Origin of the sequence: Devosia chinhatensis (assembly GCF_000969445.1) — a bacterium.
In the GTDB taxonomy this organism is placed as follows: Bacteria; Pseudomonadota; Alphaproteobacteria; order Rhizobiales; family Devosiaceae; genus Devosia; species Devosia chinhatensis.
Genome location: NZ_JZEY01000054.1, coordinates 1,424,529 through 1,537,509, shown reverse-complemented (window position 1 = coordinate 1,537,509; position 112,981 = coordinate 1,424,529). Strand labels below are relative to the sequence as shown.

The window sequence follows — 112,981 nt, the reverse complement described above, 5'->3', positions numbered from 1 at the left end:
GTCTGCAGCACTCGACGGCGGGAGAACCCGCGCTTCAAAAGTGTCATTGATCTCCTCCTTTGGCGCGGGACCCCCGATACATTGTCGGGTGTTCACCGCGTGCCCAGTATTCGACACATTTGAAAACAGCTTCAATAGAGCATTGTAAGTGCTCTAGATTTTTGTAAATACTTGTCCTTGAGGTGCTGATATTTAGTCACAACGTTGACAGTTCGACACTGTGGGAGGGATAGACCGATGCGCGCGCCAATCGGCTTCAGGATCAGCAACAGGCGGAAATCGCTGAAGATTTCGCAGGCGGCTCTGGCGCGCTTGGTGGGCATTTCGCCGAGCTACCTGAACCTGATCGAAAACAATAAACGCGATGTCGGCGGGGCGCTGCTGCAGCGCGTGGCGCAGCATCTGCAGATCGAGATCGGCGACCTGACGGGCCAGGCCGAGCAGAAATTGCTGCAGGACCTCGAAGAGGCCTATGCCGACCCGATGATCGAATCACTGCCGTTCCAGCCGGACGAGCGGCGCCAATTGGTGGCGCAATATCCGGCCAGCGCGATGGCTCTGGCGCAATTGCACCGCGCCTATGCCGATGCCCGGGACAGCGCCGACGCCTATGCCGACCGGCTGCGGTCCGACCCGTTGCTGAGCCAGCTGTTGCACCAGATCCTTTCCGGGATCACGGCCGTGCGCTCGAGTGCCGAAATCCTCGAGGACATTGCAGACCTCGACGAGGTCGAGCGTCGCAGGTTTCTCATGGCGATCAGTCGCGAGGCGCGGGTGCTGGGCGATGTGGCGCGCAGCCTGATCGGGCAGTTCGAGGTGACCAGCCAGGCCGCGCGCACCGTGTCGACCCTGCGGGAAATCGACGACCTGATCATCGAGCGCGAAAATCACTTTCCCGAACTCGAAGCCATCGCCGATGTGTTGCGCGCAGAGGTGAAAGCCCGCGAGACCGGCTTTGGCCCGGCCGAGTTGAGCGCCCATCTGGAGCGTGGATACGGGGTCGCGACACGGATTGGCGGGCGGCCGGACCTGCCTGATTTTCCAGGTCAATATCGCTACGATCCACACACGCGCGTCATGTGGTTCCAGGGGACGACGACGTTGGCCACGCGGCAATTCCAGCTGGCGCGGCTCCTGGGGGAACTGGCGGCGGGCGACGTGCTGCGGCGCATGCTCGACACTGCCGTGCTGACCAACGAAACGTCGCGGCGACTGGCTGCGCGGGCCCTCGGCTCATATCTGGCAGGAGCCCTGGTCTTTCCCTATTCGCGGTTTTTGGGCGAGGCGGAGGCGGCGGCCTATGATATCGACCATTTGCGCGAAAGCTTTTCGGGCAGCTTTGAGCAGATCGCGCATCGCCTCGTGTCGCTGCGGCGGCCGGGCGAAGAGGGCATCCCCTTCGGCTTCCTGCGTTCGGACCCGGCCGGGCGGCTGACCAAGCATTTTCCCTTGCCCGGGCTGCTGCTGCCCAATTCGGGGCATGCCTGCCCGCTCTGGGCGATCTATGGGGCGGTGCGGCAGCCCGATACGATCACGCGGCAGGTGGTGCGGTTCTCCGACGGGTCGCGCTATCTTTTCCTTGCCCGCAGCCTGCAGCACCGGCCGAGCTCGTTTCGAGACCAGCCTTTACCCATTTCGATCATGCTGGCCTGCGACGTGCTGCATGCCGACCGGACAATCTATGCGGCCGGGCTGGACCTGGCTGACCAGAGTGCCGACGTGCCGGTGGGGCCGAGCTGCCGGCTGTGCCCGCGCCGGGATTGTTCGGCCCGCCAGGAGGAGATGCTGGCGCCCGGCGGGCCGCGCTCGGTGACGCGGCTGCCGCTGAACCCGAACCAGTTTGGCCTTGGCGAAAGCGGCTGATTGCGCTTAACTGTCGCAGTTCGCGGTGGGGAGACTGCGGACGGAGGGGGAAATTTGGGCATCGATGTCCTGATCGCCGAAGACGAGCCGAGCATCCTTGAATCACTCGATTTTATCCTGCGCCGCGCGGGCTGGACCATCGAGTCGGTCACGGATGGCGACGCCGTGCTGGATTGCGTGCGAAAATCGCTGCCGCGGGTTCTGGTGCTCGACGTGATGCTGCCCAAGCGCAGCGGCTTCGATGTGCTCAAGCAATTGCGGGCAAGCGCGGAAACGCGCGACCTGCCGGTGCTGATCCTGACGGCCAAGGGGCAGCAGCAGGATCGCCGCATCGCCGAGGAATTGGGGGCGGACCGGTTCGTCACCAAGCCCTATTCCAATGCAGAGGTTGTCGGGGCAGTGCGGCAATTGCTGGGTGAGCATGATCGAGACGCGTAGGGTCGTCGGCGGCATGCTGTTGCTGACGGTGATCGGACTGGTGGGATTCGTGCCGCCCGTGGTGACGCTGTTCAACCAGGACGCGAGCTTCCTCGGCGTGCCGCAGATCGTGGTCTACCTGTTCGGGGCCTGGCTGCTGCTGATCGTGGGGACCGTGCTGCTGACACGGCACCTGCCGCCCGAGGGCAATGGTGGGCAGGACGAGGGCGAGGGCTAGATGCTGTCGGCCGATTTCGTCATCGCCACGGCCGTCGGCTATGTCGGCCTGCTGTTCGTGCTGGCCTATCTCGGCGATCGGCGGGCACGGGCCAACAAGCGGTCCTGGCTCAATTCGCCGGCCGTCTATACGCTCTCGATCTCGGTCTATTGCACCAGCTGGACGTTTTACGGCGCCGTGGGCAATGCGGCGCGCAGCGGGCTGGAATTCCTGACCATCTATCTTGGGCCTACACTGGTGTTCGTCGGCTGGTATTTCCTGCTGCGCCGGCTGGTGCGCATCAGCCACCTGCATCGCATCACCTCGCTGGCGGATCTGTTGTCATCGCGGTTCGGCAAATCGAGCCGTCTGGGCGTCTTGGTCACCTGTATCGCCGTCATTGGCATCGCGCCCTACATCGCCCTGCAATTGAAGGCGGTGACGTCTTCCATCCAGGCCGTTGCCGGCGCATCCGAATTCGGGCGCGGCAGCCTGACCGGCATTGACGACGTGGGGCTGGCACTGGGGGTCGCGGCGGCCATGGCGCTGTTCACGATCCTCTTCGGCACACGGCATGTAGACGCCAAGGAGCAACATCATGGTGTCGTCGCCGCCATTGCCTTCGAGGCGGTGGTGAAGCTGGCGGCGCTGGTGGCGGTGGGCGTGTTCGTCATTTATATCGGCGGGGGCGTCGAGGGGATTTTCAGCCAGGCGGCGGAAAAGGGCATCGCGTTCAACACGGCGGCCAGTTTCGACAGCCGTTGGATCACCACACTGGTGCTGTCCATTGCCGCGATCATCTGCCTGCCACGCCAGTTTCAGGTGACGGTGGTGGAAAATTCCGACGAGGACCACCTGCGCGTCGCCGGTTGGGCGTTCCCGGCCTACATGATGCTGATGAGCATCTTCATCATTCCCATCGCCCTCTACGGGCTGACGGTGATGCCTGCGGGCTCAAATCCCGACATGTTCGCGCTGACGCTGCCCTTGTCCGCAGGGCAGAATGGGATTGCCCTGTTTGCCTTTATCGGCGGCTTTTCATCCGCCACGTCAATGATCATCCTGGAATCGATCGCGCTGTCGATCATGGTATCGAACCATATCATCATGCCGCTGGTGCTCAAGTTCGGGCCCGTGGCGCAAAGCGGCGATGGCCAAGGCGTTAGCCGCGTGCTGCTGATTGCGCGACGGTTTGCCATCGTGCTGATCCTGTCGCTGGGCTTCTTCTATTTCATGTTCACCCGCGACTCCGACGCCCTGGCGCCGATCGGGCTCATCTCCTTTACCGCTATTGCGCAATTCTTCCCGGCGCTGCTGGCGGCGATCTTCTGGCGTGACGCCTCGCTCAAGGCGGTCACCATGGCCATTCTCTGCGGCTTCGTGATCTGGGCATGGACGTGTTTCCTGCCCTCGCTGGCCTCGGTGTCCCCGATGGTCTCCGTGCTGCTCCACCGCGGACCCTGGGGGCTGTCCTGGCTGCGGCCCGAGGCGCTGTTCGGTCTCGATGGGTGGGACCCCCTGGCACATGCCGCGTTCTGGAGCCTGTCCATCAATTGCCTGATCCTGACGCTTGGATCGCTGTTGACGCGGCCCTCGTCACTGGAACGCATCCAGGCCAATGCCTTTGTCGACGTATTTCGTCGCCATGGGCTGCCGCAGCGCAATTTCGTGCCGGGCTCGGCCACGGCCAACGACCTCTTCTTCGTCGCCGAGCGCGTGCTGGGCGAAAAGCGGGCCGCAGCCCTGTTCGAGCAGGCGGCGCGGGAGCGCGGGGTGGAACCTGCCTTGCTGGAGCCGACAGCGGACTTTATCGGCCGGCTCGAACGGGAGCTGGCGGGGTCGATCGGGGCGTCCTCGGCCCATGTGATGCTGTCCAAGGTGGTGGCCGGTGGCGACGTGTCGCTGGAAGAAATGATGCAGATGGCCGACGAGACCCAGCAGGTCATCGAATATTCCCAGCAGCTGGAAAAGACCTCGGCGGAGTTGCGGCTCACGGCACGCAAGCTCGAGGAGGCCAATGCGCAATTGCGCGAGCTGGACAGCCAGAAGGACGAGTTCCTGAGCCAGGTCAGCCACGAAGTGCGCACACCGATGACCTCGATCCGCTCGTTTTCGGAAATCCTGCTGGAACCGGGGGGACTGAACGAGGCGCAGCGGCAGCGCTTTTTGTCTACCATTCACCAGGAGAGCATGCGGCTCACCAAGCTGCTGGATGAAATTCTCGACCTCAGCGCCCTGGAGCGGGGCGAGCGGACCTGGCAGAACGCGCCCGTCGATGCCGAAGACGCGCTGAACCGGGCGCTTGGCGTGTGCGATGCATTGCTGCGGCAGCGAAACATGCAAGTGGAACTGGGCGAGCGCGCGCACACGACGATGGTGGAAGGTGACGGGGACCGGCTCTGCCAGGTGTTCATCAACCTGATCTCCAATGCCGTGAAATACAACCACACCGAGCTGCCGGTGGTGCGGGTGAGCTCAGCGGTGCGCGGCGGCCATTATGTCGTCGAGGTGGCGGATAACGGACCGGGCATCGGCAAGGCAGAGCGCAAGTTCATCTTCGAGAAATTTTGGCGTGGCGTGTCTGGCGCCGGAGACCAGGGCGGGGCCGGGCTGGGCCTTGCCATCAGCCGGCAGATCATTGCGCGCATGAACGGTACGCTCGAACTGGTGCCGGGGCCGTTGCCGGGTGCCTGTTTCCGGGTACGGCTGCCCGTCGCCGGCCGCGACTGAGCGCAATTGGACCCGGGTCAGTGGTGGCCCTCGTCCGGGATATTGAGGAGATGTCCGCAGGCCTTGCAGTGCACCGCGTCGGGCTCGTGACGGGTGAGGCCGCATTGCGGGCAGGGGAAGGTGACCTTGTTGGGGCGGAAGATCAGCTGCGCCAGCCGCACGAACAGCGATATGCCGATGATCATGATGACGATGGAGACAAGCTTGCCGAAGGTGCCGGGCAGGGTGATGTCGCCGAAGCCGGTCGTCGTCATGGTGGTGACGGTGAAATAGAGCGCGTCGACATAGCCGGCAATGCCCGCATCGCGCTGGGCGAAGGCGGTGTAGACGAAGCCGGTGACGACAAAGATGAAGACCAGAAGGTTGATGACGGCTTGGATCTTGTCGCGATAACCGCCAAGGCCGCGCTTTTCGAGCGGTCGCCAGACGGTGCTCGAATGAGAAAGAGTCCAGAGCCGTAGAATGCGCAGGAAGCCGAGGTTGAAGAACCAGGTGGGCGCCAGCAGCGTGATCAGGATGAAAACATCGACCACAACCGGCAATTGCCGGATCCAGCGCTCGGGATGGGACGAGGCCAGGCCCCGGGCCGTCAGATCGGCGGCCAGCAGGGCGGCGATGGAATAATCGATCCACAGAAAGCTTTCGGTGTCGCGCAGCAGGGGCGAAGCGACAAAGAAGGCGATGATGGCCAGATCGACTATGAGCACGACGGCCTGAAAACGCAGGGCCTTGGGCGATTGACCGTGATAGAGAATGCGCAGGGTGGAGCGCAGGCGCGTGAAGCGGCTCTTGCGGTCAGCGTCGACGACATTCTGGTTTGGAGGCGTGTCGGCCATGATTTCCTGGACGAAATGAATCGGTGCGGTGCAGGAGGGACCAAGTTGCGGCGCTGTTCAAGGCGGAAAGCGTTGCTGGGGCCCCAATGTGGACGCAAGGTTGCCGCGACGGCGACGGCAGGCTATGTGCAGGAAAATCGACCACGCTGGCCCCAGCCGGCATGAGGACCGCAATGAAGCTCGCCTTTGTCATTCCCGCCTATAACGAAGAAGCCCTGATCGGGAAGTGTCTCGAATCGGTCCTGGCGGAAATCAAGCGCTCGGGCGTCCCCGCAGATGTGATCGTTGTGAACAATGCCTCGACCGATCGCACCGGAGAGATCGCCCGCAGCTTCGACGGCGTGCGCGTGGTCGACGAGCCCAAGAAGGGTCTCGTCAATGCGCGGGACGCCGGCTTTGCGGCCAGCGAGGGCTATGAGCTGGTGGCCAATATCGACAGCGACACGATCGTACCCGAAGGCTGGCTTGATGTCGTCTACCGGGAATTTGCCAAGGATCCCAAGCTCGTCTGCCTCAGCGGCCCTTACATCTACTATGACATGGCGCTGCATAACCGCGTCCTGATCAGCATTTTCTATGGGCTGACCTATCTTATCTACCTGCTCAACCGCTTCGTGCTGCGGGTGGGCTCGGTGGTGCAGGGGGGCAATTTTGTCTTCAAGCGCGACGCCTGGGCCTCTGTCGGCGGCTATGACCGCACGATCGATTTCTTCGGCGAGGACACGGACGTGGCGGTGCGCCTGTCCAAGGTGGGCGGGGTGAAGTGGACCTATGCTCTGCCGATGAAGACGTCGGGTCGCCGGCTCGAGGGCGAGGGTGTGTTCCGCACGGCGGGCACCTATACGCTCAATTTTTTCTGGGTGACGTTCCGGGGCAAGCCAATCACCAAGAAGTCCAACGATTTCCGCGCCTGACGCGCGGCGCATGATGCGCTAGACTTTTCCGTGTCGCAGTTTGCGGCCGGAGGCGATCTGGCAGATGAGCATAGCGTCGCAATTGCCGTCCATCCCGCTGGCGCAGGCCAGTGTGACTTTGCGCGCCCTGGCTCAGTCGGCGGCCGGATCGACGTTGCAGGCCCAGGTCATCGGGCAGCTCGAGAACGGCTCTACCCAGGTGCAGATCGGGCGGCAGACACTCGCTCTCCACTTGCCCATGCCGCAAGCGCCGGGGACCATGCTGACCCTGGCGCTGAACCAGGCGGATGGACAGGTGAAGATGACGCTGATTTCGGCGCAGCCGCCGATGACCGGCACTCCGCAGAATCCAGTGCCGCCGCCCACAAGCCCGGCTGCGACTTCGGTGCAGCTTTCGCCGGCAGCGCTGGCCCAGCCGAGTGCGCCCCTAGGCATACCGACAAGCCCAACGGTCGCAACGGGGGCAGGCGGGGCACAATCAGGTGCCTCAATACCCGTTTCGCCCCGCCCGGCCGCGTCGACTGCTGGCTTGCAGACGCCAGCATCTTCTCCCGGACTGGCGGCGTCGGGCGCAGAGGGCCTGGTTCGGGCAGCACCAATCAGCGTAGCCTCGATCAATGCAGCGGAGCGCTCGATGCCGGTCGGGCCGGCGGGGACAGCGCCAGCTGCACCGATGGCGGGTGCTGCGGTCTCCGGGCGGCCGACAATTCCCTATGCGGTCGCTGCGCCGGCAGCCGCCATCCTGCCCGTTCAGCTGGCGACCACCACCACCCCTCCGGCGCTTCCGCCTGTGGCCCAGGCGTCCGGCGTGATCGCCTCGGGCGCGCAAAGCGGGCAGGTTCCTTCCGGAGCACAGGGGCAGAGTGCCGGCGCTGCAGCGCCGATGGCGCCGCCGGCTGTCCAGCCGTCGAGCCCGCAGGTTGCGCTGACCCAGATGGTGCAGCAGGCCCTCGTGCGGCAGGATAGCGTGCTGGGGCTGACCGTGGCTCTGAGCCAGGTGGTGGGCCGCGTCGCCATGCCGGAGCCGGTTGTCAAGGCGGCCCAGCAGGTGCTGGGACAAAGGCTGGCACTGGACGAGGGGGGCGTGACGCCCTCGGCGCTGGCCCGGGCAATCCGCAATTCGGGCATCTTTCAGGAGGCCATGTTGGGCGCGGGGCTGGCCAAGAGTGCCGGCGGAGACATGAAGACGGCGCTTCTGGGTCTTCAGCGTCAGCTCGGCGCCTGGCTGGGAGACCAGATGCCTATGGAGCAGGTGCGCACCATTCCACCGCCCCTGCGGGGCATGACGCCGCGCGCGCGCAGCCTGGACCTGCCGATGGGCGAGATACCTTACGAGCCGCACCAGGCCGGCAAGGCCTTGCTTGAGCGGACCGAGGCGGCGCTGTCGCGATTGCGGCTGCATCAGGCAGCCTCGCTGCCCGAGGCCGCATCGCGGCAGGAGGCGCAGTGGAGCCTCGATCTGCCCGTGATGGTGGCCGGACAACAAAGCCTCCTGCACCTGCACATCCACCGGGATCGCGACGCCATGGGCGACGCGCCCGAGGACCGGGGCTGGCAGGTCAAGTTCGCGATCAATTTCAGCGATATGGGTGAGGTGGGCGCCCAGGTTTCGCTACGGGCCGGAATTGCCGGGGTGCTGCTCTGGGCGGAGCGTCCGGAGACGGCGCAGCAGCTCGACGCCGAAATTGCCGCGCTGCGCCATGAACTGGAGGCGCTGGGGCTCAAGGCTGGGGCCATCGTGGTCCGCGCCGGAGTGCCCGCGCCCGATGCGCCGGTGCCATCGGGCAATATCGTGGACGAACGCCGATGACGGAAACGCCCAAGGATCCGCGCGCCCTGGCGGTGGCGCTGCACTACCAGCAGGGCTCGCAGGAGGCGCCGCGCGTCGTCGCCAAGGGCCGCGGGCTGCTTGCCGAAAAGATCGTGGCTCTGGCCGAGGAAAATGGCGTGGTGATCGAAACCAATCCCGTCCTGGCCGAAGCGCTGAGCGGAGTGGAGCTGGACGAGACCATTCCGGTGGAGCTTTACGAGGCCATGGCGGTGGTGATCGGCTATGTGCTGCGCCAGGCGCGGAAGCGTTCCTGAGTGCGCCCAGGTCTTGTGCTGCCGCCAAGCGGTTCCCATCTCTTGAGGACAAGCAGAGGAGCCAGCCATGTTAAGACCCGAAGACCAGCGCGCCATCGAGGATCTGTTCGAGCGGCTCGGCAATGTGGCGCGCAATTCGGCGCCGCGGGATGCGGACGCGGAAGAGTTGATCCGGCAGCGTCTCAGCGCGCATCCGGAAGCGGCCTATTACATGGCCCAAACCATTGTCGTCCAGGAAGCTGCCCTGCGGGAGCAGCAAGAGCGCATTGCGGCGCTGGAGGAGCGGGCCGAAAACGCCGGTGGCGGATTTTTGGGCTCGATCTTTGGCGGCGGCGACAGGCCACAGCGACAGGAACGGCAGGAACCGGCTCGACGCGCCGGGCCCTGGGATCGTCCGGCGCAGGGCGGGTTCCTCGCGGGCGCTGCGCAGACCGCATTGGGTGTGACCGGCGGCGTGTTGCTGGGATCGGCCATTGCCGGCATGTTCAGTACGCCTGTGGAAGCCGCCGAGATGGAGCCGGCCGCGCCTGAAGATGCGGGGCCCGAGGAAGGGCTGGACGGTGGCGGCGACGACTGGGGCGGCGGATTCGATATCGGCGGCGACTTCTAGCCGCTGCGCCTCAGCGAACGGTGCGCTTCTCGTAGAACTCGTTGCCGCCGGCTTCGAGGACGTAGAACATGTTGTTGTAGGGGAAGCGCAAGCCCGCCGTATGGAAATGCTGGGCGTTCTGGACGCCCGGATGGCGGGAGCCGCGCAGCACCTGGTCAGCGACCTGGGATGCCAGAACGGCACCACTATCGGTCATGGGTTTGCTGAGCACGCCCTGGGCGAACTGGTTTTTCTGGCCGACGACTTCGCAGACCGATTTCGGATAGCGCGGATCGCCGACACGGTTCATCACCACAGTACCGACGGCAAGCATGCCTTCGGCGCTCGAGCGGTTGGACTCGAAATACATTGCGCGCATCATGCATTCCTTCTCGCTCATCCGGTTGAACGCAAAGTTCATGCCCAGAAAGGAACAGCCACCAAGACTGGTGGCTGCAAGAGCGAGAATGGCGAAGCGCGCGAAAGCGCGAGCTGTGCGGGGCATGGGCAAGTCCGGGCTGTGACAAAGATGTCTCTGCACCTGAAAATGCGCCAGTAGGCTTAAGGAAAGCCTCAGCCGAAGGGTAAACGAACCCTTATTTTCGGATGAGCCGCGCCAGGAGATAAACGGTGCCGACCGCAGCGATCAGCGGCAGGGGATCACGGCGGACAGCGCGGGCGCTGCGCCAGGCCTGGGTGCCAGCAGCCTCGGCCAGGTAACGGCTCTGCTTGGCAGCTTCGCGGCCGAACTCGGAAAGGTGGTCGCCCCAATCGTCGGCAGTGTGTTCGGCGCGGCTCGACAGGCGACGACCAATCTTGCGCATATCGCGCTGCAATTCCTCGATACGGGCTTCGAGGCTGTTGGGATTGCGGGGGGCAAGGCCGAGAGTGGAAAGGACGTGATCTAGGGACATGGGACGCTCCGTGTTTGCCGGACAACGAAATATGTTCGGTCCGGGTTCCGATTGCCCTTGATCTGCCGCAGTCCGCCAGCCATTTAATTCTTGTGTTGGAGAAATGCTCGATGAGCAAAAGCGCGCAGAGGCTGAATCGGTTGTTCGACAAGCTGGAGCGGAAAATTCCGGCTCTGGCGGCGAACTGGCTAGCCCGTCTTCGACGGCCGCAGGCCCGATGGGTACGCATCCCGCTCGGTATCCTGCTCGTGCTGGGCGGCGTCTTCAGCTTCTTGCCGGTGCTCGGCATCTGGATGCTGCCGCTTGGCCTTTTGCTGCTGGCGGTGGACCTTATTTTCCTGCAGGCCCCGGTGAACATGGCGATCCTGCGTGGTTCGCGCAAGTGGACGAGCTGGCAGCGCTCGCGCCGCGACCGCAAGAAGGCGCCGCACTAAGGCGTTCAGCGATGAGTGCGCTCGACGATGTCGACTGCCAAGGCCAGCTTCTCGTCGATGACATGCAGATATTCCGTCCAGTCCGAGAGCTACGCCAGGTCGGCCTTGCCATCGGAAATGCCCCTCAGAGCCAGCAGGGGTACGCCGAAAGCCTGACAGGCGCGCAGAATGGCGTAAGTTTCCATATCGACCATATCTTCGTCGATGGTCTCATAGGCCGATCCCGAGACCACATTGGCTCCGGTCGACAGGCTTGCGGGGACCAGTCCCGGCAGAAGGGGTTCGAGCGGGAGCGTGGCGGGCAGGTCGAGAAACGGCGTGATGCCGCGCGGAAATCCCAGGGCGGAGGCGTCCATATCCCGATAGGCGACGGACACCGCCTGATAGACGCCGCAATGATCGAGGCTGCGTGAGCCGGCCGAGCCCAGCGACACAACAAGGCCAGGAAGGCTGGACCGTCGCTCCGCCAGGGCGAGCGTTGTGTTGATGGCGGCCTCGACCGGACCGACGCCGATCATCACCGGATCGATGCGGGTTCGCAGGTGAGGTCCATATTCGGCCGCAGCAGCCATAAGATAAAGGATCGACATAATGGCCCCTCGTCGGTGCGGGCTCTGCCGGAGAGCCCGGCCTCATTTGCGGTTCGGTAACCGATAATGGTTATATTCGACGATGGGGCACCGCAGAAGGCGGAAGACCCGACAGGCGACAAAGATGCGTTTTGCAGTCGTAAATGAAAACCGGGAATGGAGCGAGCCAGGCAGTGCTCGCAATGGTGGGCGGGCCGTACACCCGCTCGAGATCGAGGCCGAAGCGCGGCGACGCAAGGCGTGCCTGGGTCTGGACGAGTGGCGGTTGCGTGAATATGTGACCGGCGAACCGATCCCCGCGCGGATACATCAAATGTGCCAGCAGATCGATCTGGCGGCTCGGGCACTTTCGGGCATGTCTTCGGCCCCGACGGACTTTCGTGACGACGTCTACTGGCCGCGAAGCTGGTAGACGCCGCAGGGTTCAGGCTGCCTTCCTGGTGCGGGCGGCACGCTTGCGCACCGGCTTGATCGTGGCGGCTGCCGCTGCGGCCACTTCGTCTGCAGCCTTGAACCAATAGGCCTGATCCTGGCCATGGGGGCGCCCATCCTGTTCCCAAAGCGCATAAGCGCGACGCTCGATCTCTTCGTTCATCTCTTTTCCTCGATACAATGCGGCGGCAGCCTGCGCGCACAGGGTTGATGATCGGTAAAGGTCGCGACCGGCGCGGCTCGAATTGTTGTCGAGGCGCGTCGAAAGCGGGGTCTGTCGTCCGTCGTCGAGACAAACAAGAGAGGTCCAGGCCATGGCATTGTCCCATTTCGAGTTCGTCACGCTTTTCGTTCCCGATATCGACGCGGCACGCGCCTTTTATGAGAAGGTATTTGCCGTGGATATGGTGCATGCCGACGATGTCTCGGCGGTGTTCGGATTTGCCGGAACCATGATCAACCTGCTGCTCGACAGTCAGGCGCCCGAACTGGTGGCGCCGATCAAGCCGGGCGGCAATGGCCCCCGCATGTTGCTCACCATCAGGGTGGACGATGTCGATGCCGAATGTGCGCGGCTGGGCGAGCAGGGTGTGTTCCTGCTGAATGGGCCGGTCAACCGGCCCTGGGGCCGGCGCACGGCGGCCTTTGCCGATCCGGCGGGCCATGTTTGGGAATTGGCGCAGGTGCTGCCCGAACCAAGATGACGAAGGCCGGTCGGGCGTCAGAAGTCGCCGTAGCGCCCGGCCATTGACCTCTAAGCGGGGGATGCTGACAGGTCTCGTCAGGCGGTAGCGGCAGGTTGTAAAGTCAACGAGGCGCAGCGTCGAGACGGCGGCCTGCGCGGAGAAATCCCATGAAGCCATTCCACCAGATCCTGCTCAACAACCTCGTGGCCAATGTCACCAATTTCACGGTGTGGTTCGCCATCACGTTCTGGATTTTCCTGGAGACGCAGTCGGTCTTTGCGACGGGCATGGTGGCCGGCGTCTATCTCATCTTCACCGCGGCATGCGGCTTCTGGTTCGGCTCCATCGTCGACCATAACGGCAAGAAGCTCAGCATGATGGGATCGAGCCTGGTTTCGGCGTTGTTTTACGGCCTCAGCCTGGTTCTGCTTTTGCTGGAGCCGGAGGGCGCTTTCACCGACCCCTTCGGGCCCTATCTCTGGGTTTTCGTGCTGGTGGTGATGCTCGGGGTGATTGCAGGCAATATCCGGTCGATCGCCCTGCCGACACTGGTGACCATTCTCATTCCGGAACCGGAACGGGACAAGGCAAATGGCCTTGTGGGCATGGTCAGCGGCATCGGCTTTCTCACCACATCGGTGATCTCGGGTTTTCTGGTTGCTTATACCGGCATGCTGGGTGTGCTGGGCCTGGCGCTTGCCGCCAGCGCGCTGGCGCTCGTGCATCTGCTGACGGTGTCCATCGACGAGGGACGCCCCGAGCCAGCAGCGGATGCGCCCGAACCGCCCAAGCGCGTCGATATAGCCGGAACCATCCGGGTCATCGCCGCCGTGCCGGGGCTGTTCGCGCTGATCTTCTTTGCCTGCTTCAACAATTTCCTGGGCGGCATCTTCATGGCGCTGCTCGATGCCTATGGGCTTTCGCTGGTTTCGGTGGAGGTTTGGGGCCTGTTGTTCGGCGTGCTCTCCACCGCCTTCATCGCCAGTGGCATCATCATTTCCAAGACCGGGCTGGGAAAGAACCCCTTGCGGACGCTGCTGATGGTCAACCTCATCACCTGGTCGGTCTGCTGCGTGTTCACCATCCAGTCCTCCATCTGGCTCCTGGCCATTGGCTGTTTCGTCTGGATGCTGCTGGGCCCCTATGCGGAGGCGGCCGAGCACACGACGCTGCAGAAGGTGGTGCCGCTGGAGCGGCAGGGGCGTGTGTTCGGCTTTGCGCAGTCGGTCGAACAATCGGCGTCACCGCTGACGGCGTTCCTGATCGGGCCGTTGACCCAGTTCGTGGTCATTCCTTTCATGACGGATGGCGCCGGGGCCGATGCAATCGGCGGCTGGTTCGGCACCGGGCCGGAACGGGGCATAGCGCTGGTGTTCACCATTGCCGGACTTGTGGGTGTCGTCGTCACCATCCTGGCGTTCAATTCCCGCTATTACCGGCAATTGTCGGCGGCCTATGCAGCCGGCAAGGATGATGATGGCGCCGATGGCGGGGCCGCTTTGGCCAGCCCCGCCTGACCCTCAGGCGGGGAGGGCGGAGGCCGGTGTGACCGTCGTCGTCCTGGGCGGGAAAGCCAGGGCCAGGGCCGCAGCACCCACGCCGATTGCGGCCGAAGCCACATAAAGCCAGTGATAATCTCCGAAAGTATCGAATATCCAGCCGCCGCCGACCGGGCCGAAGGCCATGCCGATGGACGACGTCATGGTAATGCCGCCCAGAACCGTACCCATGACACCGGGCCCCAAATAGTCGCGGGCGAGGACGGAATAGAGCGGCATGACGCCGCCATAGACCAGGCCCAGCATCACGGCGAGCAGGTAGAAGTGGCTCAGCTCGCTCACATAGATGTAGCAGTAGATGCCGACGGCCTGCAGCAGCAAGCCGCCAACGATGACCCGCTTGACCCCGATACGGTCGGCCAGGAGGCCGAAGGCGACGCGTCCGAACAGGCCGGCAAGACCTTCGACGCTATAGATGCTGGCCGCGGCCAAGGCGGACGCGCCGCAGAGCATGGCATAGCTGACCGTGTGGAAGATGGGGCCGGAATGGGCGCCGCAGCACAGGAAAAACACAGCAGCGAGGACAATGAATTGCGGGGTGCGGAAAATGGCGCCGATACTGGTCGGCGGCTTTTCGGCGGGTAATACGTCGCTGGCAGGTGTCGGACGTTCCTCGAGCGCCTGCGGGGCGCGGCGGATAAGAAAGGCTGCCGGCACAATGAGACAGGTTGCGGCAAGGGCGGTCATCATCATGGCGTCGCGCCAGCCGAAAGTCTCGATCAGCACGGTCGCCAGCGGGGTGATGGTCATGGGCGCGACACCGCCGCCCAGGGAGACCAGCGAAACGGCGAGGCTGCGGTGACGGTCGAACCAGCCCAGAGTGGTGGCGATGAGCGGGGCGAAAAAGGCGCCACCCGAGGCGCCCACCAGCCCGCCATAGGCGAATTGGAAGACCAGAAGGTTCTCCGCGCGGCTCGCGATGAAGAGACCCAGGCCAAGCAGACAGGCGGCGATGAGCACGACAGGCCTGGCGCCAATGCGATCGGTCAGCGTGCCCCACAGGAAGCCTGCGACGCCCATGACGACGAAGCCGACCATCATGGCGCCCGAAATGCCGGCCCTGGTCCAGCCGGTCTGGTCCGAAATGGGTTGCAGATAGACGGGCAGGGCGAACATGGCGCCCATTGCCAAACAGGTGATCAAGGCGCCGGCGGCGACAATCACCCAACCATAATGCCTTTGCATGTTGTAGGTCCCCTTAGCAGGATTGCTCCTGATCGACGGATGAGGCGCCTGGTTTTCGACCCTGACAAGCAGAATTTCGTGTGTCCCTTGCCCCTGGCGATGCGCGCCCACATATTCGCTGTATGACCAACAAGAATCCGACGACCCGACAGGACGGCGTCGTGCAGCCTCAAGGGGCGGTGCGTGACGAGATCGCGGCATTTGTGAGCAAGGTGGGCAAGCTGGCGCGGCCGAACGCGGCAGGCGATGGGCGTCTGCTGTTCGCCATGGACGCAACCATGAGCCGCCAGCCGACCTGGGACATGGCCGTGTCGCTGCAGGCAGGCATGTTCGAGGCTATTCCCAAGGACGCGCATCTGCAGGTGCAGTTGCTTTATTTTCGGGGGCTCGGCGAGTGTCGGGCCTCCAAATGGGTGGCCGATGCCTCTGCGCTGGCGCGGCTGATGTCGGGCATCGCCTGCCAGGGCGGCAATACGCAGATCGGCCGGGTGCTGGCTCATGCGCGGGACGAGCACCAGAGGCGACGGATCAATGCCATGGTCTATGTGGGTGACGCCATCGAGGAAGACGTCGACGCGCTCTGCGCCAAGGCGGGAGAACTGGGCCTGCTGGGCCTGCCGATCTTCGTGTTTCAGGAAGGGCGGGACGCGCGGGTAGAAGCCGCGTTTCGAGAATTTGCGCGGCTGACCAAGGGGGCCTATGCCCGCTTCGACAATTCCGCCCCCGGCCAGCTGGCAGAGCTGCTGCGCGCAGTGGCCGCCTATGCCAGTGGCGGCAGCGCACATCTGCGCCTGCAGCAGAATGGGCAGGCCAAGGCGCTTCTGGCGCAGATCGAGGGGCGATGAGCTGGATTTTCCTGGGAGGCCTGGGCCTTCTTGCCGTGCTCTGGCTGGTGCAGCTGGCGCGCAGGATGGACCGTCGGGTGCTGATGCGCAGCCTGCGCTGGCTGGTGGGGGGATTCGCGGGGCTGATTGCGGCTGCGGCACTTTTGTTCCGGCGCATCGACATTGCCATGATCATGGGCGCGGTGGCCACCTCGGTGCTGCTGCGTGGCCGGATCGGACAATTTTCGTTCGATAGTGTCACGGGTGGCGGCGGCAATGTGTCCAAGGTGCGCAGCCGATACCTGGCCATGGAGCTCGATCACGATACGGGTGAATTGTCCGGCCGGGTCGTCGACGGACAGTTTGCCGGATGGGACCTGCTGGATCTGGGCGAAGCGGATACGCGCCTGTTGATCGCGGAGATTTCCGGTGATGCCGAGAGCGTCAACCTGCTCGAAAGCTGGCTCGATACCAACCGTGCCGGCTGGCGGGAATATTTCGCCGGCCAGGACTTTCACGAAGAGCAGGAGCCAGCCGCTCAGGGTGGTCGCGATCCTGTTTCGGAGGCCTATGCGGTGCTCGGCCTCAAACCCGGTGCGGGTGTCGACGAGATCAAGGCGGCGCACCGCGAGCTCATGAAAGGCGTGCATCCGGATCGCGGCGGCTCCGAATTTCTCGCCGCCAAGATCAACGAAGCGCGGGACCTGCTGCTCGAGCGCGTGGCGCGCGGCTAGGGTTCCTCGGTCATCGTTTCATCGCTTTGTCGGCCTTGAAGAGCGATGAAACGGAATCGGAGCGAAACGTTGAAACAGATAATGGTCAGGGCCCTTCTCGGTTTTTGTGCAATTCCAGCGGCGCTGGCACAGAGCGCGGCCCCAGAATCGCAATTGTGCCGGGCGCAGCTCGAGCTTCTGGTGTCGGGCGACAAGCTGACAGCGGATGAGCGGGAGCGCTTCGAGGCGCAGTGCGCCTGCCTTGAGGAGCGCGAGCAGGCGGACGAAAGTGAGCCAGGCGACACTTGCGCCGATGCAGCCTAAGGCGCAGGGAAACGTTGAACCTCATGAGTGTTGCCTGGGTCTGGGCATGAGCGGAGAATCAGGGCGGTGAGCGTCGCATTCACCAAGGAAGACAGTGCTGAAACGGCGTCGGAAACCATGCTGCCTGATCGGCCGGTTCCGGGCGGCCCCAATCTCGTTACGGCCAATGGACTGTCAGCCCTGCAGGCACAGATGGACGCCGCGCAACGGGCTTATGACCTCGCCATGACGATAGAGGATGTCAACGAACGACGACGACAGGCCGCCAACCCATTTCGCGACATGCGATATTTGGCCGAAAGGCTGCGCACGGCGCAGGTCTTGCCGCCGCCAGAGGGAAATGACGCCGTGGCGTTCGGGAGCGTCGTCACCTTCGAGCGCGAGGACGGGCGTGTCCAGACCTACCAGATCGTGGGCGAAGACGAGGCCGAACCAAAATCGGGCTCGATCTCGTTTGCCTCGCCCGTGGCGCGGGCCCTGATGGGGAAGCAGGCGGGTGACGTCGCCGATGTCGGTGGGCAAGAGGTTGAAATCCTCTCCATCGCCTAGGACGGCCAAGCGGCTCTGGGGATTTCGCATCACCTTGCCGTCATGGCGCATCGCAGAAACACTTTGTTAGCCAATTTCGCGCTCCGCTGAGGCTCTGATTTCTGCGGACCGACCCATCATGAAAATCGTTCTTCTTGCCGCCACCCTCGCTCTTTGCGCCAGCCCGGCACTCGCCGACCAATGGCGTTACGAGGGCGGCAAGACTCCCATTGCCTGGTTCGACAATGGCGATGCGCAATTCCAGTTCGCTTGTCGCGGAGGAGCGCTGGCCATGGGCTTTTGGGTGCGCAAGCCCGATGCAAGCCTGGCCAATGCCAATGCCATCAGTGTCGCCATTGCGCCCGATACAGCGTCGGGCAGCGCGATAGCGCGGTCGGGCAATGTCAGTTTTGCCCAGGACATGCCGCTCGTCCATCTCGACGGCAGCTCAGTGGTCGTGCGCGGGCCGGTTGCCCGGCAATGGGCCCGGATCGCCCAGAACGCCATGGATAACATGCAGGTGGCCTTCGTGCGCTCGACGGCCAGCGGCGTCGAGGCCATCGATGCCAATGCCTTTGGCGCCAAGGGGTCGAAATCGACCATTGCCCGCGTGCTGGGTGAGTGCGGCTAAGGGCGTGCCAAGCCGCCGCCGCCCCCAGGGCGACGGCGTGAGTGGCCAGATGGAGACGTCTATTCGGCGGCCTGCTGCATTCCCGCGCCGGAGGGGAGATCATACATGCCCTGGCTGAGCGTATCGATGTGGTCCAGCACTTCGCCGCTCGGCATGACATTGGCGTATTTGGCATGCATGTCGCACAGATTGATGGCGTGGTTGGCCTGCGCGCGGTCAAAGCAGCCATCCTCAACCACGGTGACCCGGTAGTTGAGCGAGAAGGCGTCGAGCACGGTTGCCCGCACACAGCCGGAGGTGGTCGTACCGGTGACGATGACACTGTCGCAGCCGAGCAGCTGCAGATAGGACATCATCGGCGTTCCGGCAAAACCCGAGGGCTTTTGCTTGTGGATGACGATGTCGCGCGGGCCGGGCGCGATTTCAGCGACGATCTCATTGCCGTCGATGCCGGCCTGAGTAACCTGCGCCGGCTCTTCGGCGCGCCGTGCGCTTTTCCACGACCATGACCCGGCGTCCCATTTATCGGCACGCTGGATGCCGGTCGTGTAGATGACCGGGATACCCTTGCCATGGCAGGCGGCGATGAGCTTTTCGAGTACCGGCATGGCTTCCCAGGCATATTCGCCGCAGGAGGTGCGCCACTTCTTTATGCTTTCCAGGATCGGAACGGGCTTCTCGTCGCAGAAGGCATAATTGACGTCGATGACCAGAAGCGCAGGGCGCTTGCCCCAATCGGCCAGCGTGCCGAAGCCGGAAGCGGCGAATACCGCCTTGTCTTCTTCGCTCAGATACTTGTCCCATACACGTTCAGTCATGGTCGCTCTCCTTGGTTGGACGGGGGGTGAAAAGGTTTGGGATGGTGCGGGACGCGAGAGGCGATTGCGCGCCACGAGGAAGACGGCGCCGCAGGCCACCAGCAGCAGCGCGTTGACGACAAGCCCGCCGCCATAGCCGATGCCGGAAAAATCGGCGAAGGCGCCGATGCTGATGGGGCCGACGAGATAGCCGAAATCACCGGCGAAGCGTAGGACACCCATGGCCGGCCCTTGCCGGTGTGCAGGGGTGACGTCGACGGCATAAGCGGCAATTGCAGGGCCGCCGATGCCTACGGCAAGACCGATAGCGATCATTCCGGCATAGAGCGTTTCGGGGGTCGGCGCCGCCGCTATGCCCGCCAGCGACAGGGCCGTCGCCAGGAGGGATGCCACGATGGTCGCTGGCCGCGAGACATGGTCGACGAGCCAGGCCGCCATGGGCAGCGCCACGAGATTGGCGACGGCCGAAAGAGACATGGCGAGCCCGAGATTGCCTGGATCGATGGCAAATTGCTCGGTGGCGAGCAGGGGGATCATCTGCCATTGCCCGGCCGTGCGGGTCAGGAAGAAGGCGAAATTGGCGAGGAGCACGCAGGCAAAGGGCAGGATGAGCAGAAGTGACCAGGTTCCCGCGTCCGGGTGACCATGATCCTCCTCGGGGACCTCCGTATCCTGGAACAGAACTAGAGGCAGGGCACCGGAGACCAACCCGATCAGAGCGGCGAGGTAGAAAGGGCCATTGAGGCCGAAGAGACTCGCGGCGAGGCCGCCGACGCTGGGCCCGAAGGCGCCGCCCACCAGAACCGCGCCCTGATAGAGCGACATGACCTTGCCCCGCGAGCGGCGGTCACTCTTTTGGGCCACATAGATCATGGTGGCAGTCATGAAGAGGCCCGAACCGATACCCTGCAGGGTGCGGCCGACAAGGGCAAAGATATAGTCCGGTGCCAGCGCTGCCATGATGGCGCCCAGCGAGCAGAGCAGGAGGCCGATGCCCAGAAGCGGCTTGAGGCCCGTGCGGTGGGCCAGCGTTCCGGCGGGAATGTCGGCCGCGAGGCGCCCGGCGGCGAATACTGTGATCATGAGGCCTATGGCCCAGTCCGGTGCGCCATAGGTCTGGGCATAGACGGCCATGACCGGCGTCAGCATGCCGAACAGCATCATGTGCGCGGCGACGGCCAGCAGCACGACCGGCAGGTAGGGCATCTTGCGCAGGATTTCGCGCCAGCTGGCGGGCGGCAGGTCGATCGCGTTCATGCGCGACCCTCCGTCAAGGGCGCGTCGGTGAGGGGCAAGGGCATGGTGGATTACTCGGCCGGTTCGACGGGCGGTTCAGGCGCCCGCAGCGGGCCCCGGCTTTTGGTGTAGGCGGAAAAGCCGATCAGGGTGGCAACCAGCATGGCGCCGCCGCTGTAGAAGGCGATTGTCAGCCCGAACAGCTGACCGAGAATGCCGAACATGGCCGGGCTGAGAACCTGGGAGAAGCGGTTGGCCAAAAGGCGCAGGCCCATCAGCTTGCCGCGCTCGCTCTGGCCGACCGCGTCCACCATGATCATAATGCTGACCGGCAGGTTGACGCCGATAGCCGCGCCAATGACGCCCACGAGCGCCATCATGGTCACCGGCGACAGCACGGCCAAGGGCGTCAGCACAACGCCGATGGCGGCGATCGTGCCGGCCGAGAGCAGAATCCATTCAAGAGAATAGCGCTTCATCAGCCAGTTCAGTGCGAAGCGGGACAACATGGCGGTGAGAGCATGAACCGAAATGGTCAGCGAGATCACCATGGTGCTGAAGCCGTTCTGAGCCAGGTAGAGCGGCAGGAAGCTCATGTACATGGCCTGGATGTACATCACGAGGAATGTGGCGGTGAGGCCGAACTGGACAGGGCGGGCGCCCGCCAGACTGATGCCGCGCTTGTAACTGGTGACAATCCCCGAGGGGCTGAACACTTCGCGGACCCTGACCCGGTGCTGGGGGTGCGGGTAGACCCGGCTCAGGGCGAACAAGACCGCCATGAAGGCGAGGCAGGCAAGCAGCGAGGCGATGAAGGCGCCACGATAGCCGTCTGTGGGCACGGCGAAAGCGGAGGCCACCAGCCCGCCGAGAATAGGTCCGAGCATGCCGCCGGCCGACATCCACATCGAATAGCTCTTGATGGCATGGTTTCGGCTGTCGCGGTCACCGTGGGAGACGAGGACCTGGAACGAGGACGCCATGATGATGATGGCAGCCCCGATCAGTACCTGCGAAAGCGCAAGCACCCAGAACTCTGTGGCGAGCACCGTGCAAGCCAAGGAGGCCAGCAGGAAATAGGAGCCGAACTTGAGCATCTTCATCGGGCCGATGGAGTCGATCAATTGTCCGGTCGGCATGGCGATGATGATGGGCAGGAGCGCCTTGAGGGTCACCATCATGCCCACGGCGAAGGTCGAGGCGCCCAGTTCGGTGGCGTAAAGCGAGAAGAAGGGCTGGGCGAGGCCGTTGATGGTGAAGAAGACGCCGCCGCCGAAGATGCCGAAACGGGCAAACTTCACGGTGGTGGCGGCACTGGCTGGTTCAGTCGACATAATGGCAGGCCACCTGTCTGGCGCGGTCATGAGTGGGAAGCGCCGGCTTGTCGGTTCGGCACAGGTCGGTGGCCAGAGGGCAGCGCGAGGCGAAGCCGCAGCCGAACGGCAAATCGAGCGGGCTGGGCAATTCACCCTGCAAAGGCACGTTGACGCGGCGCGCCTCGAGGGCCGGATCGGGCACGGGCACGGCGTCGATCAAGGCACGCGTGTAGGGATGGCGCGGGTTGGAAAAGACTTCCTCGGCCGGGCCATATTCGACGACCTCGCCCAGATACATGACGGCGATCCGATCGGAGATGTAGCGGACCGTCAAAAGGTCATGGGAGATGAAGACGAAGCTGACGCCGAGGTCCTGCTTGAGATCGACGAGAAGGTTGATGATCTGGGCTCGCACCGACACGTCAAGCGCGGAAGTGGGCTCGTCGGCGACGACCACGGAGGGATTGAGGGCCAGCGCTCGCGCCACGGCCACGCGCTGCCGCTGGCCGCCGCTCATCTGATGCGGATAGCGGTCGGCATGGCTGGGGTCGAGCCCCACCTGGGCGATGAGCTGGCGTACTTTCTCGGCGCGCTCCGCCCTGCTGCCCTGAGCCTTGACCACCAGCGGCTCTTCCACGATGTCGCCGATGGTCATCTTTGGGTTGAAGGACGAGGCCGGGTCCTGAAAGACCATCTGCGCGAGGCCAGAGATGAAGATATCGCCCGATGTCGGCTTTTCGAGGCCGAGCAGGAGGCGTGCGACCGTGCTCTTGCCGCAACCGCTTTCACCCACAATGCCCAGCGTTTCGCCGCGGTGAACGCGCAGGTTGACGCCGTTGACGGCATTGACCACCATTTTCCGTGAGGTGTTGAACTGCTTGCGGAGCTGGTTGAGTTCGACCACGACGGGCTCACCATCGGAGAGCGGCGGGCAAATGCGGTCGGGGAGATCTGCGCCGAGCCCCTCGATGCCGGCCATGCCCTTGGGGCGCCAGCAGGCGGCATCGTGTTCGAGGCCGCGATCGCTGAGCACAGGCGCCTCGGTGAGGCAGCGGTCGTGCACGGCAGCGCAGCGATCCTTGAAGGCACAGCCGACAATGGGCAGGCGCATATCGGGCGGCAGGCCGGGGATCTGCGGCAGGCGTTTCTCACGGCCGAGGCCGACATTGGGGATCGTGCCGAGCAAACTCTGCGTATAGGGGTGGCAGGGATTGGCGAAGATATCCTCGACCCGGCCGAATTCCACGATGCGGCCAGCATACATGACCGCCACCTTGTGGGCAAAGCGCGCCACGAGGCCCAGATCGTGGGTAATGAACAGCATGGCTGCGCCGGCTTCTGCCGTGAGGTTCTTGAGGACCTCGACGATCTGCGCCTGGATGGTGACATCGAGTGCCGTGGTCGGTTCGTCGGCAATGACCAGCTTGGGCTGCGAGGACAGGGCCATGGCGATCATCACGCGCTGACGCATCCCGCCGCTCATCTCGAAAGGAAAGGCGTCGATCCGCCGTTCAGGGGCGGGAATGCCGACCTTGCCCAGCCATTTGATGGCTTCGGCCCGCGCCTCGTCCTTGCGAAGGCCGAGATTGCGCATGATCGGCTCGACCATCTGCTTGCTGACGCGCATCACCGGATCGAGGGACGACATCGGATCCTGAAAGACCGTGCCCACCAGCCTGCCGCGAATGGCATTGAGCTGGCGCTCGTTGAGCTGGTTGATGTCGCGGCCTTCCAGAATGACCTCGCCGCCGACCACCCGCCCGGGATGGGCGAGGAGGCGCAGGATGGACATGGCCATGGCACTCTTGCCGGAGCCGCTTTCGCCTACGACGGCCACACGTTCGCCGCGCTCGATGGTGAAGGAAACGCCATCCACCGCAGTGACATTGCCCGCCCGGGTCTGGAACTGGGTGCGCAAATTGCGCACTTCGAGCAGGGTCTGGGCCGTGATGGCGGTCGTGTTGGCGAGACGAGCCTGATAGTTCATTGTCGTTCTCCCGAGCGTTAGCGGCGTGCCCGCGGATCGAGCAGCTCGCGCACCCCGTCCGACAGGAAGTGAAGTCCGATGGTGATGATGAGGATCACCACGCCCGGCAGGGTGGAAATCCACCAGGCCTGTTCGAGATAGGTCTGACCGTCGCGCACGATATTGCCCAGCGATGGGGCCGGCGGCATGATGCCGAGGCCGAGGAAGCTGAGGCTGGCCTCGATCAGGATTGCGTTAGCAGCGGCGATGCTGGCTGCCACAAGCATGGGGGCGATGGTGTTGGGCATGATGTGACGGCTCATCAGCCAGTATTGAGAGGCGTCGACCGTACGGGCCGCATCGATGAAGGCGCGGCTGCGCAGGCTGAGAACCTGGGAACGTTGCAGGCGAATGAACCTGGGGACATCCGAGAGCGAAATGGCGAGGATGACCGGAACAATGCCTGTGCCCATCACCGAGACCAGGCCAATGGCCAGCAGCAGGGAGGGAAAGGCCAGGAAGATATCGACAATGGTCATGATGACCCGGTCGACCTTGCCGCCATAAAAGCCTGCCAAGGTGCCGAACACCATGCCGCAGACCAGGGCGATGCCCGCCACGGACGCCCCGACGAGCAAGGAAATCTGCACGCCGGCCAGTGTGCGGCTGAGGATATCCCGACCCATCTTGTCGGTGCCGAAGGGATGCTCGAGCGAGGGAAACTGCATCATGGCGCGCAGATTGGTCTCGAGCGGCCGCTGGATGGGGAGCAATGGGGCAAAGGCGGTCAGCAGCAGGATCGGGACCAACAGCAGCAGCGCGACGCGAACCTTGGAATGGGACAGGGCGCCTGTGGTGAAGATATTGCCCAGAGTGGTTGCAATGGCCGTGCGGGGCACGGAGACGGGGGAAAGCGAAAGATCAGCCATGTCGCTCGTGCCTCAGAATTTCACGCGGGGATCGAGGGCCCGGTAGATCAGGTCCGTCGAGAAGTTGATGAGCACGAAGATCAGCGCGTAGACGACGATCAGGGTCTGCACCAATTGGTAGTCGCGGCTGTTGATGCCGGTGATCAGCAGGTTGCCGACGCCGGGAATGGTGAAGATGAACTCGACGATCACCGTGCCGCCCAGCAGGTTGCCGAAGCTGAGGCCGACCACCGTGGCGATGGGCAGCGCGGCGTTCTTGAGCGCATGGCGAAACAGCACACGCAGTTCCGACCAGCCAAGGGAGCGCGCGGTGCGGACATAGTCCTCGTTCAGCACATCGAGGACAGCCGTGCGGGTGATGCGCGCCAGGGTGGCAACCTGAGACAGCGACAGCACGATGACCGGAAGCGCGAGGCGCAGGGCGACGCTGCCGGGGTCGTTCCAATTCAATTGTCCCGATGCCGGGAACCAGCCCAGGCCGAGCGAGAAGATGAGGAGCAGGACCAATGCCGTCCAGAATGGAGGCATGAGGTCGATGAGCATGGCTGCACCGGTCAGCGCGTTGTCGAGCCAGCGCCGTCCCTTGTGCACCATGAACGCGGCCAGCGTGCCCAGCGGAATGGACAGCAGGACGGCCACGACGATCGTCGCCAGTGCGATGGACAGCGTGATCGGCAGGGCGCGAAAGAGGAGGTCCGCTATGGGAATGCGGGTTGTGATGGTCTCGCCCAGGTCACCCAGGGCGAGACTTTGCAGATAACCCAGATATTGCAGGGGCAGGGGCTCATCGAGCCCCAGCTGTGCGCGGAGCCGTTCCAGCGCTTCGCCCGAGAGGGTGTCGCCAGCCATGGCCGAGGCCGCATCGCCGGGGATCAGCCGCAGCGTGAAGAAGACCAGCGTCACCACGCCCAGAACGGTCACGAACATCTGGAGGGCTTTCTTTGCGGCATATTCGACCATGACCAGCGCTCCCTATTCGGTGATGTCGACGGACCAGAAGTCGACCTGGGCGAGGTAGTTGATATGCACGCCCGTGACTTCCGGCTTGCCCGGCCAATAGACGTTGTTGGCGTACATCGGGATGTAGGGCAGGTCCCCGGCGACGATCTGCTGGACCTGGGTGTAGAGATCGAGGGCCGTGTCGGCGTCAGGTTCGGCGCGTGCCGCCTCAAGCAGGCTCGTCACCTCGGGATTGTCGTAGCGGGCGCCGTTGAGGCCATTGGGAACGAGATTGTCCGGGTGCAGGAAGCTGAACAGGATCATGTCCGGATTAACCGCCGGCAGGAGACGGGTCGCGGTGTCGAACTCGCCCGCATTGCGCCGCTGGTTGAAGGTCGGGGTGTCGACCAGTTCCATTTCCATATTGATCCCTACCTGGCTGAGGTAGTCGATCTGGAACTGCTGGACCTCGGTCACGCCCTGTGCGGAGGTCGATAGGTTCTTGAAGGTAAAGCCATCGGGGTAGCCGGCTTCCTCCAGCAAGGCCTGGGCGCGCTCTGGGTCGTAGGTGTATTTGGGGATGTCATCGGTATAGACGGCCATCCAGGGCATCAGCATGGAATGGTAGGCCTGCTGCAGGCTGGGCGCGATAGCCTGGCTGATCGCTTCGAAATCGACGGCGTGAGCGACGGCTTGGCGGACCCGCGGATCGGCAAAGGGCTCGAACTCGGTGTTGAGCACCATCAGCGCCACGGCATAATCCATCACCGAATTCATGGTGAAGCCTGCAGCTTCGAGCGTCGCCAGGTTTTCTTCCTGATTGGCGCGCATCATCAGGTCGACTTCGCCATTGCGCAGGGCGATGGTGGCGGTGGCCTCGTCCTTGATGATGTTGAAGACCAGCGTCTCGATCGGGGCGGGACCCTTGTAATAATCCTCGTGCCGCTTGAGCACGATCCGGGAGCTGACATCGATGCTGTCGAGGTAATAGGGGCCCGTGCCCACGGGCTGCCAGCGCACCTGATCGGCGGCTTCCTCAATGGCTTTCTGGCTGACGATCTGGCCCTGGTGATAATTGGCCACCGTATGCAGGAAATTCCCGTTCGGCGCGTCGAGCTCGATGATCAGAGTGTAGGGGTCGGGCGCCTCCATGCTGACGATGCCTTCGAGCTCGGCAGCGTAGGGCGAAGCGGTTTGCGGGTCCTTGATGCGGTTGAAGCTGTAGATGACGTCGGCAGCGGTCATCTCGCCATAGCCCTTCTGGAACTGCACGCCTTCGCGCAGCTTAAAGGTCCAGGTCTTGTTGTCGGTGGTTTCCCAGGAGGTCGCGAGGTCGGGAACGATCTCGCCGGTTTCCCCGTCATAGGTCGTCAGCCCGGAGAAGATGTTGAAGGCGATGTTCTCGTTCTCGATGCGGAAGATGTTGGCGGGATCGAACCCGGCCGGATCGTCGTAGAACCGGATGGTCAGCGTCTTTTCCTGCGCCATGGCCGAGGGCGCGATCGCCGTGCTCATGGACAGCGCCACGAGGGCCGTCATGCCCATTCCGAGCAGTTTGTGAAATTTGCCAGTCATTCTGATGTCCCCTGGGAGGTCTTTGCACGCGACGGCCGCCCCCTGCGAAGGGAGCGGCACAATGCCGTTCAGCTGGCCATGCGAGTGATTGCGGGCTCGACAGCGCCGCCCAGCTTGCGGAAGTAAGCCTTGGCCGCTTCCGCATCCACGACGTCGGCATATTTCTGATGCATGTCGTAGAGGTTCATGAAGTGGGACGCCTCGGTACGGTCATAGACGCAGTCCGAGATCACGCCGACGCGGTAGCGATTGGTCGCGGCGTCGACGGCGCTGGCGCGGACGCAGCCGCTGGTGCTCTCGCCGCACATGATGACGGTATCGATGCCCATCGAGGTCAGATGGAAGCTGAGCGGGGTGCCCTGGAATGCGCTCGGCGCGGTCTTTTCGATCACGACTTCGCCGGCAATCGGCGCCACCTCGTCGCAAATCTGCTCGCCCTTGAGGCGCATTTCGGCCGACAGGCTCGACGGACCGCGCTTACGGTGAATCCAAGGCTTGATCCCGGTGTTGAGGCCCTTGATATGGACGACCGGCACGCCGGTTTCGCGGGCTACGGCCAGCAATTCGGCGGTCTTGTCGACGGCAGCCCAACCTTCGAGGCCCATGGAGCCGGGCCAAGTCTTCATCGATTCAAAGATCGGTTCGCGGGTCAGGCCAACCACGCTGTAGTACATGTCGATGAGCACCAGGGCCGGCTTTTCGCCGAAGCCGAACAGCTCCTTCTTGCCCCAATGCTTGTCGTGCTCCTTGTCCCGCTCCGAAAAGAAACGCTCCCAACCGTGCATGCCCGTCTCCTGTGTCAAATGCGATGTGCACAATTAATGTGCAACTTCAAACATTGACTAGAGTATTGGCATTGAGGTTGGTTTCAAGCAAAACTAATTAGGCTTAACCATTAGGCGGACTAATAGATGCCTCAGTTCCTGCCCTCGCTCGCCAGCCTCCGCTCCTTTGAAGCCAGTGCGCGGCTTGAAAGTTTTTCCAAGGCAGCGCGCGAACTTAACCTGACGCAGGCCGCGATCAGCCAGCAAATCCGACTGCTGGAGGACCGGGTCGGCGGAGCGTTGTTCACCCGCGAGGCACGCAAGGTTGCCTTGACGGAACTGGGCCGGCTTTACCTCGGACTCACCGTCGACGCCCTGCGCAGCATGGAGAGCGCCTTCGAAACGGCACGCGCACTGTCGCGCCCCGATGCGCTGGTGCTCAAAACCACGCCGACCTTCGCCGCCTACTGGCTGCTGCCCAGGCTGCAGCGTTTCCACGATCTCTGGCCGCATGCCAGCCTCACCATCACTGCCGTCGAGCCGGGAGGAAATTTCGAGAGCGTCGGCGACATGGTGATCACCACCGGTCAGGAATTTCAGTGGCGCGGCTTTCGCAGTGCCAAGCTGTTCGACATCGACCTCGTTGCCGTCGCTTCGCCCGCCGTGGTGCAGCGCACCGATCTGGGGCGCTTCCTGGCCGGGCAGACGGACAGCATCATCCACACGATCCGGCGGCTGGATGATTGGAGCCTGTGGTGTCGTGGCGCCGGCGTGCCCGCGTTTACCCTCGATCGCGGGACGATCCTGTTCAATTCTGCGCTGTCCTATGCCGCCGCCGAGAAGGGGCTGGGCATCGTCATCGCCGAGGAGGCCATGATTGCCGATCAGCTGATCGACCATGCGCTGGTGCGGGTCCATTCGGCCCGGGTGAAAACAGGGCGCGGTTATTACCTTATCGAGCCGCAGGACCGGGCCCGGAGGCCCATCGTGAGCGCCTTTGCCGAGTGGGTGCATGCCGAAATGGCCAGCAATGAGGCAAAGTTGAACGAGGCTCGAGTGCTGGGCTGAGATGGGGCAGGTCATTTGGCGTCAACGGGTTGGCTGGATCATCTGAACCACGATGTGAGCGTCAGCCCTCTTCTCGGAGCCGGTCGGCCGGGCGTGTCGACATGGCAGACCATGTGGTGGCCGCGCCGGTCGCCGTCGTCACGACGACTATGGCAATGGCCAGCAGCACCAGTTGGAGCGGGGCTGGCGAAAATCCGATATCGAGAAGGAAGGTAGCGGCAGCCCAGGAGCCGGCGAGGGCAAGGCCGCCGGCGATTAGGGCGGCAATGGCGCCAAGCAGCGCATATTCAATCAGGAAGGCCGAGATGACGTAGGAACGGCGCGCGCCGAGCACCTTCATCACCACGGCATCGGCTTCGCGTTGTTGCCGGCCGACGCTGAGGGCACCGGAGAGAACGAGAATACCGGCAATAACGGCAGTGCCGCTGACCAGCGCAATGGCGTTGGTGAGGGCATCGAAAACGGTCTGCACGCGGGCCAGGGCTTCCCCCACCGGCACGAAGCGGAGATCCGGCAGCGCGGCGATAAGTCCGGCTTCGACGCGCGGTGCCTGATCTTTGCTGGCTTTGACGGTAGCGAAATAGGTTTGGGGCGCGCTTTCAATCAGCCCGGGAGAGGCGATGATCCTGAAATTGAAATCGGGGCTACGGGGATCGACGCGCCGGAAGTTGGCGATTGTCATCGTCAGCGGCCGACCCGAGATGGAAATTGTGACGGTATCGCCGGGGGTAAGATCGAGCGCGTTGCGCAAATCGGCACTCAGCGATACGAGGGGCTGGCCGGAATAGTCCTGCGGCCACCACTCGCCTTCGTCGATGACGGCATTTGCGGGAAGCGCTGCCGACCACGTCAAAGTGGTGTCGCCGCGGAACACTTCGGCGATGTCGCGCGGCACCGCGTCGCTGCTGGGAGCCGGCGCGCCTTTTACCTCGGTGACGGTGCCGCGCAGCATCGGAATCGTGGCGATGCTGTCCACTTCGGGCCGGGCGGCCGCAAAAGCCTCCAAAGCATCGCGCTGCGTCCTGTCCATATCAAGCATGACGAAATCCGGTATGTCCGCCGAGACCTCGGTGGCGATCTGCCGGTTGATGTTGGACTGAGTCGTGACGATGAGGAGAAGTAGCGAGAGACCCATGCCCATGGACACGAGCACCGTGGTGGTTGGCGCGCCGGGCCGGAGGATGGCCGAGATGGCCTGTCGGAGGAGCCGATTGGAGGGCGTGGGCATAAGCGTGAGGGCCCAGCGCAAGGTAGCGGCTGCAGCCCTCAGCAGGCCGAAAGCCAGAATAGCGCTGACGAAGTAGATCGCGACCAGCCGCATGTCGTCGGCGACGAGCAGCGTCAGCCCGAAGAGGGCCGCAAAGCCGGCGAGCAGAGGCAACGCAGTGGCTGGCGCCAGGACACGACGCCAGGGCAGGCCGGAAAGAGCGGCCGAGGTGCCGGAGCGGAAGAGCAGGGCCGGGCGTATGGAGCGGGCCTGGAGCAGAGGTACCCAAGAAAACAGCATGGCCGTCACGAAGCCGATGGCCCCGGACACCAGCATCGAGGAGGCGTCGAGCCGGGCAGGCAGGTCGATGTCGATGAGGCCTGAAAGCAGCGGCAGCAGGGCCAGCGTCGCGATGGCCACGACGATGAGGCCAATGGCGACCGCGAGCAGAGACAGGAGCGCGATCTGCACCAGAAAATGGAACAGGATGCGCGGTCCCTTGGCGCCCAGCGACCGCATGGTGGCGATGGCGCCCTGCCGCTCGCCGATATAGGCGGATACAGCGTTGGCTGCGCCGAGGCCGCCCACGACCATGGACGACAGGGCGACCAGCAGCATGAAATTGCCGAACACGCCGATGAAGCGGGCGATGGTGGCGGTTGCCTGCTCGGGCGAGCGGATCTGCACATCGGCGTCCGGGAATTGCGTCTCGAGAGCGGCGCGGGCCGCCTCGATGTCGCCATCGGCAAGCAGGACCTTGTAGCGGAACTGGCTGAGTACGCCTTCTTCGCGCAGACCGGCAGGGGCGAGGGCTTCGCGCAGAACCAGGGCCGGGGCGCCGACCTGGAAGCCGGCGGCAGCCTGATCGGGCAGGGTGTCGATGATGCCACGCAGGATAAAATCGGCATTGCCGATGCGTAGGACATCGCCAACCGATATGCCCAGCCGCAAGCTGGCCTGCTGGGCGAGCACGATACCGAAGCGCCCGTCGTCAGGGGCGAGAAGGGCGGCGAGGTCGGCGGGGCCGGCCGGATCGGAAAGGGTGACGGCGCCCACCAGCGGATAGGCATCGGTGACGGCACGCAGGGACAGGAAGGCCGAGCGGCCATTGGCACTGGCCTGAGCGCTGATCTCGGTCTCGCGACTGACCGTGCCGCGCTCGGCCAGGGCGGTCAGGATGGAGGGGTCGATGTCCCGGCCCTGGGACCGCAATTCCAGATCGCCGCCCAGGATCATCCTTGCATCGCGGGCGATGGCGGCTTCAACGCTGCTGCGAACGGCGCTGACGGTGCCGATGGCGGCGACGCCCAGGGCAAGGCAGGCGACCAGCAGGGTGAAGCGCCGCGCCGTTCCACGCAGGTCGATAAGGGCGACCCGCAGCCAATTCGCAAGCCGGCTCATGGTGCCGCCTGCACGAGTTCGGTCAGGACGCCGCGATCCATGCGCATGCAGCGGTCGGCGCGCTGGGCGAGGGTGTTGTCGTGGGTGATGAGCAAGACGGCCATGGTATTGCGGCGGGCAAGGCCGAACAGCAATTCGATGGCGGCGGCGGCGGTTTCCTGATCGAGATTGCCGGTCGGCTCGTCGGCAAGCAGCAGTCGGGGCTGGGTGACGATGGCACGGGCGAGGCCGACGCGCTGCTGCTCGCCCCCGGACAGGGCGCTGGGCAAGTGCGTTTCGCGCTCGGACAGCCCGACCTCGGCCAGGGCGGCGCGGGCCCGGTCGCGGATTTCGGCGACGGGGAGATCGTCGAAGGCAATCTCGAGGGCGAGCGCGACATTCTCGAGCGCAGTCATCGAGGGGATGAGATGAAAGTTCTGGAACAGGATGCCGATATTGGCGCGGCGCATATCGGCCAGGCGATCCTCGCCAAGCCCGACCAGCGCGGTGCCGCCGATTTCGACCTGGCCATCGCTGGCCTTTTCGAGCCCGCCCAGAACCATGAGCAGGCTGGTCTTGCCGCTGCCCGAGGGGCCGACGACCGAGACGACTTCGCCGGGGCGTATCGCAAACGTGATGTCCCGAAGGATATGCAGGGGCTTGCCGCCCGAGGTCAGCTTGAGGTTCATGCCCTCTAGACGGGCGATGCTGTCGGTCATGGGTAGCCGTCCGGACAAATGTGCTGGCAATTCGGGAGTGACGTCGTGGGTTCAAGATGGTGGCAGGCGGCCATTGGCGCAATGGCGGTGAGCGGAATGCTGGCAGCGACGGGACCTTTGGCCGCGGCCGAGCGGCCCACTATCCTGCTCTACGGTGACTCCCTGCTGGCCGGATTTGGCCTTTCCGCAGATTCTGCGTTTCTGGGACAATTGCAGGCGGCCCTTGCGGCCGAGGGCGTCGAGGCGGATCTGGTCAATGCCAGCGTGTCGGGCGACACCACGGCCGATGGGCTGGCGCGGCTGGACTGGACGCTGGGCGAGCCGCCCGATGCGGTGATGCTGGGCCTGGGCGCCAATGACATGCTGCAGGGCCTGTCACCGCAGACGGCCCGCGCCAATCTGGAAACCATGATGGACCGCTTTGCGGCGCTCGACCTGCCGGTGCTGCTGCTGGGCATGAAGGCCAATCGCGGACTGGGCGGGGATTACGTGGCCGCATTCGATGCCATCTATCCCGAACTGGCGGCAGAATACGGCGCTCTGCTCTATCCGTTCTTTCTCGAGGGCGTGGCGTTCGACCCGCAGATGAACCAGGCCGATGGCATGCATCCCAACGCGGCCGGGGTGGCGCGGATCGTGGCGGCCGTCACGCCCTATGTGGTGGAGCTGGTGAAAGCGGTCGAAGCCCGCTGAGCGGGCAGGCGGACGCGCCGCGGGGCCCGGGAGGGCCAGCGGTTCGGCTTCGTCCGGGCGCAGAAGGCTGCGGCATGGGGCGAAGATCACTTCGGTGCCGGTCGTCCGGCGAGAGGAGGGTGAAGCAAGCTTCGCCCCATGCGCCGGAGACTCGCTGAGGCGCGGGGGGCGGCGGATTTCTCATCCACTTCCGGTCCATGAGGGATTGCTTCGTCTTCGCCCTGCTGGCGACGTGGCAATTGCCTGACCGGTGCAGCCGGAAAGGCCCGACATGGGTGCCCGCGGAATAACGGGCTCCGTCCCTGACGCGCCGACGGAAAAGGGCGCCCCCTTTTCATCCGGCTCCCCGCACCAGCCATACGTCGCGACCGCGCAGCGCGTGCAGAGATGGGGCGAGTATGCCGGGACCTATCCAGACGAGGATAAGTTTTTTGCGCCGCATGCCGACGGCAAGCCGCAATGGGCGAGAATGGCGTCGACGACTTTCGCCAGCGGCCGGGTGGCATCGATGGACATGGCATTGTCGGGCAGGTCTTCGCGCGTGGCGTGGAGCCTTGCCACCAGCGCCCGCTCCCCGGGCTCGGACCCCCATTCGTCGACCCGGGCGGCGAGGCGGCGCTCGAGCGTCGGCCAATCGGCTTCGAGCAGGAAGACGGCATCGAAGAGATCGACGAAATGCGCCCGATTGCGCGAGGCGCCGCAGAAGAAGGTGACTGGCCGGGCCGGGTCGGCAATGATGGCCCGGACGCGGGCCGCGTCCCAGATGTGGTGGGTGTTGATGAAGGCCGGATCGGACGAGCGGCGCTCGGTCGGGATCGGCGCGCCGGTCTGCGGATCGCCCTGATAGGCCAGCACACGATCGCCATGCACCACCGCATAGCCGCGCCGTTCCAGCTCGGTGGCGACGGAGGTCTTGCCGGAGCCGGAAACGCCTTCGATGAGATAGACGGGGTGGGGCATTGGCGATCTCGGAATGGGGTGCGGGGCGATCGGGCCGCAGCAGGTCGTGATCGATGGTTTCGACTTCGACAGCCACATAGCCTCCGATATCATTGCTGGCCGGACGGTCTTGGTGACTCGAGAACAGGATTTAGACAGTGACGTCCACAGCTTCTCCAGTTTCAGAGCGAGCGGAAGTCAATTCGCTGACAAGAGACGCGCGGCACAGAACTAATGAGCCCGCAGCCTAGGGTGTGAACGGCAAGCGGAGCCTTAAGGGATAGTGCGGGACAGCAAATTTAAAAGTGCCTGGATGAGCAGCACGGGGCTGCGCCCGCGTGGTTCGAGGCTGCGCATCGCGCCTCGCCTTGACGGTCACGTGCTGACGGTAAGTATTTTAGGTGTCTGGAATAATAACTAGTAAATAGAATAAATTAATTAACGTGCTGGAATGTCGGATGCTTCCGTCTCTACTTCATATCCGTTTGCGCCAAGAAAGATATCAAGCGCCTGTTGAGACACGCGCCCCCAAGGAGAGGGTCCAACCCAGACTTTAGTAATTGGCAAGCGCGTACCTATCCTCGGTGTGCGCGCATAGTATGGTACGATGCCCAGCGTGCTGGTTCTAAACTTGACGCTTTGGCCATCCAGCCAGCTGGAATACGAAGCCAATCTCCATTCTTGCTCAGCCTCAAATGCAGGATGCTTAAACTGAACAAGTACATTCCATATCTCATGGACAATCGTATTAAATAAAGTCGACTGTGTAGAATCATGAATGAATGGTCGGCTGTTACTGAAATACGCGTCCATTATGCTCTCAATTAGCGTTTTGATAATACTTTCTTGCGTGTTTTCTTCATAGGTCATCGGAAAGAGAGAGCAAGAAAAACTCCAATCCGGAGATAACAATGCCTCCGGCTGAAATTGGACGCAATATGGGACCACGTCTCTTCCGTAATCGCGCCACTGATTGAGCAAATTTGGTCGGCTACTCAAACAGAAAATTACCGGGCGGTAGCTAATAGCGACTTGCGTCACCTGATTGCGGATATACTCAGCAGCGCCTTTTATGCGCTTACTGGCATGAGCGTCAGAGAACTTCTCAATCTCTTTCCAAAGCAGTTGATTTGAATAATGTACTTCGGAACCGTCGTTAAGGAAGAAACAGTCTGATAGCCTTATTGAATTACTTTCAATAATTCCCTTAAAGCCATCGCTCGATGTGTAATGGAAAAGTCCAAATGTAGGTGACTGCGGTGCAACCAAGTCCGAGATTATTTTTGCTCCAATGCCGAGCAAGGCGTTATTTGCCGCTTCAAATTGTCCAATGTCGTCTGTTGTTTGAAAGACTTGCGGCAAATTGTTCTCTTCGGCCATTTGAAAATCAGAGGCGGCTTGTGTCGCCCCTGTTTCATTACTTGTCGTGAAGTAGAGTTAGTTTAGTCTAAGTAATAAAGGTTAACTACACCCGGTCGTCGTCCCGCAGGTGTCGCACTTCAGGCAGGTGCCGTTTCGGACCATCGTGAAGTTGTTGCACTCGGTGCATTGGTCGCCGGTATAGCCTTTCATCTGGGCTTCGGCGCGCAGGAGGCCGGCGTCGCGGGTCGGCGGGTTGGGGATGGGGTTGAGCTCGGCGGCGTTGAGGGCCGTCGGGGCAGGGTCGATCTTGAGGGCCGTGGCGCTGCGCAGGGCGGTCACCGTCGACGTGCTCGCGGCCGTGGGGGCGTAGCGGGCGGCTTCGGCGGTGGGGACCAGCATCAGCGAGGCATTGGCCGTCTTGCCGCGGGTCATGCCGCGGGAGACAAAGCGCTCGGCGGGCACCGGGGCGGGGGCAGGCGCCGCGGGGCGCGCACCCTGCTCCTCGGCAACGCCCTTGCCGAGCGAAGTCGGGCTGTCCGGGTTCACATGGGCCAGGTCGTTCCGGTCCAGATAGGACACGGCCAGCTCGCGGAACACATAGTCGAGGATCGACGTGGCGTTCTTGATGCGATCATTGCCCATGACCATGCCGGCCGGCTCGAAGCGGGTGAAGGTGAAGGCCTCCACATATTCGTCCAGCGGCACGCCATATTGCAGGCCCAGCGAGATGGCGATGGCGAAATTGTTCATCATCGCGCGGAAGGCGGCGCCTTCCTTGTGCATGTCGATGAAGATCTCGCCCAGGCGACCATCGTCATATTCACCGGTGCGGACATAGACCTTGTGGCCACCCACGACCGCCTTCTGGGTATAGCCCTTGCGGCGATCCGGCATTTTCTCGCGTTCGCGCAGGCGCTCGACGATGCGCTCGACCACGACTTCCGTGCGCGCGGCGGCGGGCAGGGCGGCGATGGCCTCGACCTGGTCCTCGTCATCCTCGTCGTCAGCGGCGGCGAGCACGGAGGAATTGAGCGGCTGGCTGAGCTTGGAGCCATCGCGGTAGAGCGCGTTGGCCTTGAGCGCCAGGCGCCAGGACAGCATGTAGGCGTTCTTGGCGTCCTCGACGGTGGCGTCGTTGGGCATGTTGATGGTCTTGGAGATCGCGCCGGAAATGAACGGCTGGGCAGCCGCCATCATCAGGATGTGCGATTCGACCGAGAGGTAGCGCTTGCCGATCTTGCCGCAGGGGGTGGCGCAATCGAAGACGGGCAGATGCTCGTCCTTGAGATGCGGCGCGCCTTCGAGGGTCATGGCGCCGCAGACATGGATATTGGCGGCCTCGATGTCCTTCCTGGAGAAGCCCAGGAACGGCAGCAGCTCGAAGGAGAAATCATTGAGCTGCTCGTCGGTGACACCCAGGCCCTTGAGGAAATCGGCGCCCAGCGTCCACTGGTTGAAGACGAACTTGATGTCGAAGGCCGACTTCATCGCGGCATTGAGCGCCTCGATCTTGTCGTCCGAAAAGCCCTTGGTGCGGAGCGTTGCGGGATTGATGCCCGGCGCCTGGTTCATGTTGCCGTGGCCCACGGCATAGGCTTCCATCTCGGCGATCTGGTCTTCGGAATAGCCCAGGGTGCGCAGGGCCGGGGGCACGGCGCGGTTGATGATCTTGAAGTAGCCGCCGCCAGCCAGCTTCTTGAACTTGACCAGGGCAAAATCGGGCTCGATGCCGGTGGTGTCGCAATCCATGACGAGGCCGATCGTGCCGGTAGGCGCGATCACCGAGACCTGGGCGTTGCGATAGCCGTGCTTTTCGCCCAGCGCCAGGGCGTTGTCCCAGGCGATTTTTGCGCGCTCGGACAAGGCGGCATCACCGACATTGGCATGGTCCAGCGGCACGGGATTGATGCTGAGCTCTTCATAGCCGGCGGCATTGCCATGGGCGGCATTGCGATGATTGCGGATGACGCGCAGCATGTGCTTGGCGTTGCGCTTGTAATCCTTGAAGGGGCCGAGCTCCTTGGCCATTTCGGCCGAGGTGGCGTAGCTGACGCCGGTCATGACGGCGGTGATGGCACCGGCAATGGCGCGGCCCTCGGCACTGTCATAGGGAATGCCCGAGGTCATCAGCAGGCCGCCGATATTGGCGTAGCCGATGCCCAGGGTGCGGTATTCGAAGGAGCGCTCGGCAATGGCGCGCGACGGGAACTGGGCCATCATCACCGAGATTTCGAGCACGACGGTCCAGAGGCGGACGGTGTGTTCAAAGGCAGCGGTGTCGAAGGACGAGTCCTTGTTGCGATAGGGCAGCAGGTTGACCGAGCAGAGATTGCAGGCCGTGTCATCGAGGAACATATATTCCGAGCACGGATTGGACGCCACGATCGGGCCGGCAGCGGGGCTGGTGTGCCACTCATTGATGGTCGTGTGGTACTGGATGCCGGGATCGGCGGAGGCCCAGGCCGCGTAACCGATCTGTTCCCAGAGGTCCCTGGCCTTTAGCGTCTTGGTGACATTGCCCTTGATGCGGCCGATCAGGTCCCAGTCGCCATCATTCTCGACGGCATTGAGGAAATCGTCGGTCACGCGCACCGAGTTGTTCGAGTTCTGGCCCGAAACGGTGAGGTAGGCCTCGCTATCCCAATCGGTGTCGTAGATGGGGAATTCAAGATCGGTATAGCCCTGGCGGGCGAACTGGATGACGCGGAAGATGTAGTTTTCCGGCACCAGGGCCTTCTTGGCCGCGCGCACTTCGCGCTTGAGCGCGGGGTTCTTGGCCACGTCGAAGCAATCATCGCCCGAACCTTCGCAGTTCACGGCGGCCTTCATGATGGCCTTGAGATGCTTGGATACAACCTTGGACCCGGTGACGAGAGCGGCGACCTTCTGCTCCTCCTTCACCTTCCAGTTGATGTATTGCTCGATATCGGGATGGTCGATGTCGATCACGACCATCTTGGCGGCGCGACGCGTGGTGCCGCCCGACTTGATGGCGCCGGCAGCGCGGTCGCCGATCTTGAGAAAGCTCATAAGGCCCGAGGACTTGCCGCCGCCGGAGAGCTTTTCGCCTTCGCCACGCAGACGGGAGAAATTGGTGCCGGTGCCCGAGCCATACTTGAACAGGCGCGCCTCACGGACCCAGAGGTCCATGATGCCGTTCTCGTTGACGAGGTCATCGTCCACCGACTGGATGAAGCAGGCGTGCGGCTGGGGATGCTCGTAGGCCGACTTGGACTGGACGAGCTTGTGCGTGAAGGGGTCGACATAGAAGTGGCCTTGACCGGGACCATCGATGCCATAGGCCCAGTGGAGGCCGGTATTGAACCATTGCGGGGAATTGGGCGCGACGCGCTGGGTGGCGAGCATGAAGGCCAGCTCGTCAAAGAAGGCGCGGGCATCGTCTTCACTGTCGAAATAGCCGCCCTTCCAGCCCCAATAGGTCCAGGTGCCCGCCAGCCGGTCAAAGACCTGGCGCGAATCCATTTCGGAACCGTAGCGTTCGGCTTCGGGCATCTTGGCGAGCGCTGCTTCGTCGGGGACGGAGCGCCACAGCCAGGACGGCACGGAGTTTTCCTCGACCTTCTTCAGGACCTTGGCCACACCGGCCTTGCGGAAATATTTCTGCGCGATGATGTCGGTGGCGACCTGCGACCAGGCTGTGGGGACGGCGATGTCGTCGAGCTTGAATACTACCGAACCATCAGGATTGCGGATTTCACTGGTGGCAGAGCGGAATTCGATCGAGCCATAGCGGTCGGCGTTGGCGGTCGTGAAGCGACGTTCGATGCGCATGAAAGGTCTCTGAAGTCGTAATTGCAGGAGGTGTAGCGAGAACACTCCGATTCCGGCGCGGACACAAGGTCTTGTGTTTTCACTTAACGGCGGAACCTACCTGTAGTAGATAAGCCTAAAAGCTGTGCAATCAAGGGCAACCGCTTGGCCGCAAATGCTTTTTTGGCCAATAACCTTGTGGAAACCATTTGGGCCGATCCGGCGGCCCGGCAGCGTGGCGCCAATGGAATCGCCCACAATTCCTAGTCAACAGGATTTCTTGCGACGCATTTGTGACTGCCTGGCGATTTTCCACAGCAGCGCATCGGTGAGGCGGACGATCGATGTGGCCGAGACGATTGGTGTCGCCAATTCGGTCTAGGCTCGCTGCCCGAGCCATGCTAAACCGCCAGCCAATCGACGCCCAAACTTTCGGAATCGTCCCGTGGCAAAATCCGGCACCAAGCAGTTCCTGAGCGAAATCTTCTCCTGGTGGAGCGGCAATACCTGGGGCACGCGCCTCTGGATCAAGCGTTTCGGCGCCTATGTCGGGTCGGACGAGTTCGGCAACCGCTATTATTTCGACCAGAAGCACAATCGGCGCTACGTAACCTACGCCAATGGCTTCGCCGACGCCTCGGCCATCCCGCCCGGCTGGCACGGCTGGATGCATCACCGCACCGACGTTACTCCCGCCGATGCCAAATATGAGCCGCGCGCCTGGGAAAAGGCACACCAGCCGAACCTGACCGGCACTGCGGCGGCCTATCGCCCCGATGGCAGCCTGCTCAAAAAGGGTGAGCGTCCCCGCGTCAGCGGCGACTACGAGGCCTGGTCGCCTGAATAAGGACGCCCAAGCCTTGCGATCCCAGTTTTCGACGATCCTGCGGCCGCTCCTGACAGCGGCCGTTTTGACGCTGGCCTTCCACGTCCCGGTGCAAGCGCAGCCATTGTCCAACCCGGTGGCGACCTTTGCCGGGCTCGACAAGATCACCGGCCGCATCACCCGGTTCGACGTCTATATCGATGAAACGGTGCTGTTCGGTGCGCTCGAGATCACGCCTCGCGCCTGTTACAACCGACCGTCGAGCGACACGCTGCAACGCACGTCCAGTTTCCTCGAGGTGAACCAGATGAGCCTCGACGGCGAGAGCGAGCGCATCTTTACCGGCTGGATGTTCGCAGACAGCCCGGCGCTAAATGCCGTGGATCATGCCGTCTACGACGTGTGGCTGATCGAGTGCAAAACCTCGACCAATGTTCCGCCGCCGGATCAGCGCTAGTTTTTTTTCCGACCCTGTTCAATCCTGTACTGCCTGCTCGTCGCGAGGGGGAGCGCCCCTTCACGCCGGTCGACCTGAAAGGGGCGACCGGGCCTCTCGGGGCGAGCAACAGAGAACGAGGAGCAGCAAGCCATGATGACCTTACCAGAAATCACAAACCGGGCGGAGCAGGCCTATGTCTATGTGGCTTTCACCGTCACCATGCAGGACATGCAAAGGCCCGCCCAGGAAGGCTTTCCGCAGATCTTTGCGTATATCGCCCGCAATGGCCTCGTGCCCGTAGGAGCAGCCTTCTACAATTACCGGCGCATCAACATGTCGGACACGCTCGATGTCGAGGCTGGCATTGCGGTGGAACATGCGGGCGCTGGAGACGGTGCTGTCCGCGTGGGGACCTTGCCCGGCGGTCGGTTTCTCGGCGTGACCTGGCACGGCCATCCCGACGCGCTCGAAACCGTAACGGGATTGCTGATCGGCTGGTCGCGGCTGACCCAGCAACCCTTTGACGAGCATACCGAGGGCGACGACGACCATTTCGCCTGTCGGCTGGAAATCTATGAAACCGATCCGGACAAAGAGCCGGACATGAACAAATGGGTCACCCGGCTCGCCTTTAAGCTAAAGGATTAAAACAGCTCGTCCAATGTGTTGTAGAAGCGGTATTTTGCTTCGTCCCATTCCGTGCCATAGGCGGCGAGGAAGGTGGCGACATGCTCCTCGCCGACATTGTAGCGGATGCTGCGGCAAGCGATGGTAAGGTCCTGCCAGACATCGGCCACGCCGACGCGACCGCAATCGACAAGGCCGGAGAACCGACCGTCCTGCGCCAGGATATTGGGCGTGGAAGCATCGCCATGGGTGACGACACGCGTGCCTATGGAGGGGCGATTGGCGAAAAGCCAGTCATAGACCTGCTGCGCGGACCAGCCCTCATGTTCAACGTCGAAGTCGCCTTCGTCGACAAGGCCGGCCTCGAGGCGCTGTCTTGCCTCCTCCAGGCGATTGTCGGGATGATGATCGAAGGGGCATTGGGCCGGATCAAGCGCGTGGATACGTTTCAGGCCCTGGGCATAGGCCCGGACGAAGACGTCGGGGCGCGCGGTGTAGCGCGTGAGGTCCTCGCCCGGCACAGCACTCATCAGGAGCCAGACACGGTCCTGGGTCTGCTCGGTATCGATGACGCGGGGCGACTTGAAGCCCATGCGCGTCAGCCAGTTGAGGCGCTCGATCTCGCCAGGCAGTTCGGCCAGGGGATGGATCGGCTCGGCCTTGAGGAAGACGGCATTGCCATCGTTAAGGGCAATGCGCCACACCGAACAGCCGGACTTGCCAAGCGTGATCTCGCGCCAATTGAGATCGCGAAGAGGGCTCATGCTTTCGGGTAGGTCTTGTGGTGCGGTCATTGTTTCCTGTCCCATGCAGACCAATCGCCAGCGCTTTGCAAGGCGCGGCCGAGCCGGTCTTCGTAATCGGCGCGGGTGATCTCGATGCCGCCCAAGGACGCCAGGTGATCGGTGAGAAACTGGGTATCGAGCAAGACGAAGCCACCAGCCCTGAGGCGCTCGACCAGATGGGTCATGGCCATCTTGGAGGCGTCGGTTCGCCGGTGAAACATGGATTCGCCGAAAAAGGCGGCGCCGATGGCGAGGCCATAGAGACCGCCCACGAGCTCGGCGCCGTCCCAGACCTCGACCGTGTGGGCGACACCACGGCGAAACAATTGGCCATAGACAGCGCGGATGGTCTGGTTGATCCAGGTGGTGTGGCGATCCTCGCCGACGGTGGCGCAGCCCTCGATCACGCCCTCCCAATCGGTATCCGTGCGGATTGCCCAGCCCGACTTGCGCATGGCCTTGCGCAGGCTGCGGCTGGCGTGGAACCCATCGAGCGGGATGATGCCGCGCTGTTCAGGGCTGACCCAGAACAGATCCTCGTCACCGGCATCCTCGGCCATGGGGAAAATGCCGGCGCGATAGGCGCGAATGATCAGCTCGGGGGTGATCTCGACAGCAAAGGGGTCGGTGCGGCGGGCCATGGGAAAAACGAGGGGCGCCGTAACGCGCCCCTCAATATCATGCCTTGTTGGCGGCCAGGAACTTTTCCAGCCAGTGGATGTCGTAATTGCCGGCCAGGATGTCCGGCTCCTTCATCAGGCGCTGGAAAAGGGGCAGGGTGGTCTTGACGCCATCGACGACAAATTCGTCCACAGCGCGGCCCAGGCGCTTGAGGCATTCCTCGCGCGTGCGGCCATAGACGATGAGCTTGCCGATGAGCGAGTCGTAATAGGGCGGGATCTTATAGCCCTGATAGACGGCAGAATCGACGCGCACACCCACGCCCCCGGCGGGGTGGTAAAAGGTGATGGTGCCCGGCGAGGGTGCGAAGGTCTGCGGGTCTTCGGCATTGATGCGCACTTCGATGGCATGGCCATAGAACTGCACCTGATCCTGGGTCATCGAGAGCTTCTCGCCCGACGCGACCTTGATCTGCTCATAGACGATGTCGATGCCGGTGATACGCTCGGTCACCGGGTGCTCCACCTGAAGGCGGGTGTTCATCTCGATGAAATAGAACTCGCCGTTTTCGTAGAGGAACTCGATGGTGCCGGCGCCGGAATATTTGAGCTTGCGCATGGCAGCGGCACAGATCTCGCCGATCTCGTCGCGCTCTTCCGGCTTGATCGTGGGGCCACCGGCCTCTTCCCAGACCTTCTGGTGACGCCGCTGCAGCGAGCAGTCGCGCACGCCCAGATGCACGGCATTGCCCTGACCGTCGCCGAGGACCTGAACCTCGATATGGCGCGGCTTGCCGAGGTATTTTTCCATATAGACCGAATCATTGCCGAAAGCGGCCTTGGCTTCGGAACGGGCAGTCGACCAGGCGACCAGCAGTTCCTTTTCGGTCTGGGCCACCTTCATGCCGCGACCACCGCCGCCGGCGGTTGCCTTGATGAGGACGGGATAGCCGATGTCCTTGGCGGTCTTGAGCGCCTGCTGCTCGGTTTCCACCGCACCGGCCGAACCGGGGACGACGGGAATACCGAGCTCGACGGCGGTCTTCTTGGCGGTGATCTTGTCGCCCATGATCTCGATATGATGGGCCGAGGGACCGATGAAGGTCACCTTGTGCTCTTCGAGGATCTTGGCGAAACGGGCGTTTTCCGAGAGGAAACCATAGCCGGGGTGCACGGCATCGGCCCCGGTAATCTCGCAGGCAGCCAGGATCGAGGGAATGTTGAGATAGCTGTCCTTGGCGGCATTGGGGCCGATACAGACGCTTTCGTCGGCGAGGCGCACATGCATGGCATTGGCGTCAGCCGTGGAATGCACCGCAACGGTCGAGATACCCATTTCCTTGCAGGCGCGCAGGATGCGCAGGGCGATTTCGCCGCGATTGGCGATCAGGACTTTCTGGAACATGGGAAAGTCCTCTTACTCGATGACGACGAGCGGCTCGCCATATTCAACCGGCTGGGCGTCGTCCACGAGGATGCGCGTGACCGTGCCGGAGCGGTGTGCCGGAATCTGGTTCATGGTCTTCATGGCCTCGATGATGAGCACCGTCTGGCCCTCGGTCACCTTGGCGCCGACCTCCACGAAAGAGGGCTTGCCGGGTTCAGGCGACCGGTAGGCCGTGCCGACCATCGGCGAGGTCAGAGTGCCCGGATTGGAGGCAAGGTCTTCGGCCTTGGCCGGAGTGGCGGCAGCCGGCACGGAGCCGGCAGGCGCGCTGGGGGCAGCCGCCGGCGCGGGCGCGGCCATGTATTGCATGGGCGCATGCGCATAGGTCGGCGCTTCATTGGGATAGGACCGGGTGACGCGAACCCGGAGGTCTTCCTGCTCGATTTCGATCTCGGCAAGGTTTTCCTTGTTGAGCAGTTCGGCGATGGCGCGGATCAGGTCCTGATCCAGCGAGGACTTCGTCATTTCTATCGGTCTCCCGGCTTCGCGCGTCGAAGCTTCATTTGAGTTTTTGGGCCAAGGCTTGCAGGGCGAGCTTATACCCCAGGCTGCCAAAGCCGCAAATGACGCCAAAAGCGACCGACGACACATAGGAATGATGTCGGAACGCTTCGCGCTGATGGATATTGGTGAGATGCACTTCCGCGACCGGCAGAGCCACGGCCCGAAGGGCATCGTGGATGGCGACCGAGGTGTGCGAGTAGGCGGCCGGATTGATCAGGATGGCATCGGCAGTCTGGCGCGCCTCCTGAATCCAGGTGACCAGCTCGCCCTCGTGGTTGGACTGGCGAAAATCGACCGTGAGGCCAAGTTCGCCGGCCGTGTGCCTGCACAGGGCCTCAACGTCCCCGAGCGTTTCCGAACCATAGGTTTCCGGCTCGCGCGTGCCGAGCAGGTTGAGGTTCGGGCCGTTGAGGACGAGAACGCGTTTGGTCATGATCCAAGTCTTGTGCACCGGCCAAATTGACCGGCGCAAGGGCGGTTACACGAAATGCACCGGAAATGCTAGCAACCTGCGTGCACTAGCTACACAGGGTGCGCCCACATTCGCGCATATTGGCGATACGGCTGCGCAATTCATCGGCACCGATGGCGCCGGGAATGATTTCGTTGCCGATGATGTAGGTCGGCGTGCCGGTAATGCCCAAAGCCTGGGCGATTTCATAGGAGCCCTGGATGGAGCGAGCGACCGATTCCTGGCCCATGCGCAGTTCGAGATCGACCGGGGAAAGGCCCTGGTCTGCAGCGGCCTGGAGGGCAACGGCCTTGTCGACCTTGCCACGACTCGAGAACAGCGTCTCGTGAAAGCTCCAGTAGTCGGCCTCGCTCTGGCCGACGAGGACGCCAACCCGCGCGGCGTCGATGGATTCGTTCGACAGGATGGGAAATTCCTTGAGGATCACCTTGAGATTGGGATCTTCGGCAATCAGCGCCGCAAGGTCGGGGACCGCGGCGCGGCAATAACCGCAATTATAGTCGAAGAACTCCACCAGCGTGACATCGCCCTCGGGATTGCCAACCACGATCTGGTCCGGTGCGTTGAAGATCGCATCCCGGTACTCGGTCATGGCGGTTTCCGTGCGCGCCTGCTCCTCGACACGCAGCGTATCTTCAAGGGCCACCGAAAGGCGTTGCAGAAGCTTGGGGTCGCTCATCAGATAATCCTCGATCATCGGATTGAGCGTCGCGGGATCGAGCGCGGCAATGGAAGGCGCCTCGGGCGCAGGCTGCTCGGCAAGCACCTGCTCGACGATGGCGCGAACGGCCACGGCATCGGTTTCCGGCGCCGGGGGATTGAGCAGGGAAAAGCCCAGGGCGCCGGCGAGAATTCCAGCCAGGGCGGCCAGAGCGATGGTGAGGCGGTGCATGCAGCAGCTCCAGTCGAGTCGGTGCGATCTTCTAGCAGACGCCGCGTCAAACTAGCACCCGATTATGGAGAGTGCGTTTGCACCTGCATCAAATGTGGTTGAGGTGCGGGACGCTTCGGGCTAGTCCCGGCGCAAACGACCGGAGCTGCCATGACCTCGCCTTCGCCCGACGCCCTGATGCCGTTCTATGCCATGGACATCCTCAAGCGCGCCAAACTGCTCGAAGGGCAGGGGCGCAGCGTGTGCCACCTGGAAGTGGGGGAGCCCGGCCAGCCGCCGGCGCCACGCGTGATCGAAGCCGTACGCCAGGCCCTGCCGCAGCCGCAGGGCTATACCAATGCGAAGGGCATGACGGAGCTGCGCGAAGGTCTCGCCCGCTACTACGAGGAGCAGCACGGGGTTTCACTCGATCCCGACCTGATCTTGGCCACGATGGGATCTTCGGCAGGCTTCATCCTCGCCTTTCACACGGCCTTCCGGCCCGGCGCGCGTATCGCCATCACGCGGCCCGGCTATCCGGCCTATGTCAACACGCTGCTGGGGCTGGGCTTCGGCATCGCCGAAATTCCGGTGACGGCGGCGCGGGGCTGGCATTTGAGCGGGGCCGATATCGAAGCTGCCTATGCCCGTCAGCCTTTCGAGGGATTGCTGTTTGCAAGCCCCGCCAATCCGACAGGCGCCGCCGTGGACCGGGCCGGACTTGCCGATATCATCTCAACCTGCAAGCGGCTCGGGGTGACGTTCATTTCGGACGAAATCTATCATGGGCTCGATTATCGCGGGCCTTCCGTCAGCGCGCTGGAGCTGACGCGGGACGCCATCGTCATCAACAGCTTCTCTAAATATTACTGCATGACGGGATGGCGGATCGGCTGGATGGTCATGCCCGAAGCGCTGGTCCGGCGCGCCGAAATCCTGCAGCAGAACCTTTTCATTTCCGCCCCGACGCTGAGCCAGATCGCGGCGACGGTGGCGCTGGGCGAACGCGACTATGCGGAAGTGCAGAAAGCCAGCTATGCGACCAACCGTACGCTTCTGACCGATGGGCTGCGACAGCTGGGCTTTGACCTGCCTGTGAGCGGCGATGGCGCCTTCTATGCCTATGCCGGTATCAAGCGCTTTTCCGATGATTCGCTGGCTTTTTGCGAAGCGATGCTGGATCAGGCGGGCGTCGCGGCGACGCCGGGCATCGATTTCGATCGCACCGACGGACACGGCTATGTCCGGTTCAGCTATGCAGGGACGCGGCAGAGCATCGACATGGCGCTAGAGCGGCTATCACGGTTTCTCTCGGTCGGCGGATAAGGCCGCGCGGCGCAGCGTGATGAAAAAGGGCGGCCCGGAGGCCGCCCTTCTCGTTTCTAGCCGAGGCCGAGGCGGCGCTGCCACCAACCGACCTTCTTCTTCTTTTCAGGTTCTGGCTCACCATCCGAGCTGCCTTCGACGGCAGCCGGGCTCTCGTCATCGGCCGCGGCGGAGCTGGACGTCACCACCACGCCTTCGGGCGGCAGTTCCTTCTTCACCCGGCGCGTACGAGCCGGCTTCTTTTCCTCAGTCGCGGGGGCTTCAGCCACGGGGGCCTCAGCCGGCTCGGCAGCGGCGGGGACGGCCTCGGTCACCGCAGCTTCGGGGGCTGCTTCAGCAGGCTCGGCCTTCTTGCGGGTACGCGGCTTGCGCTTTGGCTTTTCCTCGGCAACCGGCTCCGTGGCTGCAGCGTCGACGGGCGTCGTCTCGGCAGGCGCCGATTCTTCCGTCTCGGTCACCTTCTTGCGGCTCCGTGGCTTACGCTTTGGCTTTTCCTCGGCCGCAGGAGCTTCCTCGGCGACGGCAGCGGCCTCGGAAACGGGGGTCGCCTCTGGCGCAGGTGTCTCGACAGGAGCGTCTTCGAGCGAGACATGCTCGACGATCGCGTCGGCAGCGGCTGCGACCGCAGCTTCAGCGACCGGTTCCGCACTCACCTCGGCATCGCCGTTCTCGCGACGATTGCGACGACCGCCGCGACGGCCGCGACGACGGCGACGACGCTGTTCGCCTTCGGTGTCCTCGCCTTCGGCGACGGGGCCGGCTTCACTGGCCTCTTCACCCTCATCGGTGTCACCTTCGGCGGCATCCTCAGCGGACGCACCATTTTCGGTGGCTTGCTGAGGCGCAGAATCGCCATTGCGGCCACCCCGACGACGACGCCGGCGGCGGCGGCGGCCATTGCCTTCGCCTTCGCCGCTCTCGGCGCGAGCTTCGGTTTCCGATGCGTCCTCGGTCTCTGCCTCGGTTTCGACGTCGACGTCTTCTTCCTCGACCTCGTCTTCGATCACCGCGCTGTCGACGCGAACATGGGCGGCGGCACGCGTCTCCGCATAGGCGGACACGCGGGTCTCGCCCTTCTCGATCTGGAAGTCATGGCCAGCCAGCTTGCCATCGGCGGTGATGGTGATCGAGAGATTGTTGCGGATCTCGAGCTGGGTCAGCGTCTCGCGCTTGTAGTTGAGAATGTAGAGCGCGACCTCGACCGGCACGCGGACATTGATCGACTGACCCTGCTTGCGCAGGACATGGTCCTCGATGTGACGCATGATCATCAGCGCCAGGCTCTCGGTGGAACGGACCAGGCCCGTGCCGTCGCAGATCGGGCACTTGTGGGTAGAGCTTTCCACGACGCCGAAGCGGATGCGCTGGCGGCTCATTTCCATGAGGCCGAAATGGGAGATACGGCCCACCTGAATGCGGGCACGATCGTCCTTGAGACAATCCTTGAGCTTGCGCTCGACGGCCCGGTTGGAGCGGTTCTCCATCATGTCGATGAAGTCGATGACGATGAGGCCTGCCAGATCGCGCAACCGCAACTGGCGGGCAACTTCATCGGCCGCTTCCAGATTGGTCTGGAGCGCGGTGTCCTCGATATTATGCTCCTTGGTGGAGCGACCCGAATTGACGTCGATGGAAACGAGCGCTTCGGTCGGGTTGATGACGATATAGCCGCCGGAAGGCAGGGTCACCGTCGGCGAGAACATGGAATCAAGCTGGGCTTCGATGCCATATTTAGAAAAGAGCGGCTGATCATCCTTATAGAGCTGCACGTTCTTGGCGTGGCTCGGCATGATCATCTTCATGAAGTCCTTGGCTTCGCGGAAGGCGGCGTCGCCGGCCACGAAAACTTCATCGATGTCCTTGTTGTAAAGATCGCGGATGGTCCGCTTGATCAGGCTGCCTTCCTCATAGACGAGGCAAGGCGCCTGGCTCTGCAGGGTGAGCGTGCGCACGCTTTCCCACAAGCGCATCAAATACTCAAAGTCACGCTTGACCTCGGCCTTGGTGCGCGAGGCGCCGGCGGTGCGCAGGATGACACCCATGCCCTGGGGCACTTCCAGATCGGACGTGATTTCCTTCAGGCGCTTGCGGTCGGCAGCGTTGGTGATCTTGCGCGAGATGCCGCCGCCACGAGCGGTATTGGGCATGAGTACCGAATAGCGGCCGGCCAGCGAAAGATAGGTGGTGAGAGCGGCGCCCTTGTTGCCGCGTTCTTCCTTGACCACCTGCACCAGCATCACCTGGCGGCGCTTGATGACTTCCTGGATCTTGTACTGGTGGCGGCGCTGCTGGCTGGAGCGGCGGCGCTCGGGCACTTCCTCGAGCGCGTCGGCACCACCGATGGATTCGACTGGCTCGCTGTTGGCCGGGGCCTGCTCGATATGGCTTTCTTCGCCATGCTCCTGGGGATCGGCCTCTGCGTCGGTTTCAGCAACACCTTCGGGCACCGAAGTGGTGTCTTCGGCCTCGTCGTGGTGATCGTCGTCATGCTCTTCGTCGCGCAGCAGGGCTTCGCGGTCGGCTACGGGGATCTGGTAGTAATCGGGGTGGATTTCGCTGAAGGCGAGAAAACCGTGGCGATTGCCGCCATACTCGACGAACGCCGCCTGCAGCGACGGTTCGACCCGAGTGACCTTTGCCAGGTAGATGTTGCCCCGCAATTGGCGGCGGGTCGCCGATTCGAAGTCGAATTCCTCCAGCCGGTTACCGGCGGTAACGACAATCCGTGTTTCTTCCGGGTGGATGGCATCCACCAGCATTCTCTTGGTCGCCATAATGAGCTCCGCGCACCCGCGCGCCGACAAGAGGACGCCGGGAAGCGGGCATCCTGGGTGTGGCGCATTGCGGGGCGAATGGGTTGTTGAGTGGGGTAGGGCGCGAACCTCTCACGTTCAGCGCCGGGATAATGGTGATCAAGGCCGGCATGGAGGGCGATGCAAAGCGGCAATCGGTAATTTCGATCGCGTCGCGTGTACTCCGCCTGCGGGCCATTTGACCTCTTCCTGTTGGGTGGCAAGATGGACCCGCCACCGTCCGGCCCGGGGGCCGAAATTCGTCGGTCAGGCGCGCAAACCGCAACGTCCGTTCTGGACCGGGCCGCCGATTGCAGCCTGTACCAGCCCTGTTCCCAACCAAGGGAGGGTTGTCAGCCCCTCCAAAATGGCCACGGAACACACGCGCCTTCCTCTCTAGCGTGTAGAAAAGTTGGGCCCGAATGGCAACAGGAAAGTCAAAAGGCACGCTCCTACACGGATTTGAACGGTCATTTCTTTGCCATGAACGCAAATCATCGCATAAGGCAGCGTGGTGCAGGAGAATCGTGGCGCAAGCGCGAGATTGCAGGCACACGAGCGCAGGAGCCAGGTCGCGTCTTGACCAGACATTTTCTCTTCCGGTTGGTACTCATTCTGGCCCTCATCCTGCCGGGACTGGCCAGTGCGCAGGATGCAGCGATCCTGCCGCCGCTGCCCAACGTCATCGACGCACGCATCACCGCCACGCCGGAGCGGGCGCGGCTGGTGATCGACCTAGCAGCACGCACCGAATTTTCCTTCGTCTCTCTCGATGACCCCGCGCGCCTGGCCATCGATGTGCGAGCAGGGACGTTTTCCGTGCAGGAAACCGAAGGCGTGCCCGCCGGGGAAGGGGTGGTCTCCGGCTATGTGATCGAACAGGCGGCGCCCGACCGGGTGCGTACGACGCTGACCCTGTCGGGCCCGGCCCAGGTGCAGCAGGCCTATGTGCTCGACCCGTTCGAAGGGCAACCGGCGCGGCTGGTTGTGGACATCATTCCCGCCACCGCAGAGGAGTTCGCAGCCAATGTGGAGCGCGACCGGGTCGCCTCTGCGAGCGCGGCTCCTTCTGGTGTCTCGACGCCGGCGGGTGGGTCGGAACTGCCAATCGGCACCCGGCCGCTGGTGGTCATCGATCCAGGGCATGGTGGGATCGACAGCGGCGCCGAGACACCCGAGGGCATCCGTGAAAAGGATATCGTGCTGGCTTTCTCGCTGCGGCTGCAGGAATTGCTGGTGGAATCGGGACGGTTCGACGTGGCGCTGACGCGCGAGACCGACACCTATCTGCGGCTCGAGGAGCGGGTTGCACTTGCGCGGACGAACCGCGCGGACCTTCTCATTTCGATCCACGCCGACAGCTTCCAGCAGCCCGAGATCCGCGGGGCCAGCGTCTATACGCGCGACGAGAACGCCACGGACGTGCTGGACAAGGTGCTGGCGGAAACCGAAAACAAGTCGGATGTCATTGCCGGCTTTTCCATGCCGCTGATGACCGCCGAAGTGGTGGATATCCTGCTCGATCTGATGCGACGCGAAATGCGGGTGCAATCCTTCATGGCTGCCCAGTCGATCGTGCACCAGCTCGAGCCCAGCGTTGAGCTACGGCGCTTTCCCGTGCGACAGGCCGATTTCTTCGTGCTGCAGGCGCCCGACGTCCCTTCCGTCCTGGTCGAGTTGGGCTTTCTCTCCAATGCCAGCGACGCGGCCAACCTCATGCAGTCGGACTGGCGCGACCGTACCGCCGAGGCGATCGCGCGCGGCATCTCCACTTATTTCGACACGTTGCAGGAAGAGCCATGATCGCGTCCGCGGCTTTGGCGCCTCTCAATGTGATCCCCTTTGGTCCCCGATTCTGCTATGCTTTCGGTTGGTTCGCCGGTTGCGCGGCGCGAGGTAAATAATGTTTCGATTGCTCGGCTGGCTCTTCGGCTTCGGTATGTTCATGGCGCTGGGCGCAGTGGGCGCCGCTGCGATCTACGTTGCCAGCGTCACCTCGCAATTGCCCGACTATACCGTGCTGCAGGACTACCAGCCGCCGGTGACCACACGCGTGCATGCCGCAGACGGGACGCTGCTGGCCGAATATGCCCGCGAGCGGCGCCTGTTCCAGCCGGTCGAGACCATTCCGCCGCTGCTGGTCGAAGCGTTCCTTTCCGCCGAGGATAAAGATTTCTACAGCCATAGCGGCATCGCCATCGACGGCGTGGTGCGCGCATTGCGCGACAACGTGCTGGCGCGGCTGGAAGGCAATAATTCCATCCAGGGTGGCGGCTCCTCGATCACCCAGCAGGTCGCGAAAAACTTCCTGCTGACTTCCGAGCAGACCTGGGACCGCAAGATTCAGGAAGCCATTCTGGCGTTGCGGATCGAGTCGACATTTTCCAAGGACAAGATCCTCGAGCTCTATCTCAACGAAATCTTCCTCGGCCTCAATTCCTATGGCGTTGCCGCCGCGGCGCTCAATTATTTCGATAAGGCGCTCTATCAGCTGACGCTGCCGGAGGCGGCCTATATCGCGGCGCTGCCCAAGGGGCCCAACAATTACCACCCGTTCCGGCGGACCCAGCAGGGCATCGAGCGGCGCAATTGGGTGATCGATCGCATGGTGGAGAATGGCTATGTCTCCTACGAAGACGCCGCCGCCGCCAAGCAGGAGCCGCTCAACGTCATCCCGCGCGCTTCCGGCAGCCAGGTCTATTCGGCTGAATATTTCACCGAGGATGTCCGTCGTGCGCTGGCGCGGCTCTATGGCGAAGACCAGCTCTATGGTGGTGGTCTGTCCGTCCGCACCACGCTGGAGCCCAGGCTGCAGGAATATGCCCGCCGGGCGCTCATGGATGGCCTGATCGCCTACGACCATACACGCGGCTTCCGCGAGCCTGTCGCCAGCATCGAGCTGGGCGAGGACTGGGGCGCTGCCGTGGCCGCAATCAAGCCGCTGAGCGACGTGCCGGAATGGCAATTGGCGGTGGTGCTGGAGGTTGGCGGCAACCAGGCGCGGATCGGCCTGCGGCCGGAAAACGACGTCGACGGTGCCATTTCCCCCGACCGTGTCGAAGGCGTGCTATCGGGCCCGGAAATCAAATGGGTTTCGCGACCGGTGCAGGATCTGCTCAGCGTCGGCGACGTGGTCTATGTGTCCCCGGTTGCCGGCAAGGAGGGCATCTATACGCTCGAGCAGGTTCCTGAGGTCGAGGGCGCGCTGGTAGCCATGGACCCGCGCACGGGCCGTGTGCTCGCCATGGTCGGCGGCTTTTCCTTCGCGGAAAGCGAGTTCAACCGCGCGACCCAGGCCTTGCGCCAGCCTGGGTCTTCGTTCAAGCCAATCGTATATGCTGCAGCGCTGGACAATGGCTACACGCCAGCCTCCGTGGTGCTGGATGCCCCGATCGAGGTCCGGATGAGCGACGGTTCGGTGTGGCGCCCGGAAAACTATGCGCAGGAATTTTATGGTCCGCAGACCTTGCGGCGCGGCATCGAGCGCAGCCGCAATGTGATGACGGTGCGCCTGGCACGCGATATCGGCATGCCACTGATTGCCGACTATGCGCGATTGTTCGGTATCTATGACGATATGCAGCCCGTTCTGGCCATGTCGCTGGGCGCGGGGGAAACAACGGCCATGCGCATGACCTCGGCCTATGCGACAATTGCCAATGGCGGCCGCAAGATCGTGCCGACGCTGATCGACCGTGTGCAGGACCGCTACGGCAAGACGATCTACCGGCATGACGAGCGCGTTTGCGAAGGATGCGAGGCGACCGACTGGCATGGGCAGGGCGAGCCGCGCATCGTTGATACCCGCCAGCAGGTCCTGGACCCGATGACGGCCTACCAGATCACCTCGATGATGGAAGGTGTCGTGCAGCGCGGTACCGGTACCGCGGCCCGGGCGCTCAATCGTCCCGTCGCCGGCAAGACCGGCACGACCAACGATTACAAGGATGCCTGGTTCGTTGGCTTTACGCCCGAACTGGCCGTCGGTGTCTATGTCGGCTTCGACCAGCCACGCTCGATGGGGTCGGCTTCGACCGGCGGCGGCATGGCTGTGCCGATCTTCACCAATTTCATGGCCAAGGCGCTGCAGGGTAAGCCGGCGACGCCCTTCAACGTGCCCTCGGGCATGGTCACGGCCTGGATCAACCCCAATAGTGGCGTGAAGGCGTTCGAGGGCCAGTCCGCAATCCAGGAAGCGTTCAAGCCGGGTACGGGCCCCAATTCGATGACTTCGGTGATCGGCGTGGACGTTGCCGCCTATGACGCCTATCAGCGCGAACAGATGATGCAGCAGCAATATGGCTCGAGCATCGTCAGCGCGCCGCAGGGCGGTGGCACCTATCTCGACCCGAATATGGGCCAGAGTCGCTGGCAGTAGACGGCTTCAGGTGGCGGTCGCCATTTTCTGCCAGGTGGTTTCGACAATGCCCAGGTGATCGCGCATGGCGCTCTCCGCGCCTGCGCGGTCGCCGCACAGGATGGCCGCGACGACCCTGGAATGTTCTTCGTGAGAACGACCGAGCCGCCCCAGCGAGGAAAACTGGGCGCGGCGGAAGGGCTGCAGGCGCTGACGCGTCGAGCGGGCGAGCTCGGCCAGATAGGCGTTGTGAGCGCCATCATAAATCAGCGAATGGAAGGCCTCGTTGGCGTCCACATAAGCTTGGTGATTGCCCGAGCGCATAAGCGCCGCCATCTCGGCATGCATGGCCGATAGCGCCTGGCGTTCGCCGCCGTTCATCATGCTGGCACAGAGCCCGGCGCACAGGGCCTCCAGATAGGCCATGACTTCGAACATGCCTGCCAGCGTTGCCTCGTCCGGCTTGGCGACGACAGCGCTCGAATGAGGCCGCTGGTCCACGAGGCCACTGGCGCGCAATAGACGCAAGGCTTCGCGGATCGGCGTGCGCGACACTGAAAACTCGGTCGCCAGACCGCTTTCGTCCAGGGGCGAGCCTGGGCGCAATTCCCCATTGATGATGCGCGTGGCAAGGATATGACGAATGTCTTCCGCCGTCGTGCGCGCAGGTCCTGCCAAAGCGTTGTCCTTTCAGCCGCGGTCCGACGCCATCATGCTCACGTGAGCGGCAGCGACGCGCCAACCGGTTTCCGTCCTGACCCAGGTCTGCTGCTGGCGGCCGACCTGATGGGGGAAATCATCCCGATAGAACAAGGTGGAGGCGGTGGCAACGTCGCGGCCATAGGTGACGATAGCGGTGTTGGACAGGGTCCGCTCGAATGGACGCTGTGCCGCGCGGAAGGCGCGGATTTCGTCGATGCCGTGCTGGACCTCGCCCACCCCATAGCGAATCGTATCGGCCCGATGGAGGAAAAAGGCGTCGAGCGCCGCAACGTCATTGCGCAGAAGCGCGGCTTCATAAGCGAAAAACGCTGCCTCGACCTCGGCAATGGTCTGGGGGTCGTTGAAGATCATCCGGCCCGCCTTGCGAGCATGCGGTCGCGCAGTCGGGCCAGGAATGGGATGGTGTCGAACTGGTCGAGGCGGACCTTGCTCCAGTCCACGCCCATGGGCCGCGGCATGGCATTGCCGGTGACGATCAACTCGCTCTGGGTAGCGACAAAGTCGAGCGGGCTGTCATGCGGCTCAATAACGATGTGCCGGTCTTTGACCAGTTGCAGGGAGTGGACGGTGGTCGCCATCGGCGTCTGCGCATCGACGACGCCTAGTTCCCGAAAAATGGCAGTTTCCAGATCGGCAAAGCCAGCGCCTTTTCCGGTTCGGCCACCCGCACGGCTGACGGCAACGGAGCCGACAACGCAGAAGTCGAGCCTTTGGACCTGTTCGAATTCAAGCTTCTCGCCATGCTCAAGAAAGCCCTGGGGGGTGGCGGCCAGCTCGAAGCTGATCCCGGACGCCTGGAGCCGGACGGGGTCGAGCTTTAGATAGGGGAAGTCCTTGGTGAGGTAGGGGACCGGCGTATAGACGATCTTGCCCTCGTAAAGCGCCCGAATGCGGATGGGGGTCTGGGCATGATCGGGGTTGGTCTTGCCGGTTTTGGCGGCTTTCCATTGCGGGGTTTGGGCAAGGTGCCATGCGGCGAGATCGGCGCCGGCAAAATTGGGGATCATGCTCCAGGCCGGGCCAACATTGATTCCCTCGGCCTCGAGCTGTGCCCAGATGTCGTGGCGGATGATGTCCTTGGCCGGATTGCGGCCCGCCCAGCGGCCTGGTTCAGGCATCGGCGTGCTCCTTCGCGACGGCATGGACCAAGGCAGACAGGGTTGCGACCCATCCGACAATTCCCCCCTGCGCGACGATCATTTCGATGGTGGCGGCCTTGAAGGCCGGGAAATAGCTTTCGGTGGCATCTTCGACCAGCAGGCATTCGTAGCCGCGATCGTTGGCTTCGCGCATCGAGGTCTGTACGCAAACTTCGGTGGTGACGCCGGCAAAGACCAGATGGGTAATGCCCGTCTCCCGCAAACGCTCGTTAATGCCAGTGGCGTGAAACATGCCTTTGCCGGGCTTGTCGATGACGATTTCACCTTCGCGCGGAGCAAGCGCGTCGACGATCTGGTTGCCCGGCTCGCCGGCGATCAGAATGCGGCCCATGCTGCCCTCGTCGCCGATGCGCAGGCCAGGCTTACCTCTCGCGCGCTTGGCGGGCGGGCAATCGGAGAGATCGGGTTGATGCGCCTCGCGGGTGTGAACGATGGGCCATCCCTGTCTGCGAAAGAGATCAATCAAGGCTGCCGTAGCCGGCACAATGGCTTCGAGGCGGCGCACATCGTTGCCGAGACTGTCGCCGAAGCCGCCTGGCTCGATGAAGTCACGCTGCATGTCGATCACCACGAGCGCGGTGTGCTGGGGATCAAGGGAATAGGGATAGGGACGGGCGGGGATCGAGATAAGCATCAATGCCCCGCCATGTGCTGACCGATAATGTTGCGGTCGGTCTCTTCAATGGGGGCAACATAGGTAATGGTGCCACCGCTCATGACGGCGACTCGATCGGCCAGTTCGAGGATTTCATCCAGGTCCTCCGAGATCAGAAGGATGGCGGCACCGCGATTGCGTTGCTCCATGATCTGGCTACGGATGTCGGCGACAGAAGCGAAGTCGAGGCCGAAGCAGGGATTGGCGACGATCAGCACGTCCACATCGCCGGACAATTCCCGGGCGAGGACAGCACGCTGCACATTGCCGCCGGACAGGGTTTCGATCGGAGCGTCGGGGGAGGTGGTCTTGACACGATACTGAGCGATCAACTCCTCGGCGCGGCGGCGCAGAGGGCCGGGAGACATCCACCAGCCGCGCAGGGCAAAGGGGGGCTTGTCGAAGGCGCGAAAGGCAATGTTCTCGGCCACGCTCATGCGCGGCACGGTGGCGTTGCGGAGCGGTTCCTCGGGCAAGCCAAAGACCTTGTAGCGGTCGAAATTGCGACGCTTGGCGGTAAAGTTCTGGCCATGGATCCGGATGGCGCCGTCACTCATGCCGCGCTGGCCGGAAAGAACTTCCATCAGAGCGGACTGGCCGTTGCCCGAGACGCCGGCAATGCCCACGATCTCGCCGGCATTAACCTTGAGGTTGATGGAGGAAAGCACCGGGTTGGCTTCACTGTCCTCAGCGAAAATACCGGCCAGTTCGAGCACTTCGCGCTTGTCATTATGCTTGACCCGGACGGCACGCTCGCGAACTTCGGTGTCGCCAATCATCATGCGGCTCATTTCCGCGATGCTCGCCGATCTGGCATCGCCAGTGCCGGTGAGGGCGCCACGCCGGAGGACGCTGAAGCTGTCGCAGAAGGCTTTTACCTCGCGGAATTTGTGGGAGATCATCAGGACGGTGATCTCCTTTCGCGCGGCCATTTCGCCCAGGAGCCCGAGCATTTCGTCGGCTTCGCCGGGCGTAAGCACGGAGGTGGGCTCATCAAGAATCATGAAGCGCTGGTCGAGGTAGAGGAGCTTGAGAATTTCGAGCTTCTGCTTTTCGCCGGCCGACAGGCTTGCCACCTGGGCATCGAGCGGCACTTTGAACGGCATGGCGTCCATAAAGTCGGAAAGTGCCTTCTTCTCCTTGCGCCAGTCGATGATCGACGGCGCATCGGCGCGGGAAATAACGAGGTTTTCGGCGGCCGTGAGGCAGGGCACAAGCGTGAAATGCTGGTAGACCATGCCGATGCCATGCGCGCGGGCGTCGCGCGGGGTCTTGATCGAAACGTCGCGCCCATCAAGCCTGACCTGGCCACGGTCTGCCGCATAAAAGCCCATGATCGACTTGACGAGCGTGGACTTGCCGGCGCCGTTTTCGCCCAATAGGGCATGAAAGGCGCCGGCGGGAACGGAAATCGAGACATCGTCCAGTGCAACCAGCGGCCCAAAGATCTTGGTCATGCCGATGGCCTCGAGCGAGGGGGCACGGCCGGCGGCGGAAAAGGGCGCGTGGGCGTTCATGGCAGCACCTCGATGAGGGCGTCGGATATGCTGACAGCACCGAAGACGCCGCCCTGCATCTTGATCATGTCGATTGCCGCGTCATGGTTGGAGCGCTTGGTGGCGGCGCAGCAATCCTCGAGCAGCAGACATTCATAGCCGCGGTCATTGGCGTCGCGCATGGTCGTATGGACGCAGACGTCGGTCGTGACACCGGTAAAGATGATGTTACGGATGTGCTTCATGCGCAGCACCAGTTCGAAATCGGTGGCGATGAAGGTGCCCTTGCCGGGCTTGTCGATGATCTGCTCGCCGGGCAGGGGCTGCAGTTCGGGGATGATCTCCCAGCCTGGCTCGCCGCGGACGAGAATACGGCCGCACGGACCCTGGTCGCCGATGCCAGCACCGATGCGCTGGGAACGCCAGCGCTTGTTGGCCGGCAAGTCGCTGAGGTCCGGCTTGTGGCCCTCGCGGGTGTGGATGATGGTGTAGCCCCGGGCGCGCATGGCGGCGAGCACACGCTGGATCGGCGCGATGGGTGCCCGCGTGAGGCTGATATCGTATCCCATGGTGTCGACGTAGCCGCCGGGCGCACAGAAATCGACCTGCATGTCGATGACCACGAGGGCAGTATTGTGAGCGCCCCAATTACCATCGAAGGGCCAGGGATAGGGATCGGCATTGGCAATGGTGGTGCCACCGGGGACCAAGGCAGCTTCGACGCGCTCGTCTGACAGGCTCATTCGGCGGCCTCCTTGCGGCTTTCACCATAAAGGCGTTGGGGCGCCGCAAATCCCGACGGCGTGCCGTCGGTGACCTTCACGCTCTCTTCCCAGGGCAAGCGGTAGCGGCCGTTGACGAGGTCGTGCATGTAGGAGTAGGGCGCGTCCTGAGCGCCTCCGGCAACGGCGGTGAAGCCGCGATGACCGAGCTGGTAGATATTGTTCTCGACGCCCCAATTGGCGCGGGCTTCGCGCACGAGGTCCGGCCTGACTTCAGCCGTGATGATCTCATCGGCGCGGCCGGTTGTGCCCTGTGCGACGATCGTGCCGTCGAAATTGCAGATCATGGCTTCGCCCATCGAGTCGAAGGTGCCATCACTGCCGCACATGCAGACATTGGCCGTGACCATCAAGTTACAGAACGCATTGGATTGGTTGGTGAAGCGCCAGGCTTCGCGGATCGGCGCGGTGTATCCGGCAGTGCGCAGCATGATCTCGGCGCCCTTGTAAGCGGCCTCGCGCGCCATTTCGGGGAACATGCCATCGTGGCAGATGATGAGGCCGAGCTTGCAGCCCTTGGGTCCATCGATCACCGGAATTCCAAGGTCGCCGGGCTCCCAGGGCTCGACCGGAACCCAGGGGTGCAGCTTGCGGTAATAGAGCCGGAGCTCGCCCTGATCGTCGATAATGATGCCGACATTATAGGGATTGCCGCCGGGATTGGCCTCCATGATGGAGAAACAGCCCCAGATCGAATTGTTCCGGCAGGCCGCCTTGAACGCCGCGACTTCGGGGCCGTCCATGGTGCACATGATGGCGGGATTAATGTCCATAGAAAGGCCATGCAGCGCATATTCTGGGAAGACCACCAGGTCCATGGTGCCCAGGTTACGCCGGGCCTTGCCGACCAGCTCGACAATGCGTGCCGTCTGCCGGGCAAGATCGTCGGGCGTCGCGACCACGGGCAATTGCAGCTGTACCAGGCCGATGACCACGCCATTGTCGGATTTGTTGAGACCGCCGAGTCCGGACATGAGGTGCTCCTATTTGGTGATCGACAATTCGCCGGGTGCCTCGCGCGCCGCCCCCTTGGAGCGGGCAGAGGCGATCATGATGAAAAGGGTGAGGATGTAGGGCGCGGCATTGAAGAAGTAATAGCCCTGGGTGATGCCCACGGACTGAAGAGCCGGGCCGATCGCGCCGGCTGCGCCGAAGAGCAGGGCTGCCCAGATGCAGCGGATCGGATCCCAGCGAGCGAAGATGACAAGCGCCACGGCCATGAGGCCCTGGCCGGACGACAGGCCCTCGTTCCAGGAGCCGGGATAGTAAAGCGAAAGGAAAGAACCACCGACGCCGGCCAGGAAACCGCCTGCCGCCGTGGCGAGCAGACGGACCAGATCGACAGAAACACCCATGGCCTTGGCCGAAGCTGCGCTGTCGCCGGTCATGCGCACAATCAGACCCCAGCGGGTATTGGCGAAAGCCCAGCTCATCAGGATGGCGAGAGCTATGCCCACGAAGAAGAGCGGGTTGATCTGAAGCGCCTGGGCCATGGAGGCGTTGCCGGTCCAGTCGCCCAGCGGGACAGAGTTGAGGCGTGGTGCGGAGGGCTGGATATAGGCCTTGCCGAAAAAGAAGGCGAGGCCCGTGCCGAAGCTCATGATGGCAATGCCGACGGCAATGTCGTTCACCCGGGGAAGCTTGCAGATATAGCCATGCAGCGCGCCCAGCACGATGCCTGAGGCACCGGCAGCCAGGACGCCAAGCCAGGCATTGCCCGTGTGGTAGCTCACCGCATAGGCCACCATGGCGCCGAGGACGAGATTGCCTTCAAGACCCAGATTGATGCGTCCGGATTTTTCGGTGAGGCATTCGCCCAGCGCCACGAACATGAAGGGCGTAGAGACGCGGATGGCGCCACCCAGCATGGCGATGAGGACGATGAGCAGCGAATTATCCATCATGTGCGGTCTCCCATCGCCCGAGGTTGAAAGATCTTGAGGCGCCCATAGAGCGTGTCGCTGGCCAGCAGCACGACGAAGATGATCCCCTGAAGCACGAGAACGGTAGCGTCGGGCATGCCCATTCGGCGCTGGATCAGTCCGCCGGCGGCAGCGATCGCACCGAAAAGAATGGCGATGGGGATGATGGCCAGCGGATTATGTCGCGCCAGAAAGGCAATGAGAATGCCGGTGAAGCCATAGCCGGCGACCAGCGAAGCATTGGCCTGACCATGAACCACCGCAACCTCGAAGAAGCCCGCCAAACCGGCACAGGCACCTGCGATGACGCAGCAGGCGACAACCAGCAAGCCAACCGGCAGGCCCTGCGCCTGGGCCGCGCGCACATTACCCCCGGTCATCCGGGCAGCGAAGCCGAATGTGGTCCGCGACATGAGAATGGCCAGAACAATGGCCAAGATCACGCCGGCTGCGAAGCCCCAATGGACCGATGTTCCGGGAATGGAGCCAATGCGATAGGCGTCGCCGATCGGCATGGTGGACGGCTTGTTTGCCGATGCCGGATCGCGCAGCGCGCCTTCCACGAAGAAGTTCATGATGGCAATGGCAATATAGCTCAGCAGCAGCGAGGAAATGGTCTCGTTGACGCCCCTGTAGTGGCGCAGCCAGCCGGCAAGGCCGATCCACAGCCCGCCGGTGGCCATTGCGGCGAGGGCCATAAGCAGCCAGGCGAGAGGCACCGGTGCGCCGCCGGTTACCAATGGAATGGCCATTGCGGCTGCAGCAAAGCCACCCAGCACCAGAGCGCCTTCAGCTCCGATCATGGTCAGACCGATGCGGGCAGGAATGGCAAAGGCCAAAGCGGCCAGGATGAGCGGGGCAGACCGCTGCAGAGATTGCTGGATGGAAAAGGATGACCCGAAGCCGCCGACCCAAACCAGGCCGAAGAAGTCGACAGGAGACTTGCCGATGATCAAGAGAAAGACCGAGAACAGCAGTGCCGAGACAATGAGAGCGGCAACAGGCACGAACAGGGCTTCGGCGAGGGAAAGGGTTCGCAGGCTGGGGCCGGTGGTTGTCGACGTCAGGCCCGCGCTTTGCACTGTCATAGCGTTGTTCCTTACTCCGAGGGGCCGCCTTTCCCCGTTGGGGAAAGGCGCTATTGCAGAATGGGTCGGAGGGAGGACGATCAGGTAATGGAGCCGATCACGCCTTCGAGCAGGTAGTCCATGCCATCGAGAACAGGGTCGTAATTGTCCATTTCTCCCTCGATGACGACATTGCCGGCATTGTCCTTGAGCGGACCGACATAGATCGGCTTTTGCGCCACCAGATCGGCGATGGCGGCATCGGCGGCTGCAATGGCTTCCGGGGTGGCACCCGCGCCGTAGGGCGTGGTCTGGAGCATGTCGTTGTGGTAGCCGCCGGCTACGAAATTGGGCAGGGGCTCACCCTTGGCCAGCAGGTCTGCATAGAGCGAATAGATGGTGGACCATTTGTATTCGGCGCCGGTGATGAAGCCATTGGGTGCAAGGGGCGCTTGCGAGGCATTGTGCCCGCAGCTTTTGACGCCCCGGCCCTCGGCGGTCTCGATGACAACCTTGGGGCCATCCACGTGGCAGCCAATCACATCGCAACCCGCATCGATCAGCGCATTCGTCGCCTCGGCTTCGCGCACGGGCATCGACCACTCGCCGGTGAAGATCACCTGTACCGTGGCATTCGGATTGCTCTTGCGGGCGCCGAGCAGGAAGGAATTGATGTTGCTCAGAACTGACGGAATCGGCTTTGCGGCGACAAAGCCTAGCTTGCCTGTGGGGGAGGACAGGCCCGCGGCCACCCCGTTCACGTAGTGACCCTGGTTGAGATAGCAGAAATAGGATCCCGCATTGGTGGGGTCGCCCTCTTTCCACAATGGAGCAGCATGGCGGAACTCCACTTCGGGATATTTCCTCGCCAAATCAACCACGAAGGGCGTGTAGTAGCCGAAGGAGGTGGCGAGGATCAGGTTCGCGCCATCCAGATTGATCATCGATTCGATGGACTGGGTGACAGCGTCGGTCTCAGGCACGTTTTCTTCTTCGATAACGGTAACGCCTGGAACCTGCTTGAGGATTTCCATGGCCAAGGCATGAGCCTGGTTCCAGCCGAAATCATCGCGCGGGCCGACATAGACTGCGCCCAAGACGATAGGCGACTGGGCCCGGCTCAAGTTGATGGGCAAAGCCGCCGTGGCAAGCCCGGCCGCACCGGCCTTGAGCAGCGAACGGCGGGAAAGCGAGAATGAAGTCATTGATTGGCTCCCTGCACCTGAGGCGCGCCTTTCCTGGCGCTGCCGCAGGGAACTTTGCAAAGGCCATGCCAACGCTCCTAGAAGCGTCGGTCTTTCAAAATGCAATGATTATTCAATAATTTGCCGCAGGGCGGCCAAAAGATCATTGTATGCAATAGGCCACTAACTGCCTATTTTGTGATCTTAAATTCCTATTAAGCCTAATTTATGCGCATACCCTCAGGCTCTGCATACAGTCGGCTCAGGGCTACGCTGATCGAGAACGGGTCGATCGGCGTTTCGAGGCCGCCGAGGTAACGGCCTGATCCTTTCCGCTGGTCTTGGCGCGATAGAGAGCTCTATCGGCTTCGATAAGCATTTCCGAGAGGGTTTCGTTAGCGGAACGGGCATGGATGCCAATGCTCATTGTCAGTGGGTAATCTGCCGGAAGGCCAGGCAGGACCAGGCGATTGACGGCGCTGCGAATACGATCGGCATGTGCATGCAGCGCCTCCAAATCTCCGTCCCGATAGAAAAGTGCAAATTCCTCGCCGCCGACCCGCGCCGCGAATTGCGCCCTGCCATGGCTGGACAAGGCGCGGGCCATAGCGGAAATCACCTGGTCGCCGACCTTGTGGCCGTAGGTGTCATTGATTTTCTTGAAGTCGTCTATGTCGCCCATGAGCAGGGCGCCGGTGCCGCCGCCTTCCGACAGACAGCCACTTGCCGCCACTTCGAAGCCGCGACGATTGAGCAGGCCAGTGAGATAGTCGTGATTGGCTTCGGTCCGCAGTTGTTCGAAGGTGTCTATGCTCATCGCGGCCAGAAAGAGAAGGGCCAGCGCGCCGGCCAGAAGCGGTGTGAAGGCCTGGATGGTAAGCCAATAGGACGATTGCTGGAAGGTGGCCGCATCGTCGATGGCCAGCAGTCCGGAAAGAATGAGCAGTGGGCGGCTCAGCGCGAGGACCATGAAGATGAGGGCAGCGGATAGGATCAGCCGGCCCGAGAGCGGGAGTGGGCGTGCCTTCCAAAGCTCTACGACAGCCGTAAACGCCAAGAGCGACATGGTGATGCCCAGCACAACGACGCGAGTGGTGGTGGACGGCACGACAAACAGGAAGTAGCCGAAGACGACCAGGCCAATGCCACTGATGAGGCTCATGCGCGTCCAGGGAATGGTGCGGCTAGCTAGGGCCAGTGCTGCCCCGCAGGCAAGCATTGCAGAGCCGATGAAGGCAAAGTTGGCGACGAGGCGGGTGGACAATTCGTTGAGAAAGACGGGGAAGTCGCGCACCGTAAAACCGATGGCACAAAGCGCGAATGCAAACACAACGTGGATCAGGTGATGACGGTCGGGAAATCGTCGCCACAGCATCAGGAACACAGTGGCGAAAGTCAGGGCGATCGCCGGGTTCAGCAATGAAAAATAGAACTGGCCGGACATCGTCTTTCTGCTCGCCGAGCGCGAAGGCGCGCGCAAGCATTCTTAGGTTGGGGGCAATAACCGAGTCTTAACTTTCACCCGCAGGTTTGCCAGCGATGGCGGGCGCCGGACTATTGCCGACGCCCAAGGCTCAGAATCAATTGTGGCGGTGTTCCGGCAGAGCCTTGAGCTGCTCTTCATCCAGGAGCGTCAGCGCGTGGACGCGGCCGGAGTGATCGCGCATGAAGTCGAGGCCAGAGACGGGAATGGCGACTGGCTTGGCGCCGAGGCCGAAGAACCCCCCAACGTCGACGATCACTTCAGCCAACGATCCGCTGCCGTGAACATGCGAGATCCTGCCAACCTGACGGTCGCGCGCGTCATAAATGGGTGCGCCTTCAAGAACGTGAGCCGTCAGCTCGGACGGCTGCAGGCGCGGATGATCGTCATGAGGACGTGGTGCGTCGTGATCGCCATCATCGCTTATGCCGGTTTGCAGGTTGGGCAGGTTCTGCTCGAGGCGCTCCAGGGCTGCGGCAATGCGGTCGGCAACATCGGGGTCATAATCGGCGTCGGGCGCCGTACGCTCATAAGCCTGCAATTGGTCAAGCGTGATGCCGGCTTCAGAGGCGAAGGTTTCTGCGCCGATGCCAAGCGACAGGCGGCGATTATGGTCGCCCTTGGGTTGATGATGCGCGTCTGAAGTATATTGGGTCATGTTCATGCTCCTCTGTTGCGAGAAAAAGCGCAAAGCGGGCAAAAGGTTCAGTTGTGCGGATCACATCATCCAAAAACGAAAAAAGGCCGCCCGGAGGCGGCCTTTGCTGTGCAAGCGACCCATGCAGATCAGTGGTGATGTTCTTCGGGAACGTCTTCTTCGCCGGCCTCGATAAGCTTAGCGAGTTCGTCGCGGGAAATCTTCTTCTCGGTGATTTCACCCAGATCGATGATGTGATCCACGACCTTGTTCTCGAAGATCGGCGCGCGCAGGCTGGCAAGAGCCTGAGGGTTCTTGCGGTAATAATCGTAGACCTGCTGTTCCTGGCCGGGGAAGCGGCGCACTTCGGTGATCAGCGCCTGCTGGTGCTCCTCGTCAGAAACCTGGACTTCGTTGACGTTGCCGATTTCAGCAACGACGAGGCCAAGACGGACGCGACGCTCAGCGATACGCTTATACTGCTCGCGGGCTTCCTCTTCGGTCGTGCCTTCATCGGCGAAGGAGCGGCCATGGCTCTGGATTTCGTGCTCGACGCGCTGCCAGATGGTGTTAAACTCGGCGTCGACCAGCTGGGCCGGAACGTCGAACTTATGGCCATCGTCCAGTGCGTCCAGGACCTGGCGCTTCATGTGCTGGCGGCCCATAGAAACGAGAGCGGCTTCCATCTGATCGCGGACAGCCTTGCGCAGGGCGGCGACGTCTTCCAGGCCGAGGCGCTTGGCGAAATCGTCGTCCAGATCGCCCTGGTTCGGGCCATCGGCATGCAGGATGGTGACGTCGAAGGTAGCTTCCTTGCCGGCCAGATCCTTGTTCTGGTAATCGGCAGGGAAGGTGACGGTGATGGTGCGCGTCTCGCCCTTCTTCATGCCGACGAGCTGCTCTTCGAAGCCCGGGATGAATTCACCCGAACCGACGGTCAGGTGCGCATGGTCGGACTTGCCCCCCTCGAACTCAACGCCGTCGATCTTGCCGACGAAGCTGAGGCCCAGGCGGTCGCCGTCTTCCACGACAGCATCGTCGCCCTTGTCGGTGTAGCCGCGGTTCTGATTGAACACGCGCTTGACCTCGGCGTCGACTTCCTCTTCGGTCACCTCGACGACGGGCTTTTCGAGCTTGACGCCCTTGATGTCCATCAGGGAGACGGGCGGCAGAACTTCATATTCGACTTCGAATGCCAGGTCGGCCTTGCCGTCGAGAACGTCGTTGATGACGGTCTGATCCTGCGGCAGGTCAACCTTGGGCTGAGCGGCGGCGCGTTCCTTGCGCTCGTCCAGTGTGTCGCTGACGGTCGCGTTGATGGCGTCGGTCATCACCTCGGACATGGCCGAACGACCATAGACCTTCTTGAGATGCGCAGTCGGCACCTTACCAGGACGGAAGCCCTTGATATTGGCCTGGCCCTTGAGCTCTTCGAGCTTGGCGTCGAGGCGCGTATTGAGATCCGCGGCCGGAATGGTGACGCTCAGCTTGCGCTTCAGGCCTTCATTGAGGGTTTCGGTTACCTGCATTGGGGTCTTATTCCCGTATTGATTGATCTCGTTAGGCCGAGGCCATTTGGTGCGGGTGAGAGGACTCGAACCTCCACGCCTTGCGGCGCTGGAACCTAAATCCAGTGCGTCTACCAGTTCCGCCACACCCGCAAGGGCCCCCGTCGGCCGGGTTGGCGTTGCATCTATAGGAAGAGTTCGAGGCAGTCAAAGGCTCATTGGAGCGCGGGTTCACCCGTCTTCCGCCCATTTGTGCGGCAGTCGCCCCTCCGGGCTGGGATGCGGATGGACGAAAAATGGACTTGTTGCATATATTTTAGCCAAATGGGTTATTCAAGATATCTTGGGGTGACTTGGGGCCTGATGCTAAGTCTCTCATTTTGAACAGTTTTATGCGCCGTGAACACGGTGGCACACACCATGCATACGCTTTGGCGGTAACTGCCGAAAACGGCCAGTGGAGGCGCAAGTGAAAAAAATCGAGGCTATCGTAAAGCCGTTCAAGCTCGACGAAGTCAAAGAAGCGCTGCAGGAAGTTGGTCTGCAGGGCATCACCGTGACCGAGGCCAAGGGCTTCGGCCGCCAGAAGGGCCATACCGAGCTTTATCGCGGCGCCGAATATGTGGTGGACTTCCTGCCCAAGGTGAAGGTCGAGGTGGTTTGCCCCGACGATCTCGCCGAAAAGGCCATTGAAGCCATTCGCACGGCAGCGCAAACCGGCCGCATCGGCGATGGAAAGATTTTCGTCTATTCCATCGAGCAGGCCATCCGTATCCGTACGGGCGAATTCGGCGACGACGCGCTCTAAGCGCCGCTGCCGCCAGATATAAACCAGATTCCGATTTAGACAGGGGAAGACCTAATGACGACCGGAGCCGATATCATCCAGCGCATGAAAGACGAGAACATCAAGTATCTCGACGTGCGTTTCACCGACCTGCGCGGCAAGCTGCAGCACGTTACGATGGATGCGTCCGTCGTCGATGCCGACCTGTTTGAAGACGGCGTCATGTTCGACGGTTCCTCGATCGCCGGCTGGAAGGCCATCAACGAGTCCGACATGGTGCTGATGCCCGATCCGAACTCGGCCTATATCGACCCGTTCTTCGCCGCGTCCACGCTGGCGATCAACTGCGACATTCTCGAGCCCTCCACCTACCAGCCCTATAACCGCGACCCGCGCTCCATCGCAAAGAAGGCCGAAGCTCTGGTCAAGTCGTCCGGCATCGGCGACTCGGTGGTGTTCGGTCCCGAACCCGAATTCTTCATTTTCGACGACGTGAAGTACGCCAACACGACCTACAAGGTCGGTTTCTCGGTCGACCATTCGGAACTGCCGACCAACAATGACGCCGAATACGAAGGCGGAAATAACGGCCATCACATCGGCCTCAAGAAGGGCTATTTCCCGGTTCCGCCGCTGGACAGCGCCCAGGATATGCGCGGCGAGATGCTCGAGGCGATGGGCCAGATGGGCGTCATCATCGAAAAGCACCACCACGAAGTGGCCTCGGCCCAGCATGAACTCGGCCTCAAGTTCAAGCCGATGATCGCTTCTGCCGACGACGTGCTGATCTACAAGTATGTGGTCCAGCAGGTTGCCAATTCCTACGGCAAGACCGCAACCTTCATGCCGAAGCCCGTCTATGGCGACAATGGCTCGGGCATGCATTGCCACCAGTCGATCTGGAAGGACGGCAAGCCCCTGTTTGCCGGTGACCAGTATGCCGGCCTCTCGATGGATTGCCTCTACTATATCGGCGGCGTCATCAAGCATGCCAAGGCCATCAACGCCTTCACCAACCCGACCACCAACAGCTACAAGCGCCTGGTTCCGGGCTTCGAAGCCCCCGTGCTGCTGGCCTATTCGGCCCGTAACCGTTCTGCTTCGTGCCGCATCCCCTTCGGCCAGTCGCCGAAGTCCAAGCGCGTGGAAGTGCGTTTCCCCGATCCGCTGGCGAACCCGTACCTGGCCTTCACGGCGCTGCTGATGGCCGGCCTCGACGGCATCAAGAACAAGATCCACCCCGGCGACCCGATGGACAAGGATCTGTACGAACTGCCGAAGGAAGAGCTCAAGGAAATCCCGACCGTTTCCGGCTCGCTCCGCGAAGCCCTGGAAAGCCTCAACGCGGACCGCGACTTCCTCAAGGTTGGCGGCGTGATGGACGACGATTTCATCGACAGCTACATCGACCTCAAGATGCAGGAAGTCATCAAGTTCGAGCACACCCCGCATCCGGTCGAGTACGAAATGTACTATTCCGCCTAAGCGGATCGATCACGACACAAGCGGAAAGGGGCCCTCCGGGGCCCCTTTTCTGTTTAGACCGCTTCCAGCGGGAAGGAGCGGCGCATCATGGCGCGCCACTCGTCCGGGGCCTCAAGCAGGCTTTCGACCAGCTCGACATCCTGAGGCTCGAAAAAGCGCACTGCAAAGCCGACGTCGAAGAGCCGCACAACTTCGGCCGTCACCTGCCCAATGGTGACCACCTCGCCGATGGCCGGCTGAAAGGCGGCTGACAGGGCCGCGCCGCCAATGGAGTAGTCCATGATGAGGCAGGGCTGAGACCAACTGTCTGGCCGCGAGATCACGGTGCGCGGATTCCGGGGCATGAAGCGCCGGTCGGCACGCCGATCCATGGCGCCGGTCCAGATGCGTTCACTGAAGGCCGTTATGCGGCTATTGAGCTTTTCTCGTGCGGCTTCATCCTGGGCGATGGTCACGACGAAGCCGTCCTCGACCTGTCGCTCGACCGGCCCGCCGACAGTGCCCAGCGGACCAAAGCTGGCCGTGACCACTTCGCCCTGTTCCGGAATGACCGGCGCTGTGACGCGGAAGGCGTCGCTGGAGATCATCCGCAAACGACATCCGAACAGGTTGATGCCGGGCTGGGTCGTCTGCCGGCCAATGACATAGCGTCCGGTCACCGTGCGGATCCCATGCAAGGCGATGCTGGGGCGTTCCGTGAATTCGGGCAAGGCGCGTTCTCCCTCTGCGACTTGCCAGCAGCATCGCGCAGACGCATCAATGTCGTCTTGCAAGACAGTGGCCTAATTTACGGAAATTGGTAACGGATTGGATACGTTGGGGGGCGAAAGCCCACATGGGGCACGACCGGCGAACGGTCGTAACCACGGGGAATTGCAGTGCAGTGCCGGCGTAGTCGAGGAGAGGTTGGACATGGCGATCAGGGTGAGCGCGGAGGCATTGCTGACGCCCGACGAAATGGGGCAGGCGGATCGGTTGGCGGCCGCGGGCGGACAGACCTTGCTCGATCTGATGGAGCGGGCCGGCCAAGCGGTTGCCGCCGATATTCGCGACCACTTTCTGCCGCAGCCCGTTCTGGTCCTTTGCGGGCCGGGCAATAATGGCGGTGATGGCTATGTCGTAGCCCGTCTTCTCGAAAACGAAGGCTGGCCCGTGACACTGGCGCAATTCGGTGATCGTAGCCGCCTCCAGGACGATGCTGCCGTTATGGCCCGGAAATGGACGGGCAATGTCGCCGCCCTCGAAACGCTGGACGTCACCGGTTTTGGGCTGGTTGTCGATGCCTTACTGGGTGCCGGCCTCAATCGCGACGTCAATGGCGCGCTGGCCGATGTTATCGAACGCATCAACGCGCTCGATGTGGATGTCGTCAGCATCGACGTGCCCAGCGGCATCGACGGCGCCAGCGGCGCGGTGCGCGGGGTGGCGATCAAGGCCCGGCGCACGGTGACATTCTTTCGCCGCAAGCCGGGTCATCTGCTGCTGCCCGGGCGGGCACATTGCGGGGCGACGGTCTGTAGCGATATCGGCATTCCCGCCGAGGTTCTTGAGACGATCTGTCCGCGCTGCTGGCACAATGGGCCCGCGCTGTGGCGATTGCCGGGCTTGCTGGAGGATGGGCACAAGTTTACGCGCGGCCATGTCGTGGTTTGTTCGGGCGGCGCCCTTCAGACCGGAGCGACGCGTTTGTCGGCGCGAGCCGCCTTTCGTGCCGGGGCGGGTCTTGTGACGCTGACCGGGCCGCGGGATGCGATGATGGTGCACGCGACGCATGTGACCTCAATCATGCTTCAGGCAATTGAGGACCTTGCCGCGCTCAGTCAATTTCTGGCGGACGACAGAATCAATGCCGTGCTGATCGGACCAGCGGCCGGTCGGGGAAAGGAAACGCGCGATAAGGTCGGCGCAATTCTGAAGGGCAGCGCTGCAGTGGTGCTGGACGCCGATGCGCTGACCAGTTTTGAGGCCGATGGGGACACGCTGTTTGCCATGATATCCGCGCGCACCGCGCCTGTCGTGCTCACCCCGCATGAGGGCGAGTTCGAGAGGCTCTTCGGGACCATGGAAGGCAGCAAGCTGCAGCGGGCGCGAGCGGCGGCAAGCCGATCGGGCGCCATCGTCATTCTCAAGGGCAGCGATACCGTCATTGCGGCGCCCGATGGACGGGCGGCAATCAACGACAACGCCCCGCCATGGCTGGGCACCGCCGGATCAGGGGATGTGCTCGCGGGCATTGCTTGCGGGTTGCTGGCCCAGGGCATGAATGGATTCGAGGCTGCGGCGGCGGCCGTTTGGCTGCATGCGGACGCGGCCAGGCGTTTTGGTGGACCCGGCATGATCAGCGATGACTTGCCGGACCTGATCCCTCAATCGCTGAAGGAGGTGCTGTCCTAGCAGTCGGCGTGCTGAAACACGGTTTTGCCGCCGACAATCGTACGCATGACCTTGCCCTGAAGGCGTGCGCCTTCGAAACTGGTATTGCGCGAGCGGGAGCGCAGATCGCGCTCGGTCACCTGCCAAGGATAATCGAGATCGAAAAGGACAAGATCCGCCTGTGCACCCCGCACGATGCGTCCAGCATCCAGGCCAAGGATTTCGGCCGGCCGGATGGTCATGGCGCGCAGGATGACGGACAGGTCGACCTCACCAGAATGCACCAGGCGCAGAGCCGCCGCCAGGAGGGTTTCAAGGCCGATCGCGCCATGTGAGGCTTCGGCGAACGGCTGACGTTTCACCTCGCTATCCTGCGGGTCGTGGTCGGAATGGATCGTGTCGATGACACCTGCGCGCAAGGCCTCGATCATGGCCTGACGATCCTCTTCGGCCCGCAGGGGCGGGTTGAGCTTGAAATAGCTCCTGTAGCGGCCGATGTCGTTCTCGTTGAGGCACAGATTGTTGATGGAGATGCCGGCCGTAATGCTGGCGTTACCGGATTTCGCGGCCTTGAGCAGGGGCACCGAGCCTGCTGCCGAGACCTGCGCCGCATGGTAACGAACCCTGGTCAGGGCGGCCAATTGCAGGTCGCGGGCCAGAGGGATGGTTTCGGCCTCGCGCGGGATGCCCTTGAGGCCGAGCACCGTGGCAAAGAAGCCCTCATTCATGACGCCTTCGCCGACCAGTCCGGCATCCGCCGCGTGATGGACGAAGGTCATGTCGAAATTGGCCGCGTAGCTCATGGCGCTGCGGAGCAGGGCACTGGACTGGATCGAGGCTGCGCCATCAGTGAGGCAGACGGCGCCGGCCTCCTTGAGGAGGCCAAATTCGGTGATTTCCTTGCCGCCGAGGCCCTTGGTTATCGCGGCGGCCGGCAGGATGCGGGCAGGGGATTGCGCTTCGGCCCGACGGATCAGGAAGTCCACCAAGGCGCCGTCGTCTACAACCGGGGTGGTATCCGGCATCATCACGAAGGAGGTGATGCCACCCGATACGGCGGCGTTACCGGCAGAGGCCAGGGTTTCGCGATATTCCTTGCCCGGTTCGCCCACAAAGACACGCATGTCGATGAGACCCGGCGAGATGACATGGCCATTGGCATTGACCACTTCGGCCTCTTCCGGCACGCCGACCGGCCCACCAAGCGCCAGGTCCGAAATGCGGCCATCCTCGATCAGCACGGCGCCCATCTGGTCGGTGCCGGAAGCCGGATCAACGATGCGGGCATTTTCTATGAGCAGGGGCCGGGTCATGCGGGGTTCCTCGTGGGCAGGAGCGCGTCGAGCACGGCCATGCGGACGGCGACGCCCATTTCCACCTGATCGGTAATGACGCTGCGCGGCCCATCGGCAATGGCCGGATCGATCTCGACGCCGCGGTTCATGGGCCCCGGATGCATGACGATGGCGTCGGGCTTGGCATGAGCGAGCCGCGCTTCATCCAGCCCATAGAAGCGATAATATTCGCGCACCGAGGGGATCATCTTGCCATTGGCGCGCTCATGCTGGAGGCGCAGCATCATCACCACATCGACGCCCTTGAGACCTTCCTCCATGTCTGTGAAGACCTCGGTGGCGAGGTTTTCGATGCCGGCGGGAAGGAGTGTGCGGGGGGCGATGACGCGGGTGCGGACATTGAGTGCGCCGAGCAGCAGCAGATTCGAGCGCGCGACGCGTGAATTGGCGATATCGCCGCAAATGGCTACTGTCAGCCCTGCCAGCCGGCCCTTGTGGTTGCGGATGGTCAGCGCGTCGAGCAAGGCCTGAGTAGGATGCTCATGCGCGCCGTCGCCGGCATTGATGACCGCGCAACCGACCTTCTGACTGAGCAATTCCACCGCGCCGGCCGCGGAATGGCGCACGACCAACACGTCGGGCCGCATGGCGTTGAGCGTCGCTGCCGTGTCGACCAGGGTTTCACCCTTGGAGACAGAACTGGTCTTGACCGACATGTTGACCACGAGCGCGCCCAGACGCTTGCCGGCAATTTCGAATGAGGATTGCGTGCGGGTCGACGGCTCGAAGAAGAGATTGATCTGCGTCTTGCCCGAGAGCGTGGGCAGCGATTTACGCTCCTGCCGCGAGACCGCGATCATCCGCTCGGCGCGGTCCAGCAGATCCACAATCTCGTGCTGCTGAAGATCGGCGATGGAAATGAGGTGTCGCTGGGCGAATGGGGGAAAGTCGCCGGATTGCCCGGCACGAGAAGTCTGCTGCGGCATGTCGCATCCCTTGCGATTTGCTGCGGTCTATCGGAGGGGAGAGCGCTATTCAACCAATAGTTGAATTATCCCCGCCGAAGCCGGTCCAGCGCGCCTTGCAGAATGTAGCTCGCTGCCAGTTTGTCGACCACTTCGGCGCGCCGGTCGCGCCGCAGGTCGGCTTCGATCATCATGCGGGTGACGGCCGAAGTCGAGAGGCGCTCGTCCCAGAAGGCGATGGGCAGCTCGATCCTGGGCGCCAGATTGCGCGCAAAGGCGCGTGTCGACTGCACCCTGGGCCCCTCTGTGCCATCCATGTTGAGCGGCAGGCCGAGAATGATGGCTACCGCATTGTTCTCCGCGACAAGCTGGATGATCCGCTCGGCATCCTGGGTAAACTTGGTGCGCTTGATGGTTTCGAGCGGGCTGGCCGAATAGCGCATTGCGTCGCATACGGCGACACCAATGGTCTTGGTGCCCAGATCCAGTCCGAGGATCTTGCCGGAAGCAGGTATTGCGGCGAGTGGATTTTCGTCGGTCACATGCGGCTCGCTGGACAGTGTGGAATTGTCCTATAGGCTCCCCGATCTCACTTGGCGACGGAAAAGGGGCAAGATGAAACTTACTTGGTTCGGAAACACGACCTTCCGCATTCATACGGGCGGGCAGATCGTAGTGGTCGATGCCGGTGCTGCTCCGAAGCGCATAGATGCCAATGAACTCGTTAGCGGTGCCGACCATGTCATCGGGCTGAACGGCAATCGGAAAGTTACCGAACTTCCGGCGTGGAAACCCCGGCCACGTCAGCGCCTGCTGGATGCGGGCGAGCAGGTGCGGCCTGTCGAGGTTTGGTCGGCAGCGCCTGATTGTCTGCTGATCGACGCTGACGAGGATATGCCGCTGCTGCTGATTGCCGGGTCGGTGCCCCAGCTGGGGCGATGGGCTGAGAAGACTGTCATCGTGATCGTGGGACAGACGTTGGCGCAACGGGTCGAGCGCCTCGTGGACATTGCTCTTCCACGACTGATCGCGCTGGCGGGTGACGATGACGAATTGGACAGGGCGTTTGCAAAACTGCAGCACAAACTGGACGGCGCCAGCCTGATTGCACTCGAACCAGGCCTGGCTGTGGAAGTCTGATCCGGCGCATAAGGCATTTTCATTGTCATTTGCCCCGGCGCATTGCTAATAACGCCCAACACGCCATCGCTTTCTGGAGTTTGCCATGTCCGTCGACGCCGCCACCGTCAAACGCATCGGGCGCCTTGCGCGCATCCGCATCGAGGAAGACGAGGTCGCCGGTTATCAGAACGAACTCAATGCCATTCTCGGATTTGTCGAACAGCTGTCCGAGGTCGATGTCGAAGGAGTCGAAGCCATGACTTCCGTGACGCCGATGACGCTGCGACGCCGTGACGATGTGGTGAGCGACGGCGGCTATGCCGACAAGATCGTGGCCAACGCGCCGCTGAGCGAAGACAATTTCTTCATGGTGCCCAAGGTGGTCGAGTAAATGGCGGTTTCCATCGCCATCGAAACGCCCTTGCAGGATGATGTCCGCGCGCTGGTCGCTGCGCTCAACGATCACCTGCTGCCGCTGTCGCCGCTAGAATTCCAGTTCAAGATGACGGTCGAGCAGATGGCCGATAGCGACACGACACTGTTCGTGGCGCGCGACGAGGCCGGAAAGGCTGTCGGCATGGGCGCCCTCAAGACACATGGGCCGGAACTGGGCGAAGTCAAGCGCATGTTCACCCTGCCGGAGGTGCGCGGCCAGCGTGTGGGCCGCCAGTTGCTGGAGCGCATCGTGGACCTGGCGCGCGAGCGCAATCTGCCTGTCGTGATGCTGGAGACCGGCGCGGGCGAGGGCATGGCCGAAGCGCACCGGCTCTATACGCGCTATGGCTTCGTGCCGCGCGGCCCCTTCCTTGATTATCCCGACAGCGAATGGTCGGCCTTTTTTGAATTGCCGCTTGCGGCACCGGCGCAGGTCGCCTGAACGGCGCTGCACTGACGAACGAGAGATTTTCCCGTGACTGATCTGACCAAACTGAGCATTGCCGATGCCCGCAAGGGTCTCAAGGACAAGAGCTTTTCCGCGCTGGAACTGACCGAGGCCTATATCGGCGCCATCGAGGCGGCCAATCCGAGCCTCAATGCCTATGTGGCGACGACGCCGGACCAGGCCCGCGACATGGCCAGGGCCAGTGACGAGAAGCTCGGCACGGGGCAGGGCGGTCCGCTCGAAGGCATTCCGCTCGGCGTCAAGGACCTGTTCGCCACCAAGGGCGTGCATACCCAGGCCGCCAGCCACATTCTCGATGGCTTCAAGCCGGAATATGAATCGACCGTCACCGCCAATCTCTGGCGCGATGGCGCGGTCATGCTAGGCAAGCTCAACATGGACGAGTTCGCCATGGGCTCGTCCAACGAGACCTCCTATTACGGCCCGGTGATCAGCCCGTTCCGCGCCGAGGGCAGCAATGCCAATCTCGTGCCCGGCGGTTCCTCGGGCGGCTCGGCTGCGGCGGTTTCCGCCTGGCTCTGCGCCGGAGCGACGGCGACCGATACAGGCGGCTCCATTCGCCAGCCGGCGGCCTTTACCGGCACGGTCGGCATCAAGCCAACCTATGGCCGCGCCTCGCGCTGGGGCACGGTGGCCTTCGCCTCCTCGCTCGACCAGGCCGGCCCGATTGCCCGCACGGTGGAAGACGCTGCGATCCTGATGACCTCGATGTCCGGTTTTGATCCCAAGGATTCGACCAGCGTCGATATTGCCGTTCCAGATTTCGCCGCCGCCGTCGAGCGCGGCGTGAAGGGGCTGACCATCGGTGTTCCCAGGGAATACCGCATGGACGGCATGCCCGCCGAGATCGAAAAGCTCTGGACCGAGGGTCTTGAATGGCTGAAAGCCGAAGGCGCGTCGGTCAAGGACATCTCCCTGCCACACACCAAATATGCGCTGCCGGCCTATTACATCGTCGCCCCTGCCGAAGCCTCGTCCAATCTCGCCCGCTATGACGGCGTGAAATACGGTCTGCGCGTTTCCGGCAAGGACATCACCGACATGTACGAACTGACCCGTGCCGCCGGTTTCGGCCGCGAGGTCAAGCGCCGCATCATGATCGGCACCTATGTGCTGTCCGCAGGCTATTTCGATGCCTATTATGTCAAGGCGCAGAAAGTCCGCACGCTGATCAAGAAGGATTTCGAAGATGCGTTCCATGCTGGTGTCGACGCCATCCTGACTCCGGCGACGCCATCAGCCGCCTTTGGGATCGGCGACGAGGCGCTGGCAGCCGATCCGGTGGCCATGTATCTCAACGACGTCTTCACCGTGACGGTGAACATGGCGGGTCTTCCGGGCATCGCAGTTCCGGCGGGCAAGGACGGGCAGGGATTGCCCCTTGGCCTGCAGCTCATCGGCAAGCCATTCGACGAGGAAACGCTGTTTGCGGCGGCCCGAGTCATCGAGAAGAGCGCCGGCGGCGACTTCGCGCCAAAGCCCTGGTGGTAAGTGTTGCAATGGGGCGGCGCTTGATTGCGCCGCCGTTCCGCACTATTTGCGGCCAATGCACAAGTTGAAACTGGTAGCGACGCACCCCATGGCAGCGTCCGGGCCAACAGGAATGTCGCCGATGGCCGTTGATATCTTCACCACGCTCGATTGGTCCGAGCCGCCCAAGGACATGAGCAAACCATTGCAGGCGTTGTGGTGGCTCAAGAAGGGTGAATTTCGGGTCGGTCCCGAATGGGAAAAGGCGCACAATATTGTGCAATCCATGGAGGGCGTTCAGGCCTTCGACTGGGTACACGCGCTCATGCACTGGATCGAAGCCGATATGGGCAATGCCGATTACTGGTATCGCCGCGCCGGCAAGCGCCGCGCCACCGCGAGCGTGAGTTCCGAATGGGAACATATCGCAGCAGCCCTGAGCGATGTGACCAAGCACTGAGTCTTTCAATCCGCTTGCATCTGCCCTTCCGGATCAGGACGTCAGCCATTCCAATCGGATTGATGTTGGCCGGATGAGGGATTGGCCAATGGAGCCGATGCTTGCGGGTTGAAATCGGCTGGCCTCCGGTGCACACCAACAGCAGCGTTTTTCAAAGCCGAGGACTTTGCCGTGACCGCCGCCAAGCTGCCTGCCGAATGTGCTTCCAAGGACGATGTCCGCGCCGAGATCGATCGGATCGATCAGGCGCTGATCAGTCTCTTTGCAGAACGGCATGGCTATGTGACGCGCATGGCCGAGATCAAGACCGACCCGCACGAGGCTTATGACCCCAAGCGCATCGAGGCGATCATCACGAAAGTGCGGGCGCGCAGTTTGGACCTTGATCTGGACGAGGATCAGGCCGAACTTATCTGGCGGACCCTGATCGACTGGAACATCAATTACGAGAAGGGCATCATCGCCGCACGACGGCGCGCCAAATAGGAGGCCAGATTGCCAGGGGTTCGGATACGCAAGGCGGAAATGACCGATGCCCCTCGTCTGGCCGATATCGGGTATCGTGCTTGGGAAACCGGCATCCTGCCGCTGCTGGTACAACGCCAAGGGATGCGCGACGCGGAGCGACGCAGGCTGGTCCGTGCCGTCGGCGAGGGATGGCGGCATGCCATCGTGGCCGAGATCGACGACGTCGTCGTCGGCTGGTGTTCGCGCCAGGCAGGGCGATTCTATATCCCATTTCTCTTCGTGCTGCCGGAAATCCAAGGCCACGGTATCGGCAGCATGCTGCTCGAACGGATGGAAATGATGTTCGAGCTCGAGGGCGCGACGCGAATACATCTTGAAACCCCTGCCGATCACGTGCGCGCTGTGCGGTTTTACGAGCGCCAGGGTTATCGCATCCTTGCGCTCAGATCGCAGGGCCGCGGGGGCCACGATCCCTTCGCCAGCGTACACCTGGAAAAACGACTGAGTCCCTATGCGGGCGCGATCGACGGGCAATAGACATGGGCGAAATCGTCAACCTCCGCATGGCCCGCAAGCAGAAAGTGCGCAGCGCCAAAGAAGTCGAGGCAGAGGCCAACAGGCTCAAATTCGGCCGCAGCAAGGCGGAGAAGCGATTGCTTCTGGCAGAGACCAACCGCGCTGAAAAGCATATCGACGGGCATAAGCGCGAAGACTGAGCAGCACTTGCAAAACGGCGCGCCGCAAACCCTATTGCGGGCGCCTAAGGGCCCGGCGGGCTGCTGCCGTTTCTTGACGCGTTACGCAATCCGCCGAGTGGTCATTGACCATGCCCATGGCCTGCATGAAGGCATAAGTCGTGGTGGGCCCCAGAAATTTCCAACCGCGTTTCCGTAAATCCTTGGAAAGCCGCTCGGATTCGGGCGAAGTGGCTCGGAAAACGGGGGGCTCATCGGTTTCGGGTGCTTCAAATCGCCAGAAATAGGCCGCGAGCGAGCCTTCGGTGTCGACCATTTCGCAGGCGCGGCGGGCATTGTTGATGACCGCTTCGATCTTGCCGCGGTGCCTTACTATACCGGCATCGGCAAGGAGCCGACCAACATCGGCTTCGCCAAAGAGGGCCATGCGCCGAAAATCGAACCCGGCGAAAGCGGCGCGGAAATTTTCACGCTTCTCAAGAATTGTGCGCCAGCTGAGGCCTGACTGGAAGCTCTCCAGGCAGAGCTTTTCGAACAGTCGAATGTCATCCACGACAGGAAAACCCCATTCCTCGTCGTGATAGCGCAGATATTCCGGCGTCGCCGTGCACCAGCTACACCGTAAAAGGCCATCAGGGCCCGGACTGCTCGACATCATGGCAACGCTTTCGATGGGACCTAAGACGGGTCAGGGGACAGCGACGGAGCACCGACGTCAACGGTCTCGTCCGGGTTGGGCCGAGAGTGTTCCGTCTCACCGTCGTCGCGTATGGTCGTGACAATCTCCGTCAGCAGGGCGTGGAGCGCATCTCGGTGCCCATTGCCTGCCGAGGGAAGGTTTTCGTCCGATGTCATGACGACCGAGAGCTCAAGACTGGGGACAACATAGAGCATCTGACCGCCATAGCCCCAGGCATAACGGACATCTTCGCCACCCATTTCGCGAAGGAACCAGCCATAGCCATAGCCGTCGCCCGTAAAGCGTGACTGGGTGCGCTCGGACCAGGACTGGGCGATCCAGTCTTCCGAGACAATGCGCGTGCCGTCTTTGGCCAGGCCTCCATTGCGAAAAACCTCGCCGAAGGCCAGTAACGAGCGTGGACTCATCGCCATCTGATTGCCGCCCAGATAAATGCCCTGCGGGTCTCGCTCCCAGCCGCCAATGGCGAAGTCGTCGACGGGTGCGAACCAGTCGCGCGCCAAGGCCAGGGTAGATTCGCCACCCGCCTGCGTCAGAATGGCGGAAAGCAGGTGGGACGACCCGGTGGAATAAAGCATGCGCCCACCCGGGTCGGTCTCGAATGGCTGAGCCAGTGCGGAGCGGACCCAATTGCGACTGACTACCCAGCGACCATAATTTGCTCCGGACGTGGGTGCAAGACCTGCTTGCATCGACAGGAGATTGCCCACCGTTACCTGCGCAAGACGCGGATCGGCGTCCTCGGGCAGATCGTCCGGTAACAGGTCGGCTACCCTTTGATCGACGCCGTCCAAAATGCCCTTGTCGATCGCAATGCCAACCAGAGCGGAGATTACGGTCTTCGATGCCGACTTGATGTTCGTGGGAGCATCAGGCGAGTGGCCATCATAACCGCGTTCGGCGATAATCTCCCCCTCGCGGGCGACAATGACGACCTCCAGCGGCTCGAGATCGGAAGCCTTGTCGAGAATGGCCTCAAGATCCTGGGCGAGAGTGCTCACGGGCAGCAGGCCCAGGATGGCGGCGAAAGTTGAAATGCGAATCCACATACCCCTTCCTTTCCTTGCCGTGCGGCAAAATCGTGAACGCAGGCATGGCACGGACAAAATTCAGCGTGCAGGCCAAGGCTGGTCGCCCTGGCGACGTCCTAAGCAAGTAGATGACAGGAGATTCCTATGCGCTTTGCCTTTGTTCTCGTTCTTGTTTCGGCCCCGCCTGCAATCGCATACGAGGACCTGGCGCTCCAGATCGATCGCATTGCCCCGCTGGTGAATGCGAGCAAATTCGAGGCTCTCGGTGGACCAGAGGCTGCAAGCGCTATCGTCGAGAATATCGGCGGACGTTGGTTCACCCTGGTCAGCACGGTTCGCAACTGGGAGCGGGATCCGCAGAGTAATCGCGAGAGGCTGGAGGATGCCATCAAGAGAACCTGTGCGGACGACTGGGAAAACATAGTCACCTACACAATAACCGGCCCGGACACATTCCGTGTCGAACAGCGCAGTCCTCTGGGAGAGGATCTCGGCTTGTTTGAGATGGAGCCCGTCTCTGCCGATAGCCGCGTGTTTACGACAGTCGTCAGCGATGCCTATATCCTCGAGATTTCTGGGATTGAGAACGTGCCGGAAGTGGTGCGCGACGCCGCTATTGCGGAGGTCCGGGCGGAGATTGAAGCCGGCCTGACGATCTGGAGGCCCAGCGATGACCTCACCGTCAATGTGCGTGCAGACGGTGAGGCCGAGGTTTGGGGTCGCTGCCCCAGCTGATGCTTACCAGTCCACCTGACAGACGACGCCATCGGGCCCGAACTGCATGCTTTGAGGGGTGTACTGGAAGATTTCCAGCTTTACCCCGCTGGGATCGGCCAGCCAGCACTGCCAGGTGTGATCGACGCCCAGCTTCTTGTCCGTCACTTCGACGCCCTTGGCCCGTGCATTGTCCATGAAGGCGTCGATATCGTCGGTCTCGAAGCAGATGTGGTTGATCTGGTTGCTCTCTTCGAAACGGCTCTCTCCCTTGAGAAAAACCTCGATGAAAGTGCGATTGCCGAAATCGAGGTAGAAGCCGATGCGTGACTCGCCCCGCTTGAAATCGAACTTGGGCGCGACGCCGCAGATGTCGGTGTAGAACTTTTCCACCGCGTCGAGGTCGCGTGCGAAAATGCAGGTATGGGCCACCTGTTTGACGAGGGGTTTGGTCACGTCTTGTCTCCTCCGGAATCACGGGCTGGACAGCCCGAACTGACATGTTAGGACAGGATGGCTGGGAGGCCCAGTTGGCGGGAGGAGTTTTCATGGCACGCATCGTCATTATCGGAGCGAGCGGACATATCGGAACCTATCTGGTGCCGCGGCTGGTGCGAGCCGGACACAAGGTGGTCGCGGTATCACGGGGGCAGGCCAAGCCCTATCTGCCCGATCCGGCCTGGTCGGATGTTGAACAGATCCAGCTCGATCGCGAGGCAGAGGAGGCACGGGGGCGCTTTGGGGCAGCCATTGCAGACCTCGGAGCAGACGTCGTCATCGACAATATCTGTTTTACGCTGGAAAGCGCCCGGCAGATGACTGCGGCGGTCGCGGGTCGGGTCCAGCACTTTCTCCATATCGGTACCATCTGGACGCATGGACATGCCGAGGTCGTGCCGACGCCCGAAGATGTCACAAAGAGACCGTTCGGCGACTACGGCGTCCAGAAGGCAGCAATCGAGGCGCATCTTCTCGACCTGGCCCGCCGTACCGGCTTTCCAGCAACGATCATCCATCCCGGCCATATCGTGGGCCGGGGCTGGGCCCCTCTCAATCCAGCAGGACATTTCGATCTCTCCGTGTTTGAAACCATTGCGCGCGGCGAGGTGCTTGAGCTGCCCAATTTCGGTATGGAGACCGTCCACCATATCCATGCCGACGACATCGCGCAGCTGCTGGTGCTGGCCATGACGCATTGGGGCGCCTCGGTCGGCGAGGCGTTCCATGCGGTTTCGCCGGGCGCTGTGACGTTGCGGCACTATGCGGGTGCGATGTATCGTTATTTTGGCCACGAGCCGAACCTGGCCTTTGCCGGCTGGCAAGAATGGGCTTCCCGGCAAAGCAAGGACAACGCGGAGGCCAGTTGGGAGCATGTCGTTCGCAGTCCCAATTGTTCGATCGAGAAAGGCCGGCGCCTGCTCGGCTATGCGCCACGCTATACGTCCCTCGCTGCTGTCGAGGATGCTTTGGGCTGGCTGATCGCAAATGGGCGGATTGGTGTGCCGCGCTGATGCGCTTTTTTCGCTTCTGCCCTCTTTCCTCTGTCACGAGGCGCGTCTAGACAGTCAGCACTACCCCACGCAATGACCGGGAAGGGCACTTCATGTCTTCTATCATCCACGTCCAGGGCCGCCAGATCTATGACAGCCGCGGCAATCCTACCGTTGAAGTCGATGTGGTGCTGGATGATGGCAGCTTCGGCCGCGCCGCCGTGCCCTCTGGTGCGTCGACCGGCGCTCACGAGGCAGTCGAGCTGCGCGATGGCGGTAATCTCTACAACGGCAAAGGCGTGACCCAGGCCGTAGAGAACGTCAACACCGTCATTGCCGAGGAAATCGAAGGCCTCGATGGGCTCGACCAGCGCGCCGTCGACGAGGCGATGATCGAGCTCGATGGTACAGCCAACAAGAGCCGGCTCGGCGCCAACGCCATTCTTGGCGTGTCGCTGGCGGTGGCCAAGGCCGCTGCCGAATCGAGCGACCTGCCGTTCTACCGCTATATCGGCGGTCCGAACGCCCATGTCCTGCCAGTGCCGATGATGAACATCATCAATGGTGGCGAGCATGCAGATAACCCGATCGATATGCAGGAATTCATGATCCTGCCGGTTGGCGCCGATTCCATTGCCGATGCCGTGCGTATCGGGTCGGAAATCTTCCACACCCTCAAAAAGGGCCTGAGCGCCGAGAGCCACAATACCAATGTCGGCGACGAAGGCGGCTTCGCGCCCAACCTCGGTTCTGCAGATGAAGCGCTCGGCTTTATCATGCGTTCGATCGAGAAGGCCGGCTACAAGCCGGGTGAGGACGTGTTCCTCGGCCTCGATTGCGCCGCCACGGAATATTACAAGAACGGCAAGTACGAAATGGTGGGCGAGGGCAAGTCCCTGTCCTCGGACGAGAATGTCCGGTTCCTCGAGGATCTCGCCAACCGCTACCCCATCATCACCATCGAAGACGGCATGGCCGAAGACGACTGGGATGGCTGGAAGGCCTTGACCGAGGCCATCGGCAAGAAGGTGCAATTGGTCGGCGACGATCTGTTCGTCACCAATTCCGAACGCCTGGTTTCCGGCATCAAGATGGGTGTTGCCAACTCGATCCTCGTCAAGGTCAACCAGATCGGTTCGCTGACCGAAACGCTGGACGCCGTCGATAAGGCCCATCGTGCTGGCTATACTTCGGTGATGTCACACCGCTCTGGTGAAACCGAGGACTCGACGATTGCCGACCTCGCCGTCGCGCTCAATTGCGGCCAGATCAAGACCGGGTCGCTCAGCCGCTCCGACCGCATGGCCAAGTACAACCAGCTGATCCGCATCGAGGAACAGCTGGGCTCGTCTGCCCGCTATGCCGGCTATTCGGTGGTCAAGGGCCGCTGATCTGTTCGTTTTCCGCTCTGAAAGCCCGGTGGTGACACCGGGCTTTTTCTTTTCGGTGGCATCGCGTGCGCCTCTCGGCCGCCAGGCGTCGAACGAGATTTTTTTCGGTTACGCGCCAAGGTCGGCCGCACATTCATCGTCTCATCTTGGAGACATGTGGAGACGCCCTATGAGCCGACTTACCATCGCCGCCATTGCCCTTCTGTCGGTAAGTGCACCGACTCACGCTCATTCATCGGAGAGCTGGCAGCCCTGCATCAGCGGTGAACCCACATTCGAAGGCATCATAGGCGCATTTCAGGCCGAAGGATGGGCGTTCCCGACGTCCAACGAGGACCATGTAGACAATCTCAAAGCTGTTGCAGAGCCGATCCTGGCGATGCAAAGACTGCCCGATGTCACGACGGGCAGCGGTTATGATCGGCATATCGACGCGGTCCACGAGCGTGCAGAAGCCTTACTCATGGACGCGGCTACACTGCAGCGCGATGACCTGGTCGTATCCATAGAAAGTGCCGCTGGCGGCATGATTCGTTGCGCAATCGCCGGCAATGACTTCGACGAGGTCGCCCATGCTTTCGAGGGCGGCGACGCGGACATCCAGACCGTTATGGGGCACGAGATCCTCTCGGTCGATTCCGACGCAGATGTGACGCTCTATCGTGTGGTTGCACCTGAGGACGCAACGGCAGTGGGTCTTGCAGCCTTTGCCGTCATCGTCATCAGGCAGATGCGATAGGCCTGCCTACTGGAAAGCGGTCTCGGCAAAGCTGCGGAGCTTGCGCGAGTGAAGGCGTTCCGCCGGCTGGTCGCGCAGGATTTCCATGGCACGCAGGCCGACCTGCAAATGTCGGTTGACCTGTGTGCGATAGAAGTCTGAAGCCATGCCCGGCAGCTTGAGTTCGCCATGCAATGGCTTGTCGGAGACGCAAAGCAGGGTACCGTATGGCACGCGGAAGCGGAAGCCGTTGGCAGCGATGGTGGCTGATTCCATATCCAGCGCCACTGCGCGCGACTGGCTGAGCTGTCGGGTGATCTCAGTCTGATCCCAGAGCTCCCAGTTGCGGTTGTCAAAGGTCGCTACGGTGCCCGTGCGCATGATCTTCTTGGTTTCCACGCCTGCTGTGTGAGTGACTTCCTCAACCGCCTGCTCCAGGGCCACCTGAATTTCCGCGAGAGCAGGTATGGGAACGGACAGGGGAAGGTCGGCATCGAGAACGTGATCTTCGCGCACATAGGCATGAGCCAGAACATAGTCTCCCAGCTCCTGACTGTTTCGCAGCCCGGCACAATGGCCGAGCATGATCCAGGCATGGGGCCGGAGCACCGCGATATGGTCGGTGATGGTCTTCGCATTGGACGGACCGACGCCGATATTGACCATCGTGATGCCGCGGCCGCGATCCCCCACCAGATGATAAGCGGGCATTTGCGGGGCGCGGGGCGGAGGATTGCCGGTGACGCTGCCGCCGGTCAGCATATTGTCCGTGGCCACGTTCCCGGGCTCGATGAAGCGCTGGTAATGCGGGTGCTTCTCAGCCATCCAGCCCTTGGCGATGCGGCAGAATTCGTCGATGTAGAATTGGTAGTTGGTGAAAATCACGAAGTTCTGGAAATGCTCGGCATCGGTGCCGGTGTAGTGGGCCAGCCGAAACAGGGAATAGTCGACGCGCGGCGCCGTAAACGCCGAGAGCGGGTAGGGCCCACCCCGGGGCGGCACATAAGTGCCGTTGGCGATCTCGTCGTCGGTATTGGCCAGGTCCGGTGCGTCGAACAGGTCGCGCAAGGGCACATCCATGGCGTTGAGCGTCGCACCATCGACATGGTCACGGGGTCCCAGCGCAAAATGAAGCGGGATCGGGGTTTCCGATTCGCCCACATCGATAGTGCCGCCATGATTGCGCAGGATGACGGCAAACTGTTCCTGCAGGTAACCCTTGAACAGGTCGGGCGCCGTCACAGTTGTCCGATAGATGCCGGGCGTGTGCAGGTAGCCATAGGGCAGGGTGCTCTCGTGCTTGGAATAGCTGGTCGATCGCACTTCCACCTGGGGATAGAAGGCACGTACGCGGCCCTCCGGCACCTTACCGGCTGTCAGTCCTTCCAGGTGGGAGCGAATGAAATCGCAGTTGCGATGGTAGATCTGGGCCACATGAGCCCACGCCTCAGCCGGATCGGTAAAAGACTGCTTTTCAAGACGCGGCGGAGTGAGGGTGGTCATGTTGTCCTCTGGCGCGAACCCGCGGATCGGGTGGCTTAGCTGGAATCGTGAACATCTACCCGGATTATAGAAGGCACATGACGCCTTCTCAACGGCGCCCAGAAGCCCGATGTCCCGGCTTCACAACTCGGTGACCCGCTCTTTTCTTGCCGCAATTGGCCCCCATCTTCCGAGCAGTTCATCGGCAAGGCAAGCGACCCATGCACCCGATGAGCGGAGGCGGTTTACCGCTTGTCCCCCAAGCCCTCAACAGCGCGGTGGACCGCTCTCCGATTGAGGCCGCCCGGCAGCAATGCCGCGGCGGCCTTATCCTTTCTTCGCCTCCGCCCGACGAGCAGCATCCGTGCCCAATAGGGCGAGTTGACGCAGGACTTCCGTGTCAATGTCAGCCATGCGCTTGATATAAATGCAGGCTTTGCCCATGCGATGCCTACCCAAGCGAGCAAGGAGCGCTTGGCGTTGGTGATCGCCTGCTGGATCACTGCAATTGAGCAGATAGAGGCTGAACTCGGTTTTTCGTGGAGCAAAACCCACAACGAAGGTCGCACCTTCATGGCCGCTCTCGTACCGATAGTGATAATGGCCAAAGACGATCATGCTGCCCCAGCGAACCGGGTTTTCACCCGTCACCTCGGACAGAATGGCGATAAGCGCCAAGCTGTCATCTCGCTTGAGGAGGGCGAGCGAGTCCAGAAGGCCGGCGAGGTCGTGATCGACAGGCGTTGTTTCCTGCGGCGCCACAACTCGCTCCTAGTTCTGGCCGTAATCGATGATGGTTTCCGGATTGATCTCACCATCGTAGCTCGCATCGACATCGTAGCGAATGAGGACGAATTCACCTTCCTTGAATGCCCACGTGCCGGACGAGCTGGCGTCACCGATGCCGCGCCACTTGGAAAAGGAGGTGATCGTTTGGGTCTCAGGATCGTAGTCGGAATTTACCAGGATGAGGCTGGTCGACATGCCGGCCGTGGTCACACTTTCCAGCTCTCCATCAATGCCGTCTTCGCCGTCATAGACGGCGTCGATGCTGGGCGTGGCGAAAGCCAGGGGCGTCAAGCCTTCATATTCCCGGTGGATATAATAGGCGTGCTGGATGTTATAGGCTCCGGCGCCACAGAAGAGGCGTATCAGTATCACCTCTTCTTCTTCTGCATCTTCGCTCCAGCTGGGCTGGTAGGTGATGGTCCATTGCAGATAATCGTCGTCTGGCACATAGCCGCCTTCGAAGGGCTCGCAATATGTGCCGCCGGCCAGCGCATGGAGAGCGCGCGCCTGCTCTTCGAGCGAAGGCTCCTGTGCCGATGCCGAAGTGAACGAAAGCGCCGCCAGCGGCAGCCAAAGCAATGGACGGATCATCGCACATCCCTTATGTCGAAGCCGAAAACGCGGGATCGGATCCCGCGCCTCCATTCAAGCAGATCGAGGCCGAAATGACCGCAAAAATTATCGATGGAAAAGCATTTGCTGAAAAGCTGCGCGGCTCCATTGCAGGTCATGTCGAGCGCATGAAGACGGAACACGGCATCACCCCCGGTCTGGCCGTGGTCATCGTAGGGGAGGATCCGGCAAGCCAGGTCTATGTGACGAACAAGGCCAGGCAGACTGCCGAAGTGGGGATGAATTCGTTCAAGCACGAATTGCCTGCCAATGTGCCGGAGGCGGAGTTGCTCGCGCTGGTGAGAGAACTCAATGCCGATCCCGCCGTGCACGGGATTCTGGTGCAGATGCCGGTGCCGGCGCATATCGATGCCAATAAGGTCATCGAGGCGATAGACCCTGCCAAGGACGTCGACTGCTTCACGCCGGCCAATGTGGGAAAGGTACAGATCGGCCTGCCGGGACCCGTATCCTGTACGCCGCTCGGTTGCCTGATGCTGCTGCGTGACGAACTGGGCAGCCTTGCGGGCAAGAACGCCGTGATTATCGGCCGCTCCAATCTGGTGGGCAAGCCTATGATGCAATTGCTTCTCCGCGATAATTGTACGGTCACCATCGCCCATTCCCGCACGCAGAACCTGGCCGACGTGGTGCGCCAGGCGGATATCGTCGTGGCGGCGGTGGGGCGCCCGCAAATGGTCAAAGGCGACTGGATCAAGCCGGGCGCTGTTGTCATCGACGTGGGTATCAATCGGGTCCCGGCGCCTGAAAAGGGCGACGGCAAGACCCGCTTGGTCGGGGATGTGGACTATGCCGGCGCGGCTGAGCATGCTGCCGCCATCACCCCCGTGCCCGGCGGCGTCGGCCCGATGACCATTGCCTGTCTTCTGGCCAACACCATCACCACCGCTTCGCTCATCAACGATCTCTTGCCCCCGAGCGACCTGACGGCATGAGTGCCGATCTGCACGATCCCGGGGGCAAGGTCCGGCTGCGGCTGGGCGACGGCGTGCGCGGAGATGCGGTGATGAGCGCAGATGGTCGCTATCGCCAGGTCATGCGTCGCTGGCTGGGAGAACGCTTTCCGGACAAATACATCCTGTTCATTGGCATGAATCCCTCAACGGCTGATGCGAATGTCGATGACCCGACCTGCGCGCGGGAATGGACCTTTGCCCGGCGCGAAGGCTTTTCAGCCATGATCAAATGCAATGTGGGCGACTACCGCGCTACCAATCCAAAAATGCTGGTTGCGCCAGGTGTAGCGGCCGTATCCCCCGCGAATCTGCCGGCCATTCGTCAGGCTGCCGCTGGAGCAGAGCGGGTGGTGCTCTGTCACGGCAAGCTCAACAAGGCGCTGTCTTCGGCAGGCAGGGAGATCGTCTCGGCGCTGCGTGCCGATGGACATTCCCTATGGTGCTTCGGCACCAATGCCGACGGTTCTCCCAAGCACCCGCTCTATCTGCGGGCCGATACAGACCTCGTTCCGTTTCCAGGCTGAATATCTCCCAGAACTCATGCGCCACATGCGCTTCTGCCGAGCACAATTTCACGGTCCCCTTGGTCTCGTTCGCTCTTGCAATGACCCGGTGCTCAGCAGGCGTCCGAGACGCTTCCCGTCGTGCCGCGCTCACGACGCGCCTGGCGTCCATCCTGTTCACAATCCCCGGGAAACCGGGGGTTTTTAGCGGCAATGGGCTTGCGAGTGCCATTTTTCCGGTCCATTAACAACTTTGCACCGTCGGGCCGTCTGAAAACCCCAGAAATCCTTGCGTTTCGCGCAGAATCGCAAAAGGTTGTCGACGCTTTCGTTCGCCAGAGACGGCGGGCATTCACTGTGAGGAAACGCTATGAACAAAAACGATCTGGTTGGCGTCGTTGCCGACAAGGCTACGATCACCAAGGCACAGGCCGCCGAAGCGGTTGACGCAGTGTTCGAAGCCATCACCGCAGCCCTCAAGGGCGGCGACGAGGTTCGTCTGGTCGGTTTCGGCACCTTTGCCGTCTCCCAGCGCAAGGCATCGACTGGCCGCAATCCGGCCACCGGCGCCGAGATTCAGATCCCGGCTTCGAACCAGGCTAAGTTCAAGCCCGGCAAGGGTCTCAAGGACGCGATCAACTAAGATCGTCTTCCGTGCCTATGGCGATCGGCTCCGCGCAGGATGCGCTGGAGCCGTTTTGCTTCAATATGCCAGTTGACGGGCAGGGGCTGGCACCCTAATCAGGGCCCATTCCGTTCCAAATGGCGCGGGCGATTAGCTCAGTTGGTAGAGCGCTTCGTTTACACCGAAGATGTCGGCGGTTCGAGCCCGTCATCGCCCACCATTTTCAGGCTTCCTGTCAAGCGAAGCCTCCGGCGCATCAAGCGCCTCCTGCTGACCTCTCGAAGTTGAAAGACGTCTCTGTTCGTGCCCGGCACGTGCGGAATGCGCGCTTTTGATCCGTCGCTTCAAAAAATATCCGTTAGCGCCTCTGAGCATTGAAGTTTTCCACAGGCAGGTCCTCCTTTTGCGAAAATGTCATGCGTTCGAGTGAAGGTCGCTTGACTTCACGATGGGGGGTCGGTAAACGGACCACACGTTGCGCGGATGACTTGTTCGCAAGCGCTGCGGGAGTAGCTCAGTTGGTTAGAGCGCCGGCCTGTCACGCCGGAGGTCGCGGGTTCGAGCCCCGTCTCTCGCGCCACCCTTTCCCTTCAAATCGTTGAAGTTCTTCGGGTGCGCCTTTCGCGACTGTAGGGTGTCCCCACTTTCACGGCTGACGTGTTCCCACTTTTGATTGCGGTCCGTTCCTTACCGAAGTTTGGCCGTGCCGCGCCTGCGGGCCCTTGTGACGAAACGAATCGTCTCTGCACTGACGGCAACGTACGTTGCGAACAGCGTGTTTGATGAGCTCAGCGTGTTCCCCAAAGCGTGTGACGGAGACTCGGCCGTTCCGCCGCCGACAATGGCCTCGACAGCTCCTGAGCGCCGGAAGTCGTGGCCAAGCGTTCGACGTTCTTCTTTTCCAGATTCAGCGCAGCGAACATCTCGAAAATCATCACCTAACGTATCATTGCTGTAAGGCTGGCCTGACGGTTCCGAAAAACTGGGGCGTCGCCTTGGAGCTGCACACCAAGCTGGGTAATGCCTGGAGCACAAGGCTGACCGCCTGCTTAGAGCTCCTCCGACCGGCTTGGGTCTTGCTACGCTCGGTGAAGAAGAGTTCTCCATGGCCGGCTGTTGCGAGCTGAGAAGCTGTCAGCAGACGAATGTCGCCGGGGTTGAGTTGTGTGTCCCAGGCAGCAGCTATGACGGTTGAGAGCTCAAAGAACCCCATCCGTCGCGGCGCTGTTGCGCACGCCAATGGATGGATCTGCGTCAGGGACGCAGTAGCCCTTGACGGCCGCAACCTTCCATAGGGCTCGCCATATGCCATCGAGCGGAACACCCGACTTGAAATGGTAAAACACGCATCAACGAAGGCGATCTTCTACGTCGCCTTTGTTCGCGATGAGGAGGGCAAGCTGCAGCGAGCGTTTGAGTCGAGCGTGGCGCAGACCGAAGCCGCAGCGAAGCATATGGCGAGGCTCTTATCGTCTTCGCGCAGCTTCGTCGGCGTACTCGCCTGGTGAGGCTCCGACGACGCGGTCAAGAGCGTCTTTGGGGAGCCGGTCGTTTTCTTCCAACAGGGCAAAGTGCCTGAGCCTGAGTGACAGCACGCAACCTCAAACCAGCAAGGGAACTTGCAGGTTGAGGCGCTGCATGCTGAGTCCACCCGACGTATGTTGGCTGGTTCAAGACAACTGCTTACGCTTACAGCGCGTCTAAAGAGCCATCGCAGCGATATGCAGCAGAGCGGTCACGACAAGGGCTGATGCGATCAGTTCATATCTTGCGGTGCGTGTTCCAGCGGGCATCACGATGCCGGCTCCAATGACCGCCACCTTGACGCCATTTGCAAACCCGTGGCGCCGGTCTTGGCCTCATCGAAAACCATTCCTTCGACGCCTCCAACCGCCGACAAAATGACGCGAATTTACCCGCCAAAAGTGCGGATGGAGACTGCGCTGACGGCAATCAATTCGAAAGCGACGGATTGCATAGGCCGGAAGTTGAACACTCACCTAACAAGGCTGATTTCCGTCATAACAGCCGCAGCCGTGCGACGATCAACCGATAAAATGCTCTTTCGGAAGGTAATTATCGATTTTGGGTTCTGAACCCCTAATTCTGCACAAATTATCACGAGCAAATGCGGCCTTTGCTAATAAATTCCGTCAAAGAAGGATTTACGTTTGGGGCGTAGGTTGAAGCTGGTCTTTGAGGGTTTCGGGCATGCGCGTTCTATGGAAAAGGCAAGTGGAACAGTCGAGAGGCGATAGCAGAATAATGTCTGCCCTGCGCCGATCTCACGCCATCATAGAATTTACGCCGGCAGGCGAAATCTTGGACGCCAACGACAACTTCCTCAGACTCATGGGCTATAGCCTCGACGAAATCGTCAATAAGCATCACCGCATGTTCGTAGACCCAGACGAACAGCGCGGTCCGGAATACCGGGCTTTCTGGGACGCACTGGCACACGGCGAATTCAAGTCGATGACCTTCCGTCGCTTCGGCAAGCGCGGCAAGGAAATTTGGATCGAGGCCTCCTACAATCCGATCGTCGACGAAGCCGGCGTGGTGATCCGCGTCGTCAAGCTGGCGAGCGACATCACGGCCAAGCATGTCGCGGCGCGCGAGTTCCAGCGGCAGATGGAGGCAGCGTCCCGCTCCCAGGCCATCATCGAGTTTGCTCTCGATGGAACCGTCCTCACGGCCAACGACAATTTCTGCGCCGCAATGGGATACGAGCAGAACGAGATCGTCGGCCGGCACCACAGCATGTTCGTTGATCCTGCAGAGGCAAAAAGTGAGGCCTACGCCGAATTCTGGCGCAAACTCGGGAGCGGCCAGTTCCAGGCTGCCGAGTATCGTCGTGTGGGAAAAGGCGGTCGCAACGTCTGGATTCAAGCCACTTATAATCCCATGATGAATGCCGAGGGTTTGCCCTACAAGGTCATCAAATACGCTACCGACATCACGCTCCGTAAAGCGGCCGTGGAAGAAATCGATCGATGCCTCAACTGCCTCGCCGACGGCGACCTCAGCGTCTCGATCGCCGGCCCATTCCCGCAGGAGCTTGAGACCGTTCGACACGCCTTCAATGAGTCCGTCGGCAAGCTGGCGGGCACTATGACGAACCTACAGGCAGCCTCGAACATCATGCGTTCGCATACCAGTGACATCCTGGCGGGGTCGGGTAATCTTTCCGATCGCACCCTTCGCCAAGCTGAAGCGATCGCCGAGGCAGGTGGGTCGATGATCAGCCTCAAGGGTGGTGCCGAAGAAACCGAAGCTCGTGCACTATCGGCGCTCGACAATGCAAAGTCCCTCGACGAGAGCGTAAGCAAAACCCAGACCGTAATGGAAGCGGCAAGCGTTGCAATGACGGCGATTTCGGATGACAGCCGCAAGATCTCGGCGATAGTCGGCCTCATCGACGATATCGCGTTCCAGACCAACCTTCTGGCCCTCAACGCATCCGTCGAGGCAGCCCGCGCCGGTGAGGCGGGCAAAGGTTTTGCTGTCGTCGCCATCGAGGTGCGTCGCCTCGCCCAGTCCGCGGCCACAGCCTCGGGTGACATCAAGCAGCTCATCGACAAGTCGGCCGAAACGGTAAGGGGCGGCAACCAGCTAGTGGCCGACGCGGCGAACAGGCTCCAATCCATGGCCGCCGACATTGGTCGAAACCGGGGGCTTGCGGATGAAATTGCCAAGGAAAACGCGCGCCAGCGCGCCTCGGTGGAGGAGCTGTCGGCGCTCATGGCAGAACTCGACGGCATGACCCAGCGCAACGCGACCCTGGTCGAGCAAACCAACGCGTCGATCGCTGACACCGAGACACAGGCCAAGAGGCTTGACGACCTGCTGAGTGCCTTCAGGTTCCCGGCCGTAGGCGAGAAAGGTAACGCACGAGTTTTGTCGTCGCGGACCGCGACCCGGAAAACGGCCGCGTAGGCCGAGAAATGAGTTTAAAAATGCAAGCCGCTGCAGTGACTTCGCCGTCGATCGAGCCGGTTGCGCCCACTTCGATGGATACCCCCGGGCAATACGTTACCTTCACTTGCGCCGGGCGATCGCTCGCTATCGACATCATGTCTGTGCGCGAGATTCGAGGATGGACACCGACCACACAGATGCCGGGCCAAAATGGGTCGGACGGCATTCTCGATATCCGGGGCGCGGTGGTCCGTATCTTCGACCTTGCGCGCATGATTGGCGGGGACTGGTCCGACAAGACGCCGGATTCCAAAGTTGTGATCGTTGTGTCGATAAGCGGCGAGGACGTCGGGCTGATCGTCGACACAGTGTCCGATATTGTGTTCGCCGGCGTCGACGACATGCGACAGGTGCCCAAAGCCGAGCGCAACACCGCCGTTCGCGGGTTGATCAAGGTCGAAGAGCAGCTGGTCTCCATCCTAGATCCCGACGCTCTGTTGGACCCGCGCTCCTTCTAGCGTTCAGCCGAGATAAGTCATGCCGCCGAGCGACGGCGGAGTAAATCAACAAATAGCCCCGCTGTCCGTCGAGGCTTTTTCGCGTGTGGATCCCATGTCCCTCAGAACCAGGCTTACACTAGCCTTTTCGTTGCTTGCCGTGCTTATCGTAGCGCTGATCGTCGCCAATTTTTTGATAGTCAAGCGTGCGCAGGATTATTCTGCGATGCTGGTCAACGACCACATCGCGCCGATCCGCGATCTGAAAACCTTATCGGATGACTACGCAGTGTCGATCGTGGATAACGTCCACAAGACCAGGGCTGGTACAGTGGAGTGGGAAGAGGCGCGGGCTGTGATGAACCGCGCGCTCCACGACGCAAGCAGAACGTGGGCGCAGATCGCGCAGCACAACGTGCAACCCGACGAGCAATCCTTCATGGATGCTATCAGGGCAAGCATGGCCAATGCCCAACCTGAGATTGTAAAGCTTCAAGAGATCCTTGTGGCAGAGGATCGCGACGCTCTTGTGGGTTTTGCCGAGCAATTTTTATACCTCGCTATCGACCCCGTGACTGCGGATATCGGTGCCTATGCCCTTCACCTCGAGAATGCGGCATTCGTCGACATCGCGGACGAAGCTAAGCTGGGTCAGCTCGTTGAAATGCTGATGTGGGTTGGTGCTGCAATCGCTGTCGGCCTGATGAGTTACGGCGGGTATGTCGCGATCTTCAGCGTCTCTGGCAGGCTGGAAAAGATCAAGATTGCCTTGTCCGAGCTCGCCGCCGGCAAAACAGAGGTCGCCATCCCATTCGTCGGGCGCAAGGACGAAATCGGGCAAATTGCCGATGCAGCGGAAATTTTCCGCGCCAATGGTGTAAAGCTGGCCAAGGCCACGCAGATGCAGCTCACCGAGCGGCAGTCCATGGACCAGAAGCGACGGCAGATGATTGCGGAGCTGACATCGTCCTTCGGCGCCGTCGTTTCTTCGGCTTGCGAAGGTAACCTTGAACCTCGGGTCGACGCCAGCTTCGACGACGAGGAGGTCGTGACGCTTGCCAGCGACATTAACCGGCTACTGGATCGCGTGTCTGAGGGCATGGCCGCGTCTGGCGCCGTTCTGGCGTCCATGGCGAGATCGGACCTGACGCAGCGCGTCGATGGCAAGTTCAGCGGTGCGTTCCGGCAATTGCAGGAAAACACCAATTCTGTCGCTTCCCGCCTGTCCGACGTCATCGGCGAGGTTCAGGTCGCTTCGAGCTCATTGCGAACTGCAACGGGGGAGATACTCGCGGGCGCCAATGACCTCGCTAACCGCACCTCGCGTCAGGCGGCCACAATCGAGGAGACAACGGCAGCTATGGAGCAACTGGCCGCCACCGTTACCGACAATTCTCAGCGCGCCGAAGAGGCCGCAGCGCAGGGGAAAGTTGCGGCCGGTACCGCCGAAAAGGGTGGCGACGCGATGGGCAAGGCGACGTCCGCGATGCACCGCATTAGCAAGTCTTCAAGTGAGATTTCCGGCATAATCGGCCTGATCGACGATATTGCCTTCCAGACCAATCTTCTCGCCCTCAATGCGTCCGTGGAAGCGGCACGCGCCGGCGACGCTGGGAAGGGTTTCGCCGTGGTCGCCCAAGAAGTGCGGCGGCTGGCGCAGTCAGCGGCTTCATCCTCCTCGCAGGTGAAAGGCTTGATTGAGCAGAGCAGCCAGGATGTGGCGGAGGGCGAAGCTCTCGTTGCTTCCGCAGCCGAAAATATCGAGACACTTCTTAAAATTGTCCGTAGCAATGCGGTGACTATGGCGGCCATATCCGTCGCAAGTCAGGAGCAGGCTGGGGCAATCGGGTCCGTATCAGAAGCGGTGCGTCAGCTCGACGAGATGACACAGCATAACGCCGCTCTCGTCGAAGAAACCAACGCTGCGATCGAACAGACCGAGCGCTTAGCCAGCAGTCTTGACGGCATGATCGAGCGATTCCGCCTGCCGGGGACCCAGAAGGTTACCGAGCGGGCCCCTCTCCGCGTGGTAGGCGCCAAGGCGAGAAAAATGCCCTGATGGCAGAAATAGCTTGGGGTAGAGCCCGGCGCGGTGCATAAGCGGTTCTCGGCGACAAGGGAACTGCGTGCATTGACTTCATCGGACATCTTTGATCGGTCCGCTCAACGCATGGAACGGGAGAGCCTGCGCGTAAACAACGAGCGGGCCGTCCTGATCGCGGTTGCGACCAACCAAGGAATATCGCCGGCGCAGTTAGCGCGTAAAACGGGACTCGGAGCGCAAACCGTCGCGCGGATTGTTGAGTTTCTCGAATCATCGGGCATGGTCTATCGCGGCGAAAGCGTGCGCGGCCGACGCGGGCAACCCGCCACCCCAATTCTCATCGACCCGAACGGTGCCTATTGCATCGGTTGCGAGGTCGGCTGGCGACACCTCACCGTCCTGATCAGGGACCTGACCGGTGCTGTGCTCGGGGAGCATCGCCGCGATTACGATTTCCCTGATAGCCACAACGTTTTCGCAGAAGTCGCTTCCCTTTGCAGGCTAATGGCGACGGCTGTCCCCGAGAAATACCGGGATCGAATCCTTGGCATCGGCCTTGCGGCTCCTGGAGGATTTGGTCGCAATCCCGAGCTGGTTGGTGGTTCGGAGGCGCAGGCAGCTGCATGGCGAGACACCAATCTGGCAGCGCGGATTGCGGAAGCGTCTGGTCTTCCAACCTTCCTACTCAATGACGGCAATGCCGCCTGCTGGGGCGAATTGGTAAGCCGCACCCCGCCGCGTCCGGATAACATGGCCTATTTCCTAATAAGCGAATTTGTCGGCGCGGGCCTGATTGCTGACGGCCGGCTGTGGCAGGGGCCAAAGGGTAATTCGGCAAACCTGGGTTCAATGCTCGTGACCGGCCGCGATGGCGTTCAGAATTTTGGGCACCGGATAGCGTCCATCAACGCACTAAAGCTGCGGGTCGCGAAAGGTGGCACGGCCCTCCATGGCGATCCGCTGACGTGGGATTGGGAAGCCTTCAAGGATGTCGCGGATGAATGGATAGAGGACGGCGCCTACGCGGTTGCCAAAACAATCATCAACACGTCAGCCGTCATGGAATTTGACATCGTCGTTGTCGACGGCGTCATGCCCCGCCCCATCGTAACGCGTTTTGTTGATCGGGTTCGGGCTCACCTGGACAAGCTGCCGGTCCTCACGAGCGACAGGCCGCGCGTGGAAGAGGGAACGCTCGGTTGGAGGGCGCCTGCGATGGGTGCCGCACTTAAGCCGCTCTATCGACGCTATTTCTCGCGGGAGCGTGACGACGTCGCACTCTGATCACTGTTGCCTCGGTGTGAACGGCAACAGGCCGAACAGCACTGCAAGGTCTTCCCAGCCGACACCCTCGAGCGCATCGGCTTGCGGCCCAGCCGCAGCAGCAGTGGCGCGTAAGTTGAGGATACCGTAGATTTCACAGAGCGCTTCGAGGCCGCCGACAAGGTCGGTCACGTGATCGCGAAGCTGGGCTAAGGCATCCACCTACTGCTCTTGACCGGTCTTCTCGATGCTCATCAGAATTTACTCCAGGCGGCACCCACCACCGTGCTCCAGGCGGGCGACAAGCGAGTGGGGCCGGCTTCTGTCGTACCGGCCTTCTCAGGCCTGCATTGCAGCTGCTTGAATGCAGAAGCGGTCCACGATCTCGTCTAGGTGACGGCCTGTTCTCGGTCTGATTGATCGTGGCATTGTTCTCCTAAACCAGAGCCACGTTGTGCTGGGTCGCTGTGTGGCCTGCGCGTTACCAAAGAGCTGGAGACCCTCATGGCCCTCCAAGGGCGACCTAGATGATCGTCAGCCATAATTGGACCTAACTCACGTCCAATGCAATCCTGAGCTTCGCAGACCTGATACGGATCGCTGGCACTCCACCCCTTCGAAATGGCGGCGTAAGCGGCCGGGCTTGGTCTTTCCGGTATCGGCATCTATGACAGGAACAGCCTGTCGAGGGGGCGAGCCTATTCCACCTGGAAAGATATCCGGGACGATTATCCAGGGTCCCGCCGCGTGGTCTTCTCCGATGGCACCCTCGACATTGCCGTCTATCCTCAAGACCGCGCCGCGTATCGGCGCCTAAGCGTCCACCTGACCCTGGGCAACGGGCGTGCTCGCAAAGGCTCCTGCGATCTTAGTTTGCAAAATCTGGTCGATGATGCCGACTGGCAGTTGATGATCGTTTTGCCGCGCGACGACAGCCTTGAGCAGGACGTCGGTGTTGCAAGGCTGAACCATGGCGACGGCAACCGGGCGAGTCTGGGTGGCTGCTGCCACAAGGCTTGACGGCCATGGTCGGCCCGGCTCAACCGTACCGCAAGTAGTAGTGCAGCCCATGGCTTGCCGATGCTCGCCACCACGGAAGAGCTCGTCCAGGAACCTGGACGCAAACCCATCCAGGACGTGCTCACCTGCATCCTGGAACACGTAACCATCGAGGAGGCCGGCTTTCGTCTGGTGGCAAATGCAGAACGACACATCAAGCAGACGCTGGAACGGCTGGCCTATGGCGGCGCTCAAACCCGCTATCCGCACCGCGTCCCCGACAGGGTGCCAAAGGGGCTTGCGCACGAACTTGTCCTCATCGCCGACATGCAGTACGCGCCCTATTTTCTCACGGTTGCCGATATCGTGCGCTTCGCCAGACAGGGGCGTGGGATCCTGTGCCAGGGACGCGGCTCGGTTGACAATTCCTCGGTCTGTTTCTGCCTTGGCATCACCGAAGTCGATCCCATGCTGGTCGACTTGCTGTTTGAACGCTTCGTCTCGACCGAGCGCGATGAGCCGGCTGACATCGACGTCGAATTCGAGCACGAGCGGCGCGAGGAGGTGATGCAGTACATCTATCAGAAGTACGGAGGGTCCCGTGCGGGTCTGACAGCCACCGTCACCACCTATCGCGGCAAGGGGGCCATTCGCGATGTCGGCAAGGTGTTTGGGCTGTCCGACGATACCATTTCCGCCATTTCGGGCCTCAACTGGGGATGGGGCAGGGCGGATATCCCCGAAGACCGGCTTCGCTCGATCGGCATCGCGCCGGACGGCCACACCATCAGCCTAGTCATGGCCATCGCTGGCGCAATATGGGGATAAGGCTGGGCTTCAATCTCGTCGCCGGGCTTCGCACCGACCATGCCAACCTGATCATTGCCCGCCGGCGTGACGGTTATGACAGCATCCTTGACCTCTGGCTGCGAACACGACTTCCACCAGCGGTTCTGAAAACCCTCGCCGATGCAGACGCTCTTCAGTCACTCGGGCTATCGCGTCGTGACGCGTCATGGCTGGATGGAGAAAGCGGCTCTAAGTAAGGCTTTGCCGGAGGATGCGCGCGACAGCATCGCCAGACCCACAGCCGCACGCAAGGATTCGATGGCACTGACTTCAGCTCAGCGCCGGGCGATCACATCAATGATTTCTACCGGCATTGCTGTTGCCATTGTTGCCACCGGCATTGCCGTTGCCGTTGTTGCCACCGGCATTGCCGTTGCCATTGTTGCCACCGGCATTACCGTTGCCGTTGTTGCCGCCGGCATTGCCGTTGCCGCTGTTGCCACCGGCATTACCGTTGCCGTTGTTGCCGCCGGCATTGCTGTTGCCGCTGTTGCCACCGGCATTGCCGTTGCCGTTGTTGCCACCGGCATTGCCGTTGCCATTGTTGCCGCCGGCATTGCCGTTGCCGTTGTTGCCGCCGGCATTGCTTGCAGCGTCATTCCTATTGGAGGCAGTGTTTCGGGAATTGCCATTGCCCAAAGCGCCTAGCGCCTCTGCTGCGGCCAGATCTCCCTTCAGCACGGCGCTGCGCGCCGCCGCAGGGACCACATTGCCTTCGATCAGAAACACAGTCTTGTCTGATCCGGGGCCGGTCACGTCGACAGGGCGGCTTTGACTTGCCTCCGCGGACTGACCCGCACTGACATCAACGACCATTTCATGGCCACGATCCTGCACCTGAACTATTCCACGCTCGACATCAACGCGTGCTCTGCCGTTGCTGTAAGTAACGGTGAAGCTGGTCCCCTTGACCACTGCGGCCAAGACGGGTGTCTGGACCGAAAAATGTTGCACATTGCGGCGCTCTGCTTCGATGGTCACACTACCAAGGGTCTGCAGAACTGTGGTCATTTTCTGCCCGGCACTATCGCGTATTGAGATTTGCGTATTGCCGGCAAGGGAAATGCGTTCTTGTCCACGCACCAGTTCTGCACGTCCATCTGCTGCAGTCTTGATTGTCTGCCCGTCCGGAACGATCGCGCCTCGCTCCATGGACGTCCACTCGCCCCCTTCGAGTTGCAGCACCGTGCCGCGAAGGCGTTCTGCGACCCAGTCCTGGGCAAGTGTCGATGTGCTGATTGCTGCCAGCATCACCGCCAGTATCGCCGATTTGCCCATCCGCATGCTCTTTATTCCTCAATTGCCGGCCGATGCCCGCTCTACGTGGACACTAGGAGCGCAACCCCTTAACTGGGCCTTACCGGATGGCGCTTTGGCGGAGGCTGAGTGTCACAACGGTCGCAAGGGTTAATCGCTCGTGTCGAAGCTGGTACAATTGCTGAAGATACAGATGACCAACCGCTGCGCTAGCCAGATTTCAGCCGCTCTCGGGGGAGCATGAGGGCGACGAGATCGGCTCCGGAGATTGGTCGGCTGAAATGATATCCCTGGCCGAACGAACACCCAAGACTGGCCAGGCGCAAGGCCGTGGCTTCGTCCTCGATGCCCTCGGCAATCGTAAGCTTTCCCATGCGCGTCGCCAGAGAGACGATTGCAGCAAGCAACGCCTGGTCCGCAGGCGACGTTCTATCCCGGACAAAACTCTGGTCGATTTTTAGCGTCTCGAAAGGAAGGTCACGCAAGTGGCTGAGCGAAGAGAACCCTGTGCCGAAATCATCGATCGACATTTTTATCTGCAGCGCCTGAAGGCGCTTGAGGACATCGCGCACCCGGGCCGGATCTGAAACGGCCTGCCCCTCCGTTATCTCGAGCTCGAGCCGGGATGGGGGCAGACCAGACCGCAAAAGGGCTGCCCGTACAGTCTCGAACAGGTCGCCACGCTGGAACTGAACCGGTGAGACGTTGACTGCGACGTTGATGGGCCGGGGCCAGAAGCAGGCTTGCTGGCACGCCTGCGACAGCACCCACTCTCCCAGTTCAAGAATATAGCCGGTCTCTTCGGCCAGTGGGATGAACTCTGCAGGGGAAATCTGGCCCAGCTCGGGATGGCTCCAGCGCAACAGCGCTTCAGCCCCGATCATCTGGCGCGTTTCAAGATCGACCTGGGGTTGAAAGACCAGTTGGAGCTGTCCGCGTCTTATGGCTTGCCGAAGGTCGCGATCAAGCTGGACATGACGATCAAGTTTCTGCTGGTCGGACTGTTGGAAGAACCGAGCGGCAGATTTCGTTGCCTTTCCTTGGATCAGGGCAATCTCGGCCTGACTGAGCAGCAAGGCTCTTGAAGTCGAGCCCGCAGCATATCCCGAGGTTACATCGACATGAACCGAGTGCTCACCGACGCTATACGCACCCGAAAACTTTGTGCAGAGCAGACCAACAATTGTTGCGAGTCTGTCCGAGTGGCCGTCAGCCGGAGCAAGAAGTGCAAAATTGTCTGGCGCTGTCCTGGCAACCTCGTTGAAACCTGTTTGGGCCAGCATCTCTGAGAATTGGACGACCAAGCCTTCGCAGACGTCGTGGCCCAATGTGGCCCGCAATTCATCCAGATTGTTCAGATGCAGCAGGATCAGGATCAGTTCGTCCGCATGATCCGATAAATCCAGCAGCCCCTGACGCGACCAGGCGCCGGTGGCCAAGTCATGCGTTGCCAAATAGTGCAGGCGTTGTTGCGCAGTTCGTTGCGCCAGTAAATGTTTGTACCCGTTGTCCGCCAGTGCCAGACCGAACAGGAGCATCAGGCCGGTGTGCAAACTCGCAGTCTGGACGATCATATTCGCCTGAGCATAGGCAAAAAGCGCGCCCAGTTCTCCCATAAGGCCAAACCCAGCCAAAATCGCTGCCATCTGACCCAGCGGCGGAGAGCGTTTCCGCACCAAGAGAACCAAGGCCAGTGCGCATACGATGATCAAGCCGGGATAACCGCCGAAGCTGGACAGAATTCGGTCCGCCTTGACGGTTTCAAGTGCAAGGGCCTGCACCATCGGACCCGAGATGATCCCGTATCGTGGCACATTGAAGAAGTCCCGTAATTCGATAGCACTCGCCCCGATAATTGCCTGTTTCCCAGCCAGCCATGCCGGGTCCACCCGGCCATAAAGGACATCGGTAAAGCTCATTCGGGGGATCGCTGACGCATCTATGCCGAAGTCGATTGTCAGCACCTCCGGCAAGGCGCGGGCGGACTGCCCCAGTGTCCATGCGAGTGCCGGGATGACACCTTGGTCATCTTCGGCGAGGCTTGGTATGCCCTGCGCTCTCCCGGAGAACGGGTCGAGAAGGACGTTGACCAGCACTATGCCAGCAGCCTCGGCAAATGCTGGCAATGGTCGCGAGAAGCGGGCAACCCCGTTTGCATCCTGTTGGACGAAAGCGGCAAGCCACGCGTAACCACCGGCGCGGTGTAGCGCATCGGTAAAGATGGCATCGCTGAATCCTGGACTTGCGCTTGAAAAGTCGATGTCGAACACCACCTCGTCAACGCCGACATCCATGAGCTTGTCGAGCATGCTGGCATGGATTGTCCGAGGCCAAGGCCAGACACCAATGGCATCAAGGCTTCTGCTGTCAATTTCGATGACAATGGTATCGCCTGAAGGCGAGCGGTTGCTGGCCTCGAGGCGCCAGTCGCCGAGGCGGTTATCCAGCGATGCGAGCATGCCTGTTTGAGAAAAAGCCACCAACGCCAGGATCGACGTGAGAGCGGCAAACCATCGCATAATTTGCCGCAACAGCAGTCTCCCTTAGCAAGCGATCATTATGCCAGATGTGCACTCACATTGTGTTAAGCCGTGTAGACCGCATTCAACGCCTTCAGACCAACCCATCAAGCGAGAGCGAACGACTGGGCCCGAATGTTTCGTGGGCTGGCAGAGATCTCGATAAATACCACCCCACCGATCGGCAGCACCCTACAGAGGTGTTCTTCATTAGAAATTAAGTTCCACCTCAGTAGTTAATCTGGACGGCTTTCGTCGGTATGATTTGAAGAGACTTTAGATATGAAGATCCGGGCCAAGGTTCTGGCTGTAGTCGCCCTCATGGGGCTCGCATCCGTCGCAATCGGAGGCATCGCGGTATTCGTTACACTCGAATACAAGAACCGGATGGATCGTCTGGAAAACCTCGCGGACCGAGCGCACTTGGGCGAGCGGCTCAATCGCTACGTGACTGCAGTAGTCATGGAGTCGCGGGGCATCTATGCTTCCGATACCACAGAACAGGCAAAGCCGTTTGCCGAAGGTCTTATGACCAATCTTGACCGCATCGATACGGTCTTGGCCGAATGGCAACCTTTGCTGTCTGCCGACGATCAGAACGCCTTCAACCCCGTATTGGCGAGGGCCGCCGAATTTCGTGAGTTTCGCTCCGAAACGGCACGACTAGGGCGTGATGTCGACCCTGCTCAGGCCAATATTCAAGGAAACAATGAGGACAACCGCGCCAATCGCAAGGCGTTTCAGGCGGAGATTGACGCGGTCGTGCAAAATGACGTGGACATGTTCCATGACGTGAAGGCCGGCATGGATACATTCCAGCAATCCATGCTGATCCTGTTGGCGTCCGCGGTGGTCATTGGTTTGGGTGCGGGGACGGGCGCGGCGCTCTATGTCGGCACGGCCAAGCTTTCCCGGCCGGTTGGCAGCCTAACGCGCAGCATGCGCGAGCTCGCCAATGGCGATCTGAACGCCGAAGTACGGTATCTCGACAGCAAAGATGAAATAGGCGAGATGGCGCGAACGTTGCAGGTATTCCGCGACAATGCCCGCATGGTCGCGGCCCTCAGCGAAGAAGAAAAAATACGCGCGCGCTCTGTAGCGGACAGGGCGGGCCGGATGGAGGCGTTCCAAGCCGAGTTCGATCACGCCGTTGCCGCAGCTCTTGAAGGTGATTTCACCAAGCGGCTGCATGTTGACCCGAGCGAGCCGGATCTCGCGCGTATCGCAGGTAACGTCAACGGTCTGCTGGACAATATTGAAGGAGGACTTGGGGAAGCTGGCTCCGTGCTATCGGCTCTCGCCAAGACCGATCTCACACAACGCATGAACGGAACGCATCGCGGCGCTTTCCTCGACCTGCAGACCAACATCAACACAGTTGCGGACACGTTGAGCGAAGTGGTCACGCGGCTGCGCCAAACCTCCCGGGCCGTGAAGTCAGCGACCGGCGAGATCCTTGCGGGCGCAAACGATCTGTCGGAAAGAACGACAAAGCAAGCGGCCACGATTGAGGAGACCTCCGCAGCTATGGAGCAGCTTGCAGCGACCGTCTCCCAGAATGCCGATAGGGCGCGCAATGCCAGCACGACGGCTCAGGTTGTTACTCGCTCTGCCGAGGAAGGCGGTGAAGTGATGAACCAGGCAAGTGCAGCGATGGACAAGATTACTGCATCCTCCTTGAAAATTTCCAACATCATCGGCCTGATTGATGACATAGCCTTTCAGACCAATCTTCTTGCACTGAACGCGTCGGTCGAAGCAGCGCGGGCTGGCGATGCCGGCAAGGGCTTTGCAGTAGTAGCTGTGGAAGTCCGCCGCCTGGCCCAAAGCGCCGCAACCGCTTCCGCCGACATAAAATCCCTGATCGATACTTCGACCGGCGAAGTTGGCGCGGGTACCAGGCTTGTTTCTGAAGCAGCCGAGAAGCTTTCCAACGTTTTGGAAGCCGTCCGGGAAAACTCTGCTCTGCTGGAGAGCATTGCTCGAGAGAGCCGTGAGCAGGCGTCGGCGATTAAAGAGGTCAACGTGGCGGTCCGCCAAATGGACGAGATGACCCAGCATAACGCCGCCCTGGTCGAGCAAACAAATGCGGCGATCGAGCAGACCGAGGCCCAAGCGAATGAGCTCGATCGCATTGTGGGCGTGTTCCACACCGCAGATGAAGATGAATTGGACAGGGCCATGCTTCAGGCAGAACGGAAAAGCGCAGGCAAAAAGGCAAAATCTGCCAAAACAATGTATTTGACCGATGGCAGCGTTGCACTCTCAGATTGGTCAGAGTTTTAGAATTCGAGCAAAGGTGGGATGGGGCCATATGACACCACAGGTGGCCTCAACTGTCCGATAACCTGTGGCAGTCGGCGGTGCCCTTTACCCTGATGGCAGCAGTCATTTCCTTGTGAGGCAGGTGATCCATTTTCGTCCCAGGCGCATAATGTTGACCGGCTACCAATCCTTCGGGAAATATGTCTCATGCCTGCCAAAGCCATTTCCAAGGTCGATCAGCGACGCCGTGCCGTAGTGGCAGGTCTCCTTTCCATGCCTCTGCTCGGTCTTCCTTTTTTGCCCCGACCCGTGTCGGCGCAGGAGAAGCCGGTGGTAATTCCGCCACCGACCAAGGATTTGAGCGAGACTGGCGAAAGTGCAAAGATCGTTCTGGCCGGCGGATGCTTCTGGGGCGTGCAAGGTGTGTTCCAGCGGGTCAAGGGCGTTCGTAACGCCGTCTCCGGTTATTCCGGTGGCTCAGCCGAAACTGCGACCTACGATTTGACCACTCGCGGCGATACCGGCCATGCAGAGGCGGTCGAAGTGACCTACGACCCGCGAGAGATCTCGCTTGGTAAAATCCTCCAAATCTATTTCTCGGTCGCACACAATCCGACGCAGCTGAACTTTCAGGGGCCCGATCGCGGCACGCAGTATCGCTCTACCGTATTTGTGTCCGCCGATGCGCAGCGCGATGTGGTCGATGCCTACATCGATCAATTGGACGTCGCGGGGCTATTTGACGGACCTATCGTGACAACGATCGAGCCGCTTACGGCTTTCTATCCAGCAGAACAATATCACCAGGATTTTCTGACGCTAAATCCATCTTGGCCATACATTGTGGTGCATGATCTTCCCAAGATTGCGGCGCTCGAAGAAATCTTCCCGTCGGAATTCCGCGCCGAGCCTGTCCTCGTCGGAACACTGCCGTCTGCTTGAGCCGGCGTGTGGCTCGGCATGCGGAGGAACCGGGCAGGGTGCGTGGCGTTGCCTCATTATCGATGCTCCGACAACGGGAGAACGACAATGTCCAAGAACCTTCGCATCGCCGCTGCATGTCTCGCCTTGGCTGCCGTAACACCCGCGGCGGCCGCTGATCCAATTACCGTCCCGATCTCATCGCTGGCCGAGCTCCCGATTTCGGATACTGATGCCAATGGATGGGACGGCTTTTATGCGGGTATCTATAGCGGCGTTCAGGACAGTACCGCTGGAGGCACCCAGTTCGGCATTGGCGTCAACGCCGGCGTGGAAGTTCAATTCGATTTCTATCTCATTGGCACCGAGGTGGCCGTGCAGGGTCTCAGTGACGATGGCGCGGGAGAAACGGTCTACGGGCAAATTCTCGGTCGCGCAGGGCTCGTGGTATCGGATGACGTCGCTGTCTATGCGGCAGGCGGCTATGGAATCGATCTCGGCCCTCCTGATGAACAGGATATTCTTGCTGGCGGCGGCATCGAGCTTTCGCTGACAGATTCGGTTTCCGTACGAGCCCAATATCTGCGCAGCTTTCCTACCGTGGGAGACAATCCAAAGAATCAATTCACGGTCGGCGCAACATACAGTTTCTAATTAGGGCCAGATTCGCAGCTCGGCCGGCGAGCGCCCTTGCGTATGTGGCGACAATGTGGCAAATTTCACGTCATTAAGCGGTTGTTAGCGCTTTCGAGCGTGTGCTTAACAGGCGGTAAACCCCGGATTTGCTGGGTTTTGTATCAAATTGAGCCAATTGCGGGACATTCCTGCAACAGGTCCCCGGAAATGGACACCAAATCTTATCCGCATCGCCAAATTGCGCGTTTCTCTTCTTGTCAGCACGGTGCCGCTGAGGCATCTATCGGCTGACTACGGTTAACTCTATTGGGAGTGCAAGATATGTTTGTACGTTCTCTCGTTCTCGGCGTTTCCGCCGCTGCTCTTATGGTTGGTGGCGCTCAGGCTGCTGACCTGATCATCCCCACCACGCCCGAGCCGATCTACACCCCGGCCGGTTTTGACTGGGAAGGCCTCTATGTTGGTGCTCGTGTTGGTGGCCAGTTCATCGGCACCCAGGACTACGGTGTCGTCGGTGCCGGCACTGCCTTCACCGCTGGCGTCGTCGGCGCTGCCGTTGGCGTGAACTTCATCCCCGTCGACCCGATCCTGCTCGGCGTTGAAGTGACTGCCGACTATGGCTGGAACAACGCTTCGCTGGTTCAGCCGACCGGTGAGTTCTTCGCCAACCTGCGTGCTGGTGCCGTCGTGACCGACAGCGCCCTCGTGTACGCCCTCGCCGGTGTCGGCGTTGCCACTGGCAACAACGCTGCCAACACCGTCGGCCTCTACCAGCTTGGTGGTGGTGTTGAATTCGCCGTCACCGACGCGATCACCGTCCGCGGTGAAGTCGTTGGCCAGGGCGATTTCTCGTCCGTCGGTACCGACTCGTTCTTCGAGTCGACCAAGGCCACCGTTGGTGTGTTCTACCACTTCTAAGAAATGCGTGGCGGGCTTGCCCCGCCGCCATATTCTTGCGCCCAACTCGGCGGACCGATTTTGTCGGTCCGCCGTTTTGGTTTTGTGGGCGGCCTTAGCGAGTCGTCCAACAGACGCGCGACAACGCGTCCTTGAATAGCGTCCTTTTACATAGAAGCACCTTTCGACAAAAAAGTGCCGATTTTGATCATCGTCCTGAGATGGCTATGCCCTTTTCTGCCGGATAATTTACCTGATTATTTCAGTCATATTTTCTTTCCCTTGAAACGTTTTGGGGGAAGGTCTAAGCCGTTCCGCATAACCTGCGTGTCGGTTTGATTGCCCCAATTGCAGACAGGCTCACGCGCATCACGGCTGTTCTGGCCGCATGAACTTTAGGCTGCCGCATGACTGATCTGCTCAGCGATTATTTGCCCATCGTCATCTTTGTCGCATTGTCCGCAATCATTGGCATTGCACTGCTGGTTGCGCCGTTTCTGGTTTCGCTCAAGCGACCAGATCCGGAGAAGCTGTCGGCTTTTGAAGCGGGTTTCGAGGCTTTCGGTGATGCCCGCATGAAGGTGGATGTGCGATTCTATCTCGTCGCGATTCTCTTCATCATCTTCGATCTCGAAGTGGCTTTCCTCTTTCCTTGGGCTGTTGCGTTCCGTGATGTGGGCTGGTTCGGCTTCTGGTCGATGATGGTTTTCCTCGGTGTGCTGACCGTGGGCTTTATTTATGAATGGCGTAAGGGAGCTCTGGAATGGGATTGAGCCCGTCCAGTTCGACACTGGTAACTCCGCGTCCCACGGGCGCTCTGGATCCTGCTACAGGCAAGCCCTATGGTGCGGATGATCCGTTTTTTGCCGGCGTCAACAACGAGTTGGCCGACAAAGGCTTCCTGGTCACGACTGTCTCGCAGCTGATAACCTGGGCCCGCACCGGTTCGCTTATGTGGATGCAGACCGGTCTTGCTTGCTGCGCCGTGGAAATGATGCAGATGTCGATGCCCCGCTACGACGTGGAGCGTTTCGGCACTGCGCCGCGGGCGTCGCCGCGCCAGTCGGACGTCCTGATCGTTGCCGGCACGCTGACCAACAAGATGGCGCCGGCTCTGCGCAAGGTCTACGATCAGATGCCCGAGCCGCGTTATGTCATCTCCATGGGCTCGTGTGCCAATGGTGGCGGCTATTACCATTATTCCTATTCCGTCGTGCGCGGCTGCGATCGGGTGCTTCCCGTGGACGTCTACGTTCCCGGTTGCCCTCCGACGGCAGAGGCGCTGCTTTACGGCATTCTGCTTTTGCAGAAGAAGATTCGCCGCGACGGCACGATCGAACGGTAGGGTAGGGGCATGGACGAAACTATCGTTGTCGACCCGCTTGTCATGCTTGGCGAACACGTTGCAGCGTCTTTGGGCGAAGCGGTCGCGGGTTTTGAAGTTGCGTTTGGTGACCTGGCAATCACCGTGCAGCGCGACGCCATCGTCGATGTCGTCACTTTTCTCCGAGATGATGCGAAGTGTCGCTTCATATCGTTCGTAGATGTCTGCGGTGCAGATTATCCGGCGCGGGAACATCGCTTCGACGTGGTCTACCACTTCCTCAGCCCGCATCTGAATCAGCGTATCAGGGTCAAGCTCGAGACCAGCGAAGACCTGCTCGTGCCTTCGATCTGTTCGGTGTTTCCGGGCGCTGACTGGTTTGAGCGCGAAACCTATGATCTTTACGGCATAACTTTTTCCGGACATCCGGATTTGCGGCGCATCCTCACCGATTATGGCTTCGATGGTCACCCGTTGCGCAAAGATTTCCCGCTCACTGGCTTTGTGGAAGTGCGGTACGACGAAGAGCGCAAGCGGGTGGTCTATGAGCCGGTCAAGCTGACGCAGGAATTCCGGTCGTTCGATTACCTGTCGCCTTGGGAAGGCACCGATTATGTCCTGCCCGGCGATGAGAAGGCGAAGAACTGATGTCTGAAGTCGACGTTCGCAATTTCACCATCAACTTTGGTCCGGTCCATCCGTCCGCGCACGGTGTGCTGCGTCTGATCCTCGAGTTGGACGGCGAGCTCGTCGAGCGCGTTGATCCGCATGTCGGCTTGCTGCATCGCGGGACAGAGAAGCTCATCGAGGCAAAGACCTACCTCCAGGCTGTGCCCTATTTCGATCGCCTCGACTATGTGGCGCCGATGAATCAGGAGCATGCATTTGCGCTGGCCGTGGAGCGGATGCTGGACATTGAAGTTCCGCGTCGCGGTCAGTTGATCCGTGTGCTTTATGCCGAGATCGGGCGCATCTTGGCGCATCTTATGAACGTCACCACTCAGGCGATGGACGTCGGGGCGCTGACGCCGCCTGTCTGGGGTTTCGAGTGGCGCGAAAAGCTGATGATCTTCTACGAGCGCGCTTCGGGCGCCCGTATGCACGCCGCCTATTTTCGGCCTGGTGGGGTGCACCAGGACCTTCCGCAAGCCCTAGTCGATGATATCGGTGGATTCTGCGACGAGTTTCTCGGTTTCCTCGTCGACCTCGATCGTCTGTTGACCGAAAACCGCATCTTCAAGCAGCGCAATGTCGATATCGGCGTCGTCACGCAGGAAGAAGCCTGGGGACTTGGGTTCTCCGGTGCAATGATCCGTAGCGCCGGCGCGGCTTGGGATTTGCGCAAAGCCCAGCCCTACGATGCCTATGCCGAGATGGATTTCGACATCGCCATAGGGTCGAACGGCGACTGCTACGACCGGTACCTTATCCGCATGGAAGAAATGCGGCAGGCGGCTCGGATCATGAAGCAGTGCGTTCAAAAGCTGAACGCTCCCGACGGCAAGGGCCCTGTGGCCTCTACTGATGGCAAGGTTGTGCCGCCCAAGCGGGGCGAGATGAAGAAGTCGATGGAAGCGCTGATCCATCACTTCAAGCTCTATACAGAGGGTTACAAGGTTCCCGCTGGCGAGATCTATGCTGCCGTCGAGGCGCCAAAAGGGGAATTCGGGGTCTATCTGGTGTCCGACGGCACCAACAAACCCTATCGCTGCCATATCCGCGCTCCGGGCTTTGCCCATCTGAGTGCAATGGATCGGCTGTGTCGCGGTCATATGCTGGCCGACGTCACTGCGATCCTGGGTTCGATTGATATTGTGTTCGGAGAGGTTGATCGCTGATGTCTGTGCGACGCCTTGCGGACGAGTCGGTTCAGCCGGCAAGTTTCGCCTTCACGCCTGAAAACCAAACATGGGCAGAAAAGCGCATCGGGCTTTATCCGCCTGGTCGGCAGCAATCTGCCGTCATTCCGCTGCTCATGCGTGCGCAGGATCAGGACGGTTGGGTTAGCCGCGCTACGATCGAGACGATCGCCGAAATGCTGGGCATGCCCTATATCCGCGTTCTGGAAGTGGCAACGTTTTACACCCAGTTCCAGTTGCAACCGGTGGGTCGCCATGCTCACATTCAGGTCTGCGGAACGACCCCTTGCATGCTGCGCGGCGCTGAAGGCCTTATCGAGGTATGCAAGAGCAAGATTCATCCAGAGCCGCACCATCTCAACGGCGACGGCACGTTGTCCTGGGAAGAAGTGGAGTGCGCTGGCGCCTGCGTGAACGCACCAATGGTCGCGATCTTCCACGACACGTATGAGGACCTGACGGCCGAGCGGCTCGAAGAAATCATTGACGCCTTCCACGCTGGCAAGGGCGACAGCATTAAGCCTGGGCCTCAAATCGACCGTCATTTCTCTGCAGCGGCCGAAGGTGCTCAGTCCACGCTGCTGGAGGAGCCAAAAGCGACGCGAGAAAAGTTCGTGCCACCGCCGGCGCCCGATGCTCCGGTTGCCGCATCGCCGGCGGCGCCCGCTGCGCCAACGACAGCGGCGAAGCCGAAAGATGTTGCCGAAGAGAATGCGCCGGCACTCAAGGGCACTCCAAAGGAAGCCAAGGTTTCCGAGGCCAAGGCAGAGGGCGAGCGTAAGGCCGCTGATGCTGCGGCAAAGGCCAACGGTACGCCCAATAATGCTATGCGTGAAGGCGCCGTTGGGGCAGAATCTAAAGCCGAAGGCATCGACGACGGGAAAGCCGTCGGCAAGGCCAAGGCGACGCCACCGGCGGAAGGCGGCAGTTCCGCCTCGGTCGAGAAGGCAGAGCCAGACGTCAAGGTCGAGGCGTATAATCCCAAGGAAGTGTCTCCGTCCCGCGATGCCGGTGCTATCCAGGCACTCTTCGACAAGCCGGAAGGCCCTGCGGATAATCTCAAGCTGCTTTCAGGTGTTGGCCCTGTGCTCGAAGGCAAGCTCAATGCCTTGGGGATTACGCGCTACGATCAGATTGCGGGCTTCAGCGATGCGGACATTGCGCGTATCGATGCTGCACTGAATTTCAAAGGCCGGGTGGCTCGTGACAATTGGGTCGGCCAAGCGGGGGCTCTGGCACGCGGTGGCGTCGAAGAGTATCGCAAGGTATTCGGGAAGGACCCGCGCTAGATGGTCAATTCCAAGATCGACTTCGCCAAGCTCTCGGCTCTGGACTACGTCATCGGCGTGATCCTAACCGTAGTGGCGACAGCTGTGGTGACCGCTCTTGAAATGGCGACGAATATTGCGCTTCCGAGCATTTTGGCATCGGCGGCAGGGGCGGCGATCGGGATCGCCGCCTGGTTCACTTATCTGTTGAAGCGGAAAGCCGATCATGCTCGCTGACAAGGATCGCATCTTCACCAATCTCTATGGGCGCCATGATTGGTCGCTCGATGGTGCCCGCGCACGCGGGGCCTGGGTTGGGACAAAGGAATTCATCGACAACGGTCGCGATTGGATCGTGAACGAGGTCAAAGCCTCGGGCTTGCGTGGCCGGGGTGGTGCGGGTTTCCCCACGGCACTCAAGTGGACCTTCATGCCAAAGGAAGGCGCTGGCGACGGTCGCCCGAGCCAGCTGCTGGTGAATGCTGACGAGTCCGAACCCGGCACCTGCAAGGACCGCGAGATCCTGCGCCATGATCCTCATCATCTGGTCGAAGGGTGTCTTCTGGCTGGCCG

The 112,981-nt window shown here is 61.6% G+C and carries 112 protein-coding genes, 3 tRNA genes and 1 pseudogene (2 of these 116 only partly in view); 63 read left to right on the top strand and 53 right to left on the bottom strand.

The features are described from left to right. Positions 1–47, bottom strand: the 5' portion of a protein-coding gene (locus VE26_RS07370; protein ID WP_046104373.1) for a substrate-binding protein. It extends 1,312 nt beyond the left edge of the window; 47 of the gene's 1,359 nt are visible here — the first part of the coding sequence; it begins with the start codon at positions 45–47; the stop codon falls past the left edge of the window. Between the two features lie 190 nt (positions 48–237). Here VE26_RS07370 and VE26_RS07365 point away from each other — a divergent pair, with 190 nt between their 5' ends. Genes VE26_RS07365 through VE26_RS07350 form a run of 4 tightly spaced genes read left to right on the top strand, consistent with a single transcriptional unit; the run spans position 238 to position 5,227 of the window. After that, entirely contained in the window at positions 238–1,863 is a 1,626-nt protein-coding gene (locus VE26_RS07365) for a helix-turn-helix domain-containing protein (RefSeq protein ID WP_052715745.1), read from the top strand. A 54-nt stretch (positions 1,864–1,917) separates the two neighbouring features. After that, the gene (locus VE26_RS07360; protein ID WP_046104372.1) at positions 1,918–2,301 is read left to right on the top strand and encodes a response regulator transcription factor; all 384 of its coding nucleotides are present in this window, start codon (positions 1,918–1,920) and stop codon (positions 2,299–2,301) included. Further along, the gene (locus VE26_RS07355) at positions 2,285–2,518 is read left to right on the top strand and encodes a hypothetical protein (protein WP_046104371.1); all 234 of its coding nucleotides are present in this window, start codon (positions 2,285–2,287) and stop codon (positions 2,516–2,518) included. Before VE26_RS07360 ends, VE26_RS07355 begins: the two co-directional genes overlap by 17 nt. Further along, a complete protein-coding gene (locus VE26_RS07350; protein WP_046104370.1) occupies positions 2,519–5,227 on the top strand; it encodes a sensor histidine kinase in 2,709 nt (902 codons plus the stop codon). 17 nt (positions 5,228–5,244) lie between these two features. On the opposite strand, the gene VE26_RS07345 is transcribed toward VE26_RS07350, so the two are convergent. Next, on the bottom strand, positions 5,245–6,063 hold the full coding sequence (locus VE26_RS07345) for a potassium channel family protein (protein ID WP_046104369.1): 819 nt from the start codon (positions 6,061–6,063) through the stop codon (positions 5,245–5,247). Between the two features lie 173 nt (positions 6,064–6,236). On the opposite strand from VE26_RS07345, the gene VE26_RS07340 reads away from it, so the two are divergent. The 4 genes from VE26_RS07340 (at position 6,237) to VE26_RS07325 (ending at position 9,672) form a co-directional block, all read left to right on the top strand. After that, a complete protein-coding gene (locus VE26_RS07340) occupies positions 6,237–6,977 on the top strand; it encodes a glycosyltransferase family 2 protein (RefSeq protein WP_046104368.1) in 741 nt (246 codons plus the stop codon). Between the two features lie 64 nt (positions 6,978–7,041). Further along, entirely contained in the window at positions 7,042–8,787 is a 1,746-nt protein-coding gene (gene fliK / locus VE26_RS07335; protein WP_152658752.1) for a flagellar hook-length control protein FliK, read from the top strand. Further along, positions 8,784–9,062, top strand: coding sequence for an EscU/YscU/HrcU family type III secretion system export apparatus switch protein (locus VE26_RS07330; protein ID WP_046104366.1), 279 nt, complete (start codon positions 8,784–8,786; stop codon positions 9,060–9,062). Before fliK ends, VE26_RS07330 begins: the two co-directional genes overlap by 4 nt. Before the next feature lie 67 nt (positions 9,063–9,129). Further along, the gene (locus tag VE26_RS07325) at positions 9,130–9,672 is read left to right on the top strand and encodes a DUF2076 domain-containing protein (RefSeq protein ID WP_046104365.1); all 543 of its coding nucleotides are present in this window, start codon (positions 9,130–9,132) and stop codon (positions 9,670–9,672) included. 10 nt (positions 9,673–9,682) lie between these two features. On the opposite strand, the gene VE26_RS07320 is transcribed toward VE26_RS07325, so the two are convergent. Continuing rightward, on the bottom strand, positions 9,683–10,156 hold the full coding sequence (locus VE26_RS07320) for a cell wall hydrolase (RefSeq protein ID WP_052715744.1): 474 nt from the start codon (positions 10,154–10,156) through the stop codon (positions 9,683–9,685). Positions 10,157–10,247: 91 nt separating this feature from the next. Beyond that, the gene (locus VE26_RS07315; protein ID WP_046104364.1) at positions 10,248–10,565 is read right to left on the bottom strand and encodes a hypothetical protein; all 318 of its coding nucleotides are present in this window, start codon (positions 10,563–10,565) and stop codon (positions 10,248–10,250) included. Between the two features lie 110 nt (positions 10,566–10,675). Between VE26_RS07315 and VE26_RS07310 the strand changes: the two genes are divergently transcribed. Next, a complete protein-coding gene (locus tag VE26_RS07310) occupies positions 10,676–10,999 on the top strand; it encodes a hypothetical protein (RefSeq protein WP_046104363.1) in 324 nt (107 codons plus the stop codon). Between the two features lie 5 nt (positions 11,000–11,004). On the opposite strand, the pseudogene VE26_RS07305 reads toward VE26_RS07310, so the two are convergent. Beyond that, positions 11,005–11,589, bottom strand: a pseudogene (locus VE26_RS07305) (5'-methylthioadenosine/S-adenosylhomocysteine nucleosidase). A gap of 124 nt (positions 11,590–11,713) precedes the next feature. Here VE26_RS07305 and VE26_RS17085 point away from each other — a divergent pair. Next, positions 11,714–12,001 carry a hypothetical protein gene (locus VE26_RS17085; protein WP_152658751.1) on the top strand — a complete coding sequence of 96 codons (288 nt, stop codon included), beginning with the start codon at positions 11,714–11,716 and terminating at the stop codon, positions 11,999–12,001. A 12-nt stretch (positions 12,002–12,013) separates the two neighbouring features. On the opposite strand, the gene VE26_RS18490 is transcribed toward VE26_RS17085, so the two are convergent. Then, positions 12,014–12,337, bottom strand: a complete 324-nt coding sequence (locus tag VE26_RS18490) for a DUF2934 domain-containing protein (RefSeq protein ID WP_244465644.1) — start codon at positions 12,335–12,337, stop codon at positions 12,014–12,016. Here VE26_RS18490 and VE26_RS07295 point away from each other — a divergent pair. Next, positions 12,336–12,725: a VOC family protein gene (locus tag VE26_RS07295; RefSeq protein WP_046104362.1), complete on the top strand. Its 390-nt coding sequence runs from the start codon at positions 12,336–12,338 to the stop codon at positions 12,723–12,725. The genes VE26_RS18490 and VE26_RS07295 overlap by 2 nt on opposite strands. A gap of 149 nt (positions 12,726–12,874) precedes the next feature. Further along, on the top strand, positions 12,875–14,224 hold the full coding sequence (locus VE26_RS07290) for an MFS transporter (protein WP_046104361.1): 1,350 nt from the start codon (positions 12,875–12,877) through the stop codon (positions 14,222–14,224). 3 nt (positions 14,225–14,227) lie between these two features. Here the strand turns inward: VE26_RS07290 and VE26_RS07285 are convergent, their stop codons facing one another. Next, positions 14,228–15,451, bottom strand: coding sequence for an MFS transporter (locus tag VE26_RS07285; RefSeq protein ID WP_046104360.1), 1,224 nt, complete (start codon positions 15,449–15,451; stop codon positions 14,228–14,230). 122 nt (positions 15,452–15,573) lie between these two features. Here VE26_RS07285 and VE26_RS07280 point away from each other — a divergent pair, with 122 nt between their 5' ends. The 5 genes from VE26_RS07280 to VE26_RS07260 all read left to right on the top strand — a co-directional run bounded on the left by VE26_RS07280 (position 15,574) and on the right by VE26_RS07260 (position 18,471). Beyond that, complete coding sequence (locus VE26_RS07280; protein ID WP_046104359.1) at positions 15,574–16,296, top strand: hypothetical protein; 723 nt, start codon at positions 15,574–15,576, stop codon at positions 16,294–16,296. Then, positions 16,293–17,009: a DnaJ domain-containing protein gene (locus VE26_RS07275; RefSeq protein WP_046104358.1), complete on the top strand. Its 717-nt coding sequence runs from the start codon at positions 16,293–16,295 to the stop codon at positions 17,007–17,009. The genes VE26_RS07280 and VE26_RS07275 overlap by 4 nt, the downstream gene beginning before the upstream one ends. Before the next feature lie 69 nt (positions 17,010–17,078). Further along, positions 17,079–17,312, top strand: coding sequence for a hypothetical protein (locus tag VE26_RS07270; RefSeq protein WP_152658750.1), 234 nt, complete (start codon positions 17,079–17,081; stop codon positions 17,310–17,312). 66 nt (positions 17,313–17,378) lie between these two features. Further along, positions 17,379–17,861 (top strand): transcription elongation factor GreA, encoded by a 483-nt coding sequence (gene greA / locus VE26_RS07265; protein WP_046104356.1) that lies wholly within the window; start codon positions 17,379–17,381, stop codon positions 17,859–17,861. 118 nt (positions 17,862–17,979) lie between these two features. After that, positions 17,980–18,471: a hypothetical protein gene (locus tag VE26_RS07260; protein ID WP_046104355.1), complete on the top strand. Its 492-nt coding sequence runs from the start codon at positions 17,980–17,982 to the stop codon at positions 18,469–18,471. 59 nt (positions 18,472–18,530) lie between these two features. On the opposite strand, the gene VE26_RS17415 is transcribed toward VE26_RS07260, so the two are convergent. The 7 genes from VE26_RS17415 to VE26_RS07225 all read right to left on the bottom strand — a co-directional run bounded on the left by VE26_RS17415 (position 18,531) and on the right by VE26_RS07225 (position 28,035). Then, positions 18,531–20,546, bottom strand: coding sequence for an MFS transporter (locus VE26_RS17415; protein ID WP_084620098.1), 2,016 nt, complete (start codon positions 20,544–20,546; stop codon positions 18,531–18,533). 50 nt (positions 20,547–20,596) lie between these two features. Continuing rightward, complete coding sequence (locus VE26_RS07250) at positions 20,597–21,859, bottom strand: MFS transporter (protein WP_046104354.1); 1,263 nt, start codon at positions 21,857–21,859, stop codon at positions 20,597–20,599. Further along, positions 21,849–23,828 (bottom strand): dipeptide ABC transporter ATP-binding protein, encoded by a 1,980-nt coding sequence (locus VE26_RS07245; protein ID WP_046104353.1) that lies wholly within the window; start codon positions 23,826–23,828, stop codon positions 21,849–21,851. Before VE26_RS07245 ends, VE26_RS07250 begins: the two co-directional genes overlap by 11 nt. Positions 23,829–23,845: 17 nt before the next feature. After that, positions 23,846–24,736, bottom strand: coding sequence for an ABC transporter permease (locus VE26_RS07240; protein ID WP_052715742.1), 891 nt, complete (start codon positions 24,734–24,736; stop codon positions 23,846–23,848). Positions 24,737–24,748: 12 nt separating this feature from the next. Continuing rightward, positions 24,749–25,696, bottom strand: coding sequence for an ABC transporter permease (locus VE26_RS07235; RefSeq protein ID WP_046104352.1), 948 nt, complete (start codon positions 25,694–25,696; stop codon positions 24,749–24,751). Positions 25,697–25,708: 12 nt separating this feature from the next. Further along, positions 25,709–27,250 (bottom strand): ABC transporter substrate-binding protein, encoded by a 1,542-nt coding sequence (locus VE26_RS07230; protein WP_084620095.1) that lies wholly within the window; start codon positions 27,248–27,250, stop codon positions 25,709–25,711. A 68-nt stretch (positions 27,251–27,318) separates the two neighbouring features. Then, a complete protein-coding gene (locus VE26_RS07225) occupies positions 27,319–28,035 on the bottom strand; it encodes an isochorismatase family protein (RefSeq protein WP_046104350.1) in 717 nt (238 codons plus the stop codon). A gap of 126 nt (positions 28,036–28,161) precedes the next feature. On the opposite strand from VE26_RS07225, the gene VE26_RS07220 reads away from it, so the two are divergent. After that, positions 28,162–29,082 carry a LysR substrate-binding domain-containing protein gene (locus VE26_RS07220; RefSeq protein WP_046104349.1) on the top strand — a complete coding sequence of 307 codons (921 nt, stop codon included), beginning with the start codon at positions 28,162–28,164 and terminating at the stop codon, positions 29,080–29,082. 61 nt (positions 29,083–29,143) lie between these two features. On the opposite strand, the gene VE26_RS07215 is transcribed toward VE26_RS07220, so the two are convergent. Both VE26_RS07215 and VE26_RS07210 read right to left on the bottom strand, forming a co-directional pair. Further along, positions 29,144–31,690 (bottom strand): ABC transporter permease, encoded by a 2,547-nt coding sequence (locus tag VE26_RS07215; RefSeq protein ID WP_046104348.1) that lies wholly within the window; start codon positions 31,688–31,690, stop codon positions 29,144–29,146. Then, positions 31,687–32,388 (bottom strand): ABC transporter ATP-binding protein, encoded by a 702-nt coding sequence (locus tag VE26_RS07210; protein WP_046104347.1) that lies wholly within the window; start codon positions 32,386–32,388, stop codon positions 31,687–31,689. The genes VE26_RS07215 and VE26_RS07210 overlap by 4 nt, the downstream gene beginning before the upstream one ends. A 45-nt stretch (positions 32,389–32,433) precedes the next feature. On the opposite strand from VE26_RS07210, the gene VE26_RS07205 reads away from it, so the two are divergent. Beyond that, positions 32,434–33,081 (top strand): arylesterase, encoded by a 648-nt coding sequence (locus VE26_RS07205; RefSeq protein WP_244465643.1) that lies wholly within the window; start codon positions 32,434–32,436, stop codon positions 33,079–33,081. Between the two features lie 408 nt (positions 33,082–33,489). On the opposite strand, the gene VE26_RS07200 is transcribed toward VE26_RS07205, so the two are convergent. The 3 genes from VE26_RS07200 to VE26_RS07190 all read right to left on the bottom strand — a co-directional run bounded on the left by VE26_RS07200 (position 33,490) and on the right by VE26_RS07190 (position 39,174). Next, a complete protein-coding gene (locus tag VE26_RS07200; RefSeq protein WP_046104345.1) occupies positions 33,490–34,041 on the bottom strand; it encodes an AAA family ATPase in 552 nt (183 codons plus the stop codon). A 417-nt stretch (positions 34,042–34,458) separates the two neighbouring features. Beyond that, positions 34,459–35,400 carry a DUF2971 domain-containing protein gene (locus VE26_RS17410; protein WP_084620090.1) on the bottom strand — a complete coding sequence of 314 codons (942 nt, stop codon included), beginning with the start codon at positions 35,398–35,400 and terminating at the stop codon, positions 34,459–34,461. A gap of 81 nt (positions 35,401–35,481) precedes the next feature. Next, positions 35,482–39,174 carry a vitamin B12-dependent ribonucleotide reductase gene (locus tag VE26_RS07190; RefSeq protein WP_046104343.1) on the bottom strand — a complete coding sequence of 1,231 codons (3,693 nt, stop codon included), beginning with the start codon at positions 39,172–39,174 and terminating at the stop codon, positions 35,482–35,484. Positions 39,175–39,598: 424 nt separating this feature from the next. Between VE26_RS07190 and VE26_RS07185 the strand changes: the two genes are divergently transcribed. From VE26_RS07185 to VE26_RS07175, 3 genes are all read left to right on the top strand, one after another. Beyond that, positions 39,599–40,000, top strand: coding sequence for an NADH:ubiquinone oxidoreductase subunit NDUFA12 (locus VE26_RS07185; protein ID WP_046104342.1), 402 nt, complete (start codon positions 39,599–39,601; stop codon positions 39,998–40,000). A 13-nt stretch (positions 40,001–40,013) separates the two neighbouring features. Further along, entirely contained in the window at positions 40,014–40,436 is a 423-nt protein-coding gene (locus VE26_RS07180; RefSeq protein WP_046104341.1) for a DUF2155 domain-containing protein, read from the top strand. 132 nt (positions 40,437–40,568) lie between these two features. Further along, positions 40,569–41,066 carry a GyrI-like domain-containing protein gene (locus VE26_RS07175; RefSeq protein ID WP_046104340.1) on the top strand — a complete coding sequence of 166 codons (498 nt, stop codon included), beginning with the start codon at positions 40,569–40,571 and terminating at the stop codon, positions 41,064–41,066. On the opposite strand, the gene VE26_RS07170 is transcribed toward VE26_RS07175, so the two are convergent. The 6 genes from VE26_RS07170 to VE26_RS07145 all read right to left on the bottom strand — a co-directional run bounded on the left by VE26_RS07170 (position 41,063) and on the right by VE26_RS07145 (position 45,765). After that, complete coding sequence (locus VE26_RS07170) at positions 41,063–41,839, bottom strand: APH(3') family aminoglycoside O-phosphotransferase (protein WP_160297817.1); 777 nt, start codon at positions 41,837–41,839, stop codon at positions 41,063–41,065. The genes VE26_RS07175 and VE26_RS07170 overlap by 4 nt on opposite strands. Continuing rightward, entirely contained in the window at positions 41,836–42,471 is a 636-nt protein-coding gene (aat, locus tag VE26_RS07165) for a leucyl/phenylalanyl-tRNA--protein transferase (protein WP_046104338.1), read from the bottom strand. Before aat ends, VE26_RS07170 begins: the two co-directional genes overlap by 4 nt. 37 nt (positions 42,472–42,508) lie before the next feature. Further along, positions 42,509–43,855 carry an acetyl-CoA carboxylase biotin carboxylase subunit gene (accC, locus tag VE26_RS07160; protein WP_046104337.1) on the bottom strand — a complete coding sequence of 449 codons (1,347 nt, stop codon included), beginning with the start codon at positions 43,853–43,855 and terminating at the stop codon, positions 42,509–42,511. A 12-nt stretch (positions 43,856–43,867) separates the two neighbouring features. Continuing rightward, positions 43,868–44,368 (bottom strand): acetyl-CoA carboxylase biotin carboxyl carrier protein, encoded by a 501-nt coding sequence (gene accB, locus VE26_RS07155; RefSeq protein WP_425283852.1) that lies wholly within the window; start codon positions 44,366–44,368, stop codon positions 43,868–43,870. Between the two features lie 28 nt (positions 44,369–44,396). Continuing rightward, entirely contained in the window at positions 44,397–44,834 is a 438-nt protein-coding gene (aroQ, locus tag VE26_RS07150) for a type II 3-dehydroquinate dehydratase (protein WP_046105129.1), read from the bottom strand. Between the two features lie 85 nt (positions 44,835–44,919). Further along, positions 44,920–45,765 (bottom strand): DsbA family protein, encoded by an 846-nt coding sequence (locus tag VE26_RS07145; RefSeq protein ID WP_052715740.1) that lies wholly within the window; start codon positions 45,763–45,765, stop codon positions 44,920–44,922. A gap of 150 nt (positions 45,766–45,915) precedes the next feature. Here VE26_RS07145 and VE26_RS07140 point away from each other — a divergent pair, with 150 nt between their 5' ends. Beyond that, positions 45,916–47,070 carry a pyridoxal phosphate-dependent aminotransferase gene (locus tag VE26_RS07140; protein ID WP_046104335.1) on the top strand — a complete coding sequence of 385 codons (1,155 nt, stop codon included), beginning with the start codon at positions 45,916–45,918 and terminating at the stop codon, positions 47,068–47,070. Positions 47,071–47,126: 56 nt separating this feature from the next. Here the strand turns inward: VE26_RS07140 and VE26_RS07135 are convergent, their stop codons facing one another. After that, positions 47,127–49,844 carry an Rne/Rng family ribonuclease gene (locus tag VE26_RS07135; RefSeq protein ID WP_046104334.1) on the bottom strand — a complete coding sequence of 906 codons (2,718 nt, stop codon included), beginning with the start codon at positions 49,842–49,844 and terminating at the stop codon, positions 47,127–47,129. A 597-nt stretch (positions 49,845–50,441) separates the two neighbouring features. Here VE26_RS07135 and VE26_RS07130 point away from each other — a divergent pair. Both VE26_RS07130 and VE26_RS07125 read left to right on the top strand, forming a co-directional pair. After that, on the top strand, positions 50,442–51,665 hold the full coding sequence (locus VE26_RS07130) for an N-acetylmuramoyl-L-alanine amidase (protein ID WP_052715739.1): 1,224 nt from the start codon (positions 50,442–50,444) through the stop codon (positions 51,663–51,665). Between the two features lie 100 nt (positions 51,666–51,765). Continuing rightward, positions 51,766–54,240 (top strand): penicillin-binding protein 1A, encoded by a 2,475-nt coding sequence (locus VE26_RS07125; protein WP_046104333.1) that lies wholly within the window; start codon positions 51,766–51,768, stop codon positions 54,238–54,240. Positions 54,241–54,246: 6 nt separating this feature from the next. On the opposite strand, the gene VE26_RS07120 is transcribed toward VE26_RS07125, so the two are convergent. The 14 genes from VE26_RS07120 to VE26_RS07055 form a co-directional block, all read right to left on the bottom strand. After that, a complete protein-coding gene (locus VE26_RS07120) occupies positions 54,247–54,897 on the bottom strand; it encodes a GntR family transcriptional regulator (protein WP_046104332.1) in 651 nt (216 codons plus the stop codon). 12 nt (positions 54,898–54,909) lie between these two features. Then, positions 54,910–55,293, bottom strand: a complete 384-nt coding sequence (gene hpxZ / locus VE26_RS07115; RefSeq protein WP_046104331.1) for an oxalurate catabolism protein HpxZ — start codon at positions 55,291–55,293, stop codon at positions 54,910–54,912. Beyond that, positions 55,290–56,060 carry a 5-formyltetrahydrofolate cyclo-ligase gene (locus tag VE26_RS07110; RefSeq protein ID WP_046104330.1) on the bottom strand — a complete coding sequence of 257 codons (771 nt, stop codon included), beginning with the start codon at positions 56,058–56,060 and terminating at the stop codon, positions 55,290–55,292. The genes hpxZ and VE26_RS07110 overlap by 4 nt, the downstream gene beginning before the upstream one ends. Continuing rightward, the gene (locus VE26_RS07105) at positions 56,053–56,736 is read right to left on the bottom strand and encodes a cysteine hydrolase family protein (RefSeq protein WP_046104329.1); all 684 of its coding nucleotides are present in this window, start codon (positions 56,734–56,736) and stop codon (positions 56,053–56,055) included. The genes VE26_RS07110 and VE26_RS07105 overlap by 8 nt, the downstream gene beginning before the upstream one ends. Then, positions 56,736–58,274, bottom strand: a complete 1,539-nt coding sequence (locus tag VE26_RS07100) for an ABC transporter ATP-binding protein (RefSeq protein ID WP_046104328.1) — start codon at positions 58,272–58,274, stop codon at positions 56,736–56,738. Before VE26_RS07100 ends, VE26_RS07105 begins: the two co-directional genes overlap by 1 nt. Beyond that, positions 58,271–58,996 (bottom strand): biuret amidohydrolase, encoded by a 726-nt coding sequence (gene biuH / locus VE26_RS07095; protein ID WP_046104327.1) that lies wholly within the window; start codon positions 58,994–58,996, stop codon positions 58,271–58,273. Before biuH ends, VE26_RS07100 begins: the two co-directional genes overlap by 4 nt. Next, positions 58,993–60,009 (bottom strand): formamidase, encoded by a 1,017-nt coding sequence (locus tag VE26_RS07090; protein WP_046104326.1) that lies wholly within the window; start codon positions 60,007–60,009, stop codon positions 58,993–58,995. Before VE26_RS07090 ends, biuH begins: the two co-directional genes overlap by 4 nt. Before the next feature lie 9 nt (positions 60,010–60,018). Next, positions 60,019–60,936 carry an ABC transporter permease gene (locus tag VE26_RS07085; RefSeq protein WP_425283851.1) on the bottom strand — a complete coding sequence of 306 codons (918 nt, stop codon included), beginning with the start codon at positions 60,934–60,936 and terminating at the stop codon, positions 60,019–60,021. Further along, positions 60,936–62,045 (bottom strand): ABC transporter permease, encoded by a 1,110-nt coding sequence (locus tag VE26_RS07080; protein ID WP_046104324.1) that lies wholly within the window; start codon positions 62,043–62,045, stop codon positions 60,936–60,938. The genes VE26_RS07085 and VE26_RS07080 overlap by 1 nt, the downstream gene beginning before the upstream one ends. Positions 62,046–62,125: 80 nt before the next feature. Beyond that, positions 62,126–63,229: a BMP family ABC transporter substrate-binding protein gene (locus tag VE26_RS07075; RefSeq protein WP_046104323.1), complete on the bottom strand. Its 1,104-nt coding sequence runs from the start codon at positions 63,227–63,229 to the stop codon at positions 62,126–62,128. Between the two features lie 247 nt (positions 63,230–63,476). Further along, positions 63,477–64,652 (bottom strand): GGDEF domain-containing protein, encoded by a 1,176-nt coding sequence (locus VE26_RS07070; protein WP_046104322.1) that lies wholly within the window; start codon positions 64,650–64,652, stop codon positions 63,477–63,479. Between the two features lie 136 nt (positions 64,653–64,788). After that, positions 64,789–65,118, bottom strand: coding sequence for a PRC-barrel domain-containing protein (locus VE26_RS18485; protein WP_046105126.1), 330 nt, complete (start codon positions 65,116–65,118; stop codon positions 64,789–64,791). A gap of 359 nt (positions 65,119–65,477) precedes the next feature. Next, complete coding sequence (gene tig, locus VE26_RS07060; protein ID WP_046104321.1) at positions 65,478–66,857, bottom strand: trigger factor; 1,380 nt, start codon at positions 66,855–66,857, stop codon at positions 65,478–65,480. A 47-nt stretch (positions 66,858–66,904) separates the two neighbouring features. Then, positions 66,905–66,989, bottom strand: a tRNA-Leu gene (locus VE26_RS07055). A gap of 316 nt (positions 66,990–67,305) precedes the next feature. Between VE26_RS07055 and VE26_RS07050 the strand changes: the two genes are divergently transcribed. Continuing rightward, a complete protein-coding gene (locus VE26_RS07050; protein WP_046105125.1) occupies positions 67,306–67,644 on the top strand; it encodes a P-II family nitrogen regulator in 339 nt (112 codons plus the stop codon). 54 nt (positions 67,645–67,698) lie between these two features. Next, positions 67,699–69,108, top strand: coding sequence for a type I glutamate--ammonia ligase (glnA, locus tag VE26_RS07045; protein ID WP_046104320.1), 1,410 nt, complete (start codon positions 67,699–67,701; stop codon positions 69,106–69,108). A gap of 53 nt (positions 69,109–69,161) precedes the next feature. On the opposite strand, the gene VE26_RS07040 is transcribed toward glnA, so the two are convergent. Then, a complete protein-coding gene (locus VE26_RS07040) occupies positions 69,162–69,818 on the bottom strand; it encodes a PilZ domain-containing protein (protein WP_046104319.1) in 657 nt (218 codons plus the stop codon). Positions 69,819–70,020: 202 nt separating this feature from the next. On the opposite strand from VE26_RS07040, the gene VE26_RS07035 reads away from it, so the two are divergent. Next, positions 70,021–71,502 (top strand): bifunctional ADP-dependent NAD(P)H-hydrate dehydratase/NAD(P)H-hydrate epimerase, encoded by a 1,482-nt coding sequence (locus tag VE26_RS07035; protein ID WP_046105124.1) that lies wholly within the window; start codon positions 70,021–70,023, stop codon positions 71,500–71,502. Here the strand turns inward: VE26_RS07035 and pyrC are convergent. The 3 genes from pyrC to ruvX all read right to left on the bottom strand — a co-directional run bounded on the left by pyrC (position 71,499) and on the right by ruvX (position 74,283). Further along, entirely contained in the window at positions 71,499–72,794 is a 1,296-nt protein-coding gene (gene pyrC / locus VE26_RS07030; protein ID WP_046104318.1) for a dihydroorotase, read from the bottom strand. The genes VE26_RS07035 and pyrC overlap by 4 nt on opposite strands. Next, on the bottom strand, positions 72,791–73,762 hold the full coding sequence (locus VE26_RS07025; protein WP_046104317.1) for an aspartate carbamoyltransferase catalytic subunit: 972 nt from the start codon (positions 73,760–73,762) through the stop codon (positions 72,791–72,793). The genes pyrC and VE26_RS07025 overlap by 4 nt, the downstream gene beginning before the upstream one ends. A gap of 65 nt (positions 73,763–73,827) precedes the next feature. Beyond that, positions 73,828–74,283 carry a Holliday junction resolvase RuvX gene (gene ruvX / locus VE26_RS07020; RefSeq protein ID WP_200897214.1) on the bottom strand — a complete coding sequence of 152 codons (456 nt, stop codon included), beginning with the start codon at positions 74,281–74,283 and terminating at the stop codon, positions 73,828–73,830. A gap of 73 nt (positions 74,284–74,356) precedes the next feature. On the opposite strand from ruvX, the gene VE26_RS07015 reads away from it, so the two are divergent. The 8 genes from VE26_RS07015 (at position 74,357) to VE26_RS17400 (ending at position 78,881) form a co-directional block, all read left to right on the top strand. After that, entirely contained in the window at positions 74,357–74,881 is a 525-nt protein-coding gene (locus tag VE26_RS07015) for a hypothetical protein (protein WP_046104315.1), read from the top strand. A gap of 85 nt (positions 74,882–74,966) precedes the next feature. Then, entirely contained in the window at positions 74,967–75,254 is a 288-nt protein-coding gene (gene gatC, locus VE26_RS07010) for an Asp-tRNA(Asn)/Glu-tRNA(Gln) amidotransferase subunit GatC (protein WP_046104314.1), read from the top strand. Beyond that, on the top strand, positions 75,255–75,740 hold the full coding sequence (locus tag VE26_RS07005; RefSeq protein WP_046104313.1) for a GNAT family N-acetyltransferase: 486 nt from the start codon (positions 75,255–75,257) through the stop codon (positions 75,738–75,740). Positions 75,741–75,773: 33 nt separating this feature from the next. Then, entirely contained in the window at positions 75,774–77,258 is a 1,485-nt protein-coding gene (gene gatA / locus VE26_RS07000) for an Asp-tRNA(Asn)/Glu-tRNA(Gln) amidotransferase subunit GatA (RefSeq protein WP_046104312.1), read from the top strand. Positions 77,259–77,379: 121 nt separating this feature from the next. Continuing rightward, positions 77,380–77,697 carry a hypothetical protein gene (locus tag VE26_RS06995; RefSeq protein WP_046105123.1) on the top strand — a complete coding sequence of 106 codons (318 nt, stop codon included), beginning with the start codon at positions 77,380–77,382 and terminating at the stop codon, positions 77,695–77,697. A 171-nt stretch (positions 77,698–77,868) separates the two neighbouring features. Next, on the top strand, positions 77,869–78,183 hold the full coding sequence (locus VE26_RS06990) for a chorismate mutase (protein WP_046104311.1): 315 nt from the start codon (positions 77,869–77,871) through the stop codon (positions 78,181–78,183). Between the two features lie 39 nt (positions 78,184–78,222). Then, the gene (locus VE26_RS06985) at positions 78,223–78,702 is read left to right on the top strand and encodes a GNAT family N-acetyltransferase (RefSeq protein WP_046104310.1); all 480 of its coding nucleotides are present in this window, start codon (positions 78,223–78,225) and stop codon (positions 78,700–78,702) included. 2 nt (positions 78,703–78,704) lie between these two features. Next, positions 78,705–78,881, top strand: coding sequence for a DUF4169 family protein (locus VE26_RS17400; protein WP_084620081.1), 177 nt, complete (start codon positions 78,705–78,707; stop codon positions 78,879–78,881). A 31-nt stretch (positions 78,882–78,912) separates the two neighbouring features. Here the strand turns inward: VE26_RS17400 and VE26_RS06980 are convergent, their stop codons facing one another. Both VE26_RS06980 and VE26_RS06975 read right to left on the bottom strand, forming a co-directional pair. Further along, positions 78,913–79,518 (bottom strand): DNA-3-methyladenine glycosylase I, encoded by a 606-nt coding sequence (locus tag VE26_RS06980; RefSeq protein WP_046104309.1) that lies wholly within the window; start codon positions 79,516–79,518, stop codon positions 78,913–78,915. 20 nt (positions 79,519–79,538) lie between these two features. Beyond that, positions 79,539–80,609 carry a serine hydrolase domain-containing protein gene (locus VE26_RS06975; RefSeq protein WP_084620080.1) on the bottom strand — a complete coding sequence of 357 codons (1,071 nt, stop codon included), beginning with the start codon at positions 80,607–80,609 and terminating at the stop codon, positions 79,539–79,541. A gap of 126 nt (positions 80,610–80,735) precedes the next feature. On the opposite strand from VE26_RS06975, the gene VE26_RS06970 reads away from it, so the two are divergent. Continuing rightward, the gene (locus tag VE26_RS06970) at positions 80,736–81,326 is read left to right on the top strand and encodes a hypothetical protein (RefSeq protein WP_046104308.1); all 591 of its coding nucleotides are present in this window, start codon (positions 80,736–80,738) and stop codon (positions 81,324–81,326) included. 3 nt (positions 81,327–81,329) lie between these two features. Here VE26_RS06970 and VE26_RS06965 read toward each other — a convergent pair whose 3' ends face one another. Further along, on the bottom strand, positions 81,330–81,761 hold the full coding sequence (locus VE26_RS06965) for a VOC family protein (protein WP_046104307.1): 432 nt from the start codon (positions 81,759–81,761) through the stop codon (positions 81,330–81,332). A gap of 92 nt (positions 81,762–81,853) precedes the next feature. On the opposite strand from VE26_RS06965, the gene VE26_RS06960 reads away from it, so the two are divergent. From VE26_RS06960 to VE26_RS06950, 3 genes are all read left to right on the top strand, one after another. After that, entirely contained in the window at positions 81,854–82,816 is a 963-nt protein-coding gene (locus tag VE26_RS06960; RefSeq protein ID WP_046104306.1) for an NAD-dependent epimerase/dehydratase family protein, read from the top strand. 92 nt (positions 82,817–82,908) lie between these two features. Beyond that, positions 82,909–84,186, top strand: a complete 1,278-nt coding sequence (gene eno / locus VE26_RS06955) for a phosphopyruvate hydratase (RefSeq protein WP_046104305.1) — start codon at positions 82,909–82,911, stop codon at positions 84,184–84,186. Positions 84,187–84,355: 169 nt separating this feature from the next. Beyond that, a complete protein-coding gene (locus tag VE26_RS06950) occupies positions 84,356–84,925 on the top strand; it encodes a hypothetical protein (protein ID WP_046104304.1) in 570 nt (189 codons plus the stop codon). Between the two features lie 6 nt (positions 84,926–84,931). Here VE26_RS06950 and VE26_RS06945 read toward each other — a convergent pair whose 3' ends face one another. The 3 genes from VE26_RS06945 to VE26_RS06935 form a co-directional block, all read right to left on the bottom strand. After that, complete coding sequence (locus VE26_RS06945) at positions 84,932–86,407, bottom strand: AMP nucleosidase (RefSeq protein WP_046104303.1); 1,476 nt, start codon at positions 86,405–86,407, stop codon at positions 84,932–84,934. A gap of 306 nt (positions 86,408–86,713) precedes the next feature. After that, positions 86,714–87,148: a DUF1801 domain-containing protein gene (locus VE26_RS06940; protein ID WP_052715738.1), complete on the bottom strand. Its 435-nt coding sequence runs from the start codon at positions 87,146–87,148 to the stop codon at positions 86,714–86,716. 9 nt (positions 87,149–87,157) lie between these two features. Then, on the bottom strand, positions 87,158–87,766 hold the full coding sequence (locus VE26_RS06935) for a DUF1176 domain-containing protein (protein WP_052715737.1): 609 nt from the start codon (positions 87,764–87,766) through the stop codon (positions 87,158–87,160). A 74-nt stretch (positions 87,767–87,840) separates the two neighbouring features. Between VE26_RS06935 and folD the strand changes: the two genes are divergently transcribed. From folD to VE26_RS06885, 9 genes are all read left to right on the top strand, one after another. Continuing rightward, positions 87,841–88,743, top strand: a complete 903-nt coding sequence (folD, locus tag VE26_RS06930; protein ID WP_046105119.1) for a bifunctional methylenetetrahydrofolate dehydrogenase/methenyltetrahydrofolate cyclohydrolase FolD — start codon at positions 87,841–87,843, stop codon at positions 88,741–88,743. Then, on the top strand, positions 88,740–89,288 hold the full coding sequence (locus tag VE26_RS06925) for a DUF1643 domain-containing protein (protein WP_046104302.1): 549 nt from the start codon (positions 88,740–88,742) through the stop codon (positions 89,286–89,288). The genes folD and VE26_RS06925 overlap by 4 nt, the downstream gene beginning before the upstream one ends. 349 nt (positions 89,289–89,637) lie before the next feature. Further along, the gene (locus tag VE26_RS06920; protein WP_046104301.1) at positions 89,638–89,910 is read left to right on the top strand and encodes an HU family DNA-binding protein; all 273 of its coding nucleotides are present in this window, start codon (positions 89,638–89,640) and stop codon (positions 89,908–89,910) included. A gap of 126 nt (positions 89,911–90,036) precedes the next feature. After that, positions 90,037–90,112, top strand: a tRNA-Val gene (locus tag VE26_RS06915). Positions 90,113–90,395: 283 nt separating this feature from the next. Next, positions 90,396–90,472, top strand: a tRNA-Asp gene (locus tag VE26_RS06910). 1,631 nt (positions 90,473–92,103) lie between these two features. After that, entirely contained in the window at positions 92,104–93,828 is a 1,725-nt protein-coding gene (locus VE26_RS06900; RefSeq protein WP_046104299.1) for a methyl-accepting chemotaxis protein, read from the top strand. A 20-nt stretch (positions 93,829–93,848) separates the two neighbouring features. Next, positions 93,849–94,328, top strand: a complete 480-nt coding sequence (locus VE26_RS06895) for a chemotaxis protein CheW (RefSeq protein WP_160297816.1) — start codon at positions 93,849–93,851, stop codon at positions 94,326–94,328. A gap of 19 nt (positions 94,329–94,347) precedes the next feature. Then, positions 94,348–96,366 carry a methyl-accepting chemotaxis protein gene (locus VE26_RS06890; RefSeq protein WP_084620073.1) on the top strand — a complete coding sequence of 673 codons (2,019 nt, stop codon included), beginning with the start codon at positions 94,348–94,350 and terminating at the stop codon, positions 96,364–96,366. Positions 96,367–96,399: 33 nt separating this feature from the next. Then, the gene (locus VE26_RS06885; protein WP_152658749.1) at positions 96,400–97,635 is read left to right on the top strand and encodes an ROK family transcriptional regulator; all 1,236 of its coding nucleotides are present in this window, start codon (positions 96,400–96,402) and stop codon (positions 97,633–97,635) included. Here the strand turns inward: VE26_RS06885 and VE26_RS06880 are convergent, their stop codons facing one another. Next, on the bottom strand, positions 97,636–97,836 hold the full coding sequence (locus tag VE26_RS06880) for a hypothetical protein (RefSeq protein ID WP_046104297.1): 201 nt from the start codon (positions 97,834–97,836) through the stop codon (positions 97,636–97,638). 525 nt (positions 97,837–98,361) lie between these two features. On the opposite strand from VE26_RS06880, the gene VE26_RS17080 reads away from it, so the two are divergent. From VE26_RS17080 to VE26_RS18985, 3 genes are read left to right on the top strand one after another with little or no spacing between them, the layout of a single operon-like run. Continuing rightward, positions 98,362–98,634 carry a PHP domain-containing protein gene (locus VE26_RS17080; RefSeq protein ID WP_052715733.1) on the top strand — a complete coding sequence of 91 codons (273 nt, stop codon included), beginning with the start codon at positions 98,362–98,364 and terminating at the stop codon, positions 98,632–98,634. 60 nt (positions 98,635–98,694) lie between these two features. After that, positions 98,695–99,441 (top strand): error-prone DNA polymerase family protein, encoded by a 747-nt coding sequence (locus VE26_RS17075; RefSeq protein WP_052715732.1) that lies wholly within the window; start codon positions 98,695–98,697, stop codon positions 99,439–99,441. Next, positions 99,333–99,659, top strand: a complete 327-nt coding sequence (locus VE26_RS18985; protein WP_084620071.1) for a helix-hairpin-helix domain-containing protein — start codon at positions 99,333–99,335, stop codon at positions 99,657–99,659. Before VE26_RS17075 ends, VE26_RS18985 begins: the two co-directional genes overlap by 109 nt. A gap of 97 nt (positions 99,660–99,756) precedes the next feature. On the opposite strand, the gene VE26_RS06865 is transcribed toward VE26_RS18985, so the two are convergent. Next, a complete protein-coding gene (locus VE26_RS06865) occupies positions 99,757–100,746 on the bottom strand; it encodes a FecR domain-containing protein (protein WP_084620069.1) in 990 nt (329 codons plus the stop codon). 182 nt (positions 100,747–100,928) lie between these two features. Further along, entirely contained in the window at positions 100,929–103,250 is a 2,322-nt protein-coding gene (locus VE26_RS17070; RefSeq protein ID WP_152658748.1) for a putative bifunctional diguanylate cyclase/phosphodiesterase, read from the bottom strand. Positions 103,251–103,520: 270 nt separating this feature from the next. Between VE26_RS17070 and VE26_RS06855 the strand changes: the two genes are divergently transcribed. The 11 genes from VE26_RS06855 to nuoF all read left to right on the top strand — a co-directional run. Next, positions 103,521–105,524: a methyl-accepting chemotaxis protein gene (locus VE26_RS06855; RefSeq protein ID WP_046104295.1), complete on the top strand. Its 2,004-nt coding sequence runs from the start codon at positions 103,521–103,523 to the stop codon at positions 105,522–105,524. Between the two features lie 186 nt (positions 105,525–105,710). Then, on the top strand, positions 105,711–106,445 hold the full coding sequence (gene msrA / locus VE26_RS06850) for a peptide-methionine (S)-S-oxide reductase MsrA (RefSeq protein WP_052715729.1): 735 nt from the start codon (positions 105,711–105,713) through the stop codon (positions 106,443–106,445). Positions 106,446–106,532: 87 nt separating this feature from the next. Beyond that, a complete protein-coding gene (locus VE26_RS06845) occupies positions 106,533–107,078 on the top strand; it encodes an outer membrane protein (RefSeq protein ID WP_046104294.1) in 546 nt (181 codons plus the stop codon). Positions 107,079–107,381: 303 nt separating this feature from the next. Beyond that, on the top strand, positions 107,382–107,978 hold the full coding sequence (locus VE26_RS06840) for an outer membrane protein (RefSeq protein WP_152658747.1): 597 nt from the start codon (positions 107,382–107,384) through the stop codon (positions 107,976–107,978). Positions 107,979–108,364: 386 nt separating this feature from the next. Beyond that, complete coding sequence (locus VE26_RS06835; RefSeq protein ID WP_046104292.1) at positions 108,365–108,730, top strand: NADH-quinone oxidoreductase subunit A; 366 nt, start codon at positions 108,365–108,367, stop codon at positions 108,728–108,730. After that, positions 108,721–109,302 (top strand): NuoB/complex I 20 kDa subunit family protein, encoded by a 582-nt coding sequence (locus VE26_RS06830; RefSeq protein WP_046104291.1) that lies wholly within the window; start codon positions 108,721–108,723, stop codon positions 109,300–109,302. Before VE26_RS06835 ends, VE26_RS06830 begins: the two co-directional genes overlap by 10 nt. A 9-nt stretch (positions 109,303–109,311) precedes the next feature. Beyond that, positions 109,312–109,929, top strand: a complete 618-nt coding sequence (locus tag VE26_RS06825; RefSeq protein ID WP_046104290.1) for an NADH-quinone oxidoreductase subunit C — start codon at positions 109,312–109,314, stop codon at positions 109,927–109,929. Then, the gene (locus VE26_RS06820; RefSeq protein WP_046104289.1) at positions 109,929–111,119 is read left to right on the top strand and encodes an NADH-quinone oxidoreductase subunit D; all 1,191 of its coding nucleotides are present in this window, start codon (positions 109,929–109,931) and stop codon (positions 111,117–111,119) included. Before VE26_RS06825 ends, VE26_RS06820 begins: the two co-directional genes overlap by 1 nt. Beyond that, complete coding sequence (gene nuoE / locus VE26_RS06815; RefSeq protein ID WP_046104288.1) at positions 111,119–112,429, top strand: NADH-quinone oxidoreductase subunit NuoE; 1,311 nt, start codon at positions 111,119–111,121, stop codon at positions 112,427–112,429. The genes VE26_RS06820 and nuoE overlap by 1 nt, the downstream gene beginning before the upstream one ends. Beyond that, a complete protein-coding gene (locus VE26_RS06810) occupies positions 112,430–112,645 on the top strand; it encodes a hypothetical protein (RefSeq protein WP_046104287.1) in 216 nt (71 codons plus the stop codon). It begins immediately after the preceding gene. Further along, positions 112,635–112,981, top strand: the beginning of a protein-coding gene (nuoF, locus tag VE26_RS06805) for an NADH-quinone oxidoreductase subunit NuoF (protein ID WP_046104286.1). 967 nt of this gene lie beyond the right edge of the window; 347 of the gene's 1,314 nt are visible here — the first part of the coding sequence; its start codon is at positions 112,635–112,637; its stop codon lies off the right edge, out of view. Before VE26_RS06810 ends, nuoF begins: the two co-directional genes overlap by 11 nt.

Coding starts and splice junctions, on each gene's coding strand:
- VE26_RS07075 (WP_046104323.1), bottom strand. CDS start 63,229: ATGACTTCATTCTCGCTTTCCCGCCGTTCGCTGCTCAAGGCCGGTGCG.
- VE26_RS07250 (WP_046104354.1), bottom strand. CDS start 21,859: ATGTCGACTGAACCAGCCAGTGCCGCCACCACCGTGAAGTTTGCCCGT.
- VE26_RS07290 (WP_046104361.1), top strand. CDS start 12,875: ATGAAGCCATTCCACCAGATCCTGCTCAACAACCTCGTGGCCAATGTC.
- VE26_RS07365 (WP_052715745.1), top strand. CDS start 238: ATGCGCGCGCCAATCGGCTTCAGGATCAGCAACAGGCGGAAATCGCTG.
- VE26_RS06895 (WP_160297816.1), top strand. CDS start 93,849: ATGCAAGCCGCTGCAGTGACTTCGCCGTCGATCGAGCCGGTTGCGCCC.
- VE26_RS07170 (WP_160297817.1), bottom strand. CDS start 41,839: ATGACCGCACCACAAGACCTACCCGAAAGCATGAGCCCTCTTCGCGAT.
- VE26_RS07285 (WP_046104360.1), bottom strand. CDS start 15,451: ATGCAAAGGCATTATGGTTGGGTGATTGTCGCCGCCGGCGCCTTGATC.
- VE26_RS07140 (WP_046104335.1), top strand. CDS start 45,916: ATGACCTCGCCTTCGCCCGACGCCCTGATGCCGTTCTATGCCATGGAC.
- fliK (WP_152658752.1), top strand. CDS start 7,042: ATGAGCATAGCGTCGCAATTGCCGTCCATCCCGCTGGCGCAGGCCAGT.
- VE26_RS06855 (WP_046104295.1), top strand. CDS start 103,521: ATGAAGATCCGGGCCAAGGTTCTGGCTGTAGTCGCCCTCATGGGGCTC.
- glnA (WP_046104320.1), top strand. CDS start 67,699: ATGACGACCGGAGCCGATATCATCCAGCGCATGAAAGACGAGAACATC.
- VE26_RS18490 (WP_244465644.1), bottom strand. CDS start 12,337: ATGGCCTGGACCTCTCTTGTTTGTCTCGACGACGGACGACAGACCCCG.
- VE26_RS07355 (WP_046104371.1), top strand. CDS start 2,285: ATGATCGAGACGCGTAGGGTCGTCGGCGGCATGCTGTTGCTGACGGTG.
- VE26_RS07190 (WP_046104343.1), bottom strand. CDS start 39,174: ATGCGCATCGAACGTCGCTTCACGACCGCCAACGCCGACCGCTATGGC.
- VE26_RS07100 (WP_046104328.1), bottom strand. CDS start 58,274: ATGAACGCCCACGCGCCCTTTTCCGCCGCCGGCCGTGCCCCCTCGCTC.
- VE26_RS06945 (WP_046104303.1), bottom strand. CDS start 86,407: ATGACCACCCTCACTCCGCCGCGTCTTGAAAAGCAGTCTTTTACCGAT.
- VE26_RS07135 (WP_046104334.1), bottom strand. CDS start 49,844: ATGGCGACCAAGAGAATGCTGGTGGATGCCATCCACCCGGAAGAAACA.
- VE26_RS06820 (WP_046104289.1), top strand. CDS start 109,929: ATGTCTGAAGTCGACGTTCGCAATTTCACCATCAACTTTGGTCCGGTC.
- VE26_RS07260 (WP_046104355.1), top strand. CDS start 17,980: ATGAAAATCGTTCTTCTTGCCGCCACCCTCGCTCTTTGCGCCAGCCCG.
- VE26_RS07145 (WP_052715740.1), bottom strand. CDS start 45,765: ATGCACCGCCTCACCATCGCTCTGGCCGCCCTGGCTGGAATTCTCGCC.
- VE26_RS06925 (WP_046104302.1), top strand. CDS start 88,740: ATGAGTGCCGATCTGCACGATCCCGGGGGCAAGGTCCGGCTGCGGCTG.
- VE26_RS07125 (WP_046104333.1), top strand. CDS start 51,766: ATGTTTCGATTGCTCGGCTGGCTCTTCGGCTTCGGTATGTTCATGGCG.
- VE26_RS07025 (WP_046104317.1), bottom strand. CDS start 73,762: ATGCCGCAGCAGACTTCTCGTGCCGGGCAATCCGGCGACTTTCCCCCA.
- VE26_RS07090 (WP_046104326.1), bottom strand. CDS start 60,009: ATGTCCGGACTCGGCGGTCTCAACAAATCCGACAATGGCGTGGTCATC.
- VE26_RS06890 (WP_084620073.1), top strand. CDS start 94,348: ATGCCGCCGAGCGACGGCGGAGTAAATCAACAAATAGCCCCGCTGTCC.
- VE26_RS07070 (WP_046104322.1), bottom strand. CDS start 64,652: ATGTCCGGCCAGTTCTATTTTTCATTGCTGAACCCGGCGATCGCCCTG.
- VE26_RS18985 (WP_084620071.1), top strand. CDS start 99,333: ATGGGGCAGGGCGGATATCCCCGAAGACCGGCTTCGCTCGATCGGCAT.
- VE26_RS06950 (WP_046104304.1), top strand. CDS start 84,356: ATGAGCCGACTTACCATCGCCGCCATTGCCCTTCTGTCGGTAAGTGCA.
- VE26_RS06935 (WP_052715737.1), bottom strand. CDS start 87,766: ATGATCCGTCCATTGCTTTGGCTGCCGCTGGCGGCGCTTTCGTTCACT.
- VE26_RS06810 (WP_046104287.1), top strand. CDS start 112,430: ATGGTCAATTCCAAGATCGACTTCGCCAAGCTCTCGGCTCTGGACTAC.
- VE26_RS07235 (WP_046104352.1), bottom strand. CDS start 25,696: ATGGTCGAATATGCCGCAAAGAAAGCCCTCCAGATGTTCGTGACCGTT.
- VE26_RS07225 (WP_046104350.1), bottom strand. CDS start 28,035: ATGCACGGTTGGGAGCGTTTCTTTTCGGAGCGGGACAAGGAGCACGAC.
- VE26_RS07275 (WP_046104358.1), top strand. CDS start 16,293: ATGAGCTGGATTTTCCTGGGAGGCCTGGGCCTTCTTGCCGTGCTCTGG.
- VE26_RS07210 (WP_046104347.1), bottom strand. CDS start 32,388: ATGACCGACAGCATCGCCCGTCTAGAGGGCATGAACCTCAAGCTGACC.
- VE26_RS07015 (WP_046104315.1), top strand. CDS start 74,357: ATGAAACTTACTTGGTTCGGAAACACGACCTTCCGCATTCATACGGGC.
- aroQ (WP_046105129.1), bottom strand. CDS start 44,834: ATGACCAAACGCGTTCTCGTCCTCAACGGCCCGAACCTCAACCTGCTC.
- VE26_RS07310 (WP_046104363.1), top strand. CDS start 10,676: ATGAGCAAAAGCGCGCAGAGGCTGAATCGGTTGTTCGACAAGCTGGAG.
- VE26_RS06900 (WP_046104299.1), top strand. CDS start 92,104: ATGCGCGTTCTATGGAAAAGGCAAGTGGAACAGTCGAGAGGCGATAGC.
- VE26_RS07345 (WP_046104369.1), bottom strand. CDS start 6,063: ATGGCCGACACGCCTCCAAACCAGAATGTCGTCGACGCTGACCGCAAG.
- VE26_RS07110 (WP_046104330.1), bottom strand. CDS start 56,060: ATGCCTGAACCAGGCCGCTGGGCGGGCCGCAATCCGGCCAAGGACATC.
- VE26_RS17075 (WP_052715732.1), top strand. CDS start 98,695: ATGCTCGCCACCACGGAAGAGCTCGTCCAGGAACCTGGACGCAAACCC.
- VE26_RS07105 (WP_046104329.1), bottom strand. CDS start 56,736: ATGCTTATCTCGATCCCCGCCCGTCCCTATCCCTATTCCCTTGATCCC.
- pyrC (WP_046104318.1), bottom strand. CDS start 72,794: ATGACCCGGCCCCTGCTCATAGAAAATGCCCGCATCGTTGATCCGGCT.
- accC (WP_046104337.1), bottom strand. CDS start 43,855: ATGTTCCAGAAAGTCCTGATCGCCAATCGCGGCGAAATCGCCCTGCGC.
- VE26_RS07080 (WP_046104324.1), bottom strand. CDS start 62,045: ATGACAGTGCAAAGCGCGGGCCTGACGTCGACAACCACCGGCCCCAGC.
- VE26_RS06920 (WP_046104301.1), top strand. CDS start 89,638: ATGAACAAAAACGATCTGGTTGGCGTCGTTGCCGACAAGGCTACGATC.
- VE26_RS17400 (WP_084620081.1), top strand. CDS start 78,705: ATGGGCGAAATCGTCAACCTCCGCATGGCCCGCAAGCAGAAAGTGCGC.
- gatC (WP_046104314.1), top strand. CDS start 74,967: ATGTCCGTCGACGCCGCCACCGTCAAACGCATCGGGCGCCTTGCGCGC.
- VE26_RS06825 (WP_046104290.1), top strand. CDS start 109,312: ATGGACGAAACTATCGTTGTCGACCCGCTTGTCATGCTTGGCGAACAC.
- VE26_RS07230 (WP_084620095.1), bottom strand. CDS start 27,250: ATGACTGGCAAATTTCACAAACTGCTCGGAATGGGCATGACGGCCCTC.
- eno (WP_046104305.1), top strand. CDS start 82,909: ATGTCTTCTATCATCCACGTCCAGGGCCGCCAGATCTATGACAGCCGC.
- VE26_RS06970 (WP_046104308.1), top strand. CDS start 80,736: ATGCGCTTTGCCTTTGTTCTCGTTCTTGTTTCGGCCCCGCCTGCAATC.
- aat (WP_046104338.1), bottom strand. CDS start 42,471: ATGGCCCGCCGCACCGACCCCTTTGCTGTCGAGATCACCCCCGAGCTG.
- VE26_RS17410 (WP_084620090.1), bottom strand. CDS start 35,400: ATGGCCGAAGAGAACAATTTGCCGCAAGTCTTTCAAACAACAGACGAC.
- VE26_RS07315 (WP_046104364.1), bottom strand. CDS start 10,565: ATGTCCCTAGATCACGTCCTTTCCACTCTCGGCCTTGCCCCCCGCAAT.
- VE26_RS06865 (WP_084620069.1), bottom strand. CDS start 100,746: ATGCGGATGGGCAAATCGGCGATACTGGCGGTGATGCTGGCAGCAATC.
- VE26_RS06995 (WP_046105123.1), top strand. CDS start 77,380: ATGGCCGTTGATATCTTCACCACGCTCGATTGGTCCGAGCCGCCCAAG.
- VE26_RS06840 (WP_152658747.1), top strand. CDS start 107,382: ATGTTTGTACGTTCTCTCGTTCTCGGCGTTTCCGCCGCTGCTCTTATG.
- VE26_RS07330 (WP_046104366.1), top strand. CDS start 8,784: ATGACGGAAACGCCCAAGGATCCGCGCGCCCTGGCGGTGGCGCTGCAC.
- nuoE (WP_046104288.1), top strand. CDS start 111,119: ATGTCTGTGCGACGCCTTGCGGACGAGTCGGTTCAGCCGGCAAGTTTC.
- VE26_RS06845 (WP_046104294.1), top strand. CDS start 106,533: ATGTCCAAGAACCTTCGCATCGCCGCTGCATGTCTCGCCTTGGCTGCC.
- VE26_RS07325 (WP_046104365.1), top strand. CDS start 9,130: ATGTTAAGACCCGAAGACCAGCGCGCCATCGAGGATCTGTTCGAGCGG.
- VE26_RS07005 (WP_046104313.1), top strand. CDS start 75,255: ATGGCGGTTTCCATCGCCATCGAAACGCCCTTGCAGGATGATGTCCGC.
- VE26_RS07215 (WP_046104348.1), bottom strand. CDS start 31,690: ATGAGCCGGCTTGCGAATTGGCTGCGGGTCGCCCTTATCGACCTGCGT.
- VE26_RS07280 (WP_046104359.1), top strand. CDS start 15,574: ATGACCAACAAGAATCCGACGACCCGACAGGACGGCGTCGTGCAGCCT.
- VE26_RS07035 (WP_046105124.1), top strand. CDS start 70,021: ATGGCGATCAGGGTGAGCGCGGAGGCATTGCTGACGCCCGACGAAATG.
- VE26_RS07175 (WP_046104340.1), top strand. CDS start 40,569: ATGATGACCTTACCAGAAATCACAAACCGGGCGGAGCAGGCCTATGTC.
- VE26_RS07085 (WP_425283851.1), bottom strand. CDS start 60,936: ATGGATAATTCGCTGCTCATCGTCCTCATCGCCATGCTGGGTGGCGCC.
- VE26_RS07240 (WP_052715742.1), bottom strand. CDS start 24,736: ATGGCTGATCTTTCGCTTTCCCCCGTCTCCGTGCCCCGCACGGCCATT.
- VE26_RS17415 (WP_084620098.1), bottom strand. CDS start 20,546: ATGAACGCGATCGACCTGCCGCCCGCCAGCTGGCGCGAAATCCTGCGC.
- VE26_RS07245 (WP_046104353.1), bottom strand. CDS start 23,828: ATGAACTATCAGGCTCGTCTCGCCAACACGACCGCCATCACGGCCCAG.
- VE26_RS17085 (WP_152658751.1), top strand. CDS start 11,714: ATGCGTTTTGCAGTCGTAAATGAAAACCGGGAATGGAGCGAGCCAGGC.
- VE26_RS06835 (WP_046104292.1), top strand. CDS start 108,365: ATGACTGATCTGCTCAGCGATTATTTGCCCATCGTCATCTTTGTCGCA.
- biuH (WP_046104327.1), bottom strand. CDS start 58,996: ATGAGCCTGTCAGACGAGCGCGTCGAAGCTGCCTTGGTCCCCGGTGGC.
- VE26_RS07200 (WP_046104345.1), bottom strand. CDS start 34,041: ATGCCCCACCCCGTCTATCTCATCGAAGGCGTTTCCGGCTCCGGCAAG.
- VE26_RS06830 (WP_046104291.1), top strand. CDS start 108,721: ATGGGATTGAGCCCGTCCAGTTCGACACTGGTAACTCCGCGTCCCACG.
- VE26_RS06985 (WP_046104310.1), top strand. CDS start 78,223: ATGACCGATGCCCCTCGTCTGGCCGATATCGGGTATCGTGCTTGGGAA.
- folD (WP_046105119.1), top strand. CDS start 87,841: ATGACCGCAAAAATTATCGATGGAAAAGCATTTGCTGAAAAGCTGCGC.
- VE26_RS06980 (WP_046104309.1), bottom strand. CDS start 79,518: ATGATGTCGAGCAGTCCGGGCCCTGATGGCCTTTTACGGTGTAGCTGG.
- VE26_RS07295 (WP_046104362.1), top strand. CDS start 12,336: ATGGCATTGTCCCATTTCGAGTTCGTCACGCTTTTCGTTCCCGATATC.
- VE26_RS06960 (WP_046104306.1), top strand. CDS start 81,854: ATGGCACGCATCGTCATTATCGGAGCGAGCGGACATATCGGAACCTAT.
- tig (WP_046104321.1), bottom strand. CDS start 66,857: ATGCAGGTAACCGAAACCCTCAATGAAGGCCTGAAGCGCAAGCTGAGC.
- msrA (WP_052715729.1), top strand. CDS start 105,711: ATGCCTGCCAAAGCCATTTCCAAGGTCGATCAGCGACGCCGTGCCGTA.
- VE26_RS07350 (WP_046104370.1), top strand. CDS start 2,519: ATGCTGTCGGCCGATTTCGTCATCGCCACGGCCGTCGGCTATGTCGGC.
- VE26_RS07220 (WP_046104349.1), top strand. CDS start 28,162: ATGCCTCAGTTCCTGCCCTCGCTCGCCAGCCTCCGCTCCTTTGAAGCC.
- hpxZ (WP_046104331.1), bottom strand. CDS start 55,293: ATGATCTTCAACGACCCCCAGACCATTGCCGAGGTCGAGGCAGCGTTT.
- VE26_RS07340 (WP_046104368.1), top strand. CDS start 6,237: ATGAAGCTCGCCTTTGTCATTCCCGCCTATAACGAAGAAGCCCTGATC.
- VE26_RS07320 (WP_052715744.1), bottom strand. CDS start 10,156: ATGCCCCGCACAGCTCGCGCTTTCGCGCGCTTCGCCATTCTCGCTCTT.
- VE26_RS06975 (WP_084620080.1), bottom strand. CDS start 80,609: ATGTGGATTCGCATTTCAACTTTCGCCGCCATCCTGGGCCTGCTGCCC.